Source organism: Streptomyces sp. NPDC001781, assembly GCF_053596035.1.
On the sequence record NZ_JBSFFI010000015.1, the window covers coordinates 1 to 111,554 of the forward strand.

Annotated in this window: 96 protein-coding genes and 4 pseudogenes (1 of these 100 running past the window's edge); 47 read left to right on the plus strand and 53 right to left on the minus strand. The window is 73.0% G+C overall.

What is annotated here, in order from left to right; genetic code table 11:
* Window positions 1-565 precede the first annotated feature (565 nt).
* The 10 genes from ACWCV3_RS15970 to ACWCV3_RS16015 all read right to left on the minus strand — a co-directional run bounded on the left by ACWCV3_RS15970 (window position 566) and on the right by ACWCV3_RS16015 (window position 14,940).
* A complete protein-coding gene (locus tag ACWCV3_RS15970) occupies window positions 566-2,863 on the minus strand; it encodes a lantibiotic dehydratase (RefSeq protein ID WP_451223533.1) in 2,298 nt (765 codons plus the stop codon).
* 11 nt (window positions 2,864-2,874) lie between these two features.
* Window positions 2,875-3,135: an acyl carrier protein gene (locus tag ACWCV3_RS15975; protein WP_365793050.1), complete on the minus strand. Its 261-nt coding sequence runs from the start codon at window positions 3,133-3,135 to the stop codon at window positions 2,875-2,877.
* 65 nt (window positions 3,136-3,200) lie between these two features.
* Window positions 3,201-4,148 (minus strand): threonine ammonia-lyase, encoded by a 948-nt coding sequence (locus tag ACWCV3_RS15980; protein WP_451223535.1) that lies wholly within the window; start codon window positions 4,146-4,148, stop codon window positions 3,201-3,203.
* Window positions 4,145-5,671, minus strand: a complete 1,527-nt coding sequence (locus tag ACWCV3_RS15985) for an amino acid adenylation domain-containing protein (protein WP_451223537.1) — start codon at window positions 5,669-5,671, stop codon at window positions 4,145-4,147. The genes ACWCV3_RS15980 and ACWCV3_RS15985 overlap by 4 nt, the downstream gene beginning before the upstream one ends.
* Window positions 5,668-7,998 carry a lantibiotic dehydratase gene (locus tag ACWCV3_RS15990; RefSeq protein WP_451223539.1) on the minus strand — a complete coding sequence of 777 codons (2,331 nt, stop codon included), beginning with the start codon at window positions 7,996-7,998 and terminating at the stop codon, window positions 5,668-5,670. The genes ACWCV3_RS15985 and ACWCV3_RS15990 overlap by 4 nt, the downstream gene beginning before the upstream one ends.
* A gap of 49 nt (window positions 7,999-8,047) precedes the next feature.
* Window positions 8,048-8,995 (minus strand): ornithine carbamoyltransferase, encoded by a 948-nt coding sequence (locus tag ACWCV3_RS15995; protein ID WP_451223541.1) that lies wholly within the window; start codon window positions 8,993-8,995, stop codon window positions 8,048-8,050.
* Window positions 8,996-9,024: 29 nt separating this feature from the next.
* Entirely contained in the window at window positions 9,025-10,293 is a 1,269-nt protein-coding gene (locus ACWCV3_RS16000) for a diaminobutyrate--2-oxoglutarate transaminase (protein WP_451223543.1), read from the minus strand.
* A 30-nt stretch (window positions 10,294-10,323) separates the two neighbouring features.
* On the minus strand, window positions 10,324-13,515 hold the full coding sequence (locus ACWCV3_RS16005) for a non-ribosomal peptide synthetase (protein ID WP_451223545.1): 3,192 nt from the start codon (window positions 13,513-13,515) through the stop codon (window positions 10,324-10,326).
* Between the two features lie 160 nt (window positions 13,516-13,675).
* Window positions 13,676-14,320, minus strand: a complete 645-nt coding sequence (locus ACWCV3_RS16010) for a response regulator transcription factor (RefSeq protein WP_451223547.1) — start codon at window positions 14,318-14,320, stop codon at window positions 13,676-13,678.
* Complete coding sequence (locus tag ACWCV3_RS16015) at window positions 14,317-14,940, minus strand: helix-turn-helix transcriptional regulator (protein WP_451223549.1); 624 nt, start codon at window positions 14,938-14,940, stop codon at window positions 14,317-14,319. Before ACWCV3_RS16015 ends, ACWCV3_RS16010 begins: the two co-directional genes overlap by 4 nt.
* A 345-nt stretch (window positions 14,941-15,285) precedes the next feature.
* Between ACWCV3_RS16015 and ACWCV3_RS16020 the strand changes: the two genes are divergently transcribed.
* From ACWCV3_RS16020 to ACWCV3_RS16035, 4 genes are all read left to right on the plus strand, one after another.
* The gene (locus ACWCV3_RS16020; protein WP_451223551.1) at window positions 15,286-18,441 is read left to right on the plus strand and encodes a type 2 lanthipeptide synthetase LanM family protein; all 3,156 of its coding nucleotides are present in this window, start codon (window positions 15,286-15,288) and stop codon (window positions 18,439-18,441) included.
* A gap of 124 nt (window positions 18,442-18,565) precedes the next feature.
* The gene (locus tag ACWCV3_RS16025) at window positions 18,566-18,772 is read left to right on the plus strand and encodes a hypothetical protein (RefSeq protein WP_451223553.1); all 207 of its coding nucleotides are present in this window, start codon (window positions 18,566-18,568) and stop codon (window positions 18,770-18,772) included.
* Window positions 18,773-18,842: 70 nt separating this feature from the next.
* The gene (locus tag ACWCV3_RS16030) at window positions 18,843-21,749 is read left to right on the plus strand and encodes an AAA family ATPase (RefSeq protein ID WP_451223555.1); all 2,907 of its coding nucleotides are present in this window, start codon (window positions 18,843-18,845) and stop codon (window positions 21,747-21,749) included.
* A 469-nt stretch (window positions 21,750-22,218) separates the two neighbouring features.
* Window positions 22,219-22,701 carry a GNAT family N-acetyltransferase gene (locus ACWCV3_RS16035; RefSeq protein ID WP_451223557.1) on the plus strand — a complete coding sequence of 161 codons (483 nt, stop codon included), beginning with the start codon at window positions 22,219-22,221 and terminating at the stop codon, window positions 22,699-22,701.
* 810 nt (window positions 22,702-23,511) lie between these two features.
* On the opposite strand, the gene exaC is transcribed toward ACWCV3_RS16035, so the two are convergent.
* From exaC to xylB, 5 genes are all read right to left on the minus strand, one after another.
* A complete protein-coding gene (gene exaC, locus ACWCV3_RS16040; protein ID WP_451223559.1) occupies window positions 23,512-25,035 on the minus strand; it encodes an acetaldehyde dehydrogenase ExaC in 1,524 nt (507 codons plus the stop codon).
* 57 nt (window positions 25,036-25,092) lie between these two features.
* On the minus strand, window positions 25,093-26,427 hold the full coding sequence (locus tag ACWCV3_RS16045) for a GAF domain-containing protein (RefSeq protein ID WP_451223561.1): 1,335 nt from the start codon (window positions 26,425-26,427) through the stop codon (window positions 25,093-25,095).
* A gap of 77 nt (window positions 26,428-26,504) precedes the next feature.
* Window positions 26,505-27,101, minus strand: a complete 597-nt coding sequence (locus ACWCV3_RS16050; protein ID WP_451223832.1) for an N-acetylmuramoyl-L-alanine amidase — start codon at window positions 27,099-27,101, stop codon at window positions 26,505-26,507.
* A 469-nt stretch (window positions 27,102-27,570) separates the two neighbouring features.
* A complete protein-coding gene (locus ACWCV3_RS16055; RefSeq protein WP_451223563.1) occupies window positions 27,571-28,779 on the minus strand; it encodes an ROK family protein in 1,209 nt (402 codons plus the stop codon).
* 92 nt (window positions 28,780-28,871) lie between these two features.
* On the minus strand, window positions 28,872-30,317 hold the full coding sequence (gene xylB, locus ACWCV3_RS16060; protein WP_451223565.1) for a xylulokinase: 1,446 nt from the start codon (window positions 30,315-30,317) through the stop codon (window positions 28,872-28,874).
* 153 nt (window positions 30,318-30,470) lie between these two features.
* Between xylB and xylA the strand changes: the two genes are divergently transcribed.
* Entirely contained in the window at window positions 30,471-31,637 is a 1,167-nt protein-coding gene (gene xylA / locus ACWCV3_RS16065; protein ID WP_451223567.1) for a xylose isomerase, read from the plus strand.
* A 265-nt stretch (window positions 31,638-31,902) separates the two neighbouring features.
* Window positions 31,903-32,085: a hypothetical protein gene (locus ACWCV3_RS16070; RefSeq protein WP_451223569.1), complete on the plus strand. Its 183-nt coding sequence runs from the start codon at window positions 31,903-31,905 to the stop codon at window positions 32,083-32,085.
* A 27-nt stretch (window positions 32,086-32,112) separates the two neighbouring features.
* Here the strand turns inward: ACWCV3_RS16070 and ACWCV3_RS16075 are convergent, their stop codons facing one another.
* Both ACWCV3_RS16075 and ACWCV3_RS16080 read right to left on the minus strand, forming a co-directional pair.
* Window positions 32,113-32,973, minus strand: coding sequence for a hypothetical protein (locus tag ACWCV3_RS16075; RefSeq protein ID WP_451223571.1), 861 nt, complete (start codon window positions 32,971-32,973; stop codon window positions 32,113-32,115).
* Between the two features lie 139 nt (window positions 32,974-33,112).
* Window positions 33,113-33,400 (minus strand): hypothetical protein, encoded by a 288-nt coding sequence (locus tag ACWCV3_RS16080; RefSeq protein WP_451223573.1) that lies wholly within the window; start codon window positions 33,398-33,400, stop codon window positions 33,113-33,115.
* A gap of 104 nt (window positions 33,401-33,504) precedes the next feature.
* Between ACWCV3_RS16080 and ACWCV3_RS16085 the strand changes: the two genes are divergently transcribed.
* Window positions 33,505-34,404: an oxygenase MpaB family protein gene (locus tag ACWCV3_RS16085; protein WP_451223575.1), complete on the plus strand. Its 900-nt coding sequence runs from the start codon at window positions 33,505-33,507 to the stop codon at window positions 34,402-34,404.
* Between the two features lie 26 nt (window positions 34,405-34,430).
* On the opposite strand, the gene ACWCV3_RS16090 is transcribed toward ACWCV3_RS16085, so the two are convergent.
* Complete coding sequence (locus tag ACWCV3_RS16090; RefSeq protein ID WP_451223577.1) at window positions 34,431-35,030, minus strand: class I SAM-dependent methyltransferase; 600 nt, start codon at window positions 35,028-35,030, stop codon at window positions 34,431-34,433.
* 173 nt (window positions 35,031-35,203) lie between these two features.
* Between ACWCV3_RS16090 and ACWCV3_RS16095 the strand changes: the two genes are divergently transcribed.
* The 5 genes from ACWCV3_RS16095 (at window position 35,204) to ACWCV3_RS16115 (ending at window position 40,200) form a co-directional block, all read left to right on the plus strand.
* The gene (locus tag ACWCV3_RS16095; RefSeq protein ID WP_451223579.1) at window positions 35,204-35,980 is read left to right on the plus strand and encodes an MHYT domain-containing protein; all 777 of its coding nucleotides are present in this window, start codon (window positions 35,204-35,206) and stop codon (window positions 35,978-35,980) included.
* Between the two features lie 48 nt (window positions 35,981-36,028).
* Window positions 36,029-38,542, plus strand: a complete 2,514-nt coding sequence (locus ACWCV3_RS16100; RefSeq protein WP_451223581.1) for a sensor histidine kinase — start codon at window positions 36,029-36,031, stop codon at window positions 38,540-38,542.
* Window positions 38,539-38,976, plus strand: coding sequence for a roadblock/LC7 domain-containing protein (locus ACWCV3_RS16105; RefSeq protein WP_451223583.1), 438 nt, complete (start codon window positions 38,539-38,541; stop codon window positions 38,974-38,976). Before ACWCV3_RS16100 ends, ACWCV3_RS16105 begins: the two co-directional genes overlap by 4 nt.
* A gap of 18 nt (window positions 38,977-38,994) precedes the next feature.
* Entirely contained in the window at window positions 38,995-39,408 is a 414-nt protein-coding gene (locus ACWCV3_RS16110) for a DUF742 domain-containing protein (RefSeq protein WP_451223585.1), read from the plus strand.
* 189 nt (window positions 39,409-39,597) lie between these two features.
* Window positions 39,598-40,200, plus strand: a complete 603-nt coding sequence (locus tag ACWCV3_RS16115) for a GTP-binding protein (RefSeq protein WP_451223587.1) — start codon at window positions 39,598-39,600, stop codon at window positions 40,198-40,200.
* 7 nt (window positions 40,201-40,207) lie between these two features.
* On the opposite strand, the gene ACWCV3_RS16120 is transcribed toward ACWCV3_RS16115, so the two are convergent.
* The gene (locus ACWCV3_RS16120) at window positions 40,208-40,636 is read right to left on the minus strand and encodes a PPOX class F420-dependent oxidoreductase (protein ID WP_451223589.1); all 429 of its coding nucleotides are present in this window, start codon (window positions 40,634-40,636) and stop codon (window positions 40,208-40,210) included.
* A gap of 91 nt (window positions 40,637-40,727) precedes the next feature.
* Here ACWCV3_RS16120 and ACWCV3_RS16125 point away from each other — a divergent pair, with 91 nt between their 5' ends.
* Both ACWCV3_RS16125 and ACWCV3_RS16130 read left to right on the plus strand, forming a co-directional pair.
* Complete coding sequence (locus ACWCV3_RS16125; protein ID WP_451223591.1) at window positions 40,728-41,141, plus strand: roadblock/LC7 domain-containing protein; 414 nt, start codon at window positions 40,728-40,730, stop codon at window positions 41,139-41,141.
* A 126-nt stretch (window positions 41,142-41,267) separates the two neighbouring features.
* Window positions 41,268-42,311, plus strand: a complete 1,044-nt coding sequence (locus tag ACWCV3_RS16130; RefSeq protein WP_451223593.1) for a DUF6397 family protein — start codon at window positions 41,268-41,270, stop codon at window positions 42,309-42,311.
* Here ACWCV3_RS16130 and ACWCV3_RS16135 read toward each other — a convergent pair.
* Complete coding sequence (locus ACWCV3_RS16135; protein WP_451223595.1) at window positions 42,298-43,164, minus strand: acyl-CoA thioesterase; 867 nt, start codon at window positions 43,162-43,164, stop codon at window positions 42,298-42,300. The two genes, ACWCV3_RS16130 and ACWCV3_RS16135, sit on opposite strands and share 14 nt — an antisense overlap.
* Before the next feature lie 19 nt (window positions 43,165-43,183).
* Window positions 43,184-45,697, minus strand: a complete 2,514-nt coding sequence (locus ACWCV3_RS16140) for a DEAD/DEAH box helicase (RefSeq protein WP_451223597.1) — start codon at window positions 45,695-45,697, stop codon at window positions 43,184-43,186.
* 145 nt (window positions 45,698-45,842) lie between these two features.
* Between ACWCV3_RS16140 and ACWCV3_RS16145 the strand changes: the two genes are divergently transcribed.
* Complete coding sequence (locus tag ACWCV3_RS16145) at window positions 45,843-46,637, plus strand: metal-dependent hydrolase (protein ID WP_451223599.1); 795 nt, start codon at window positions 45,843-45,845, stop codon at window positions 46,635-46,637.
* 17 nt (window positions 46,638-46,654) lie between these two features.
* On the opposite strand, the gene ACWCV3_RS16150 is transcribed toward ACWCV3_RS16145, so the two are convergent.
* From ACWCV3_RS16150 to ACWCV3_RS16170, 5 genes are all read right to left on the minus strand, one after another.
* Window positions 46,655-46,918 (minus strand): type B 50S ribosomal protein L31, encoded by a 264-nt coding sequence (locus ACWCV3_RS16150; RefSeq protein WP_451223601.1) that lies wholly within the window; start codon window positions 46,916-46,918, stop codon window positions 46,655-46,657.
* A gap of 42 nt (window positions 46,919-46,960) precedes the next feature.
* On the minus strand, window positions 46,961-47,431 hold the full coding sequence (locus ACWCV3_RS16155) for a DUF5709 domain-containing protein (RefSeq protein WP_451223603.1): 471 nt from the start codon (window positions 47,429-47,431) through the stop codon (window positions 46,961-46,963).
* A gap of 243 nt (window positions 47,432-47,674) precedes the next feature.
* The gene (locus ACWCV3_RS16160; protein ID WP_451223605.1) at window positions 47,675-49,456 is read right to left on the minus strand and encodes an ABC transporter ATP-binding protein; all 1,782 of its coding nucleotides are present in this window, start codon (window positions 49,454-49,456) and stop codon (window positions 47,675-47,677) included.
* Entirely contained in the window at window positions 49,453-51,312 is a 1,860-nt protein-coding gene (locus ACWCV3_RS16165; RefSeq protein WP_451223835.1) for an ABC transporter transmembrane domain-containing protein, read from the minus strand. The genes ACWCV3_RS16160 and ACWCV3_RS16165 overlap by 4 nt, the downstream gene beginning before the upstream one ends.
* 208 nt (window positions 51,313-51,520) lie before the next feature.
* Entirely contained in the window at window positions 51,521-51,967 is a 447-nt protein-coding gene (locus ACWCV3_RS16170) for a MarR family winged helix-turn-helix transcriptional regulator (protein WP_451223607.1), read from the minus strand.
* A gap of 142 nt (window positions 51,968-52,109) precedes the next feature.
* Here ACWCV3_RS16170 and ACWCV3_RS16175 point away from each other — a divergent pair, with 142 nt between their 5' ends.
* Both ACWCV3_RS16175 and mltG read left to right on the plus strand, forming a co-directional pair.
* Complete coding sequence (locus tag ACWCV3_RS16175) at window positions 52,110-53,885, plus strand: ABC transporter ATP-binding protein (protein WP_451223609.1); 1,776 nt, start codon at window positions 52,110-52,112, stop codon at window positions 53,883-53,885.
* Between the two features lie 82 nt (window positions 53,886-53,967).
* Window positions 53,968-54,846 carry an endolytic transglycosylase MltG gene (gene mltG / locus ACWCV3_RS16180; RefSeq protein WP_451223611.1) on the plus strand — a complete coding sequence of 293 codons (879 nt, stop codon included), beginning with the start codon at window positions 53,968-53,970 and terminating at the stop codon, window positions 54,844-54,846.
* Between the two features lie 39 nt (window positions 54,847-54,885).
* Here the strand turns inward: mltG and ACWCV3_RS16185 are convergent.
* Window positions 54,886-55,593 (minus strand): annotated as a pseudogene (locus tag ACWCV3_RS16185) (LLM class flavin-dependent oxidoreductase); the annotation flags it as partial.
* Window positions 55,574-56,076 (minus strand): annotated as a pseudogene (locus ACWCV3_RS16190) (ABC transporter permease); the annotation flags it as partial. The pseudogenes ACWCV3_RS16190 and ACWCV3_RS16185, both read right to left, overlap by 20 nt.
* Before the next feature lie 192 nt (window positions 56,077-56,268).
* On the opposite strand from ACWCV3_RS16190, the gene ACWCV3_RS16195 reads away from it, so the two are divergent.
* Entirely contained in the window at window positions 56,269-56,691 is a 423-nt protein-coding gene (locus ACWCV3_RS16195) for a YjbQ family protein (RefSeq protein WP_451223613.1), read from the plus strand.
* Here the strand turns inward: ACWCV3_RS16195 and ACWCV3_RS16200 are convergent.
* From ACWCV3_RS16200 to ACWCV3_RS16215, 4 genes and pseudogenes are all read right to left on the minus strand, one after another.
* A complete protein-coding gene (locus tag ACWCV3_RS16200) occupies window positions 56,664-57,107 on the minus strand; it encodes a hypothetical protein (RefSeq protein WP_451223849.1) in 444 nt (147 codons plus the stop codon). The genes ACWCV3_RS16195 and ACWCV3_RS16200 overlap by 28 nt on opposite strands.
* A gap of 26 nt (window positions 57,108-57,133) precedes the next feature.
* A complete protein-coding gene (locus ACWCV3_RS16205) occupies window positions 57,134-57,433 on the minus strand; it encodes a hypothetical protein (protein ID WP_451223852.1) in 300 nt (99 codons plus the stop codon).
* Between the two features lie 361 nt (window positions 57,434-57,794).
* Window positions 57,795-57,929 (minus strand): annotated as a pseudogene (locus ACWCV3_RS16210) (MBL fold metallo-hydrolase); the annotation flags it as partial.
* Between the two features lie 293 nt (window positions 57,930-58,222).
* The gene (locus tag ACWCV3_RS16215; protein WP_451223615.1) at window positions 58,223-58,840 is read right to left on the minus strand and encodes a CGNR zinc finger domain-containing protein; all 618 of its coding nucleotides are present in this window, start codon (window positions 58,838-58,840) and stop codon (window positions 58,223-58,225) included.
* Window positions 58,841-58,926: 86 nt separating this feature from the next.
* Here ACWCV3_RS16215 and ACWCV3_RS16220 point away from each other — a divergent pair, with 86 nt between their 5' ends.
* From ACWCV3_RS16220 to ACWCV3_RS16245, 6 genes and pseudogenes are all read left to right on the plus strand, one after another.
* The gene (locus ACWCV3_RS16220) at window positions 58,927-59,694 is read left to right on the plus strand and encodes an MBL fold metallo-hydrolase (protein ID WP_451223617.1); all 768 of its coding nucleotides are present in this window, start codon (window positions 58,927-58,929) and stop codon (window positions 59,692-59,694) included.
* A gap of 484 nt (window positions 59,695-60,178) precedes the next feature.
* Window positions 60,179-60,388, plus strand: a pseudogene (locus ACWCV3_RS16225) (MFS transporter); the annotation flags it as partial.
* A gap of 274 nt (window positions 60,389-60,662) precedes the next feature.
* The gene (locus tag ACWCV3_RS16230; RefSeq protein WP_451223619.1) at window positions 60,663-61,061 is read left to right on the plus strand and encodes a sortase-dependent protein; all 399 of its coding nucleotides are present in this window, start codon (window positions 60,663-60,665) and stop codon (window positions 61,059-61,061) included.
* Window positions 61,058-61,678 carry a class F sortase gene (locus tag ACWCV3_RS16235; protein ID WP_451223621.1) on the plus strand — a complete coding sequence of 207 codons (621 nt, stop codon included), beginning with the start codon at window positions 61,058-61,060 and terminating at the stop codon, window positions 61,676-61,678. Before ACWCV3_RS16230 ends, ACWCV3_RS16235 begins: the two co-directional genes overlap by 4 nt.
* Window positions 61,679-61,804: 126 nt before the next feature.
* Window positions 61,805-62,296, plus strand: a complete 492-nt coding sequence (locus tag ACWCV3_RS16240; protein ID WP_451223623.1) for an RNA polymerase sigma factor — start codon at window positions 61,805-61,807, stop codon at window positions 62,294-62,296.
* A gap of 776 nt (window positions 62,297-63,072) precedes the next feature.
* The gene (locus tag ACWCV3_RS16245; protein ID WP_451223838.1) at window positions 63,073-65,268 is read left to right on the plus strand and encodes a serine/threonine-protein kinase; all 2,196 of its coding nucleotides are present in this window, start codon (window positions 63,073-63,075) and stop codon (window positions 65,266-65,268) included.
* Between the two features lie 58 nt (window positions 65,269-65,326).
* On the opposite strand, the gene ACWCV3_RS16250 is transcribed toward ACWCV3_RS16245, so the two are convergent.
* The 4 genes from ACWCV3_RS16250 to ACWCV3_RS16265 all read right to left on the minus strand — a co-directional run bounded on the left by ACWCV3_RS16250 (window position 65,327) and on the right by ACWCV3_RS16265 (window position 68,727).
* Window positions 65,327-66,532: a metallophosphoesterase gene (locus tag ACWCV3_RS16250; RefSeq protein WP_451223625.1), complete on the minus strand. Its 1,206-nt coding sequence runs from the start codon at window positions 66,530-66,532 to the stop codon at window positions 65,327-65,329.
* A 99-nt stretch (window positions 66,533-66,631) separates the two neighbouring features.
* Entirely contained in the window at window positions 66,632-67,441 is an 810-nt protein-coding gene (locus ACWCV3_RS16255) for a M15 family metallopeptidase (RefSeq protein ID WP_451223627.1), read from the minus strand.
* Between the two features lie 52 nt (window positions 67,442-67,493).
* Window positions 67,494-68,234, minus strand: a complete 741-nt coding sequence (locus ACWCV3_RS16260; RefSeq protein WP_451223629.1) for a class I SAM-dependent DNA methyltransferase — start codon at window positions 68,232-68,234, stop codon at window positions 67,494-67,496.
* A gap of 100 nt (window positions 68,235-68,334) precedes the next feature.
* Complete coding sequence (locus tag ACWCV3_RS16265) at window positions 68,335-68,727, minus strand: DUF5997 family protein (protein WP_451223631.1); 393 nt, start codon at window positions 68,725-68,727, stop codon at window positions 68,335-68,337.
* Window positions 68,728-68,785: 58 nt separating this feature from the next.
* Between ACWCV3_RS16265 and ACWCV3_RS16270 the strand changes: the two genes are divergently transcribed.
* Complete coding sequence (locus tag ACWCV3_RS16270; protein ID WP_451223633.1) at window positions 68,786-69,532, plus strand: LysR family substrate-binding domain-containing protein; 747 nt, start codon at window positions 68,786-68,788, stop codon at window positions 69,530-69,532.
* Window positions 69,533-69,536: 4 nt separating this feature from the next.
* Here ACWCV3_RS16270 and ACWCV3_RS16275 read toward each other — a convergent pair whose 3' ends face one another.
* Window positions 69,537-71,027, minus strand: coding sequence for an MFS transporter (locus ACWCV3_RS16275; RefSeq protein ID WP_451223635.1), 1,491 nt, complete (start codon window positions 71,025-71,027; stop codon window positions 69,537-69,539).
* A gap of 61 nt (window positions 71,028-71,088) precedes the next feature.
* Window positions 71,089-71,568 carry an Lrp/AsnC family transcriptional regulator gene (locus ACWCV3_RS16280; RefSeq protein ID WP_451223637.1) on the minus strand — a complete coding sequence of 160 codons (480 nt, stop codon included), beginning with the start codon at window positions 71,566-71,568 and terminating at the stop codon, window positions 71,089-71,091.
* Window positions 71,569-71,829: 261 nt separating this feature from the next.
* Between ACWCV3_RS16280 and ACWCV3_RS16285 the strand changes: the two genes are divergently transcribed.
* A complete protein-coding gene (locus tag ACWCV3_RS16285; protein ID WP_451223639.1) occupies window positions 71,830-73,323 on the plus strand; it encodes an FUSC family protein in 1,494 nt (497 codons plus the stop codon).
* Between the two features lie 140 nt (window positions 73,324-73,463).
* Here ACWCV3_RS16285 and ACWCV3_RS16290 read toward each other — a convergent pair whose 3' ends face one another.
* Together ACWCV3_RS16290 and ACWCV3_RS16295 are read right to left on the minus strand one after the other, a co-directional pair.
* A complete protein-coding gene (locus tag ACWCV3_RS16290) occupies window positions 73,464-74,384 on the minus strand; it encodes a sirohydrochlorin chelatase (protein ID WP_451223641.1) in 921 nt (306 codons plus the stop codon).
* 153 nt (window positions 74,385-74,537) lie between these two features.
* The gene (locus ACWCV3_RS16295) at window positions 74,538-75,551 is read right to left on the minus strand and encodes an N-acetylglucosamine kinase (protein WP_451223841.1); all 1,014 of its coding nucleotides are present in this window, start codon (window positions 75,549-75,551) and stop codon (window positions 74,538-74,540) included.
* A 119-nt stretch (window positions 75,552-75,670) separates the two neighbouring features.
* Here ACWCV3_RS16295 and ACWCV3_RS16300 point away from each other — a divergent pair, with 119 nt between their 5' ends.
* On the plus strand, window positions 75,671-76,348 hold the full coding sequence (locus tag ACWCV3_RS16300; RefSeq protein ID WP_451223643.1) for a uracil-DNA glycosylase: 678 nt from the start codon (window positions 75,671-75,673) through the stop codon (window positions 76,346-76,348).
* A 57-nt stretch (window positions 76,349-76,405) separates the two neighbouring features.
* Here ACWCV3_RS16300 and ACWCV3_RS16305 read toward each other — a convergent pair whose 3' ends face one another.
* Window positions 76,406-77,581 (minus strand): WD40/YVTN/BNR-like repeat-containing protein, encoded by a 1,176-nt coding sequence (locus ACWCV3_RS16305; RefSeq protein ID WP_451223645.1) that lies wholly within the window; start codon window positions 77,579-77,581, stop codon window positions 76,406-76,408.
* 84 nt (window positions 77,582-77,665) lie between these two features.
* On the opposite strand from ACWCV3_RS16305, the gene ACWCV3_RS16310 reads away from it, so the two are divergent.
* A complete protein-coding gene (locus tag ACWCV3_RS16310) occupies window positions 77,666-78,247 on the plus strand; it encodes an Rv1733c family protein (protein WP_451223647.1) in 582 nt (193 codons plus the stop codon).
* Between the two features lie 63 nt (window positions 78,248-78,310).
* Here ACWCV3_RS16310 and ACWCV3_RS16315 read toward each other — a convergent pair whose 3' ends face one another.
* Window positions 78,311-79,963 (minus strand): DNA alkylation response protein, encoded by a 1,653-nt coding sequence (locus tag ACWCV3_RS16315; protein ID WP_451223648.1) that lies wholly within the window; start codon window positions 79,961-79,963, stop codon window positions 78,311-78,313.
* A gap of 73 nt (window positions 79,964-80,036) precedes the next feature.
* On the opposite strand from ACWCV3_RS16315, the gene ACWCV3_RS16320 reads away from it, so the two are divergent.
* The 3 genes from ACWCV3_RS16320 (at window position 80,037) to ACWCV3_RS16330 (ending at window position 85,992) form a co-directional block, all read left to right on the plus strand.
* Window positions 80,037-80,762 (plus strand): PaaX family transcriptional regulator C-terminal domain-containing protein, encoded by a 726-nt coding sequence (locus ACWCV3_RS16320; protein ID WP_451223844.1) that lies wholly within the window; start codon window positions 80,037-80,039, stop codon window positions 80,760-80,762.
* A gap of 350 nt (window positions 80,763-81,112) precedes the next feature.
* A complete protein-coding gene (locus tag ACWCV3_RS16325) occupies window positions 81,113-81,631 on the plus strand; it encodes a hypothetical protein (RefSeq protein WP_451223650.1) in 519 nt (172 codons plus the stop codon).
* An 8-nt stretch (window positions 81,632-81,639) separates the two neighbouring features.
* Window positions 81,640-85,992, plus strand: a complete 4,353-nt coding sequence (locus ACWCV3_RS16330) for an HAD-IC family P-type ATPase (protein ID WP_451223652.1) — start codon at window positions 81,640-81,642, stop codon at window positions 85,990-85,992.
* A gap of 302 nt (window positions 85,993-86,294) precedes the next feature.
* Here the strand turns inward: ACWCV3_RS16330 and ACWCV3_RS16335 are convergent, their stop codons facing one another.
* The 5 genes from ACWCV3_RS16335 to ACWCV3_RS16355 all read right to left on the minus strand — a co-directional run bounded on the left by ACWCV3_RS16335 (window position 86,295) and on the right by ACWCV3_RS16355 (window position 90,878).
* A complete protein-coding gene (locus ACWCV3_RS16335; RefSeq protein WP_451223654.1) occupies window positions 86,295-87,635 on the minus strand; it encodes an NAD(P)-binding protein in 1,341 nt (446 codons plus the stop codon).
* An 89-nt stretch (window positions 87,636-87,724) separates the two neighbouring features.
* Complete coding sequence (locus tag ACWCV3_RS16340) at window positions 87,725-88,396, minus strand: TetR/AcrR family transcriptional regulator (protein ID WP_451223656.1); 672 nt, start codon at window positions 88,394-88,396, stop codon at window positions 87,725-87,727.
* Window positions 88,397-88,510: 114 nt separating this feature from the next.
* Window positions 88,511-89,221, minus strand: a complete 711-nt coding sequence (locus tag ACWCV3_RS16345; RefSeq protein WP_451223658.1) for an HAD family hydrolase — start codon at window positions 89,219-89,221, stop codon at window positions 88,511-88,513.
* Window positions 89,222-89,315: 94 nt separating this feature from the next.
* Complete coding sequence (locus ACWCV3_RS16350) at window positions 89,316-90,248, minus strand: M56 family metallopeptidase (RefSeq protein WP_451223660.1); 933 nt, start codon at window positions 90,246-90,248, stop codon at window positions 89,316-89,318.
* A gap of 84 nt (window positions 90,249-90,332) precedes the next feature.
* Window positions 90,333-90,878: a DUF5134 domain-containing protein gene (locus ACWCV3_RS16355; protein ID WP_451223662.1), complete on the minus strand. Its 546-nt coding sequence runs from the start codon at window positions 90,876-90,878 to the stop codon at window positions 90,333-90,335.
* A gap of 174 nt (window positions 90,879-91,052) precedes the next feature.
* On the opposite strand from ACWCV3_RS16355, the gene ACWCV3_RS16360 reads away from it, so the two are divergent.
* The gene (locus ACWCV3_RS16360; protein ID WP_451223664.1) at window positions 91,053-92,627 is read left to right on the plus strand and encodes an FUSC family protein; all 1,575 of its coding nucleotides are present in this window, start codon (window positions 91,053-91,055) and stop codon (window positions 92,625-92,627) included.
* The gene (locus tag ACWCV3_RS16365) at window positions 92,624-93,154 is read left to right on the plus strand and encodes a MarR family winged helix-turn-helix transcriptional regulator (protein ID WP_451223666.1); all 531 of its coding nucleotides are present in this window, start codon (window positions 92,624-92,626) and stop codon (window positions 93,152-93,154) included. The genes ACWCV3_RS16360 and ACWCV3_RS16365 overlap by 4 nt, the downstream gene beginning before the upstream one ends.
* Before the next feature lie 8 nt (window positions 93,155-93,162).
* Here ACWCV3_RS16365 and ACWCV3_RS16370 read toward each other — a convergent pair whose 3' ends face one another.
* Window positions 93,163-93,555 (minus strand): VOC family protein, encoded by a 393-nt coding sequence (locus ACWCV3_RS16370; protein WP_451223668.1) that lies wholly within the window; start codon window positions 93,553-93,555, stop codon window positions 93,163-93,165.
* A gap of 67 nt (window positions 93,556-93,622) precedes the next feature.
* On the opposite strand from ACWCV3_RS16370, the gene ACWCV3_RS16375 reads away from it, so the two are divergent.
* Entirely contained in the window at window positions 93,623-94,159 is a 537-nt protein-coding gene (locus ACWCV3_RS16375) for a GNAT family N-acetyltransferase (RefSeq protein ID WP_451223670.1), read from the plus strand.
* A gap of 12 nt (window positions 94,160-94,171) precedes the next feature.
* Here ACWCV3_RS16375 and ACWCV3_RS16380 read toward each other — a convergent pair whose 3' ends face one another.
* A complete protein-coding gene (locus ACWCV3_RS16380; RefSeq protein ID WP_451223672.1) occupies window positions 94,172-94,855 on the minus strand; it encodes a glycerophosphodiester phosphodiesterase in 684 nt (227 codons plus the stop codon).
* 342 nt (window positions 94,856-95,197) lie between these two features.
* Between ACWCV3_RS16380 and ACWCV3_RS16385 the strand changes: the two genes are divergently transcribed.
* Genes ACWCV3_RS16385 through ACWCV3_RS16395 form a run of 3 tightly spaced genes read left to right on the plus strand, consistent with a single transcriptional unit; the run spans window position 95,198 to window position 98,450 of the window.
* Window positions 95,198-96,595: a DUF6421 family protein gene (locus tag ACWCV3_RS16385; protein ID WP_451223674.1), complete on the plus strand. Its 1,398-nt coding sequence runs from the start codon at window positions 95,198-95,200 to the stop codon at window positions 96,593-96,595.
* A 41-nt stretch (window positions 96,596-96,636) separates the two neighbouring features.
* Complete coding sequence (locus ACWCV3_RS16390) at window positions 96,637-97,383, plus strand: SDR family NAD(P)-dependent oxidoreductase (protein ID WP_451223676.1); 747 nt, start codon at window positions 96,637-96,639, stop codon at window positions 97,381-97,383.
* Entirely contained in the window at window positions 97,380-98,450 is a 1,071-nt protein-coding gene (locus ACWCV3_RS16395; protein ID WP_030803682.1) for a threonine aldolase family protein, read from the plus strand. The genes ACWCV3_RS16390 and ACWCV3_RS16395 overlap by 4 nt, the downstream gene beginning before the upstream one ends.
* Window positions 98,451-98,516: 66 nt before the next feature.
* Here the strand turns inward: ACWCV3_RS16395 and ACWCV3_RS16400 are convergent, their stop codons facing one another.
* A complete protein-coding gene (locus ACWCV3_RS16400) occupies window positions 98,517-99,245 on the minus strand; it encodes a lysophospholipid acyltransferase family protein (RefSeq protein ID WP_451223678.1) in 729 nt (242 codons plus the stop codon).
* Between the two features lie 204 nt (window positions 99,246-99,449).
* Here ACWCV3_RS16400 and ACWCV3_RS16405 point away from each other — a divergent pair, with 204 nt between their 5' ends.
* The 5 genes from ACWCV3_RS16405 (at window position 99,450) to ACWCV3_RS16425 (ending at window position 104,319) form a co-directional block, all read left to right on the plus strand.
* Complete coding sequence (locus ACWCV3_RS16405; protein WP_451223847.1) at window positions 99,450-99,854, plus strand: TlpA family protein disulfide reductase; 405 nt, start codon at window positions 99,450-99,452, stop codon at window positions 99,852-99,854.
* A gap of 195 nt (window positions 99,855-100,049) precedes the next feature.
* A complete protein-coding gene (locus ACWCV3_RS16410; protein ID WP_451223680.1) occupies window positions 100,050-100,559 on the plus strand; it encodes a flavin reductase family protein in 510 nt (169 codons plus the stop codon).
* 220 nt (window positions 100,560-100,779) lie between these two features.
* Window positions 100,780-101,565, plus strand: a complete 786-nt coding sequence (locus ACWCV3_RS16415; protein WP_451223682.1) for an electron transfer flavoprotein subunit beta/FixA family protein — start codon at window positions 100,780-100,782, stop codon at window positions 101,563-101,565.
* A 54-nt stretch (window positions 101,566-101,619) separates the two neighbouring features.
* Window positions 101,620-102,582: an electron transfer flavoprotein subunit alpha/FixB family protein gene (locus ACWCV3_RS16420; RefSeq protein WP_451223684.1), complete on the plus strand. Its 963-nt coding sequence runs from the start codon at window positions 101,620-101,622 to the stop codon at window positions 102,580-102,582.
* A 474-nt stretch (window positions 102,583-103,056) separates the two neighbouring features.
* Window positions 103,057-104,319 (plus strand): DUF6986 family protein, encoded by a 1,263-nt coding sequence (locus ACWCV3_RS16425; protein WP_451223686.1) that lies wholly within the window; start codon window positions 103,057-103,059, stop codon window positions 104,317-104,319.
* 5 nt (window positions 104,320-104,324) lie between these two features.
* Here ACWCV3_RS16425 and ACWCV3_RS16430 read toward each other — a convergent pair whose 3' ends face one another.
* Window positions 104,325-105,374 carry a LacI family DNA-binding transcriptional regulator gene (locus ACWCV3_RS16430; protein WP_451223688.1) on the minus strand — a complete coding sequence of 350 codons (1,050 nt, stop codon included), beginning with the start codon at window positions 105,372-105,374 and terminating at the stop codon, window positions 104,325-104,327.
* 215 nt (window positions 105,375-105,589) lie between these two features.
* Here ACWCV3_RS16430 and ACWCV3_RS16435 point away from each other — a divergent pair, with 215 nt between their 5' ends.
* The 4 genes from ACWCV3_RS16435 to ACWCV3_RS16450 all read left to right on the plus strand — a co-directional run bounded on the left by ACWCV3_RS16435 (window position 105,590) and on the right by ACWCV3_RS16450 (window position 108,471).
* Window positions 105,590-106,543, plus strand: coding sequence for an ROK family protein (locus ACWCV3_RS16435; RefSeq protein ID WP_451223691.1), 954 nt, complete (start codon window positions 105,590-105,592; stop codon window positions 106,541-106,543).
* Between the two features lie 10 nt (window positions 106,544-106,553).
* A complete protein-coding gene (locus ACWCV3_RS16440) occupies window positions 106,554-106,907 on the plus strand; it encodes a hypothetical protein (protein WP_451223694.1) in 354 nt (117 codons plus the stop codon).
* A 188-nt stretch (window positions 106,908-107,095) separates the two neighbouring features.
* Complete coding sequence (locus tag ACWCV3_RS16445; RefSeq protein ID WP_451223696.1) at window positions 107,096-107,284, plus strand: hypothetical protein; 189 nt, start codon at window positions 107,096-107,098, stop codon at window positions 107,282-107,284.
* A 143-nt stretch (window positions 107,285-107,427) separates the two neighbouring features.
* Window positions 107,428-108,471 (plus strand): NUDIX domain-containing protein, encoded by a 1,044-nt coding sequence (locus ACWCV3_RS16450; RefSeq protein WP_451223699.1) that lies wholly within the window; start codon window positions 107,428-107,430, stop codon window positions 108,469-108,471.
* Between the two features lie 114 nt (window positions 108,472-108,585).
* Here the strand turns inward: ACWCV3_RS16450 and ACWCV3_RS16455 are convergent, their stop codons facing one another.
* Complete coding sequence (locus tag ACWCV3_RS16455; RefSeq protein ID WP_451223702.1) at window positions 108,586-109,941, minus strand: M20/M25/M40 family metallo-hydrolase; 1,356 nt, start codon at window positions 109,939-109,941, stop codon at window positions 108,586-108,588.
* 170 nt (window positions 109,942-110,111) lie between these two features.
* On the opposite strand from ACWCV3_RS16455, the gene ACWCV3_RS16460 reads away from it, so the two are divergent.
* Window positions 110,112-111,386 (plus strand): geranylgeranyl reductase family protein, encoded by a 1,275-nt coding sequence (locus ACWCV3_RS16460; protein WP_451223704.1) that lies wholly within the window; start codon window positions 110,112-110,114, stop codon window positions 111,384-111,386.
* On the opposite strand, the gene ACWCV3_RS16465 is transcribed toward ACWCV3_RS16460, so the two are convergent.
* Window positions 111,376-111,554: the final stretch of a nitroreductase/quinone reductase family protein gene (locus tag ACWCV3_RS16465; protein ID WP_451223707.1), read on the minus strand. It continues 274 nt past the right edge of the window; only the last 179 of its 453 coding nucleotides appear in the window; the start codon falls outside the window, past its right edge — the gene reads right to left on this strand; the stop codon is at window positions 111,376-111,378. The two genes, ACWCV3_RS16460 and ACWCV3_RS16465, sit on opposite strands and share 11 nt — an antisense overlap.

Sequence of the window (111,554 nt, forward strand, 5' to 3'; positions counted from 1 at the left end):
GGCGCGCTGGGCGCCCCCGCCCTCCCGTGCGTCGACGGACCGGATCGCGGCCGGCCCCGGAGGGCAGGGTCACGCCGCGCACCGGACCGGCCGTGTCGACCGGCTCGAGTCCGTGGGAACACCCCGTGCCGCTGCCGCTCACGCCGGGGCGGGCAGAGCGGGCAGGCTCCCGATCGTCTCGTCGGCATCAACGCGGCGCCTCGGCCACCACGTCGCCGGGCCCGGCGCGTCACCTCGGCCGTCCCTGCCACCCGGCCCGGCCGCCCCGTCCACCGAACCGCCGTGGACGACGGGTGAACCGGCGCCGGACGGCAGGATTCTGCGCGTCCTGGCGTCAGGAGCCGTGTCATGCGCGTCTTGGTGTCGGGTGCTCGGCACCCCGCTCGGCTCCAGCCCATCTCGCTCGGCTCCAGCCCGTCCCGCTCGGCACCGCCCGTCCCACCCGGGCCGGCGTCAACCGCTGGGCGCCACACGTGCGACCGGGCCGGGCTCCTGGTGTGGAGCCCGGCCCGGTGCGGCGGTGCGGGTGGAGCGCGGCTCGGCGGCGCGGCTCCGGTCGGAAGGTTCAGCCGGTGACGGCGACGAGGCGTAGTTCGGAGGTGTAGTGCCGGCCCTGGTCGTCGGTGAGCCAGGTCTGTTCGGGGGTGGGGAGCATCTCGGTGACGGTGAGTCTGGCGTCGGGGTCCTTGCGGGCGAGCCTGCGGGCGGCTTTGGCGAGGATGTTGACGTAGACGGGGCTGTCGAAGTCGACGAAGAAGGGCCGTGGTTCGGTGGGGGAGACCACGAAGACGAAGCGGGGCAGTTCGTGGGTGTCCCGCCACTGCCGGGCCCGGACGAACCGTCTGGCCTCGCTCTTGTCGTCGGCGAAGGCCAGCGCGGAGCCGGCGAACCGCCAGCTCTCCCGCGCCACCGTCATCCGGTCGATGGTGACCCGGGGGGAGCGGTCGGCTTCCGGCAGGAGCCGGAACCGGTCCGTCACCAGCGTGGTCAGCACATGTGCGAAGACCTCCACGGCCGGGAACACCGCGCCGTCGGGCAGCACCACACAGAGCCGGCCGTCGCGCTGCTCCACCACGGCGTCCGCGCTCGGCACGGTCCGGTCGCGATACGGGTCCGCCGTGTTGTCGAGGAGGGCGACCTGGTAGTCCCGCGGCCGTACCAGCGCGTGCCGGATCCGGGCGGAGAGCCGGGACTTGTGTTCCTTGGGCAGCAGAGGCATGAGCCGCGGCGCCGGATGGTCCCGGTCGGTCCGCTCGAACAGCTCGCGGGGGTCGGGGTGCTGGTTGACGAACAGTTCGTTGCCGAGCGTGTTGGCGGCCAGGTGGAGTTCGCCGAGGGTGAGGTGGAACTCTCCGCGCCCGAGGGCGGCGGCGTCCTCCGCGCCGATCATCACGTCCGGGCTGATGTACCGCGCCGCGGCCCAGCCCGGTGCGGTGACCGGCCCGAAGGCCTCCGCCACCCGGCCGGCGATGTCCGTGCCGGCGACCGAGACCCGGCGCACCCCCTGCGAGGCCGGCAGGATGCGCTGCCAGCGGCGCTCGAACTCCGCCTGCAGGCCGGCGGCGTCGGCGACCGCGGCCCCGTGCAGGACCGGCATACAGGCGAACCAGAAGGCGGCGAGGTCCACCGGCCGTCCGGGTCCCGCGTCGGCGCGCAGCCGCTCGTACACCTCGGTGACGCGCTCCGTCACGCGGGCGGCCAGGGCGGAGCAGAGCCAGGCGGCCCCGGACATCAGCAGGTCGAGCGGGGCGAGCGCGGCCAGCACATGGCTGCCCAGCGTCACCCGGGCGGAGCGGCGGCTGTCCGAGTAGACCACGGCCCGGCCGGGCGCCGTGGTGGTGCTCTTCTCGCGTTTGGCGGCCGCCTCGGTCACTCGCTGGAACGTCTGCTCCACGCGGGTGAGAGCCGCGACCAGGCGCTCGGGGTCCTCGGCCGCCGCCCGGACGCCCTCCACCGCGCGTTCCAGTTCGTCCATCCGGGCGACGGCGGCGGCGCGCAGCGCCGGCTCGCCGATCCGCTCCAGGCCGGCGCGCAGCCGGCGGTCGGGGCGGATGTCGGCGGGAACGTCCAGCCGCCAGGTGATCCAGCGCATCCGGAGCAGTTCACCGAGCAGGGCGGGCACGTCCGTGCCCGGGCCGATCTCCTGCTGGAGGGCCCGGACGGAGCGGGTGCCGTCGCACAGGCGCAGCAGGCGGAGCGTCTGCGGCGGCACCGGGTGCGGCGGCCTGGCGGGGGTCCGTACGGCGTTCTCCTCCAGCCGTACGAACGGCACCCGGCGGGGCGCCGTCCAGGGGCGCACCGCCGGGTCGGCCTCGATCTCCCGGGCCAGCGCGTCGACCGACCAGCTGGACCAGAAGACCTCCGAGGACGCGGTCAGTCCGGTGCCCGGCTCGACGGCCACGCCGGGCCGGGCGGTGTCGAAGACGCCCCAGCCGACCGGTCCGAAGAAGCCGATGGTGTCGTTCTTGACGCAGAACCGCTGCCAGTAGTGCGCGACCAGCTCCTCGCGCTGGCGCTGCTTGAAGGTGCGGCCCGCCGTCGCCGGCGACCAGTTGAGGAACGGCCGGATCGCCGAGTCGAGCACCCCGCGGTTCTGCCAGGCGACCGCCGCCCGGAACAGCCCGGAGGCGGCGATCTCCTGCGCGCTCACGGCCGCCTGCACGGCGGCCTGCGCGAACTCTGCCTCGAAGGCATTCCAGGCCGCGCCGGACAGCGCGTCCCGGGGCCCGAACTTGTCAGCTGCCGCGGCCAGGCCCTCCGGCGCGAGCCGGAGCACCCCGTCCGCCGGGAACCCCGCGCCGCGCACCGCGACCTGGTCCCACAGTCGCCAGCGGCCGCTCAGAGAGACGGATCCCTCGTGCATCCCGGCGCCCCCTAGGCCGACGCGGGAGCGAGTGACAGGTCGTCCACGACGACCTGCGCCAGCTCGGCCGGCGACGGATAGGTGAAGACCAGGGCGACGGCGATCTCGGCGTCGAGCAGTTCCTGGAGACGGTGCACGATCTGGAAGGCGGCGAGCGAGTCGCCGCCCGCCTCGAAGAAGTCGCTCGTGGCGTCGAGGGTGTCGTCGCCGAGCGTCTCGCGGTAGTAGCCGGTGATCAGCCCGGTGAGTTCGGCGGTGTCGATGGGGTTCATGGCCCGTCCTTCTTCGGAGTGGTGTGGATGTGGACAAGGGAGGCGGGGCGGTGCGGAGCGGCCGGTCAGCGGCCGGTGCCGGTGTGCGCGGCTCCGGATGCGGCCAGGGCGGCGGCGCTGTTGCCGCCGGAGACGACGACGGCGCTGCGGCCGGGGAGCTCGAGCCGGAGGGCACCGGCCAGCGCGGCCGCGCCACTCGGCTCGGCCGGGATGCCGGCGCGGTGCAGCAGGGTCATCGCGCGGAGCACGGCCGGGTCGCCGACCCCGATCAGTTCGTCGACCCGGTGCCGGACGATCGGCAGGATCACCTCGCCGGGGCGCTGGCCGCGCAGCCCGTCCGCCACCGAGTCGCTGGGCGGCACCTCGACCGGACGGCCGGCTGCGAGGGAGCGGGCGTAGCGCCGGGCCCCTTCGGGTTCCACGCCGATGATCCGCACCGCGCTGCCCAGATGGTCGGCGGCGAGGCAGACGCCGGCCAGCAGGCCGCCGCCGCCCACCGGTACGAAGATCGCGTCGAGGTCGGGGGCGTCCCGCAACATCTCCAGACCCACGGTGCCCTGCCCGGCCACCACGAGGTCGTGGTCCGAGGAGGGCACCAGCGCGGCGCCGGTGCGGGAGGCGAGGTCCTTCGCGTACCGGTCGCGGTCGGCCACCCCGCCGGGTACCCGGACGACCCGGCCGCCGAGCGCCCGGACGGCCGCTTCCTTGGTCTCGGCCGCGCCGGCCGCCATCACCACGGTGACCCGGACGCCGAGGGCGCGGCCCAGGGTGGCCACCGCGATGCCGTGGTTGCCGGAGGAGCCGGCGACCACGGCGTCGGCGCCGAGCGCGAGCAGCGCGTTGGCCGCGCCGCGGAGCTTGAAGGACCCGCTGTGCTGGAGGTGTTCGGCCTTGACCAGCAGTCCGGGCAGCAGGTCGCGGCGCAGCAGCGGGGTGTGCCTCACGTGAGAGGCGATCCGCTCGGCGGCGGCCGGCACGGCGGCCGGTGCGATCCGGGTGTCCGCGGCCGTCATGACACCGGCTCCGGTACGCCCTCGCGCAGCGCCCGCCGGTCGGTCTTGCCGCTGTGCGTGACGGGCAGGCGCTCCAGACGGGTGAACCGCCTGGGCATCAGGTGCGGCGGCAGGGTACCGGCCAGGTGCGCGCGCAGCCGGGCGTCGGTGATGCTTTCGAGCGGGCCGGTGACGTGGGCCCAGAGCCAGGTCCGGCCCCGGTCGTCGGTCTCGGCGGTCACCACGGCGCCGGTGACCTCGGGGTGGGTGAGCAGGGCGGCCTCGACCTCGGCGGGATCCACGCGGTGGCCGCGGATCTTGATCTGGCGATCGGTCCGGCCGAGGTACTCCAGGGTCCCGTCGGGGGCGCGCCGGGCGAGGTCGCCGGTCCGGTACAGCCGTGCGCCGGGCGGCCCGTAGGGGTCGGGTGGGAAACGGTCCGCTGTCAGGCCGGGCAGACCGCCGTAGCCGCGGGCCACGCCCGCGCCGCCGATGTGCACCTCGCCGGTCCGCCCGTCCGGGACTTCGCGCCCCCGTGGGTCCAGCAGGCGTACGACGGTGCCGTCGATGGCGGTGCCGACGATGTCGGCGGAGGTGTCGGGGGCGGCCGGCACGTCGTAGCGGGTGGAGGTCATGGTGCACTCGCTGGGCCCGTACTGGTTGACCAGCCGGCCGCCGACCAGGGCACGGCCGCCGGCGGCGAGGAAGGGACGCAGCGACTCGCCGCTCGAGCACACCAGGCGCAGGGAGCGCAGCCCCTCCGCCGCGCGGGGCGACTGGGCGAGGAAGCCGAGGAAGGAGGGAGTCGTGCTGAGGAGGGTGTCGACGCCGTACTCGGCGACGGTGTCCGCGAAGGACTCGGCGCGGAGCAGTCGCGCGCGGTCCACCAGGACGACGCACCCGCCCGCGGCGAGCGGCGCGAAGGTGTCCCGGATGGACGCGTCGTAGCCGGGCGGGGCCAGCTGGAGGCTGACGGTGCCGGGCCCGAGGGCGTTGTCGCGGACGACGGCGCGGAGGTACCTGTCCAGGCCGCCGTGCTCGATCAGGACGGGATGGGGGGTGCCGGTCGAGCCGGAGGTGTGGCTGACATAGGCGAGCGAGCGCGGATGGGGGGCGCGGAAGGCGGCCGACGGCGGGCCGGCGGCCGGGAGCCGGTCGAGCAGGACGGCGGGTGCGCCGACCAGCGGTCCGAGGCGGTCGGCGAGGTCGGCGCGGGTGAGCAGGTGGGCCGCGCCGCCGCCGGCGGCGAGCGCGGCGAGCCGCCGGTCGGGCAGGCCGGTGTCCAGGGTGAGGAACGCCCCGCCGGCCCGGACGACCGCGGCGGTCGCGACCACGGCGTCGGCGCCCGGAGGCAGGGCCACCGCACAGACCCGCTCCGGGCCCACGCCGTGGGCGGCGAGGTGGGCGGCGAGCCGGTCGATCCGGCCGGCCAGTTCGCCGTACCCGGTCGGGCCGTCGGCGGTCAGCAGGGCGGGGGAGTGCGGCGTGCGGCCGGCGTGCGCCCGGATGGCGTCGACGAACGTCGACCCTGCGGGGGCGGTCATGCCTGCTCTCCCGGGGCGGTGCTCCGGTCGACGGCGACGAGGCGTAGTTCGGAGGTGTAGTGACGGCCCTGGTCGTCGGTGAGCCAGGTCTGTTCGGGGGTGGGGAGCATCTCGGTGACGGTGAGTTTGGCGTCGGGGTCCTTGCGGGCGAGCCTGCGGGCGGCTTTGGCGAGGATGTTGACGTAGACGGGGCTGTCGAAGTCGACGAAGAAGGGCCGTGGTTCGGTGGGGGAGACCACGAAGACGAAGCGGGGCAGTTCGTGGGTGTCCCGCCACTGCCGGGCCCGGACGAACCGTCTGGCCTCGCTCTTGTCGTCGGCGAAGGCCAGCGCGGAGCCGGCGAACCGCCAGCTCTCCCGCGCGACGACGGTGGAGTCGATGGTGATCCGGGGCGAGTGGTCGCCGTCCCGGCGCAGGGTGAAGCGGTCCATCACGCGGTTGCTGAGCGCGTGGCAGAACACGTCGAGCAGGTCGAAGACCGAGCCGTCGGGCAGCACGGCCGCGAGCCCGCCGTCGCGCTCCTCCACCCGCACCTCGCCGGAGCGGACGGTGCGCGGGCGGTGCGGGTCGGCGCTGTGGTCGGCGAGTGCGACGTAGTGGTCCTCCGGGCGGTCCAGGGACTGCCGGCTGCGGGCGGACCACTTGAGCGGAAGCTCCTTGGGCAGCATGGGCAGCAGCCGCGGGCCGGGGAAGTCGCGGGTGGTCTCGTCGATCAGCTGCCCCCGGTCGGGGTGCTGGTGGACGAAGAGCGACTGGGCGAGGGTGTTCATGGCGACGTGCAGCTCGCCGATGACGAGCTGGAACTCGCCGCGTTCGACGGCGCCCAGGTCCTCGGCGACGATCATCAGGTCGGGGCTGATGTAGCGGCTCAGCGACCAGCCGCGCCCGCCCTCGGGGAACGCCTCGCGTACCCGGTCGGCTATGGCGGCACTGGAGAGCGAGACCCGCCGGGCGCCGGCCGGGGCGTCGATGATCCGCGCCCAGCGCTCGCGCAGCTCGGCCTGGATGCGCTCGATGTCGGTGAGGGACTCCGGGTGCGGGGCGGGCAGGCAGGCGAACCAGAGCGAACCGAGGTCGACCTGCTCGTGCAGCTTCCGCAGCTCCAGGTAGGCCTCGTGGACGCGTGCGCCGATGGCCTCCGCGTACCGGTTGGTCATCCAGCGGGCGGCTGTCAGGCACAGCTCCAGCGGAGCGAGCCGGGCCAGGACGGCGGCACCCACGGTCGCCGTGGCGGACCGGCGGCAGTCGGCGTACACCAGGGCGCGGTTGGGCGCGGTGCGGGCCCCCTTCTCGCGGACCGCCGGCACCTCGGTGATCTCGGCGAAGCCGGCCTCCAGGGCGGCGAGCGCGGCGGTCAGCTCCTCGGGGTCGGTACCGGCCCGCTGGACCCGGTCGCGGCCGGTCTCCAGCACCGCCAGCTTGGCCAGCGCCGGCTCCCGTACCGCCGGGTCGCCGATGCGCTCCAGCATGGCGCGCAGTTCCCGCTCGGGGTAGGTACCGGCGGGCACGTCCAGCTTCCAGCCGATCAGGCGGCGCGAGACCAGCCATTCCAGGGCCGCGGTCACCTCATCGGCCGGCAGGTCCCGGCCCAGCTCCCGGCCGGCCAGGACGGTGAGCTCGGCGGGCGTCCGGCGCCCGTCGCACAGGCGCAGGACGGTGAGCGCGGGTTCCGGAGCCGGCTGCGGCGGGCGGCCTGGCAGGCGCACCGTGCCGTCGACCACCCGGACGAACGGAACCTGGCGCGGCGGCGTCCACGCGCGCACCCGCGGGTCGCGGTCGATCGCCTTCGCGAGGGCGTCCATCGACCAGCTGGAGAAGTAGACCCGGGAATCGGCGACCAGGCCCGTGCCTGGGTGCACCTCGACGCCGCGCCGGGAGAGGTCGAAGGTGCCCCAGCCGACCGGTCCGAAGAAGCCGATGGTGTCGTTCTTGACGCAGAACCGCTGCCAGTAGTGGGCGACCAGCTCCTCGCGTTGGCGGGGCATGCTGGTGCGGCCCTCGGCGGACGGCGTCCAGTCGAGGAACGGCTTGATGCCGGTGCGCAGCACCGTGCGGTTCTGCCAGGCGACCGCGGCCCGGAACGGCGCCGAGGCGGCGATCTCCTGGAGGTCGCGCGCGGTGCGCACCGCGGCCGCGCAGAAGTCCTCCTCGAACGCCTCCCAGTCCGCCCCCGCCGGCACCTCCCCGGAGGCGAACTTGTCCGCGGCCGAGGCCAGGCCCTCCGGGGCCAGCCGTAGTACTCCCGCGGCGGGGAAACCGGGCCCGCGCAGTGCGAAGTGCGTCCACAGGCGCCACCCGCCGCCGGGCATGCGTATGGTGTCGGACATTGCTGTGCTACCTCCCTGGGAAGAGTGCTCCGGACCGGCCGAGGGGTCGTCAGGCCGGCTCCGCCGGGATGCCGCCGAGGCACCACTCCAGAACGGCGCGGGCGCTGTGGTACTTGTTCTCAGCCTGCTGGAACGCGATGCTCGTGGGGCCGTCCAGCACCTCGCCGGTCACCTCGTCGCCGCGGTGTGCGGGCAGGTCGTGCATGAAGACGGCACCGGGGCAGGCCGCCAGCACGGCGGCGTCCACCCGGAAGGGGGCGAACACGCGCCGCCAGTCGGGGTCGGGCTTGGTCGTGCCGGTGGTCTGCCAACGGGTGGTGTAGACGATGTCGACCTCGGGCAGGTCGGCCATGTTGTGCCGTTCCTCGACCAGCGCGCCGGACTCCTTGGCGTGCACGCCCGCCCGGTCGAGGAAGGCCGCGTCCAGTCCGTAGCCGGGCGGGGTCCGCAGGTGCAGCTCGGTGCCTCGGAACCGGCTGAGGGCCAGGGCGAGTGCCGAGGCGGTGTTGTTGCCCTCGCCGGCGTACAGCACCCGCAGTCCCTCGATCCGCCCGAAGCGGCCGAGCATCGTGGTGAGGTCGGTGAGGGCCTGGGTGGGGTGCTCGGCGGCGCTCATCGCGTTGACCACGGCCATCTGCCGCTGGGCGGCGTAGGCACGCAGTTCCTCGGTGCTGCCCGCGGTGCGGGCCACCAGCACGTCGAGCATCCGGGAGAGAACGTCGCCGGTGTCCTCGGAGCTCTCCCCGGTGTTCTCCTGGAGGTCGCCGGGACCGTAGGTGATCAGCCGCCCGCCGAGCCGGAGCGCGCCGGCCGAGAACGCGGTCCGGGTGCGGGTGGACGTCTTGCGGAACAGCACGCCGACGACGGCGTCGGCGAGCGGCCGGGCACCCTCGCACTCGCCGGCGGCGTACTGGGCGCCGCGGTGTACGAGCCAGCGCAGCTCCCGGTCGGTCAGGTCTTCGACGGAGATCAGGTGGTGGCGGTCGGGGCGGGGCATCGCGGGGTTCCTCCTCGGGTGGCTGGCCGTCAGTTCGCTTGCAGGGCGTCGAGCAGGATGCCGAGCCCCTCGTCGAGCAGGCCGGGCTCGATCGTGAGCGGGGGCATCACCTTGAGGACCTCGTCGTAGCGGCCGCAGCGCTCGACGATCAGGCCGTGCTCGAAGGCGTGCCGCTGGACGCGCTCGGCCCGCTCCGCACCGCCGGCCCCGGCGGTGTCGACGCCGAGCACCATGCCCCGGCCGCGCAGCACGAGGCCGGAGTCCAGCGCGGCCGCGTCGGCCCGGAACCGGGTCAGGCGCTCCGCACCCCGCTGAAGGCCGGTCAGGAAGTCGTCCCGCTGCCACAGTTCGCAGGCCGCGGTGGCCGCGACGAAGGCGAGCTGGTTGCCGCGGAACGTGCCGGTGTGCTCACCGGGCTGCCACAGGTCCAGCTCGCGGCGGAACAGCGTGAGCGAGAGCGGCAGCCCGTAGCCGCTGAGGGACTTCGAGACGGTGACGATGTCCGGCACGATCCCGGACTCCTCGAAGCCGAAGAACGCGCCGGTGCGGCCGCAGCCGGTCTGGATCTCGTCCAGGATCAGCAGCACCCCGTGCCGTTCGGTGACCTCGCGCAGCCGGCGCAGCCACTCCCGGCTCGCCGGGTAGACCCCGCCCTCCATCTGCACCGATTCGACGACGACGGCCGCGGGCGGTTCGGTGCCGGAGGACGGGTCCGCCCACAGCCGCTCGATCAGGCCGATCGAGTCGAACGGGCCGAGCGGGCCGTCCTCGAAGGGGACGAAGGTCACCTCCCCGCCGGTGACCGTGCCCGCGCGGCGGGCGCGGCGATTGCCGGTGACCTCCAGCGAACCGCGGGACATCCCGTGGTAGGCACCGGTGAAGGCGGTCAGACCGGTGCGGCCCGTCGCACGGCGGGCCAGCTTGAGGGCTGCCTCGACCGCGTCGGTCCCGGTCGGGCCGGTGAACTGCACCTTGAAGTCGAGGCCGCGCGGCTGCAGCACGACCTCGGTGAGGCGGGTGAGGAAGTCGCGCTTGGCCACGGTGTGCATGTCGAGGCCGTGCATGAGGCCGTCGTCGGCGAGGTAGTCGATGACGCGCCGCTTGACGGCGTCGTGGTTGTGTCCGTAGTTGAGGCTGCCGGCGCCGCAGAAGAAGTCGATGAAGGCCCGGCCGTCGTCGGTGTGCAGCAGCGCGCCCCTGGCGCGCTCGAACACCACGGGGAAGGTACGGCAGTACATCCGCACCTCGGACTCGATCTTCTCGAAGACGGAGTTGTCGGCGGTCGCGGGGAGTGTCATGGCGGTCCTTGGGCGAGGAGGCGGTTGCGGTCAGCGGCCGGCGGTCGTGCGCGCGCCGCGTGGGCGTGCGGTCAGCCGCGGCAGGGGACCGTCCGGGGCCAGCAGCGGATAGCCGTCCAGGGCCGTGGCGAGGGCGGCGACGGTGGGGTGGTCGAACAGTGCCCGTACGGGGACGTCCACCCCGAGGGCGGCGCGCAGGCGCACGGACACCCGGGTGGCGAGCAGCGAGTGTCCGCCGAGCAGGAAGAAGTCGTCGTGGGCGCCGATCCCGGTGGCGCCGAGGACCTCTTCCCAGACCCTGGCCACGGACTGTTCCCGCGGGGTGCGCGGAGCGGCTGCCGGGCCGGCCGCCTGCGGCGTCGGCACGGGGAGCGCGTGGCGGTCCACCTTCCCGCTGACCGCGGTCGGGATGGCGTCCAGCAGGACGAACGCGGCCGGCACCAGATGGTGGGGCAGGGAGTCGAGCAGCTCGGCGCGCAGCGCGTCGGGGGTGGGAGGGTTCCCGGGGTCGTCCGCGACCAGGTACGCGGTCAGCTGCTGACCGCCGCCGGCGTCCGGCGTCGGGTGCACCACGGCGGCGCGGACGCCGTCGAGAGCGAGCAGCGCGGCCTCGATCTCGCCCGGTTCGATCCGGTGGCCGCGGATCTTCACCTGGTGGTCGCTGCGGCCGAGGATCTCCAGCGAGCCGTCCGGGCGGAGCCGGCCGAGGTCGCCGGTGAAATAGAGCCGGCCGCCGGGCGCGGTGGCGTGCGGGTCGGGGAGGAAGACGCCGGCGGTCTGGGCGGGCCGCCCCCGGTAGCCCCATGCGAGGCCGTCGCCCCCGATGCAGACGTGCCCGGTGACGCCCTCGGCCACCGGCTCCAGCCGGTCGTCGAGCACCCGGACGGTCGTGTTGTCCACCGCCGCCCACCGCCGTACCCGTCCGTCGGCGCCGTGCCGGGCCACGCTGGTCCAGATCGTCGCCTCGGTCGGCCCGTAGAGGTCCAGGACCGGAGCGCCGTCCGCCGCGAGCGCCGCGGCCAGGTCGGTGTGCAGCTTCTCGCCGCCGGACAGCACGGTGAGACCTGGGCCGGGGGTCCAGCCGGTGTCTACCAGTGTCCGCAGCATCGACGGGGTGGCCTGCATCAGATCCGGGCGGGCCTCGCCGATCAGCCGGATCAGGCGCTCGGGGTCGCGGGCCTGCTCGCTGTCGGCCAGCACCAGCCGGGCGCCGGTCAGCAGCGGCAGGCACAGCTCCAGCATCGAGGGGTCGAAGGAGGCGGTGGTGACGCCGAGCACGGTGGCCGCCGGCCCCAGCTCCAGCCGGGCCGCCATCGAGAGCAGGAAGTTGGTCAGGGCATGGTGCGGGATCTGCACGCCCTTGGGGGTGCCGGTCGAGCCGGAGGTGTGGAAGACGTACGCCAGGTCGTCTGGGCCGGTGGTCCGGTCGCGCCGGTGCGCCGGGCCGGCCGGGGGCGGGCCGCCGTCGAGCAGAAGGGTCCTCGCCTCGGTGCCGGCGACCCGTCCGGCCAGCGGGCCGGTGGTGACGACCACCGCGGCCCTGGTGTCCTCGATCAGGTGGCCGATACGCCGCGCGGGGTGCAGCGGGTCGAGCGGGACGTAGGCGGCGTCCGCCTTGAGAACGCCGAGCAGGGCGACGAGGAGCCCGGTGCCGCGCTCCAGCAGGACGCCCACCCGGGTGCCGCGGCCGACACCGAGACCGCGCAGCCGGTGTGCCAGCTCGTCGGCCCGCTGGTCGAGTCCGGCGTAGCTCAGCCCGCCGTCCCCGGAGCTCACGGCAATGGCATGCGGGGTGCGGCGCGCCTGCTGCTCGAACAGATCGGTGACGGTCTGCGTGGGCACGGCGCGGGCGCTGCCGAGGCCGAGTGCGAGCCGGCGGCGGCGCTCGCCGCCGGGCAGCGGTTCGAGGACGGAGGTGGCACGGGGCAGCGGCTCGTCCGGGGCGGCGAGCAGCTCGTGCAGCAGCCGGACGTAGTCCTCGGCGACGCGGGCGGCCGTCTCGGGCGTGAACAGCGCCGTGGCGTACTGCAGGCGCAGCCCGAGGCTGCCGTCGGGACGGCCGAGCAGGTCGAGCGCCAGGTCGAACGGTGTCCCGGCGACCGGGGTGGGCACCACTTCGACCGACAGGCCGGGCAGGACGGGTGGTTCGGCCTGGGAGTCGAGGGTCAGGAAGGAGACCTGGAAGAGGGGGTTGCGGCTCAGGTCGCGGGGAGGGGCCAGCTCGCCGACCACGCGTTCGAACGGGGTGTCGGCGTGCGTGAGGTCGGCCAGGAACGCGTGCCGGACCCGGTCCACTAGCTCGCCGAAACCCGGTCGGCCGGACAGGTCGGCGCGCAGCACCACGGTGTTGACGAAGGGGCCGATGAGGTCCCTGGCGGCGGGGTGGCCGCGGCCGGCGACCGGGGTGCCGACGGCGAAGTCGTTCTGCCCGCTGTAGCGGCCCAGTTGGGCCTGGAAGGCCGCGAGCAGCACCATGAACCGGGTGGCGCGGCGGGAGCGGGCCAGCCGGTCGGCCTGTGCCACCAGATCGGCAGGGAGGGTGAACCGGGCCACGGCGGCGGCGCCGTCGAACTCGGCCGGGCGGGGCCGGTCGGTCGGCAGGTCCAGCGGCGGCAGGCCCGTCAGACGCGAGCGCCAGTGGTCCAGGCCGCGGGCGAGCCGGGGACCGGCCGACCGCTCGCGCTGCAGGGCCGCGAGGTCGGAGTACTGCAGGGGAAGCTCCGGCAGTCCGGGGCGGACACCGGTGGTCCTGCCGCGGTAGGCCGCGGCCAGGTCGCGGGTGAGGACGTTCCAGGAGGAGAAGTCGAAGGCGATGTGGTGGACCACGACGACCAGCAGGTGGTCGTCGGGCGCGAGCCGCGCCAGAGTGGCCCCGAGCGGCGGCGCGGTCGACAGGTCGACCGGCCGGCGCAGCGCGCGGTCGAGGACCGCGGCGATGCCGGCCGCTCCGGCGGCGGGAGCGTCGACCCTGTCCAGCGGAACCTCGACCCGGGGGACCACATGGGCCACCGGTTCGCCGTCGGCGGCCGCATACCGGGTACGCAACACCTCGTGCCGGTCGACCACGTCGGCCAGGGCGGCGGCGAGGGCCCCGGCGTCGAGGTCGCCCCGCAGGCGCAGCGCCAGCGGAAGCAGATGGTCCGCCGTGCCGGGCCGCAGTTGGTCGAGGAACCACAGCCGTTGCTGCGAGAAGGATGTCGTCCGGCCGTCACAGCGGTCCACCGGCTCACCTCCGAGGGGTCTGGTAGGTCGTCGCGTGCCTCGGGTGGTCGGGGCACGTCCGGAGCTTGCCGTTCGGGCGTGGCCGCGCAGTAGGGAAGGAGCGGCAGCGCCCGTCGCGGCTTTTGCTGCGTCAATGTCTCTGGTCGGGACCGGGACCGGTTCAGATCAGCCCGGTGCGGACGCCGTACGCCACCGCGTGCGCCCGGTTGCGGACCTGCAGGCGGGTCATCAGGTCGTACATGACGTTCTTCACGGTGTGCTGGGAGCAGGACAGTTCACGGGCGATGGCCGCGTTGCCGTGCCCCTCGGCGACCAGCGCGAGCACCGTCTTCTGGCGGGCCGTCAGCGGCGAGTCGGGCACGGGGCGCCTGCGCTCCGCCTCGTCGCCGCCCGCCTCGTCGAGGAGGCGGGCCAGCACGCCGTAGGACATCCGGCCGTCGCCGTACCGGGCGGCGTGGACGGCGGTGAGCAGGCGCTCCGGCGTGGCCTCGGCGGACTGCAGCATCGCCGCCACCCCGGCCCGCACGGCCAGCCGCACTCCCGCGGCGGTGAAGGTGTCGGCGATCAGCAGGAGGGGGCCGCCGGCGGGTTCCGGTCGGCCGCCGAGCGCCGCTCCCGGCGTCCGGCCCGCGGCAACCCGGACGACCCCGTCGCAGCCCCCGGCCGCCACCAACTCGATGCCGGCCCGGCGCAGACCGGCGGCAACCGTGTCGCGGGCCGCCCCGCCCGCCGGGCACAGGTGCACGCGCGGCGCGCCGTCGTCCCGCCCGGCAACCGGCGCCGCCTCGAGGACGAGGCCGGTCACAGCAGGCCCGTCCGCAGCGCGTAGGCCACCGCGTGGGCGCGGTTGCGCAGCCGGAACCGCTGGGTGATGTCGCGGACCACGGTGGTCACCGTCCGTGGTGAGTAGCAGAGTTCCTTGGCGATTTCATCGGTCTCCCGGCCGTCGGCCACCATCCGCAGGACCGCGCGTTCCCGCTCGTCCAGGCCCCAGTCCGGTCCGCGGCCCCGCACTCCGGGATAGGGGTCGGTCTCGGTGCTCTGGTCGAGCAGGCCGTCGATCAGGTCGGGGGGCACGGTGCAGTCGCCGCCGGCCACGGTCCGCACGGTCCGCGCCAGCCGGTCGGCGTCAACCTCGTGCCGGCGCAGGAGACCGCGGGCCCCGGCGTTGACGGCGTCCGCGGCCTCGGCCGCGGACATGTGGGAGGCGATCACGATGACGGCGGGCCGGTGCGGGCCGCTGCCGGTCGCGGCCACCAGGTCGAGTTCCTCGCGATCCATTCGGTCGAAGATCACGACGGCCACGTCGGCCTTCTCCTCCGGCCGGACCAGTGCGATGTCCCGGTTGCCGGACAGGGCGCTGACGGCGCCGGCCTCGAGCAGCGGGTCCAGGGCCACGACGCACAACGACAGGGGATTGCCCATGTGTACTCCTCGGTCAGTGCGGAACGAACCTCTCGGTGAGGAGTCTCGACAGCCTGTGCGCCGCGCCGCATGGGGCGCGATTACCCGCATTCCCGTGCCTCGCCGCGCCGGCCCGGCCCGTACACCGGCGGCCGGACCGCACACGGCCGCGCGCCGCCGGACGGAGCCCGGCCGCCGGGCCCGCTCGCCTCGGCCGCGGCGCCGTCGGCGCCCACCGCTCCCGCCGACCCGCCCGGCAGCGCGAAAGGGGGGCCCGGCGGTGGCGTCAACTGGGTAGTCCGCCGCGGAATGTGGGGGTACTGCTCCCCTGTACGGGCGGGCGACACCGCTGGAAGGGTGACGGACGTGACCAGAACCGACACCGCCCGTCCCGCCACGGAGGCGACGACCTCCTGGTGGGCTCCGGCAGCGACACTGCGTGAGCGCCTGTCGGCCCCGCACCCGCCGGCGCCGGCACCCGCGGGTGCGGCCGCCAGGATGCGCACCCGCTCGCCGGTCGAGTTGGCCTGCGAGTCCGCCCGCTCGGCCCGACTGGGCGCCGGCCCCAGGCTGGTGGCGGCACTCGCCACCGAACCGCCGGCCCGCCTGGCCGGCCGACTCGCCAAACCGCAGTGGGCGGTGTTCGTCGAAGGGGCGCTCGCCGCGGCTCCCGAGACCCCCGCGGAGGTCTGCGGGGCCGCGGTGACCGCGCCCGCCGACCCGGCGGACGGAGCGGTGGTCTTCGAACCGGTACTGCGCCCGCTGGTGACGGCGGCCGTCGCCGAGCTGGCCGAACAGGCCGGCGCGAACGGTGCCGACCCCGGCGAGACGGCGGTGTTCGCCGGGGACTACGCGGACTGGCTGGTAAGGCGACTCGCCAGAACGGCCGCCCGGACCCTGGTCGTCGAGCTGGCCGCCGCGCGGACCACGGGCGACCTGTCCGGCTCCACCGCCGCCGCCCGCTTCGCCGACTTCGTCGCCCGGGCCGGCACCCGGGCGGGTCTCGCCCGGCTGTTCGCCGGATACCCGGTGCTCGCCCGCCTGCTGGCCCTGGCCTGTCGGCACACCGCCCGGTCCGGCGCCGAACTGCTGGCGCGGCTCGCCGCCGACCGGCAGGAGCTCGCCGACGAGCTGTTCGGCGGGCGGAACCCGGGGCCGCTGGTCGGCGTCGAGCTGGGACTCGGGGATCTGCACCAGCAGGGCAGGTCGGTGGCGGTGCTCCGGTTCGCCACCGGCAGCGCGGTCTACAAGCCGCGGCCGGTCGACCAGCACGCCCTGCTGGACAGGATGGCCGGCTGGCTCGACGCCAAGATCCCGGGCCTGGGGCTGCGCACCCCGCGCTGGGTGGCCGGCGACGGCTACGGGTGGCTGGAGTACATCGACCACCGGACGTGCCGTTCGCTGGCCGAGATCGACCGGTTCCACCGTCGGCAGGGTGTGCTGATCGCCCTGGCCTACACCCTCGAAGGGGTGGACCTGCACTACGAGAACGTCCTCGCGCACGGCGACCAGCCCGTGCTCGTCGATGTCGAGACACTGCTGCACCCCGTCCTGCGGGAGGGCGGGACCACCCGGCCGGATCCGGCCGCCGGGGCACACGCCTCCTCGGTGCACCGCACCTGCCTGCTGCCGCAGCTCCTGGTGGGAGAGCTGGGCGCGGTCGACGTCTCCGCGCTGGGCGGCGCACCTGGCGGGGAGTCCCCCGATACCCGGATGGTCTGGGAGGACGCCGGCACGGACGAGATGCGCATGGTGCGCCGCCCGGCGCCGTTCACCGGCGCGCTGAACCGTCCCTACGGAGCCGCGGCCGGGCCCGGCAGCGCCGACCGGGTGGCCGCGGTCCTGTCGGGATTCCGCACCGGGTACGACGCCGTCGTCCGGCACCGCGACGAACTGTCCGGCCCGGCCGGGCCGCTGGACGCCGGCGGGGACGCGGCCGGTCGGCTCGTGCTCCGGCCGACGATGCTGTACGCCACCCTGCTGGAGGAGGCGACCCATCCGCAGGTGCTGCGCGACGGGCTCGACCGGGATGCCATGTTCGCGGTGCTGTGGGCCGATTCGGACGGCGACCCGGCCCGCCAGGCCCTGATCGAGTACGAGATCGCCGACCTGTGGGACGGCGACGTCCCCGTCTTCTTCCACCGGCCCGGCTCACCGGAGGTCTTCGCCTCGGACGGGAGCCCGGTGAGCGGCGTCCTGGACACCTCGGGCCTCGCCTCCTCACGGGCGAAGCTCGCCGCCATGAGCACCGTCGACCGCCGTGCCCAGGAGTGGATCATCTCGGCCACCCTGGCGTCCGCGGAGCCGTGCGCCGCCGGACGCCACCACCGGGTGAGCCGCCGGGCCAGTCCGGCTCCCGCCGTCCTGCCGGAACCCTCCGCGCTGCTGGCCGCCGCCTCCGGGATCGCCGACGAGATCGCCGGCCGGGCCGTCGGCGGACACGGCCGGGCCAACTGGCTGGGCCTGGAGGCGGTCGACGACCGCTGGACGGTGCTGCCCATGGGCGCGGGGCTCGCCCAGGGATACAGCGGAGTGGCCCTGTTCCTGGCCCAGCTCGGCGCGCTCACCGGCTCCGCCCGGCACACCGAGCTGGCCCGTGCGGCGCTCGCCCCGGTGCCCGAACTCGTCGCTGCGTTGGCCGCCGACCCGGCCCTGAGCCGGGCCGTGGGCCCCGGCGGCTTCGAAGGCCTGGGCGGAGTCTGCTATGCGCTCGCACGGGTGGCCACCCTGGTTGACGACGACATCGCCGGGTGCCTGCCGACGGCGCTGGACGCCTTGGCGCTGGCGGCGCTCGGCGACGACACCTCACCGGGCGTGTCGGCCGGCCTGGCCGGAGCGCTCGCCGCCCTGCTCGCGGTGTACCGCGAGCGCGGGCTGCCCCAGGCCGCCGACCTCGCCGACCGGATCGCCGAACGGCTGCTGGGGCTCGGGCCGGCCGGCCGGCCCGGTGACGGGGCGCCGGAGAGCTTCGGCTTCGCGTTCGGCGAGGCCGGGATCGGCTGGGCGCTCGCCCGGCACGCCCGGTTCGCCGGCGGTCCACTGGGCGCGCGGACCGAGGCGGCCGGACGCACCCGGCTGACCACCGCACTCGCTGCGGCGGACCGGCTCGACGCGGGCTGGTGCTCCGGTACCGCCGGCGTCGTACTGGCGGCGGCCGACGCCGGGCTCCGCCCGCAGCCGGTGAACGGTCCGGCTCGGGACGCGAGCCGCAGGCTCGCCGAGCACCCGCCGGTGGCCGACCTCAGCCTGTGCCACGGCGAGCTGGGCATCGCGGAAGCGGTGGCCGCCCTGGCCGAGTGTGGCCACGCCGAGGCGCGCAGCAGTCTGACCGGCCGGATCGGCCTGGCCCTCGGACTGCTCCACGCCTGGGGGCCGTGTTGCGGAACACCTGGGCGCGTACCGACGCCCGGACTGCTCACCGGGCTGTCGGGCATCGGCTACGCCCTGCTCCGGCTGGGCTTCGCCGACACCGTGCCCTCGGTCCTGCTGCTCGGCCCCGCCCAGAGCGGCGGACGGGGCTGAGTCCGTACCGCCCTCCGAACCGGTGCCCGCGCCGCGAGCACCACGAGAGCCTTTCCGGAAATGCGAACAAGTTCATCAACAGCGCGATCCCACGCCGGATCGCCTTCCACCGAAAGGAAGATCCATGTCCAGCTTCCCGCAGAACGGTACCGGCCACGGCGAGGCCACGGGCGCGGCCGCGACGGTCACCGACCCGGCCGGCGAGATCCGGCTGGTCCGCTGGAACGGAGCGTGCGCCCGCACCCGGGCGCTTGCCGGAATGACCCTCGGCAGCGGCGTGGTGGTCGGCCTCGGCTCCGCCACCATCACCACCGTGTCGGTGCCCGCCTGACCTGACGTCACGCCCGGCCGGTTCGCGTAGGTGTGTGACCTTCGTGAGCGAGTGGCTAACATCCGGAGGTATGCGTCTGCGGGCAGCTCATCTCATTGGTCGTGAGGCCGAAGTCACCGAGCTCGGCGAATCGTTGCGGGATCTGAACCGGTCACGTGGAGGCACGGCGTTCCTGGTCGGAGAGGGGGGCATCGGCAAGTCGCGGCTGGTCGCCGAGCTGATCGGATCGGCGCTGGACGCCGGCGTCCGGGTCCTGAAGGGCCGGAGCAGCACCATCGGACCGATGGTGCCGCTCCGGCCTCTCACCGAGGCCCTGATGCCGCTCTCCCGCGGCGGGGTGACACCGGACGAGGCGAGCCTCGGACCGTACCGCCCGGTGCTCGGCCGGCTCATCCCGGGCTGGAGCACCAGCTCCCCCGACCAGGGATCGACGGTGGTGCTCGCCGAAGCGGTCCTGCGGGTGCTCGCCCATGCCGGCCGTGAGAGCGGCTGCCTGCTGGTGCTGGAGGATCTGCACGACGCCGACACCGAGACCCTCGCCGTCGTCGAGTACCTGGTGGACAACCTCGAACAGCAACCCCTCATGCTGGCGGCGACCCTCAGGTCCGATCCCGGCGAGGCGCTGAGCCTCGCCGAGTCCGCCGGGCGCCGTCGCAGCGCCACGGTGTTCCGGCTGGCACCGTTGGACGCCGACGGGGTCGGCCGGATGATCGCCTCCTGCCTGGAAACCGATCCCGGCCGGCTGCCCGCCGAGGTGCTCGTCCAGATGTGGCAGGACAGCGCGGGCATCCCGTTCCTGGTCGAGGAACTCCTCCAGGGCGCGGTCGCCGGCGGCTCGCTCGTCCGCGAGGGCGCCGCCTGGCGGGTGGTCGGCGACCTCCGCCGCAACATGCCCCGGGCGCTGCTGGAGGGCGCCATCCACCGCATCGACCAACTCGGCCCACAGGGGCGGACCGTGCTCAGCGCCGCCGCCGTGCTCGGCCGGCGGTTCCCCCTGTCGGTGCTCCAGTCGATGACCGGCGTCGACGACCGGAGCCTGCTCAGCCACCTGCACGCGAGTGTGACGGCCCGGCTGGTCGCGGCCGACGAACCCGCCCCCGACTGGTACGCGTTCCAGCATCCGCTGACCGCCGAAGCGCTGCTCGCGCAGCTCACCCCGGCCGCCCGAGTGGCCCTGTCCGAGCAGGCCGCGAACGCGATCGAGACCCTCAACCCCGGTCTGCCGGGCGACTGGTGCCCGCTGGCTGCGACCCTGCGCGCCGACGCCGGTGAGCCCGTCCGGGCCGGCCGGCTGTTCGCCGAGGCCGGGCGCCGTGCCCTCGCCGACGGCGCCGTGGGATCCGCGGTCGCACTGCTCGATCGCGCCGAGCGGCTGCTGGCGGAAGGCGGAGACTCCGCCGCTCGCGCCGAGGCCCTGGAAGCTCTGCTGCCCGCGCTCGCGGAGACCGGGGACCTGACCCGCGCGCTCAGCCTCACCGGAACCCTGCGTGAACTCGTCGGAGCCGGCCTGGGCGCGGCCCGGCTGGCGGCCCTGCACACCCGCCTCGCGCACGTGGCGTACATGGCGGGCCGCTGGGCCGACGGCAGCAATCAGATCGAACGGGCTCGCGCGCTGCTGGCGACGGCACCGGACGAGGCGCACACCGCGCTGACCGACGTGGTGGAGGCGTACCTGTGCCTCGACGCGCCGGGACAGGACCGCACCCAGCGGGCCGAGCGGCTGGCGCGCGCCGCGCTCGGCACCGCCGAGCGGGAGGGCCTGCCCCTGGTCGCCTGCCAGGCGTGGGAACTCCTCGCCGTGGTCGCCCGCGAACGTGACCTCTCGGAGGCCAGTACATACCTGGAACAGGCCATGAGCACCGCTGAACGGCACAGCCTGCCGCTCCAGCGGATGTACGCGCTCACCCGGCTCGGCGGCATCCGGTGGCTGGACGAAGGCAGTACCGCCGTCCTCGAGGAGGCCCGCACGGAGGCCCGGCGACTGGGCGCGGTCACCGTCGTCTACGGCATCGACGGCATCCTCACCCTGCACGATGTCCTGTGCGGCCGGTTCACCGAGGCCCGGGCGCTCGGCGACGAGACGCTGACCATGGCAGCCCGCCTGAAGCTGACGTCGGTGGCCCGATACCTGCTGATGGCCCGCTCGGTGCTGGCGGCTCACCAGGGCGACCGTACCGCCATGGAGGAGGCCCTGGCCGACTTCGGACGCTGGGGAGGGCGCGGCTCGCTGGAGGAGCCGCTGGCCCTCGGTCTGGCCCAGGTCTTCTGTGCCCTCCTGGAGGAGAACCGGGACCAGGCGACCCGGTCCATGGCCGACCTCAAGGCGCTGGAGGCCGAGAACCCGACCACGTTCCACCTGAGCGGACGGCACGGCCTCGCTCTGCTGCTCGACCTCCTGGACGGCCGGGCCGACCGCGGTCACCTCGACCGGCTGGCCGCCAGCGCCGCGGGCCGGATGCGCTGGAACCGGTACTTCCTCCTGCTTGCCGAGGCCGTCCTGCTCGGCCGCGAGGGCCGGTCCGAGGCGGCCGGACACGCGGCACTCCTCGCCGAGACCACGGGCGCGCCCTACCCCACCGCCCGCCATCTCGGGCAGCGGCTGATCGCAGAGGAGGCCCACGCGCTGAGCTGGGGTGAACCGGAGAGATGGCTGCGGGAAGCCGAGCACCACTTCCGCGAGACCTCCGCCACCGCGGTGGTCGGCGCCTGCCGAACCCTCCTGCGCGCGATCGGCGCACCGGTGCGCCAGCACCGCACCGGCAGCGACCGGATTCCACCGGAACTGCGCATGAAGGGCATGACGGTCCGCGAGTACGAGATCTTCCGGCTGCTCGCCGACCGCCCCAGCAACAAGGACATCGCCTCCCGGCTCTACATATCGCCACGCACCGTCGAGAAACATGTCGCCAGCCTGATCGCCAAGACCGGGCTGCCCAACCGCTCCCAGCTCTGCGCCCTGGCGGCGGAGCAGTCCTGACGTCGGGTTGCGACCGGCCCGCGCGGACCGGCGGGCCGGTCGCAGGGGCCTCGGAGCCCGGACAGCGGCGCGGGGTATCGCGTTGATCACCGAGAGCGGCTCCCGTGCCGGGCGGCCCGGAGGGCGACGAAGCCCCCGGGCGGCCGACTGCGGGCTCTGGAAGAACCCGAGTTTCCGAGAGCTGTAAGAGCAACGAATGGTCTTCGTCTGCTTGCGGTGCGGCGGCAGCACATCGCTGACCAGTACAAGGAGCGCCCGTCGAGACTGGGGCGGGGTCGCGGGTCCGGGAGTGGTCCGGGTCATGATCGATGCCGCCCCCCGGATCAGTGTGGGCGGGCTGCTGCGTGAGGGCGTGTGGTGCACATCGCCTGCGGGCCGCCGGACTTCTGCATCGATGGGAGAAGCCGCTGATGCCCAGCCCGCCGACACCCGCCGCACGAGGGCACTCCCAGTGCGAAATACTCGTCCGATGAGTTCACGCACTTTCTCGATCAGCCGGTCGATCACGATACGGCGGGCCGTCGCGCGGGATGCCAAACGGCTCACGCGGCTCGTGCGCGGCTCAAGCGCCTACGAGGGGAAGTTCGCATCCGCGGTCGCGGGCTACCGGGTCGGTCCTGATTACATCGGGGCACACCGCGTCTTCGTGGCCGTCGGCGCCGACGAGCAGGGAGGCCGGGTCCTCGGGTTCTACTCGCTCGTCCTCACTCCACCGGAGCTCGACCTGCTGTTCGTCGCCGACGAAGCGCAAGGACGGGGCATCGGACGACTGCTCGTCGCGCACCTACGGTCCGAGGCCCGTGCCGCCGGGCTCGACCGCGTCAAGGTCGTGTCGCATCCGCCCGCCGCGGACTTCTATCACCGCGTCGGTGCGGTGCGGACCGGAACCGCCTTCGCGAACCCGCCCGCCGTGCCCTGGGACCGTCCCGAATTCGAGCTTCGCGTTTCCTAGTGGATCAAGCCGTGGCGAGCTCGCCGAGGTGCCCGGCCGTTCCGGCAGGATCGATGATCCGATAGGTGTTCGCCGGGCGGCTGTGCGACCGGCGTGACGGGGCTGTCGGCCGGGACATGCTGGAGGTCGCCGCGTATGGCGCTGACGACGCGGGGCCGGAAGGGCGGGGTGCCGGCTCAATGTGCGGCGGGTACGGCACCCGCACCCGATGTGCCGCCGCTGCCAGGTGTTCGGCCACAGGGGCCAGGGCCCGGACCCCGACCGCCCTGCTGATACGACACGGAGGAACGGCTTCAGGCGCGGTACCTCTCGTGGGACCGCCCGACCGGCACGGCGTCCAGCCTCCTCGCCTCCCGGGAGCGGCCGGAACAGCGGCTCCAGCGTACGGGCCACCGTCTGGTCCGAGGGATACGCGGAGAAAGGCAGCCCGTCACTTCCGAGCACCCTCTCGGCTGGAGAGAATTCAGCCAGACCGCAGGCCACACGGCGCATGGGCAGCGGATCCCGGGAACAACTGTCACCGCGCTCAGGCGAGGCCTCAGGCAGCCGATCGTTGCCCGTGGGGGCCTCCTCAACCTGAAGCAAGCTGGGCCTTGCTGCTCCGCCCGGTTGACCTGAGGGCTGTCCCGTAATCCGCGGCGGGCGCGCGACGACAGCTACGGCGCCTCGCCGCGTTGTCGGATCGCCCCCATACGCCCAGTATGAGAACGACCTTCCGCCTCGCGGTGCACCGCATCGATTACAGCAGGTACCTGCCGGGTCGGGTTGCCTGGAGCCCGGACATGCCTCCAGGCAACCCGACTTCAGGCTCTAGAAGAAGCCAAGTTTCTGAGGGCTGTAGGAACAAAGAATGTTCTTCGTCTGCTGGTAGTGCTCCAGCATCATCTTGTGGTTCTCCCGGCCGATCCCTGACTGCTTGTAACCGCCGAAGGCCGCGTGGGCGGGGTAGGCGTGGTAGCAGTTGGTCCAGACCCGGCCTGCCTGGATCGTGCGGCCGGCGCGGTAGGCGGTGTTGATGTCGCGGGTCCAGACGCCCGCGCCGAGGCCGTACAGCGTGTCGTTGGCCAGTTTCATCGCGTCGTCGAAGTCGTCGAAGGACGTCACCGAGACGACCGGGCCGAAGATCTCCTCCTGGAAGATCCGCATGCGGTTGTCGCCCTCGAAGATGGTCGGCTGTACGTAGTACCCGCCCTTCAGCTCACCGTCGTACTCGACGCGTTCGCCGCCGGTGAGCACCTTGGCGCCCTCCTGACGGCCGATGTCCAGGTAAGAAAGAATCTTCTCCAGCTGGTCGTTGGACGCCTGCGCGCCGATCATCGTGTCCGTGTCCAGCGGATGCCCCGGCTTGATCTGCTGGGTGCGGGCCACGGCCGCCTCCAGGAAGTCGGTGTAGTGGCCCCTCTGGACGAGCGCTCGGGAGGGGCAGGTGCACACCTCGCCCTGGTTGAGCGCGAACATGGTGAAGCCCTCGAGTGCCTTGTCCCGGAAGTCGTCGTCGTGCGCCCACACGTCGTCGAAGAAGATGTTGGGCGACTTGCCGCCCAGCTCCAGCGTCACCGGTTTGATGTTCTCGGAGGCGTACTGCATGATCAGCCGCCCGGTCGTGGTCTCCCCGGTGAACGCCACCTTCGCCACCCGAGCGCTGGAGGCCAACGGCTTGCCCGCCTCCGCACCGAAACCGTTGACGATGTTGACCACGCCCGGCGGCAGCAGATCGGCGACGAGGCTCATCCAGTAATGGATCGACGCCGGGGTCTGCTCGGCCGGCTTGAGGATGACCGCGTTGCCCGCCGCGAGCGCGGGTGCCAGCTTCCAGGCCGCCATCAGGATCGGGAAGTTCCACGGGATGATCTGCGCGACGACCCCGAGCGGCTCGTGGAAGTGGTACGCCACGGTGTCGTCGTCGATCTCACTCAGCGACCCCTCCTGCGCACGGATCGCGCCCGCGAAGTAGCGGAAGTGGTCGATGGCCAGCGGGATGTCCGCGGCCAGCGTCTCGCGGACCGGCTTGCCGTTCTCCCACGTCTCGGCCACCGCCAGCGACTCGAGGTTCGCCTCCATGCGGTCGGCGATCTTCAGCAGGACGTCCGAGCGCTCCGTCACCGACGTACGGCCCCAGCCGGGCGCGGCCGCGTGCGCCGCGTCGAGTGCCCGCTCGACGTCCTCCGCGGTACCGCGCGCGATCTCGGTGAACGGCTGCCCGTTGACCGGCGACGGATTGTCGAAGTACTGCCCGCGCGCCGGCGGCACGTACTCCCCGCCGATGAAGTGGTCGTAGCGCGGCTGGTAGGAGACGATCGAGCCCTCGGAGCCGGGTGTCGCGTAACGGGTCATGCTGGTGTGCCTCCCGATGCAGCGCTGCCCGCCATTGGGCAGCTCCCGTCGTGCAGGCTAGACGGGCGGACGTTGCGAGTATGTTGCACCGCTGGTCACCCAGGGTGTCTGACGGACCTGAGGGCGTCGGCCCGCAACTCCCGGTACGGCCAGTTCGGCCTCCAGCGCAGCGATCCGCGCCCGCACCGGGGCGGTCGGCCGCACGGCCGCGAGGGCCCGCCAGACCAGCAGGTCGTGCTCGCCCCATGGCGCGTGCACCCAGTCCGCCAGCAGATCAGGATCGCCACGGGTGATCAGGGCCGTTCGCAGAGCCCCGGCGAGCCGGCGCCGTAGCCCGGCCACCGCGGGGGCCTGGGAGTTCGGCAGCAGAGGGCCGCGGTACGCCCGTACGGCAGCCGTGAGAGCCCCCGTCTCCAACTGCCGTTCGACCACAGCCGCGTCACACTCGACCGGCACGGAGAGCCGGTAGGGCCGGGACGCCAGCAACCCCGGTGGCAGCAGCGGGCGCAGTCTGGCCAGCTCGGCGCGCAAGGTCACCGGTGTCACCGACTCGTCCGCGTACAGCGCGCACAGCAGCTCGTCCCCGGTCATGCCCTCAGGATGGCGGGCCAGGAGTGCGAGGACCTCGCTGTGCCGACGGCTCAGCCGGATCCGCCGCCCGCCGCCCGGCCGGAGTTCCGCCTCGTCCCGGCCGAGGACGCTCAGCGCCACGGTGTCCTCCGCCTGTCTCGGCGGGGTGACCAGGCTGAGCTGCGACTCGGCCGCCCGTGCCACCGCCTGTACGAAGCCCAGGCTGTGCGGATGTGCCAGGCCGTCCCCTCCGGTGATGTCGACGGCGCCCAGGACCCGCCCGGTGTGCGGATCGTGGATCGGCGCGGCCGCACAGGTCCACGGCTGCACCCGCCTTATGAAGTGTTCCGCAGCGAATACCTGCACCGGACGGTCCACGGCCACCGCCGTACCCGGCGCGTTGGTCCCGACAGCCGCCTCCGACCAGCGTGCCCCGGGCACGAAGTTCATCCGGTCCGCCCGCCGTAGCGTCGTCGCATGCCCCTCGACCCACATCAGCCTGCCGTGTGCGTCGCACACCGCGAGCAGATGCGAGCCATCGGCGGCGAATGTGCCGACCAGCTCCCGCACCAGTGGCATCACCAGTGCCAGGGGATGTTCCGCGCGGTATGCGCCGAGGTCGTCCTCGGTCAGTTCGACGCTCGCGGTGCCGTCCGGCCCGACGCCGGCCCGTGCGCTGCGCCGCCAGGACTCGGCCACCACCGGCCGGACCGGACGCGCCACCGTACCGGCAGTCGTGAAGGTCTCATGCGCCCGGCGCAGTGCCCGGACTCTCTCGTCTGGGTCGGCCCCCGGCTCCAGAGCCACCCACTGATCGGTCAACTCGTCCTCCTTGCGGGGGAATCAACTGGGTCATCGTCACGCGCGGCTCCGCTGCGGACAACCGGGCCGACACGAGATCAGGGGAAATTGACGAGTCTGATGTAGCGGACCCAGTCCCAGTTCACCCCCGGGTCGGTGTGATCGGTGCCGGGTACCTGGTAGTGGCCGATGATGTGCTCACGGTCCTTCGGGATGCCGTACCTGTCGCACACCGCGGCGGTCAGTCTCGCTGACTGCTCGTAGAGCGCGTCCGTGAAGTAGGCCGGCTGGTCCACCCAGCCTTCGTGCTCGATGCCGATACTCCGGGTGTTGTCACCCCAGTCGCCCGCGTGCCATGCGATGTCCGCCTCCCGGACGCACTGGGCGACGTGGCCGTCGGCCGAGCGCACGAGGTAGTGCGCCGACACCTTCTTGTCCGTGTTCCGGAAGATGTCCAGAGTGTCGTCGTAGGTCTCCTGGGTGACATGGATGATCACCCGGTCGATCTCGTAGGCTCCCGGCCGGCTCGACACCGTGTAGTTGCCGCTGCTCGCGGGCTGCCATTCCCCGGGCGGGTAGTCGACCGCCGCCTGCGCGGCCGCCTGAGGACCGGGGAGCAGCGCGTAGGGGACAGCGGCGAGTGCCGCGCCCTTGAGGACGCCGCGTCGGGTGAGGTGGGTACGGGGCTGGTTCATCTCCATCGTCGGCTGCCCTTCAGCGGGTCGGAGGTGTCATCCGCCGCGAGTGAAGCGGCAGGTGGGTGCGCGTCGCTGTGGCGTGTCCGGACGCGTCGGTACGACCAGGCGTACAGCTGAGCAGAGCCCGGCACGTATGACCGACACAGTGTCAGCTCCGGTCGGCCGGAGGCCGGAATGGTCGTGCGGGTGTCGGTTGTGGCGCCGTGCGCCGGTCGTTCTCGCGTACATGTGTCCCCCGATGGGTGTGGCAGATGGTGCTCAGCATGTGTGCGGCCCAGGAATCCGACGGTCAGGTCCGGCGGTTGCGGAGTGCGCGAATCACGCTACGGGGTGCGGAAGTTGGGCAGAAGGGTGAGTGTCAGATCCGTGGACGACCGGCAGATTGTGGAAAAGTCGGCCACCCGTTCGAGGGGCTCCGGGCGTAGGTGGGCGTGGCGGGCGTCCGCCATGGGCATCGGCCCGAGTGTCAGGGTCGTTCCGCCACCATCGCCGGATCATCCAGCACGGCCCGCACCACCGAATGCGCGGCGCCGAGCAGCGGGCCCTGCGGCCCCAGCCCGGACACCGTCACGGGACATGCCGGGCCGGCGGTGCGACCGCGCAGTTCACGCTGCAGAGAGGGGAGAAGCCATGGAGAGAGGGCCGCCAGCGCGCCACCCAGCACGACCGTGTCCGGGTCCAGGAGATTGACCGCCCCGGTCAGGGCGATGCCGAGCGCCGTACCCGCTTCCCGCAGCGCCGTGCGCACGTCCTCGTCGCCCCCTTCGGCCTGCTCCGCGAGCGCTCCCACCACGTCCTCGCGCGACTCGATACCGGCCGCCCGCAGTACGGCCTCCTCTCCCGCGTACTGCTCCAGGCAGCCGCGTCCGCCGCAGGGACAGTGGGGACCGTCCGGCCGGACCGGAACATGACCCAGCTCTCCGGCGAAGCCGCGGGCGCCACGGAGCAAGCGCCCGTTCACGACGATCGCCGCGCCGATGCCGATCTCCGCCGACACGTGGAGGAAGTCACCCGGCGTGCCGGCTCCGAGCCACAGCTCCGCCAGCGCGCCGAAGTTGGCCTCGTTGTCCACGGTCAGTGGCACTTCGCCGGGCAGGAGGCCGCCGAGGTCGGTGTCGTGCCAGCCGAGATTCGGGGCGCGCACGACCGTACGGCCGTCACCGGCGATCAGGCCGGGCACGGCGACGGCGAGTCCGGCGACCCACAGGCCCTCCTTCTCCACCTCGGCCGTGACCTGCCGGAGAAGCGAGGTCAGATCCCCGGCCACGGATTCGGGGGAGCGGCCCCGGTTCGATCCGCGCCGCGCGGCCCGCGCGCGAACCGCACTCCGCAGGTCGACCGCGCACACCGCGAGGTGATCCACACCGATCTCCGCCCCGACCCCCGCAGGGCCACGTCCGCTCACCGCGAGCGCGGATCCGGGCCGTCCCACCCGGCTCGGGCGCTCGGGACCCAGTTCCTCCAGCAGGTCCCAGCGGACCAGCTCGTCCACGAGGGACGACACGGCCGCCCGCGTGAGGCCGATGTGCGAGGCGACCGTGGCACGCGACAGCGGTCCGTCCGAGCTGACGGCGTGCATGACCCGAGCCAGGTTGCGGCGCCGCATGCCCTGCTGGGTGTCCGGCAGAACGCGTCCGCTCCCCGTCGGTCGGCTGTCGTGCTGCGGTGCGGTCATGCCTCCGTCGATCCTCGGTGTCCGTGGTCCCTGTGCGGCTTGTGAACGGGTCGCTGGCTGCCGGACCGGTGCGCAGCCCTCACGCGGTGGGGTCAGATGGAGTTCGGACCCGGCTCCAGCAGCGCAGACGCGTCGGAGAGTACCCCGGCGATCCGGTTCAGGGCTTCCTCGTCCCGTTCCACGGCGTCCAGGAGCCGTCCCTCCGTCGTGTTCCAGCGGCGGGCGACGGCGGCCGGGTCCTCCCCGGTGAGCAGCCCCGCAGCCTGCGCGGCAGCGCCCAGGGCGACCAGTTCCCTCGCCTCCGGGATCTGCACCGGCCGTCCGGACAGCCGGCGCACCGTCTCCTGCCAGGCCGTGCCGCGCGCGCCACCGCCGATCAGCAGCAAGGGCGAGGTGCGGTCGGCGTCCTCGTCGAGCACCAGATCGAGTGCGCCGAGCAGCGAGTGCACCGCGCCGTCGTAGGCGGCCTGGAGCACCTGGCCGGCGGTCGTGTCGTGGCGCAGTCCGTGCAGCAGACCGCCGGCATGGGGCAGATCCGGGGTGCGCTCACCGTCGAGATACGGCAGCAGGGTGACCGAGGTGCCGGGCTCCACTGCCTCCCGGTCGACCCCGAGCAGGGACGCGACCCGGTCCACTGCGAGGGTGCAGTTCAAGGTGCAGGCCAGGGGCAGCCAGTCGCCACGCGCGTCGGCGAAACCGGCGACCGTCCCGGTCGGGTCGGTGGGGCGGCGCTCGGAGACCGCGTACACCGTGCCGGAGGTGCCGAGGCTCAGTACCGGAGTGCCGGGCCGCAGGCCGAGGCCGAGCGCGGCGGCAGCGTTGTCCCCCGTGCCCGGCGCCACCAGCGTGCCTTTGGAGAACGGCAGATCATGGCCGTCGCGCACGGTGCCGGCCACCTCGCCGGGCCGCACCACGCGCGGGAGCAGCGTGGGATCGAGTCCCACGTGCGCCAAGATCTCGTCGTCGTACGCCTTCGTCGCGCTCGCCCACCAGCCGGTACCGGAGACGTCGCCCCGGTCGGTCGTGCCCAGACCGGTGAGGCGTTCGGTCAGGTAGTCGTGGGGGAGGCGTACCGCCCTGGTGGCACGGACCGCGTCCGGCTCGTGCTCCGCCAGCCAGGCCCACTTGGTCACCGTGAACGACGCGCCCGGCACGCTGCCCGTGCGCTCCGCCCAGGCGTCGGGACCGCCCAGCTCCTCCACGAGGCGACGGGCCTGCGGGGCCGAGCGGACGTCGTTCCAGAGCAGCGCGGGCCGCACCGGCTCGCCGTGTGCGTCGAGCGTGACCAGGCCGTGCTGCTGGCCGCCGATCGACACGGCCGCCGCCTCGTGCGCCACGCCGCCGCACTGGCGCAGCGCCTCGCACAGCGCGTCCCACCACTGACGCGGATCGCTCTCCCGCCCCGCGCCCGAGGACACCGTGTGCGCGGCCTGCCCGCTCGCCACCACCTGTCCGGTGGACGCGTCGACGACCAGTGCCTTCGTGGACTGGGTGGACGTGTCCACACCGACGACGAGCGGACCCTCGGCTGCTGACATTGGGCTCTCCCTGTTCCGCGGCGTCATCGACCGGCAGCGACGCCGTTCGTCGATGGCGCCCCGGCGTCGAGAACATCCGGTCCCTTCCCAGAGGCGCTTTCGCATACTAATTTGTAAACGGCCATGACGAAATAGGCACCGAGGAGCCGCGGCATGAACTACCAGCCCACCCCCGCAGACAAGTTCACCTTCGGACTGTGGACCGTCGGCTGGCAGGGGAGGGACCCGTTCGGCGACGCCACACGCCGGGCCCTCGACCCGGTCGAATCGGTACAGCGACTGGCCGAGCTGGGCGCACACGGAGTGACCTTCCACGACGACGACCTGATTCCGTTCGGCGCCTCCGAGACCGAGCGCGAGTCGCACATCAAGCGCTTCCGTCAGGCCCTGGACGCGACCGGCATGGCCGTGCCGATGGCGACCACCAATCTCTTCACCCACCCCGTCTTCAAGGACGGCGCGTTCACCGCCAACGACCGCGACGTGCGCCGATACGCCCTCCGCAAGACGATCCGCAACATCGACCTCGCCGCCGAACTGGGCGCCAGGACCTATGTCGCCTGGGGCGGCCGTGAGGGCGCCGAGTCCGGTGGCGCCAAGGACGTCCGGGCGGCCCTGGACCGTATGAAGGAGGCGTTCGACCTCCTCGGCGAGTACGTCACCGCCCAGGGCTACGACATCCGGTTCGCCATCGAGCCCAAGCCGAACGAGCCGCGCGGCGACATCCTGCTCCCCACCGTCGGACACGCCCTCGCGTTCATCGAGCGCCTGGAACGCCCCGATCTGTACGGCGTCAATCCGGAGGTCGGGCACGAGCAGATGGCCGGGCTCAACTTCCCGCACGGCATCGCGCAGGCGCTGTGGGCGGACAAGCTCTTCCACATCGACCTCAACGGCCAGTCGGGCATCAAGTACGACCAGGACCTGCGCTTCGGCGCCGGTGACCTCCGGGCCGCCTTCTGGCTCGTCGACCTCTTGGAGAGCGCCGGCTACGAGGGCCCCCGCCACTTCGACTTCAAGCCGCCGCGCACCGAGGACCTCGACGGCGTCTGGGCTTCGGCCGCCGGATGCATGCGCAACTACCTCATCCTGAAGGACCGCGCGGCGGCCTTCCGGGCCGACCCGGAGGTGCAGGAGGCGCTGCGCGCGTCACGGCTTGACGAGCTGTCCCGGCCGACGGCCGCCGACGGCCTCGACGCCCTGCTGGGTGACAGCTCCGCCTTCGAGGACTTCGACGTGGACTCCGCTGCCGCGCGGGGCATGGCCTTCGAGCGGCTCGACCAGTTGGCGATGGACCACCTGCTCGGCGCCCGTGGCTGACGGAATCGCGCGTGGCCAGTCCGTCGCGGCCGGTCACGCGCGTCCTGCGTGGCCTTCGACCTGAGGTCTTTCGTCCGGATCAGGCCGGGTCAGGCACCGGACCCCGCGAGCCCGGCATGATCCGAGCGAGGAGGCCCCAGGTCTCAGGGGTCCCTCGGGGTCGGCTTCAGGGATGTCTCAGGGGTGGTGGCCGGAACCGTCCGGCGCTCGGGACCGTTTCCCATGCAGAGAGCGGCAGTGGGTCGTGACCTGGGAGGCGGATTTCATGTCGAGAAACGCGAAGATCGCTGTCGGTGGGGTGGCGGTCGGGCTGGTCCTGCTGATCTGGCTGCCCTGGTGGGTGGCGCTTCTGATCATCGTGGGCGTGCCAGCCGCCGCGTACCTGACGCTGGACCCCTCGCAGCGGCGCAGGCTGCGCCGGGTCACGCGCAAGGAGATAGGCCGCTGACGCCGTCGAGCGGCGTTTAGCGCCGGGTCACAGCGGACGTACGGCGATCTTGTCCAGACCTTCCAGCAGGCCGGGGAGCTCCGGACCCCGTCCCACGGGGATGACTTCGCCGGGTTCCGTGTCGAGCAGGATGAACGCGATGTCGTCCGTGCGGGCCACGATCGACCAGCCGGGACCGTCGGCGCGCAGAGTCCGCGCGTCTCCGGGGGCGAACGACGACCGGACGCGGCCGAGGGGCGGCGGGGCGTCGATGTAGGCGCGCGCCTCCGCGAGCACCTGACGGACCCCGCGACCACTCGGGTGGACCGGCTCGGTCTCGGCCGCCGGTGCTGCCTCGGCCTCCGGACCGGGTGTCTCGGCATCGGAAACCTGGGCGCTCGGCAGGACATCCGCGTCATCGAGCCTTCCGCGCCATTCGGCCCACTGGAGTGCTATCTCGTCAGCGCCGAGCCGCCGCTGGGCCGGTCCCCAGGTGCTGGTGTCGGGCGGAGCGAGAGGAGGCGGGTCCGTGGCCTCGGTGTCCGGATCGTGCGGGGCCGGTACGTCGGGTGCGGCGACGGCAAGCGCCAGAGGCCAGCCGGGCAGGGCCGCCACGAGCGTGCGCTCGTCGGGCGACAACTCGTACTCCATGCCGCAGTCCCAGGACGCGATCGCCACCGCGACCAGGGACACGTCGTCGATGACGGCCGTCCACCGGGCACCGTCTCCGTCCTGACCGAGAACCAGGCCGTACCCCTCCTCGACCGGTGTGAGACCCAGCGCCGCGCAGGCCGCGGGATAGTCGTCACCGAGCACGCTCGGGAACTGCGCGGGTGTCAGCAGCACCGCCGTCAGCACGTACAGCGCCTCGTCCGCGGCAGCCACGGGTGCATCGTCCGACCCGGCCATCCCAGCCTCCCCAGTGGTTCATCCGTCGGCGCGCACCCTAGTGCGCGGGGGAGAGGCTTGTCACGACTCCGCGCACCGGGCGGAGCTGCGATTTCCCTGCCGGAGGGGGGCGAAACACCCCTGTCTTCCGAGAGTCTCCTCAGTCCGCCGGCAGGCCCAGCAGATCCCGGGCCACCGCCCGGAGGGTGGTGGAACGCTCGCGGCCGAGGGCGACCACGGCTCGGCTCGCCAACTCGCCCACGCCGAAGGAGAGTGCCTCCGGCGACACCCACGACGACGCCTCCTCGACTCCGTCCTGTTCGTCACGCGCGCGGGCCGTCACGTAGGCAGCCGCGGCCTCGAAGAGGTTGTGCCCGCGGGGCTTCTGATCACCGGGTACCTCCCCGCGCGGGGAAGTACCCAGCCTGGCGGAGTACTTGCGGATCATGTCGAACCTGCGAATCACCCTTCCCCGGCCCGGGGCTCGCTCATCACACATGTCTTCTCACCCAAACTAGAGTTGGAACCTCCGCGGCAGAAGGGGACCTCACGGTGAAACGCTTCGAGCGGCTCGACCAGATCCGGCGGATGGACCCGGTCGCCGACGCCCCGGAGATCTACCGGCTCAGCGCAGCCTTCGAATTCCCCTGGGACTACACGCGAGCACTGGAACTTGCCCTCTACCGCACCTACGCCGTCCCCGCCATCGGCCGGCTGCTCGCCGACACGGCGGAGCTGACCGAGCGTCCACAGCGGAGGTACGACGACACCGCCCTGCTGCTGGACGCCGTCATGGAGCACGGCTTCGGCGCCCAGGAGGGCCGTACCGCGATCCGGCGCATCAACCAGATGCACCGCAGCTACGACATCAGCGACGACGACATGCGCTATGTGCTCTCGACCTTCGTCGTCATGCCCAGACGGTGGATCGACACCTATGGCTGGCGGAGGCTGTCCGAGCACGAGATCGTCGCCACCACCGAGTACTACCGCACCCTCGGGCGCCACATGGGCATCTCACGCATCCCGGAGACGTTCGAGGAGTTCGAGGCCCTCCTCGACGCCTACGAGAAGGAGCACTTCGCCTGGGACCAGCGATCGCGACAGGTGTCCGACGCGACGCTCGACCTCATGACGTCCTGGTATCCGCGCCCGTTCGCACCGCTGCTGCGGACGGCGACGCTCGCCCTCCTCGACGAGGCGCTGACGAGGGCCTTCCGCTACGAGGCGCCGAGCGCGACCGTCGCCTCCCTGGTGCGCCGTGCCGTGAAGGCCCGAGGACGGCTGGTCAGGCTGCTTCCCCCGCGCAGTGCGCCTCACTTCGCCCGGCAGAACTGGCAGATCAGCAGTTACCCGAACGGCTATCGCACCGCCGACCTGGGCACGCGCCCGGTCCCGGGCCTGGGTGCCTGTCCCGTGAGGCAGGTGAAGCCGACCGACGCGGCGGGCTGAGGCATGGCAGCCATGCCAGTGCGCCGTCAGCGCTCGCGCGTCGCCAGCGCGAGGAAGCAGCCGGGCTCGTCGACGTAGGACGTCATGCGCCAACCGGAACGCGCCAGGATAGGAACGAGGTTGGCCTCGGCCCGCAAGTCGCCGGGTGTGAGCCGCCTGCCCTGGCGAGCGGCCAGCGCGGCCCGGCCGATGGGATGGAACAGCGCAAGGATGCCACCTGGCCGCACGACGCGGGCCAGTTCGCGCAGGTTCTCGCCCGGCTCAGGAAGGTGGGCGATCAGACCTGCCGCGAAGACGGCGTCCAGGGACTCCGCCCGCAAGGGAAGGGCGGTGACGTCGGCGAGCAGCAGGACACCTTCCCGGCCCCGTCCGGCCCGCGCGGCGGTCTCCAGCATGGCCGGGGTGAGATCCGCCCCGACCACCGTCCCGGACGACCCCACGGCGGCGCGCAGCGACGGGAGCGCGCGGCCCGTGCCGCACCCCGCGTCGAGCACCCGGTCTCCCGCGGCAAGCCCCATTTGGGACACCGCGGCCGCGTAGGCGGGCCCGTCGTCGGGAAACCTGCTGTCCCAGTCGGCGGCCCGCGCGGTGAAGAACTCCCGGACGTGGGCGTGGTCGTCACTCATGCTCCGATGATCTCTCACCGCTCCCGCTGACGCCGCGCGCACATGGAGAGGCCGCGATGCGGTCCTTTCACCGCAACTCCACGTCATGTTCGGACACCAGCTGTGTCATGTTGTAGCAGCTTTCGAAACGCGGCCCCTGCGCACGCTCCTGGCCGGGCTAGCGTCCGTGGGCCATGGGACATCTTGACCACGCGGCTTTCGGCTGGCTGACCCCGGCGCTCTCGTATGCGATGGCCTGCATCGGCGCCGCACTCGGCCTGCGCTGCACGGTACGCGCGCTGGCGGCGGCCGGCCGGGCCCGCCGCAACTGGCTGATCACGGCCGCCTCCGCGATCGGGACCGGCATCTGGACCATGCACTTCGTGGCGATGCTCGGCTTCCGGGTCAGCGGCACCGACATCCGCTACGACGTGCCACTGACGATTTTCAGCCTCGTCGTCGCCATGGTCGTCGTGTGCGCGGGCGTCTTCGCCGTCGGCTACGGCAAGGACCGCAACCGCGCCCTCCTGACCGGCGGCCTCACCACCGGCCTCGGCGTCGCCAGCATGCACTACCTCGGCATGGCCGCGGTCCGGCTGCACGGGGACGTGACCTACGATCCTGTGCTCGTCGGGCTGTCGATCGTGATCGCCGTGGTGGCCGCGACAGCGGCGCTCTGGGCGGGCCTGAACATCAAGTCCCCGAAGGCGGTCACCCTCGCCTCCCTCGTCATGGGCGCGGCTGTCAGCAGCATGCACTACAGCGGAATGTTCGCGGTGAGCGTCCACGTGGACCCCTCCGGCGCGACCCTGCCGGGTGCCACGGCCATGCAGTTCATCTTCCCTCTGGCTGTGGGCCTCGGCTCCTACCTCTTCATCACCTCTGCCTTCGTCGCCCTCTCGCCCACGGCGGACGAGCGCCAGGCGTCCGCCACCGCCCAACGGCCCGTCGAGGGCGCCGCCGCCCCCTAGCGGAAACCCGGTCCGAGAGCTCCGACCCACTGCCCGAGCGAGGAGGCCATGCGCCCACCCCGTAGCACCCCGAAGGCCGGATCACCGGCGCAGTCCCCGACCCCGCTGCGCGGCCGGCGCGCACACGCCGGGCCGCCGGCGGACGAGGGCCCCGAGGCGTACCTCGACATGGCGCCGGACTACGCGCCCCCGCGCGCGCGTCGCTGGCACATGCGCCCCCGGACCGTGCGCGCCAAGGTGGTCTGCCTCCTGATGGTTCCGGTGGTCTCGCTCCTCGCGCTGTGGGCGTACGCCACCGTGACCACCGCCCAGGACGTGTCCAAGCTGCGCCAGTCCCAGCGCGTCGACGCCGAGCTTCGTACGCCCGTCGCGGCCGCCGTCGCCGCGCTGCAGGCCGAACGGGCCGCCGCCGTGCGGTACACCGCCGAACCGAACGCGGCACGCGGGAACGACCTGCGTGGTCTCGCGGCCGCGACCGACCGGGCGGTGGCGAAGCTGCGACTCGGTGACGACGCCACCGTCGCCGCCGGCCAGCAACTTCCCGCGGGAGTCGGCGCCCGACTGGAGACCTTCGTGGGCGGCGTCGAGCGGCTTCGCGCTCTCAGGACCGCCGTGCTCGGCCGCGAGGCGGACTGGGCGACAGCGTACGACCGGTACTCCGGGACCATCGACGCCGCGTTCGCCGTGGACGGGGCGCTCTCCGGCATCCAGCGGGCGGACGTCGGATCCGACGCGCGCGTGCTGCTCGAATTCTCCCGTGCCGCCGAAGCGCTGGCCCAGGAGAACGCCGTCCTCGGCAGCACGCGCCCGGACGCCCCGCTCCGTGGCCGACATGCCCTGCTGCTGGACGGCGCCGTCGCCAACCGGCGCGCCCTCACCGAGGTCGCCGCCGCCGACCTGCCCGCCGCCCAGCGCGCCGCCTGGAACCGCGTCACCCACGGCAGCGCCTACCTCGCACTCGCCGCCGCCGAGGACCGCTTCCTCACCGCCGGCTTTGGTGCCAAGGCGATCGACACGGCTCCCGGTTCTGCCTGGGCCACTGCCTACGCGCGCGTGCACGGCGACATGAGCGGCATCGCGGCGGACACGAGCCGGGCGGTCGCCGGCCGCGCGGACCCGTTCACGCATGGTGTGCTGAGCCCGGCCGGTGCCGCCGTGCTCTTCGGCCTGGCCGCGGTCGTCGCCTCGCTCGTGATCTCGGTCCGCATCGGACGCGCGCTCGTGGTCGAGCTGGTGAGTCTGCGCAACGACGCTCTGGAGATCGCCCGCCGTAAACTTCCGGCAGCCATGCGGAGACTTCGGGCCGGCTCGGAGATCGACATCCGGGCCGAGGCGCCCGCCGGACCGCCCGCCGAGGACGAGACCGGTCAGGTGGCGGAGGCCCTCACGACCGTGCACCGGGCCGCCCTTCACGCTGCCGTGGAGCGCGCCGAACTCGCCAGTGGCATCTCCGGTGTCTTCGTCAACCTCGCCCGCCGCAGCCAGGTGCTGGTCCACCGCCAGCTCCGTCTGCTGGACAGCATGGAGCGCCGCTCCGACGACCCGAACGAGCTGAGCGACCTGTTCCGGCTCGACCACCTCACCACGCGCATGCGGCGCCACGCGGAAAGTCTGATCATCCTTTCCGGAGCGGCGCCCGGCCGGGCCTGGCGCATGCCGGTGTCCCTGACCAACGTGGTCCGAGCGGCCGTCTCCGAGATCGAGGACTACGCGCGCGTCGAGGTCCGCCAGCTCCCCGAGGCGGCTGTCGTCGGGGCGGCCGTGGCCGACCTCACGCATCTGCTCGCGGAACTGGTGGAGAACGCCGCCCAGTTCTCGCCGCCGCACACGCGCGTGCGTGTGTCCGGCGAACCGGTCGGCAACGGCTATGTCCTCGAGGTCGAGGACCGGGGCCTCGGCATGAGTGCGGAGAAGCTCGGGGAGGCCAACCGGCGCATCGAGCAGTCCGAGACTCTCGACCTCTTCGACAGCGACCGCCTCGGCCTTTTCGTCGTCAGCAGACTCGCGGCCCGCCAGGGCATCAAGGTGCACCTGCGCCCCTCCCCGTACGGCGGCACCACCGCGGTCGTGCTGCTGCCCACCGCGCTGGTCCACCAGGGAGCCCAGGAACACTCCGCCGGGGAACCTCCCGCTCCTCCGGAGAGCGAACGTGAGCACGCGCGCGTGCCCGAGGTACCCGCCCCTGCCGCGGTGGCCGCCCAGAGGGAGCGACCAGCCCTGGCCGCCAGCGTGCCACCGCCGGCCGAACCCGTCCCCGGCACACCGCTTCCCGGAGTCAGCACCTTGACGCCCCATCGCCCGCCCACCGACTCCGAATCCTCGGACGACCTGCCGCGCCGTGTGCGCCAGGCCAGCCTCGCGCCACAGCTCCGCAAGGAGCGCGCCGGTGAACCGGCAGCGGAATCCGAATCACCCGACGACGAGGGACGCACGCCGGAAATCGTGCGGGACCGGATGGCGGCCTACCGCGACGGCTGGCTGCGCGGCGGCGGCCGCCGTCCGGGCCGCGTGGCACCGGCGCCCGCAACGGGCAGCGACAGCACCGAAGGAGATCCCGCATGATCCAGGAGCCGAACACGACCGTGAATCAGCGATCCGGCGACCTCGACTGGCTCCTGGACGACCTGGTCGAGCGAGTGGGCGAGGTCCGCCACGCCGTCGTGCTGTCCAACGACGGCCTGGCGGTCGGCGCATCCACCGGCCTCGCCCGCGAGGACGCCGAACACCTCGCCGCCGTCGCCTCCGGGTTCAACAGCCTGGCCAAGGGCACAGGACGGCACTTCGGGGCGGGTGGTGTCCGCCAGACGATGGTGGAGCTGGACGACGCCTTCCTCTTCGTCGTCTCGGCCGGCGACGGCTCCTGCCTCGCTGTCCTCACGGCGGCCACCGCCGACATCGGCCTCGTCGCCTACGAGATGGCACGCCTGGTCCGACGCGTGGGTGAACACCTCTACGCGGCACCACGCGTCGCCTCACGGCCGCCCGCGGCAGGCTGACCGGGAAGGCCGAAACGGATGACCGAGAACCCACCGGGCGACCTCCGCGACGAAGGAAGCCAGTGGTACGACGGCGAGGCCGGACCCTTGGTGCGCCCCTACGCCATGACCGGCGGACGCACCCAGCCCGGCCCGGCCGGCGTGCCCTTCGACCTCATCGCCCTGGTCACCCTCGATCCCGCCGCGCCAGGATTGCAGGACGGCAGCACGCTGGGCCCGGAGCACCGCATCTTGATCGAGCTCTGCCGCGCCGAGACGCAGTCGGTCGCGGAACTCGCGGCTGACGCGGACCTGCCCGTGGGAGTGGTCCGCGTGCTCCTGGGCGACCTGCTCGAACTGGGCTGCGTCACCGTCAGCCGGCCGGTGCCGCCCGCGCATCTGCCGGATGAACGGATCCTGCGCGAGGTCATCGCGGGGCTGCGTGCCCTGTAGACGAACGTTCACGACCGACGGGGCGCCTCCCGGGCCACCGTTTCGCACGCTTCCGGTGGTCAAGCGGCCGGAAGCGGTCACATCTGGTGCCTTTCAGTCCGCACCCCCGAGGCGGTGCCGAAATTGCCATGATGCTGACCTCACGCCCGAGCACATCGACCGCAACCGGCCCTCCCGAGAGAAGTGATCATGGCCTCTGAGCACGTCGAAGCCGCCGACGACATCTCCGCCCTGGCGCTGAAGATACTCGTGGCGGGGGGATTCGGCGTCGGCAAGACCACCCTGGTCGGCTCCGTCAGCGAGATCCGGCCGCTGCGCACCGAGGAACTGCTCAGCGAGGCGGGGCAACTGGTCGACGACACCGACGGCCTGGACCACAAGGTCACCACCACCGTGGCCATGGACTTCGGCCGCATCACCATCCGCTCCGGTCTCGCCCTCTACCTCTTCGGGACGCCGGGACAGGACCGCTTCTGGTTCATCTGGGACGAACTCTCCCAGGGCGCCCTGGGGGCCGTGGTCCTCGCGGACACCCGTCGTCTGGAGGACTGCTTTCCAGCGGTCGACTACTTCGAGCACCGGCGCATCCCGTTCGTCGTCGCCGTCAACTGCTTCCCCGGGGCGCGCCCCTATGGTGCCCATGACGTCTCGCGCGCCCTGGACCTGGACCAGGGCACACCCGTGGTGCTCTGCGACGCCCGTGACCGCGACTCCGGCAAGGAGGTGCTGATCCGGCTCGTCGAGTACGCCGGGCGCATGCACACCGCCCGGCTTCTCGACTCGGTGAGCTGAGGCCGCCTCAGTCCGCGAGGTCCCGCACGGCCACGACATGGTCGATGTGCACCCTCACCAGCAGTTCACCCGGAACGCCGTTGCGGGCACCGAACTCCTCGGCGCGGGCCTCGCCCATGTACCGCGCGGCGATCCGGGCGGCCCACCCGCGGATCTCCTCCAGGTCCTCGGAGAGTCGGGCCTGACCGTTCAGCACCACGAACGAGAACGGCGGCCGGTCGTCGTCCACGCACAGAGCGATCCGCGGGTCACGGGCCAGATTGCGCCCTTTCACCGTTTCCTCACCGGTGTTGAAGACCAGCTCGTCACCGTCGAGCAGGAACCAGATCGGGGCGATATGAGGGCTTCCATCGGCCCTTACGGTCGCCAGCTTGCCGGTCCGGGTGCCGTGGGAGACGAACGCCCGCCATTCCTCGTCGGTCATCTTGTGTGCCATGGGCCCATCCTGCTTGCCCGGACGCCGGAGGTGGGGAAGGCTTGCGGAAAGCTCCTCCAGCCAGGGGGAGAGGTATACGGGGAGAACGAACATGGCGCAGAACCAGGGACTGGGTTGGCTCCTGGACGATCTCACCCAGCGCGTGGACCACGTGCGTCACGCGCTGGTGCTCTCGAACGACGGACTCGTCACCGGGGCGAGTACCGGACTACGGCGCGAGGACGCGGAACATCTGGCAGCCGTCTCCTCCGGACTGCACAGCCTGGCGAGGGGCTCGGGGCGCCACTTCGGCGCGGGCCGCGTCCGGCAGACCATGATCGAGTACGACGACGCCGTACTCTTCGTCACCGCGGCCGGACCCGGCAGCTGCCTGTGCCTGCTCAGCGGCGCGGAGGCGGACATCGGTCAGATCGCCTACGAGATGACACTGCTCGTGAACCGGGTCGGCGAACACCTAGGCGTGGATACCCGGCAGCCCGAACACTCCCCGGTCTCAGAACTCTGACCTGCGGACTCGCGGCCACGCGGAGGGTTGTCCACAGGCCCGACGCGGAGAGCACGGATCTGTCTACGGTGTGTGCACGGCGAACGCGCAGGGCGAGAGCCGACCACTCCACGGGGGAGCAGAGCCATGCCGGGAACCACCCTCGCATCCGTGACCACCCTGACCCCGGAGCGCCCCGCGCTCTGCGCCCCGAGCCGCGCGGCTCGGGAACTGGGTCTCAACCGCTACGAGTTCGACCTGGCCGTCGAGCTGGGGCGCATCCGGATCGTGCCCGACGCGGGAAGCGGCGGCCGACGGGTCGCTCGAACCGAGATCGCCCGCCTCCAGGCGCAGTCCGGGTTTCCCCAGGCGCTCCGTGAGCGAGTGCGTGTCGTGGGCACCAAGGAGGGCGCCTCGCTCATGGGTGTCTCCGAGGGCAGGTTCGCCAGACTCGCGCGCCTGGGCCTGCTGGTGCCGGTACGCTTCTACCTCAACCGGTACCGAGCCGTCGTGTGGCTGTATCCGGCCGAGGAACTGCGGGAGTTCGTGGCGAACGGCGAGCACGCCGACCTGATCACGGGCAGGACGCCCGAGACGCTCAGGAGCCAGTTGACGGCCGGGCTCGACCTGCGTCCGAGGAACTGGCGGGGACGGCACCTCGGTTTCCTGCTGCGGCAGGCCGAGGACCCGTGGGCGAGAGCCGGAGCGATCGCCGCCTTCCTGCCGCGCGAGGAGATCACCAAGATCGCCAGAACCCCCTATCAGCAGGCCAGGCTGGACCGTCTGAGGCCATCCCTGCCCGAACACGGTGCCCACGGAACCCCCTCCGCCGTCCTCGGCGAGCAGATCATGACCGCACAGGACGCCGACGAGATCGCGTGGCTGAGTGCGGACCTGGCGCGGCAGTTGGAAGCGACGCAGACGCCTGGGTCCGCGTCGTCACCCCTGCCGGGCCCCCGGGATCACGCCGTGCGTCGACCGGGTACACGACGCGTCCCCACACCGGCAGCGCCTCGACCTGTGGTCCCGGAAGCACCGGTCGATCTGGCCGCGGCCCGGGCACGCTCGGATACCCCGGCCTCGCCGCCACCGGCTACCGGGCCGCGAATGCCCCGAGGGCTGCTGACCTGGCTATGCCGCAGAAGTCCCCGGAGCGCACCGGCCGGCGGTCACAGCACTAGAGGGACCTGAACAGGCCCTCCTGGACCACCGACACGAGCAGTTGCCCGTGCACGTCGTAGATGCGCCCTCGGGCCAGGCCGCGGCCGCCGATCGCGATCGGGGACTCCTGGTCGTAAAGGAACCACTCGTCGGCGCGGAACGGACGGTGGAACCACATGGCGTGATCCAGCGACGCCATGTCGAAGTTCCGCTGACCCCACAGCGGCTCGATCGGGATGCGGACCGCGTCGAGCAGGGTCATGTCGCTCGCGTAGGTCAGCGCACAGGTGTGGACCAGCGGGTCGTAGCCGAGCGGACCGACCGCGCGCATCCACACCGCGCTGCGCGGTTCGGCACCGTCGATGTCATCGGCGTTCCAGCGCAGCCGGTCGACATAGCGGATGTCGAAGGGCTGGCGGCGCGCCATCAGCTCCAACTGCTCCGGGAGGGCGCCCAGATGCTTCCGGATCTCCTCGGCCACGGGCGGCAGCGACTCCGGGTCCGGCACCACACGGGCGGGCGGGAGCTGGTGCTCGAACGGTCCTTCCTCGGGCTTGTGAAAGGAGGCGGTCAGATTGAAGATCGTGCGTCCCTGCTGCACGGCCGTGACCCGGCGCGTCGTGAACGAGCGTCCGTCGCGGACCCGCTCCACCTGGTACACGATCGGTACTCCGGGCCGGCCCGGACGCAGGAAGTACGCGTGCAGCGAGTGCACGGGGCGGTCACCCTCCGTGGTGCGCCCCGCGGCGACCAGCGCCTGTCCCGCGACCTGGCCGCCGAAGACCCTCTGCAGGGACTCCTGCGGGCTGCGGCCGCGGAAGATGTTGACCTCGATCTGCTCCAGGTCGAGCAGGTCGACCAGGCTCTCGGCCGGATTCGTCATCGGTGGGTCTCTCCTGTGCTCACAACTGGCCGACATCGGTGACACGGACGACCGCTCGGCCCTCCGTGTCGGATGCCGCGAGATCGACTTCCGCGCTGATGCCCCAGTCGTGGTCACCATTCGGGTCGTCGAAGATCTGGCGGACGCGCCACAGCTTGTCCTGCGGCTCCTCCTTGATCACCAGCAGCTTGGGGCCGCGGGCGTCGGGACCGGTACCGAGGTCCTCGTACTCGTCCCAGTACTTGTCCATGGCCTCGCCCCACGCGTCCGCGTCCCAGCCGGAGTCGGCGTCCAGCTCACCGAGTTCCTCGACCTGGTCGAGCGCGGCCAGCTCCACCCGGCGGAAGAGGGCGTTGCGGACCAGCACGCGGAAGGCACGGGCGTTGGTGGTGACGGGCTTCACCTCGTCGGCCTTCTCCTGGGCCTCCTCGGCGGTCATCACCTCCGGGTTGGCGAGCTGCTCCCACTCGTCCAGGAGGCTGGAGTCGACCTGGCGCACCATCTCACCGAGCCACTCGATGAGGTCCTGGAGGTCCTCGGACTTCAGGTCGTCCGGGATGGTGTGGCCGAGGGTCTTGTAGGCGCCGGCGAGGTAGCGCAGCACGATGCCCTCGGTGCGGGCCAGCTCGTAGAGCGAGACGAGTTCCGTGAAGGACAGGGCGCGCTCGTACATGTCGCGGACGACCGACTTCGGCGACAGCGGGTGGTCGCCGACCCAGGGGTGGCTCTTGCGGTAGGTGTCGTAGGCGTGGAAGAGGAGCTCCTCCAGCGGCTTGGGGTAGCTGATGTCCTGGAGCCGCTCCATGCGTTCCTCGTACTCGACACCGTCCGACTTCATCAGGGCCACGGCCTCACCGCGCGCCTTGTTCTGCTGGGCGGCGAGGATCTGACGCGGATCGTCCAGGGTGGACTCGACGACGGACACCATGTCGAGGGCGTAGGACGGAGACTCGGGGTCGAGGAGTTCGAAGGCAGCGAGGGCGAAGGTGGACAGCGGCTGATTGAGGGCGAAGTCCTGCTGGAGATCGACCGTGAGACGGACGATGCGGCCCTCGGCGTCCGGCTGGTCGAGCTTCTCGACGATGCCGCCGTCCAGCAGCGAGCGGTAGATGGCGATCGCGCGGCGGATGTGCCGGAGCTGCTGCTTGCGGGGCTCGTGGTTGTCCTCCAGCAGATGGCGCATCGCCTCGAAGGCGTTGCCCGGCCTGGCGATCACCGAAAGCAGCATGGTGTGCGTCACCCGGAACCGCGAGGTCAGCGGCTCGGGCTCGGACGCGATCAGCTTCTCGAAGGTGTTGTCGGTCCAGCCGACGAAGCCCTCCGGAGCCTTCTTGCGCACCACCTTGCGGCGCTTCTTCGCGTCGTCTCCCGCCTTGGCGAGAGCCTTCTCGTTCTCGATGACGTGCTCGGGGGCCTGCGCGACGACGAGTCCGGCGGTGTCGAAGCCGGCGCGGCCGGCCCGTCCCGCGATCTGGTGGAACTCGCGGGCCCGCAGCGTGCGCACCCGGTTGCCGTCGTACTTGGTCAGGGCGGTGAACAGCACCGTGCGGATCGGCACGTTGACGCCGACGCCGAGCGTGTCCGTGCCGCAGATGACCTTCAGCAGACCGGCCTGAGCCAGCTTCTCCACCAGCCGCCGGTACTTGGGCAGCATGCCGGCGTGGTGGACGCCGATGCCGTGCCGCACGTAACGGGAGAGGTTCTGGCCGAACTTGGTGGTGAAGCGGAAGTTGCCGATCAGCTCGGCGATCCGGTCCTTCTCCTCACGGGTGCACATGTTGATGCTCATCAGTGCCTGTGCCCGCTCCACGGCCTGCGCCTGCGTGAAGTGAACGATGTACACCGGAGCCTGCCTGGTCTCCAGCAGTTCCGTGAGCGTCTCGGTGAGCGGGGTGAGCCGGTACTCGTAGGACAGCGGCACCGGGCGGGTGGCCGAACGGACCACCGCGGTGGGGCGCCCGGTGCGGCGGGTGAGGTCCTTCTCGAAGAAGGAGACGTCACCGAGCGTGGCCGACATCAGGACGAACTGGGCCTGGGGCAGCTCCAGCAGCGGGATCTGCCAGGCCCAGCCCCGGTCGCCCTCAGCGTAGAAGTGGAACTCGTCCATCACGACCTGGCCGATGTCGGCGTCCTTGCCGTCCCGCAGCGCGATGGACGCCAGCACCTCGGCCGTGCAGCAGATCACGGGGGCGTCGGCGTTCACGGAGGCGTCGCCGGTCAGCATGCCCACGTTCTCGGTGCCGAAGATCTTGCACAGTTCGAAGAACTTCTCCGACACCAGGGCCTTGATCGGAGCGGTGTAGAAGGTGACCTCGTCGCGGGCCAGCGCCGCGAAGTGCGCGCCGGCGGCGATCATGCTCTTGCCGGAGCCGGTGGGCGTCGAGACGATCACGTTCGCCCCGGACACCACCTCGATCAGCGCCTCTTCCTGGTGGGGATAGAGGGTGAGGCCGCGATCCCGGGCCCACGCCTCGAAGTTCTCGTACAGGGCGTCGGGGTCGGCGGTCCGCGGGAGCTGATCGATGAGGGTCACGCCCCCATCTTGCCTGCCCATGTCGTCAACCGGGGAATCGGCTGCGGACGTCAAGATCATGGAGGCTACGCTGTGTCGCCGGCGGATCATCAGCACCGCAGGTCAACTGGACAGCGGCACACGAGGAATGGGGCGGGACGCGGCCATGATGGGACCAGCACACTCACTGTCGGGGGCCGCGGCCTGGCTCGGTGTCGGAGCGGCGGCCGCGGCCTTCGGTTACCCGATGCCCTGGCCGGTCCTTCTGGTGGGTTCCCTCGTCTGTGCGGGAGCCGCCCTCGCCCCCGACCTGGACCACAAGGCGGCCACCATCTCGCGGGCCTTCGGACCGGTGTCCCGCTGGATCTGCGAGATCGTCGACAAGCTGTCGTACGCGGTCTACAAGGCGACCCGGAAGCCGGGCGACGCGCGCCGCACGGGCGGTCACCGCACCCTTACGCACACCTGGCTGTGGGCGGTCCTGATCGGAGCGGGCAGCTCCACGGTGGCGATCACCTGTGGCCGCTGGGGCGTGCTGGCCATCCTGTTCGTGCACATGGTGCTGGCCATCGAGGGCCTGCTGTGGCGGGCGGCGCGTGGTTCCAGCAGCGATGTGCTGGTCTGGCTGCTCGCCGCGACCAGCGCCTGGATTCTGGCGGGGATGCTGGACAAGCCGGGCCAGGGCGCCGAGTGGCTGTTCACCGACCCGGGGCAGGCGTACATGTGGCTGGGTCTGCCGGTCGTGCTGGGCGCCCTGGTCCACGACATCGGGGATGCGCTGACGGTCTCCGGCTGCCCCGTCCTGTGGCCCATCCCCGTCGGCCGCAAGCGCTGGTACCCGGTGGGTCCGCCGAAGGTGCTGCGCTTCCGGGCGGGGAGCTGGGTCGAGGTGCGTGTGCTCATGCCCGCGTTCATGGTGCTCGGCGGAGTGGGCGGCGCGGCGGCGCTCAATTTCATCTGATCTTCCGGGCGCGCTCGTCAGGCGCTCGCGTCCGGGTGTTCCCCGCCGTAACGTCGCTCGAACCGGTCGATGCGGCCTTGGCTGTCGAGCGTGCGGGCTTTACCGGTGTAGTAGGGGTGGCTCTCCGAGGAGATCTCCACGTCGATCACAGGGTAGGTCTCGCCGTCGTCCCACTCCATGGTCTGCTCGCTGCTCGCGGTGGACCGGGTGAGGAAGGCGTAGCCCGCGGAGCGGTCGCGGAAGACGACCGGACGGTACGCGGGCTGCTTGTCCTGCTGCATGGCGGCTCCTCGCAACGGTCGGTGGAACGGGAGGCTTCCGGTTCAGCCGGGCAGGGAGTTCTCGTCGACGATGTGGACGGCGGCCTCCTCGGCGGAAGCGGCGGCGCCGTCGATGCCGACGTCGGTGGCCACGAGCGCGCTCTCGTCGTCCTCGCGCACGCCCTCGTCGGGAGCGACGAGCCGGCCGGAACGGCGGAGGCCGACCTCGTTGTCGAGCAGTTCGCCATCGGTGCCCTCGCAGTCGCCGAGTCCGTCGCCGTCGGGGGCGACGGGGTCGGGCAGTTCCTCGGCCAGCCGCTGGTCCAGCGTCTCGCCGGCCGCTCGTTCCGCCGCCGTCACCCCGTCGTGCTCGACCGCCCAGGGTCGCTCGGGAGGGGACCAGCCCCGGTCGAGGGGATCATCGACACCGTCGATGTCCAGCGTGTCCTCGACGTCGAGGATCCCCGAGTCCTCCTGGATCTCTTCGGTGTTCGGCTGGTAGACGTCGTCCCCCCATCCGTCGGCGCTGTTCACGTGGACCTCCATCCGGTAAGCGCGACCCGGTGCGGTGAGGACCAGCGCGGGCCCGTGGGCACGCCGGCCGTCCCTCGGTACGGCCGGGGAGACGTCCCCCGGGTTCCGGGCCCGGTGCCTTCTACCAGCCTTCCACCCCCGTTCGGGACCGCGCAACGGCAACGCCGGGGTCGTGGGCGAGTGACGGCCGCATGGCTGCCTGCCCGACCGCACCGTTCCTCCTTGGCCCCTATGGCCCGCCGTTCACCCGTGCCAGGAGCGCCACAGAGCCGCGTAGGCCCCGTCTGCCGCGACCAGGTCGTGATGGCTGCCCAGCTCGCTGATGCGACCACTCTCGACGACCGCGATCACATCGGCGTCATGGGCGGTGTGCAGTCGGTGGGCGATGGCCACCACCGTGCGCCCGTCGAGGACGCGGGACAGCGAACGCTCCAGGTGGCGGGCCGCCCGTGGATCGAGCAGCGAGGTCGCCTCATCCAGTACCAGCGTGTGCGGGTCGGCCAGCACCAGCCTGGCGAGCGCGATCTGCTGGGCCTGGGCAGGGGTCAGCGGCAGCCCACCGGAGCCGACCTCGGTGTCCAGCCCCGCCTCCAGCGCTCGCGCCCACGTGTCCGCGTCGACCGCTCCGAGCGCCGTCCACAGCTCGGCGTCGTGTGCCTCGGTGCGGGCCAGCAGCAGGTTGTCCCGCAGGGAGCCGACGAAGACGTGGTGCTCCTGGTTGACGAGGGCCACATGCGTACGGACGCGTTCGGCGGGCATACCGGACAGCTCGGCGCCGCCGAGGGTGACATGACCGTCCCGAGGCGCGTACACCCCGGCGAGCAGCCTGCCCAGCGTGGACTTGCCCGCACCCGAGGGGCCTACCAGCGCCAGCCGGGTGCCCGGCGCCACCCGCAGGGAGACCGCACGCAGTACGTCGACACCCTCGCGGTAGCCGAAATGGACCCGGTCGGCGTCCACGTCCCGCCCGTCCGGTACCAGCGACGCGTCACCGGCGTCCGGCTCGATGTCCCGCACCCCGACGAGCCTGGCCAGCGACACGTGGGCGACCTGCACCTCGTCGTACCAGCGCAGGATGAGATTGACCGGGTCGACCAGCATCTGGGCGATCAGCGCGCCCGTGGTGAGCTGCCCCACGTCCATCCAGCCCCGCAGGACGAAGACCCCGCCGACCATGAGGACGGAACCCAGCACGATGATGTGGACTGCGTTGATCACGGGAAACAACACCGAGCGCAGCCACAGTGTGTACAGCTCCCACGCGGTCCATTCCTTGATCCGCCGGTCCGAGAGCGCGACGCGGCGGGCGCCGAGACGGTGGGCCTCGACGGTGCGGCCGGCATCCACGGTCTCGGCGAGCGAGGCGGCGACGGCCGCGTATCCGGCTGCCTCCGAGCGGTAGCCGGAGGGAGCGCGCCTGAAGTACCAGCGGCACCCGGCCACCAGCACCGGCACCGCGAGCAGAGCGGCGGCCGCGAGCGGCAGTGCGGTGACGGCGAGGCCGCCGAGTAGCAGCAGCGCCCACACGACACCGATCGCCAACTCGGGAACGGCCTCCCGCATGGCGTTGGACAGCCGGTCGATGTCGGTCGTGATGCGGGAGAGCAGGTCACCGGTCCCGGCCCGTTCCAGCACGCCGGGCGGCAGCCGGACCGAGCGGACGAGGAAGTCCTCGCGCAGATCGGCCAGCATCCGCTCCCCGAGCATCGCGCCACGCAGCCGCACTTGCAGTGTGAAGACCGCCTGCACGGCCAACGCCAGCCCGAAGAGCCCGACAGTCAGGCCGAGTTGGAGGTTTTGAGCCCGGTCGGCGACGCGTTCGACCAGACCGCCGAGCAGGTACGGGCCCACCATGGAGGCGACGACCGCCACCGTGTTGACGCCGATGAGCAGGACGAAGGCCCGGCGATGGCGGCGGAAGAGCTCGGCCACGTACTCGCGGACGGTGGCCGACGTGCCCACGGGCAAGGTGGTGGCGGTCGTCGGGGCCGCCGGGTCGTACGCCGGTGGCGCTACGCCGGTCATGCGCTTTCCTCGATCTCTTCGAGCGGTTCGAGAGCGCCCGGACGAGCGGCTCCGTCGGATGGGTCCGGTCGTCCACGCGGGGGAGGCGGGGCGGTGGTGTCCGTGGCGGCCGGCTCGCGCGGTTCGTCATCGCCCTCCCGTGTCACGACGGCGCGGTACCAGGGTTCCGTGCCGATCAACTCGCGGTGGTTGCCGGTCGCCGCGACCTCGCCGTCGTGGAGGAGGACGACCTCGTCGGCGCGGTCCAGCAGCAGCGGTGAGGAGGTGAACACCACGGTCGTACGGCCCGAGCGCAGCCGACGCAGCCCGTCCGCGATCCTCGCCTCGGTGTGCGAGTCCACGGCGGAGGTCGGTTCATCCAGGACCAGGATCTCCGGATCGGCGACGAGGGAGCGGGCCAGGGCGAGACGCTGGCGCTGGCCGCCGGACAGGGAGCGCCCGCGCTCGGTGATCCGAGCGTCCATCGGGTCGGCCGTGTCCAGCGCCCCCTGCGCCAGGGCGTCCAGCACGTCCGCGCACTGGGCGGCCGCCAGCGCGTCCGCGGCGCGGACGGCGCCGGAAGCAGGTACGTCGAGGAGTTCGCGCAGGGTCCCGGACATCAGTACCGGATCCTTGTCCTGGACCAGAACGGCCGTGCGGGCCTGGTCGAGAGAGAGCGCGTCCAGGGGTACGCCGCCGAGCAGGACCGGCGGGCCGGGCTCGGGAGCATGCCCGCCCAGGCGATCCGCGAGGCGCCCCGCCACATCGGGGTCGCCGCACACCACCGCGGTGAACCGGCGGGCAGTGACGCGCAGACCGGTGGCCGGATCGAACAGGTCGCCACTCGGTGTCTCGGTCGCGCACGAGCCCTCTGTGTCCGTGAGACGTTCCAGCGACAGCACCCGCGCCGCCCGTTCCGCGGAGGGCCTGGAGAAGGAGTACGCCATGGCGATCTCCATGAAATGCCGCAGCGGATAGTTGACGATCATGACCGCGCTGTAGACGGTGACCAGCTCACCGACCGTGATCCGGCCTTCCCGGGCCAGTTGGACGCCGCGCAGGACCACGACGATCAGCAGCAGCCCCGGCAGCAAGACCTGGAGGGCCGAGATGGCCGACCACATCCGGGCGCTGCGCACGGCGGCGTGGCGGACCTCCTGCGAGGCGCGGCGATAGCGGTCGAGGAACAGGCCCTCGCCGCCGATTCCCCGCAGCACCCGCAGCCCGGCCACGGTGTCCGAGGCGAGTTCGGTCGCGCGGCCGGCCTTCTCCCGCTGAACGTCGGCGCGGCTCGTGGCCCTGGGGAGCAAGGGCAGCACCGCGAGCGCGACAATCGGCAGGCCCACTGCGACGACCACCCCCAGGGCGGGCTGGTAGACCAGCAGCGCGACGCAGACCACGACGACCGTGAGCGCGGCTGCGGTGAAGCGGGACACCGCCTCGACGAACCATCCGATCTTCTCCACGTCACCCGTCGACACGGTGACCACTTCACCCGCCGCGACCCGTCGCGTCAGCGCGGAGCCGAGATGGGCGGCCTTGCGGGCCAGAAGCTGCTGGAGGCGTGCGGCCGCCGTGATCCAGTTGGTGACGGCGGCGCGGTGCAGGAAGGTGTCGCCCACCGCGATGGCGACGCCGCACAGCAGCATCAGACCGCCTGTCAGCGCGAGCCGGCGGGCGGATCGGTCGACGGCCGCCTGCACGGCCAGACCGACGCAGAAGGGCAGGGCGCAGACCGAGACGAAGTGCAGCATGCCCCACAGCAGTGCCCTGCACTGACCGCCCGACTGGTTGCGGCCGAGCCACCACAGCAGGCTGGGTCCGGACCGCGCGTCGGGTACCCCTGGATCTGAGTACGGAAGATCTTGGATCTGCATGGCGTCCCAGTGGCTCGTGTCACGGAAGGGCATGCTGCGGCGACACCCGGAGGCGGCGGCAAGCCGTGAAAGGTTCGCCCTGCGCGGAGGTGAATTTCAAGCGGTTTTTCCGGTGTGGCACGGCCCGTGCCGGGATCCGGCCGTGCGTCGGAACTCCGCTACGCCCGGCTCGGCGCGGTGCGGTCGGCGGAGGAGCCGGGTGCGGGATTCACCGCTTCGGGGTGTCGCCGTCGACCAAGGTGTCGAGCAGGACACCGAGCACCTGCCGCTCCTTCTCGGTCAGCGGGGCGAGGATCTCCTCGGCCGCGGACCGGCGTGCACCGTGCAGTTCGCTCAGGGTGGCGCGGCCCTCGTCCGTCAGCTCGATACGGGTGACCCTTCGGTTGGAGGGGTCCGGCGCCCGGCGGACCTTGCCGTGTGCCTCGAGGCCGTCGACCAGGGTGGTCACCGCACGCGGCACCACTTCGAGGCGCTCGGCGAGGTCGGCCATCCGCGGTGGTGAGTCGTAGTGCGCGAGGGTGCGCAGCAGGCGGGACTGGGCGGGCGTCACGCCTAGATCACGCCATTCGAGATGACGCTTCTGGATGCGGTGCACCCGGCGGGTCAGCCGCAGCAGCTGCTCGGCGAGCACACCCTCGGGATCTGGGGTCGACATACGGAAACGATATCAGGACGCTGTTCATTGTGAGTACAGGTAACAATGAGCTACGCTCAATGAGTCAGAGTCGGCCGCCCGTCGGTCCGGCCCTCCTCGCTTTCCTAGGAGTCCTTTGAACCCCGAACGAGAAACATCCTGGATGCCGCCACCCGGCACCGGGGAGCAGTCCCGGCAGGTGCGCCGCATCCTCGGACTCTTCCGTCCCTACCGCGGTCGGCTCGCCGTCGTCGGCCTCCTTGTCGGAGCCTCCTCGCTGGTCTCGGTGGCCACACCCTTCCTCCTGCGCGAGATCCTCGACGTGGCGATCCCGCAGGGCCGCACCGGGCTGCTGAGCCTGCTCGCGCTCGGCATGATCCTCAGCGCCGTCCTCTCCAGCGTCTTCGGTGTCCTCCAGACGCTGATCTCGACCACCGTCGGCCAGCGCGTCATGCACGACCTGCGCACCGCTGTCTACGGCCGCCTCCAGCGGATGTCCCTCGCCTTCTTCACCCGCACCCGTACCGGTGAGGTCCAGTCCCGCATCGCCAACGACATCGGCGGGATGCAGGCGACCGTCACCTCCACCGCCACCTCCCTGGTCTCCAACACCACGAGCGTGGTCGCCACGATCGTGGCGATGGTCGCCCTCGACTGGCGCCTCACGCTCGTCTCGCTGGTCCTGCTCCCGGTGTTCGTGTGGATCAGCCGCCGGGTCGGGAACGAGCGCAAGAAGATCACCACTCGACGGCAGAAACAGATGGCCGTCATGGCCGCCACCGTCACCGAGTCGCTCTCCGCCAGCGGCATCCTGCTCGGCCGCACCATGGGCCGCTCCGACTCGCTGACCGCCGGCTTCGCGGAGGAGTCCGAGCGCCTGGTCGATCTGGAGGTCAGGGCGAGCATGGCGGGCCGCTGGCGCATGGCGGTGATCTCCATCGTCATGGCGGCGATGCCCGCGTTCATCTACTGGGCCGCGGGTCTGGCCCTCCAGTTCGGCGGCCCCGGGGTCTCGCTGGGCACGCTGGTCGCCTTCGTCTCGCTCCAGCAGGGCTTGTTCCGGCCCGCAGTGAGCCTGCTTTCCACCGGCGTCCAACTCCAGACGTCACTCGCGCTCTTCCAGCGCATCTTCGAGTACCTCGACCTGCCCATAGACATCACCGAGCGGGTGGACCCCGTCCACCTCGACGAGATCAAGGGCGAGGTCCGCTTCGAGGGAGTCGAGTTCCGGTACGGCGACAAGAGTGGCCCGGTCCTCGACGGAATCGACCTCACCGTGCCGGCCGGGGGGAGCCTCGCCGTGGTGGGGCCGACCGGTGCCGGCAAGTCGACGTTCGGCTGTCTCGTGCCCCGGCTGTACGACGTCACCGCAGGCCGCGTCACCGTGGACGGTGTGGACGTCCGCGACCTCGACTTCGACACCCTCACGCGCGCGGTCGGAGTCGTGGCGCAGGAGACCTACCTCTTCCACGCCTCCGTCGCCGACAACCTCCGCTTCGCCAAGCCCGACGCCACCGACGACGAACTGCACACGGCGGCCCGCGCCGCCCAGATCCACGACCACATCACCGCCCTGCCGGACGGATACGACACCGTCGTTGGTGAGCGCGGACACCGGTTCTCCGGTGGAGAGAAGCAGCGCCTGGCCATCGCCCGCACCATCCTGCGCGACCCGCCCGTCCTCATCCTCGACGAGGCGACCAGCGCCCTCGACACCCGCACCGAGGCTGCGGTGCAGGACGCGATCGACGCCCTGTCGGCCGACAGGACCACCATCACCATCGCCCACCGGCTCTCGACCGTCCGGGACGCCGACCAGATAGCCGTCCTCGACGCAGGCCGGGTCGCGGAACTGGGCACGCACGGCGAACTGCTGCAGCGCGACGGGCGCTACGCGGCGCTGGTGCGCCGGGACGCCCAACTCGAACCCGCCGGCTGAACGACCGTCATGAGGGGCGATCAGTAGTCGACAAGCTGAACATATGCCGGTTTTGCGGCGATATACGTACTACCGTGCCCGCATGCAGACGAAGACTCGGTCACGGAGCATGACGCGACTGACGCGCCGGGGCAGGCTCGCCCTGGTCGGAGTCGGCGCCGTCCTGGCCGGCACCGCCGTGGTGGTGCCGCTGAGCCTGGGAGGATTCGGGGACGACGAACCCACCACCCTCGTCATTCCGGAGGGCTGGCGCGCGAGCCAGATCTACGACGCGATCGACAAGGCGCTCGCGCTGCCGCCAGGCAGCGCCCGCCAGACCGTCGCCAAGGCGGGGCTCAAGCTGGAGTCCGCCGCCGAGGGCAACCCGGAGGGCTACCTCTTCCCGGCGACCTACACCCTCACTGACGACACCACCGCCGAGTCACTGCTCCGGAAAATGGTCGAGACGGCCAACCGGCGGTTCAACGGCGCGCCGGTCGCGGCCGGAGCCCAGCGGAACGCGATGAACGTCTACGAGGCCGTCACCGTCGCGAGCATCGTGCAGGCCGAGGCGGCCACCAGGAGCGACATGGGGAAGGTGGCCCGCGTCGTCCTCAACCGGCTGGAGCGCGGGATGCCGCTCCAGATGGACTCCACCCTCAACTACGCCCTCAAGCGCAACACCGTCCACACCAGCATCGACGACACCCGCATCGAGAGCCCGTACAACTCCTACCAGCGCATGGGGCTGCCGCCGACGCCGATCGACAACCCCGGCGAGGACGCTATGCGGGCGGTGCTCAACCCGACGAAGGGGGACTGGTTGTACTTCGTCACCGTCAAGCCCGGCGACACCCGCTTCACCGCCGACTACACCCAGCATCTGCGGAACGTGGCCGAGTTCAACGCCCAGCAGAAGGCCGCTGCCGGTTCGGGCACGCAGTCCGGGAGCCGCAGCCCGGTCACCCGGCCGCCCCAGTGAGCGGCCGGGGCGGCCAGTGACGAGCTGCGCCCCAAGGGCTCAGCGGCCCCGGGCGACCAAAAGCGGGGCCGGCCCTCCGGCGGCCCGTGAGGCAGTGTCGGGAGACAGCAGCCCGCGAGTGGCCAGTTCCGGGATCACGCCCTTGCCGAACCAGTACGCCTCCTCCAGATGCGGATATCCGGAGAGCACGAAGTGTTCGAAGCCCAGGGCGTGGTACTCCTCGATCAGGTCGGCGACCTCGGTGTGGCTGCCGACCAGGGCGGTGCCCGCGCCACCCCGGACCAGGCCGATGCCCGCCCACAGGTTGGGGTGCATCTCCAACTGGTCGCGGGAGCCGCCGTGCAGCTCCAGCACTCGCCGCTGGCCGACCGACTCGCTGTGGCCCAGGGCGGCCTGAGCGGCGGCGATGGTGCCGGAGTCGAGGTCGTCGAGGAGCCGGTTCGCCGTCGGCCAGGCGTCGGCGGAGGAGTCGCGGGAGATGGTGTGCAGCCGGACGCCGAACCGGAGCGTGCGCCCGTCACGCTGGGCCGGCGACCGGATCCAGTCGATCTTCTCCTTCACCTGGGCCGGCGGCTCGCCCCAGGTCAGGTACACGTCGGCGTGGCGGGCGGCCACCGCGCCCGCGGCCTGGGATGAGCCGCCGAAGAAGATCTCCGGCAAGGGATCCGGTGGCAGGGAGGTGAGGCCGCCGTCCACGTCGTAGTGAGCGCCGTGGAAGTCGTAGGGCCGGCCCTGCCAGATCCAGCGTGATGATGGCGATCTTGGGGGTCTCACCGATGCCGAACCAGATGATGAACAGTGGGATCAGTACCACGAACGGCACGGTGCGCAACATCTGCACCGGCGCGTCCATCACGTCCTCCCCGAGGGGGAACAGCCCGGACACCAGGGCGAGTCCGGTACCGACAGAGGTGCCGAGAACCAGTCCGGCGGCGACACGTTGCAGGGAGACGCCCATGGCGTCGGGCAGCGAGTCGTCGGCTGTCAGATCACCGGCGACCTGGGCTATCCGGCCCGTGGGGCGAGTACATCGGGCGCCAACACCCTTGCGGAGCTGAGCGTCTGCCACAGGGCGAGAAGGGCGACCGGGCCGGTGGTGCGGCGCAGCCAGCGGGGGAGCCGGTCGCGGCGGGAGGAGGCGGGGACGAGGCGTTGCAGAGTGGGGGAGGCAGGCCTCTTGGCTCTGCCCGTCGCCTCGGACGGATGCGGTGGGGCATGACTGATACGCATGGGCGCTCCACACGGTGGAGAGCGGGAACGAGGGTGCGCCGTCGGCGCCACGGCGCCCTCGGCTCGGCGAGGTCACAAGTGGCGGGCGGGGAACGCGAGGCGGCCCTGAGGAAGGGCGAGGGGGAGCTGGAGAAAGGCGTCAGCGGCCGTGGCGAAGGGCGTGAACCGCGGGGAGTGGGTGAGGATGGAGGCATGTCAGATGCCTTCACCACGCGCGTGCTCGACGTCGCCACCGGGTCCCGTGAGCGGGTCGTGGACCTCACTCAGGAGTGCGAGAGCTTCCTCGGCGAGGTCGCGGCGGGCCGCGACGGCCTGCTCAACATCTTCGTACCCCACGCCACCTGCGGCGTCGCTGTCATCGAGACCGGCGCCGGCAGCGACGACGATCTCCTGGCGACCCTGCACACCCTGCTGCCGGCCGACGACCGCTGGCAGCACCGCCACGGCAGCCCCGGCCACGGCCGCGACCACGTCCTCCCCGCGATTGTCCCGCCGCACGCCACCCTGCCCGTCGTCGGCGGCAGCCTGGAGTTGGGCACGTGGCAGTCCGTGTGCTTGGTGGACACGAACAGGGACAATCCCAACCGTCAGGTGCGGTTGAGTTTCATGGGGTGACCCAGGGCGATGAAGATCGTCACGAGGGAGGAGCAGTCGAATCCCACCGTGGAGGATGCGGAGCAGCGGCCGTTGAGATAGCCGTTGGTGCCGTCGCAGAAGCCCGTGCCGGGACCGTCGGGTCCGCCGCCGCCCCAGGCGTAGGGGGTGCCCATCCTGTCGGCGGCCCGGCGTACGACGTCGGCTCCGTCGCCGGAGCCCGGCATGGAGAAGAGGCTGGGGCCCTGGAAGCGGGGCACCCGGGCGAGGATGATCCGGACGTAGTTGTAGGTCTCGCCATGGGCGAAGCTGGCCGGCGGGACGCCGTCGTATTGCTCGACGCGGGCCCAGCCCGCGTTGTATCCGGCCATGGCGAGGGCGCGCGGGTCGCCGGTGATGCCGCCGGACTTGGCCTTCTTGATCAGGGAGCACATCATGCGTCCCTGCGCGATGACGGCGTCGCCTATGTCCCAGGGGGAGGTTTCCCGTTTCCGTCGGAGTCGCGGCCCCAGGTCGCCCAGGTACCGGGGACGAACTTCGCCGGGCCCTGCGCTCCCGCCCCCGAGGTCGCGCGCTCGCGGGAGGTCTGGAACTTGCTCTCCTGGTAAAGCTGGGCTGCCGGCAGCGCAGACGTCAACTCCCGCTCCGAGCACTCCTTGGAGGGCCGGAGAATCCACGGCCGGAACTCCTCGGGCACGCCGCGCAGACCACCCTCGCCGTCGGTGATCTCGGTGGCATCGGCTTCGTCGTCGACGAGGACCATCCCCGCCAGCGCGGTGACCCTCAGCAGTAATGCCGCGACGACCGCAGGCGTACCGCGAGCGAGCGCCGAATGACGAAGGCGAAGCCGATCTATAGGTGGGGGTGTTCTCGTCGGGGACGAAGGGCTCTCCATGGCCGGGGACGATCAGGGAGGACCTGAGGGCGAGGATCTTACGGTGGGAGGCGCGCAGGCCCTCGTGGTCGTCGGAGGTGGGATCTTCGGCGGTTTCCGCGACGGTGGAGATGTCTTGTGGAGTGTGGCCGGGCGTTTCGATCAGGCGCATCGAGGGGGAGAGCTGGTAGCCGTCGGCGGGCCGGTCGTACCAGAGGTGGTTGTGGTAGGCAGCCCAGACGTCGGGGGCGCGCGCGTGGGGGAAGAGGGCGGCGTTGAGGGTGTGGTCGGGGTGGTGGTGGCTGAAGTCCACGTCGGTCACCTGCTCGGGGCTTATTCCGGCGGCGGCGAGCGGGTCGAGGATGAGTTTGCGGTCCTCGACCATGCCGGGGTCGACGACGACGGTTGTGTCGCTGTCGCTCAGGACGCAGACGGTCGAGGCGACGTGCCACGGCTTCTCGCGGCCGTCGCGGTCCCGTTGCGTGCGTCGAGGCTGTCGTAGCCGGTGGTCAGCAGGGTGAATGCGACCGTCATGAGAGGTGCTGTCCTTCGTTGACCGTGGGGAATGACCGGATGGAGAGCGAGGTGTGCCGTCCACGCCGGGGGCTCGAGGGTGTGCGAAACCGCGCCCCGGCGCGCGGGTCCGGTGAACCGGCGGCGGGGCGGGGGTGGCCCGACTCAGTCGGTGGCGGTCTGCATGCGGCGGGCGTAGGCGCGGGCGGCGCGGGCTCGGTCGCCGCAGCGGACTGAGCACCAGTGTCGGCGCCCGGCACGGAGCAGGTAGCGGTTACAGGGGGTGGAGGGGCAGGCCGTCAGCCGTTCGGCGTCGGGTCCCGTGAGGAGGTCGGCGGCGTTGGCAGCGAGGATGCCGAGGGCTTGGTCGACGATCCGGTCGATGGGATGCGGTGCGATGCGGTGCATGCCGCGGACCGAGTCCCAGCCGATCGGGGAGGCGGTGGGGACCCTCGTGAGGGCATCGTTGACGGCGGCCAGCGCGGTGGCGGGAGCCGGATGCCCGCCTACCTGGGCGGCGAGCAGGGCGCGTACTTTCTCGCGCAGGGAGCGCAGACGTGCCGCGCAGATCTCCTGCAGGCTGGCGTCCGCGGGGGCCAGGTTGTGGTCCACCAGCCACTGGTTGGCGCCGGAGGGCGTGCCCAACTCATCGAGAAACTGGCCGCCCGGCAGGGCGATGGCGCTGTTGGCCAGGTCGAGGGCGGGGTATTGCTCAGCGCCCGGTGCCGGTGGCAGCCCCGGGCCGACTGCATCAACGGTGGTGGCGGTATCGGTTTCACTCACACATCTCACGCTACAACTTGCTTCTATCCGTGACAAAAACCTATGCTCACGGATGTAAGGCAATCTATCCGTGAGGTGATTTCGTCATGGCAACGACCGACGCGTCCAGCGAGCAGGTTCCCATCCGTGTCCTCGGCGGTCCGACCGCCCTTATCGAGTACGGCGGGCTGCGGTTCCTGACCGACCCGACCTTCGACGCCCCCGGCACCTACCCCTCCGGCCTGGCCAAGACCGCGCCCGCCTCCGCCACGCCCGCTGACCTGGGCCGTGTCGATGTGGTGCTGCTGTCGCACGACGAGCACGACGACAACCTCGACGCCTCGGGCCGGAGCTTGCTCGCCGATGTCCCTCTGACCTTGACCACGCCCGGTGGCGCTGGCCGGCTGGGCGGCACCGCACGCCCCCTGAAGGACTGGGAGTCCATCGAGCTCGACCGCCCTGGTGGCGGCACGATCACCGTCACCGGAGTTCCGGCCCTGCACGGGCCCGGCGCGCGTGAGGACCTCGAACCCGTTGTCGGCGAGGTCGTCGGTTTCGTCCTGAGCGGTGACGGGCTGCCCACCGTCTACGTCAGCGGCGACAACGCCCAGCTCTCCCTGGTCCGCGAGATCGCCGACCGTCTGGGCCCGGTGGACACCGCTGTGCTGTTCGCCGGCGCGGTCCGCACCCCCGTCCTGGACGGCGCGCTGCTCACGCTCGACAGCGCTCAGGCCGCCGAGGCCGCCCGCATCCTGGGCGCCCGCCGGATCGTGCCGGTCCACTTCGACAGCTGGGCCCATTTCACCGAGGGCCGCGAGCAGCTCGTGGACGCCTTCACCACCGCCGGACTGATCGATCGCGTCGAACTGGCCTGACACCTAACGCCCTGGCCCCGCGGTGCGCCACGCGTGCACCGCGGCGGCACATTCCCTGGCTCGGCCGCGCCAGGCCGGTGCACCGCAGAAAGGATCCCCGTGAACGACCCGATCACGGAACGGCGCGCGGCTCCGCTCCCGCGCCGCTGTCCGTCCTCGATACCGCCCTGGCCGGCCGCGGCGTCAGCGCCGCCGTCCTGGCTGGCAGCATCGCACTGGCCGAACTCATCGCCGACGCCTACACCCTGCCCTCCACACCGGTCCTCGCGTCCGCGCCTGAACCGGCCTCGCTGCCCGCAGTGGGCGCATACCCCCAACGAGCAGCCGGACAGGCAGCCGCATCAGGGGCCGCGACATCACGCCCACCACTGCTGGGCCTGCAACGGGGACACCATGCACAACACTGCGACGACGCCCCCGCAGCGGGCCGACGGACGCCCCATCGGCCACTGCTTCGGCTTCTACACCTGAGACGCCAAGACGCATCCTGGTCATCCTGCTGACGTCCCAGGTCCTCAGCGCCGTGGGACTCGCGGCCGGCGTCACCGTTGCCGCCCTGCTGGCTCAGGACATGCTCCACTCCATCAGCCTGGCCGGGCTGCCCAGCGCACTGCTCACCGCAGGTTCCGCCCTCGCCGCCGTCATCATCGGCCGCGTCTCGCAGACCCGCGGGCGCCGCCCCGGCCTGGCCGCCCGCTCGTCCGTGATGACGGGCCCCGAGCCTTGGCCGGGACGCCCGCCGGGCCATGGCTCTCCGGGCGCCGGCACGTGAGTGGCAGCCCTCTGCCCCGGCGACTTGACGCAGGCACGCGATCGCGCCTCCCTGCCCGTAGTCCGACGGCGTGCACACCCCGCACAGCTTTGCCGATCCTTTGCAACCCGTGTCCGTCCTGTCTCGTCTCTCCGCTCGATCCATGACTCAACCGGCCCGGCCGCCCGCCGGACCGGACGACGAGAGAGAGCGATACATGCGCCGAACAGTCCTGAGTGCCACGGCGGCCGCGTGCGTGGCAGTGCTGGCGAGCACGGTGCCCGCGTTCGCCGGTGGGGCGGACTCGTCCCCGACTCCCCGTCCCGCCACCTCCGTACCGTCGACCCGGCCGAGCGTGCCGGCCAGTGCGGAGCCGAGTACGGTGCCCACCCGGATGCCGAGCCGGGCGGCCACCCCCGTGCCCTCCGTCGCGCCCGGCGGGGGACGCGGCCAGGTCGGCGCCGTACCGAGTGGCGCCCCCGACACCGGAGTGACCACCGGGTCCGACAGCCCCGGCCCGGACGGCATGCTGATCGGCGGCGGTTCCGCAGCCGGGCTCGCGGTGGGTGGCGCGGCGGTCCTCCTCGTACGCCGCCGACGGGCGAACGGGGCATGACCCACGTCTCCAGGCGCGTGTTCGCCGCCGCGGCGGCGGGCTCGCTGCTCGTCAGCTGCGGCGGGCACAGTGAGGACGCGGCATCCACCGCTCGTTCCCGCGGCGCGCACGCGACACCCCGGCCCTCCGCGGATCCGTCGAACGCGTCGGCCGCGACGCGCCGTTCGGTCCCGGTGCGCCTGCGGATTCCCGGGATCGGCGTCGACACCCCGGTCATGCGGCTCGGGCTGGCACAGGACGGCACCGTGCAGGTGCCCCCGATCACCGCGCACGATCAGGCGGGCTGGTACCAGGGCTCTCCGGTGCCGGGCCGGACGGGCCCGTCGGTGATCCTCGGTCATGTCACGGTCGGCGCCTACGGGGACGGCGTCTTCCGCCGGCTCGACCGGCTGCGCCGGGGCGACGAGATCGGCGTGCGCCTGGAGAACGGCGTGTCGGCCGAGTTCACGGTCACCTCCGTACGGACCGTCGCCAAGGCCGAATTCCCCACGAAGGCGGTGTACGGCGACGTCGACCGGCCGGAGTTGCGACTCATCACCTGCGGCGGTCCACGTACCGGCGACGGCTACCGCGACAACGTGATCGTCTTCGCGGCGCTGCGCACCACGCCTCACTGACGGGCCGCCCGATCCCGGGCCGAGGGAACGTACGCCGTGGAGCGTACGGCCCCGGTCCGGGGTCTTCCTCCGGGTCGCCCCGCGCACCCGGACATGAAGAATGTCCCCACCCCCCTGTGGAGAGTGTTGAAACGGTCCCGCGAGAAGGCGGCAGCCGAGCTGTTCGCCGTTCTCTACCCGCGCCTGGCCGGCTGGTGCCGCCGTCTGGTCGACGACGACGAGACCGCCCACGAGATCGCCTCGGAGGCGTTCACCCGCCTCTGGGCGCGCTGGACGTCAGTGGCGGAGCCCTGGGGCTTCCTCTACGTCACGGCCGCGAACATCGTCCGCGACCACTGGCGCCGCCTGGAGCGCGAACGCAGGGCCATGCGCCGCGCCACCGTGGAGGCATCCGTCCTCCCGCCCGCCGAGCAGAGCGATCCCTCGGTCCGCCTGCTCGTCCAGGCGCTCCCCGAACGACTGCGCATACCGACCCTCCTGCACTACTACGCTGACTTGCCGATCCGGGAAGTCGCCGAACTGACCGGGCGCAAGGAAGGAACCGTCAAGGCCGACCTGCACGCGGCCCGCGAACTGCTCCGTGCCCACCTGAGGAGAAGTCTTGATCACATACAGTGATGACGGTCCGGACTTCGAACCCGACGACCCTCTCGCCGTCATCATGCGGCCCCCCTCCGGGCACCTCGCGCCTCCGCCCGGGCGGTACGAGGAGATCCGCCGCGGCGCGGCCCGTCGCCGTGTCCTGCGCACCGCTGTGGTGACGACCGCTGCCTGCTCGGTCGCCGCTCTCCTCGCCGTACCCTTTCTGCGCGGCGCGCTCCAGGAACCCGTCTCCCGGACGGTTCCCCTCGCCCCGCCCCCCGCGAGCAGCCCCACGGCCCCGCCGACCGGCACCGAACCGACTCCGGCGGGTCCACGCCCCGACGCCCGCTCCTCGACCAGCAGGCCGACCAGGCCGGTCCGCCAGCCGGCCACCTCCGCCTCGCCCTCGGCCGTACCCTCGTCCACCCCTGCGGCGGAACGCCGGCCGTCGCCCCTCACCCCACGCTCGCGCACGATGGGGCCCTCGACGAACCCGACGCGCTCCTGACCTCGACGCCGTCCGTGGCCCGGGCCCGCGAGGCGGGCGGCTGCGACCTGTCGATCGGCGGGCACGCCGGATTTCATGTCCGCGTCCATGCGGTTGTCGTGCAGCGCCGAGACCGCCGGAAGGCGTGGTGGCCGAGGCAACCCGTCCGGTCCGGTGTGCGGCGACGGCCGCCCGCCGATGCCGTCCGGCTCTCGGTCGGTCACCCGTGTCGCCGTCTCCGGCCGCCTTGCGGATAGCTTGTGGGGGACAGGTGGGCAGGTCCGTGGTGGCAGAGGTGCACGTGGAGAACGGGGTGTCGGGAGCGGTGTCGCTGCGCGAGAGTGATCCGGCCGAGATCGGCGGTTACCCCCTGGAGGCGCGGCTCGGTTCGGGGGGCATGGGCACCGTCTTCCTGGCCCGTACCGCTTCGGGGCGGCCCGTCGCCGTCAAGCTGATCCACCGGCACTTCGCGGAGGACGACGAGTTCCGTATCCGCTTCCGGCAGGAGGTGGCGGCGGCACGGCGGGTCAGCGGCGCGTTCACCGCCGCCGTGGTCGACGCCGATCCCGAGGCCGAACAGCCGTGGATGGCGACGGCCTACATCGAAGGGCGCACGCTCGCCCAGCACTGCGCCGCCGAGGGCCCGCTGAGCGGGGCCAGGCTCCGGAACCTCGCCATCGGGCTGGCGGAGGCGCTGCGCGACATCCACCGGGCCGGTGTCGTCCACCGTGACCTGAAGCCCTCGAACGTCGTCCTCTCACCCGAGGGTCCGCGCGTCATCGACTTCGGCATCTCGCGTGCCGCGGACCAGGAGACGCTCACGATGACGGGGCGGATCATCGGTACGCCGCCCTTCATGTCGCCGGAGCAGTTGCGGTCGCCGCGCGGCGTGGGGCCGAGGTCGGACGTCTTCTCGCTGGGCACGCTGATGGTGTACGCGGCGACGGGGCGCGGGCCCTTCGAGGCCGACAGCCCCTATCTGATGGCGTATCAGGTGGTGCACGAGGAGCCCTCGCTCGGGGCAGTGCCCGAGGCGCTGCGCGCGGTCGTCGAGCCGTGCCTGCGCAAGGAGCCCGCGGAACGCCCCTCGTCGGACGAACTGCTGGTGCTGCTCCGGAACCTGCCGGTCGATCTCGGCGGCACCGAGGCAAGCGGACCCGGCGCGGGCCGGCCCGGTGACATGGTCACCCAGCAGCTCCCTCCGGCGGCGGCCGGTCCCGGCGCGGGGAGCGCCCGCCGGGGGCGCCGCCTGCGCAACCGATGGCAGCCCGCCGTCGCCGTCGCCGTCGCGGTGGCGGCCATCGGCGGTGCGGTCGCCGCGCTGAACGCGGTCCGCTCCGCAGGCGACGACGGCCGGGGCAGCAGTGTCGCGGCGTCGGGGGCCGCTCTTCCGCAGGGCTTCAGGCCCTGGCGCGAGGCCGTGGCGGGCGGCCGGGAGGACATCCCGGACGAGCTGCGCTGCGTGGCCCGCGGCGACGCGGTGTACTGCGGGGGCGGCGGAGTCGTCGCGGCCCGGCTGCGCGCTCACGACGGCTCTCGGGTGTGGACCGTGAAAAGCCCGGGCGTCCCCACCCAGGGCGTGAACCTGGTGGGCGCGACCGACGACACCGTGCTCGGCTACCGCATCGCCGCCCAGGACGACCCGGAGTCACCTGCCACCGAGGTGGTGGCCGTCGACGCCCGGACGGGCCGGGAGCGGTGGTCCGCGCCGTCCGGCGCGCAGTCGCAGGCCGTCACCGGCCGGAACCGGGACGCCGTCGTGATCGGCTCCTCCGTGGTGATGGTCGACGGTGCCAACTCCCGCCTGGAGGCCCGGGACGCGCGCAGCGGCGCGGTCCGCTGGAAGACGCCGTTCCCCACGGGTGCGCAGTGCGCTCCGGTCCCGGCCGGAGCGCGGCTCTTCGCGATGTGCGCGTCAGACGAGGAGGTGGACGCCGTGGCGGTGCTGCGGCCCACCCTGTACGAGGTCGACCGGGCCTCGGGGCGACTGGGCACGCCTGTCACGGTCGACGGGCCCGCCGTGCCCATGGGCGTCGCGGGCGGTGTACTCGTACTGCTCCGGGAGCACGTGGAGGGAGTCGCGCCGGACGGGTACGACGCGGTGGTGCGGGTCGATCCGGCGTCGCGGAAGGTCACCCGCTCCCGGCTGGCCAGGACGTACGCGGGGACACCGGGCATGGCGGGCGGCACCGTCTACGTGAGCGGGCAGACCGGGCTGGTCACGGCGATCGACCCCCTGACCGGCCGGAGCAGGTGGTCCCGCCAGACCGCTGTGGAGGGCGCGTCGGGACCCGCGGCGGGTGACGGAGCGCTGTACTTCAGCTCGGCCACCGGCCGGGTCGTCGCCCTGTCGCCCCACGACGGCAAGCCCCTGTGGACGACGGGACCGCACGCCGACGGTCTGACCGGCGAACAGGGGGCGAGCCCGCGCGTGACCGTCGCCGGCCGCGCCCTGATCGTGGCCGCGGCCGGCAACACGATCTTCGCCTTCGACACCCGAAAGCCGCCGGAAGCGGGCTGACCCCCGCCCCGGGGGAGGTGCCCTGCCGGTCGGGCCGGGCCCGCCTGCAGAACACCCGCTACGAAGCCGGCCTGAGCACGAGCAGCGTGATCTCGCTCGGGGCGAAGACGCGGAACGGCGGGCCCCAGAAACCCGTGCCACGGCTCGTGTAGAGGCGGGTGCGGGCGCCGTGGTGGGTGAGGCCGGCCAGGGCGGGCTGGTCGAGGCGGACCAGGTGGTGGAAGGGCCAGATCTGGCCGCCGTGGGTGTGGCCGGAGAGCTGGAGGTCGACACCGTGGGCCGCCGCGCGGTCGACGAACTTGGGCTGGTGCGCGAGGAGCAGGACCGGGAGGTCGGGGTCGGCGCCGTTCAACGCCTCCGCGAGGTCCGCGCCGTGGCCCGCCAGGCCGGAGGAACCGGCGGTGACGTCGTCCACACCGGCCACCACGAGGGTGTCGCCCCCGCGTTCCAGCAGCACATGGCGGTTGCGCAGCGGTGCCCAGCCCAGCTCGTCCATCAGGTCGACCCAGCCCTGCGCCTCGCTGTAGTACTCGTGGTTGCCCGTGACGTAGACGCGGGCCCGCGTCGCCTCGACGGTGCCCAGCGGGGCCGCCTGGGCGCGGCGGCGTTCGGCCGTGCCGTCCGCGATGTCGCCGGTGTGGCAGACCAGGTCGGCCTCCAGGGTGTTGACCGTCTCGCAGACCCGTTCCGACCAGCGGGCGCGGTCGAGCGGACCGTAGTGGGTGTCGGTGATCAGGACGACCCGGGTGCCGTCCAACCCGGCTCCCAGGCGGGGGAGTTCCACGTCGACCCGGCGCACGCGCGGCACGCGCCGGGCCTCGGCGTACCCCCAGGCGAGCAGCACGGCGGTCACGCCGAGGACGGCCCAGGTGACGATGCGCGCCCGGTCCTGTCCGTCACCCGCACCCGCCACGGCCAGGGCGAGCCGCAGCAGGATCCCGAGCAGAACGGACCAGGTGAACAGTACCCAGACGGCGCCCAGCAGCGTGTCCCCGACGATCGCCGCCCCGTCCTGCCGGCGCCGCCCGTGGCCGCGCGCCATCGCCAACGGCATGCCGGTCAGCCCGAGGACGAACAGCGCGGTGCCGGCCAGGGTCACCGGTGGCGGCCAGTGCTGGCCGGTGTACAGGAGGACCCCGCACGGCACGGCCCACAGCAGTACGGGGGCGACCAGGGGGAGACAGCGCATCAGGCGTTGCAGCCGGCCCGGCGGCGTCTCTGCCGCGTCACCGGTGGTGGATGGGGTGCTGCTGGTCTCGGTCACGCTTCCCCTTCGCTGAAGTCTCCCCGTGGAGCCCATTGTCCGCCGCCGCGTGACGGACCGCCGGGCGGGGCGCACTCGGTCCGTTCCGGGCAGCCCGGGTCAGCGCTCGGCGGACAGCGACCTCCACGCGACGGGGAAGTCGAAGTACGTGTCCGGGTACGGCTCCGGCTGGTACGTGTAGTGCCACCACTCCTCGGCCAGGTTCACGAAGCCGAGCTTCTCCAGTGTGCTCTTCAACAGCAGCCGGTTGGCCCGCTGTCGGCCCTGGATGCGCGGGTCCAGGGTGTGGGCGAGCGGGTCGAAGCAGTCGAATCCGGTTCCCATGTCGAGGGAGTTGTCGGGAAAGCGCTGCCGCTCGGGCGCGAAGCAGGCGACGAGGGGCTGACCGGGGGTGTACGGGCGGGTCGGTCGCGCCGGGAGCCGGACGATCGTCAGGTCCATGGTCGAGCCCCGGCTGTGCCCGGACTTCTCCGCGATGTAGCCGTCGGCGAAGAGGCGCGTCTTGTCGACCTCCGGGTAGAACTCGGCCTTCATGGTCTCGTCGTCCAAGTCCTCGGCCCAGCGCACGAAGTGGTCGACGGCCCGCTGCGGCCGGTAGCAGTCGTAGACCTTCAGGCTGTAGCCGTGGCGCAGGAGTTGGCGCTGCGCCTGATGCAGGGCCTCGGCGGCCGGGCGGGTGAGGACGCAGACGGGCTGCCGGTAGCCGTCGACGCGCTCGCCGACGAAGTTGTGCGGAGTGAAGTAGCGCATCTCCTGGATGATCGTCGGGTCCACCGTGCTCAGCGCCACGAAGTCCTTCGGCGCCCTCGGTTCCGGAGCCGCGTGGGCCGTGGCGGAGGCGGCGGTGACGGCCAGCAGGGCTGCCACGGCGGTGATGACACCGCGTGCGGCGCGGGAGAGTCGAGTCATGCCTCCTGCGTCTATCAGGTGGGGCGCGTGGTGGGGAAGTACCGGTGGGCGCTCAGAGCGGCTTGCGCCAGACGGAGACGTGAGCGGTTGAGGCGTCCGTGAACGGAGTCCCCCTCCAGTCCGCCACCCGCCGCTCCAGTTCCAGGCCGGCGATACGGGCCATCAGGTCCAGCTCCGCCGGCCAGGCGTACCGGTGGCGGGAGGCGGAACGGCGGTACCGGCCGTCCTCGCCGTCCCGCGTGAGGTGGTGCGAGACGAGGATCTGCTCCACCAGGCCGAAGGTGTCGAAGCCGACATGGTGCGCCGACACGTCGAACGGCACCGCCACCTGTGTGGGCGGCAGCAGCCGCAGCGGAGGCACCCCCAGCTCGATGACGAAGCGGCCGCCGGGCGCCAGATGACGGGCGGCGTTGCGGAAGCACTCCACCTGTTCGTCCTGCGTCAGCAGGTTGGAGATCGTGTTGTAGACGAGGTAGACCAGGCTGAACTCGCCCGGCACCACCGTCGTGGCCATGTCCCCCAAAGTGACCGGCAGAGTCTCCTCGTCCACCTTGCGGCGCAGCACGGCCGCCATGTGCGCGGAGAACTCGATCCCCGCCACCGGCACCCCGCGCTCCCGCAACGGCACCGCCACCCGCCCGGTACCGACGGCGAACTCCAGGGCCCGCCCCTCACCGGCGAGCCCGGCGAGGAAATCGAGGGTCGGACCGAGCACCTCCGCCGAGGACATCTGCGTCTCCTCGGCGTCGTAGCGCTCGGCGCTGGCACGGCCCCACAGCTCGCTGCTGGTCATGGGCGGCCACTCTGCCGGGGCCACCGGGGGCCTGTCGACGCAATAAGACGACGCGGCCGCACCCGGGAAGGGGCGTGGCCGCGTCATCGGCGCAGGAGCCTCAGCTCTCCTTGGCTTCCTTCTTCTCGTGCAGCTTCTTGACGCGCGCGGTCTCCTTGCGGACCTCGGCCTGGGTGGCGCGCTCCTTCTCCAGCCATTCGGGGCTCTCCTCGCGGAGGTCCTCGATCTGCGCGGTGGTCAGGGGCTCGGTGACACCGCCGCGGGCCAGACCCGCGATGGAGACGCCGAGGCGGGCCGCGACCACCGGACGGGGGTGGGGGCCGTTCTGACGCAGCTCGCGCAGCCACTCGGGCGGGTTCGTCTGGAGCTCGTTCAGCTCGGCGCGCGAGACCACACCCTCCTGGAAGGCGGCGGGGGTGGCGGGGAGGTACACACCCAGCTTCTTCGCCGCGGTGGCGGGCTTCATCGTCTGGGGGCTCTGCTGCGAACTCATGAGGTCAAGGGTATCGGCCGTGTGCGTGGCGGCCGACCACGGCCGGTAGCCTGGCCTGGTGACAGGCTCGGAAGAATCACCGTCGTTCCGGCTCGCGTACGTCCCCGGAGTGACGCCCGCCAAATGGGTGCGGATCTGGAACGAGCGCCTGCCCGGCACCCCCCTCGTCCTCACCCAGGTCCCCGCCGCCGAGGCGGACGCCCTGCTGCGCGCGGGAGAGGCGGACGCGGGCTTCGTACGGCTGCCCGTCGACCGCGACTTCTTCAGCGCGATCCCGCTGTACACCGAGGACACGGTGGTCGTCGTCCCCAAGGACCACGTGATCACCGCGGCCGAGGAGGTCACGCTCGCCGACCTCGCCGACGAGGTGCTCTTCCATCCGCTCGACGACGTCTTCGACTGGGACGCCCCGCCCGGTGAGCCCGGCTTCGAGCGCCCCGCCACCACGCCGGACGCGCTGGAGCTGGTCGCGGCCGGCGTCGGCCTGCTGATCGTCCCCCAGTCCCTGGCGCGCCTCTACCACCGCAAGGACCTCACCTACCGGACGGTCGCCGACGCCCCGCAGTCGCAGATCGCTCTGGCCTGGCCGGAGGAGGCCACCACCGACCGGGTGGACGACTTCATCGGCATCGTCCGGGGCCGCACCGTCAACAGCACCCGGGGCCGCGCGACGCCCCCGGAGCCCAAGCAGCAGAAGAAGAAGCCCGCACCCGGCGCCGCCCGGCAGAAGGGCGGCAAGCCCACCGGGCGGCCCGTGCGCGGGCGCTCCGGCGGGCGTCCCGGGAAGCCGCGCCGCAAGTCCTGAGCACTCACGCCTTCGAGGGCGCGCGCTCCGCGGGCTCCGGAGCCGGGCCGTCGCCCATCGGCGGCTCCGGGTGCGCCTGCCGCTCCCGCAGGTCGGCGATGGCCAGCACCAGCGCGACCAGGATGATCCCGACCGCCGTGAGCAGGCCCAGTTGGAGCGCCCTCGTGGAGGTGCCGTGGTTGGCCAGGTGGGCGAAGTACACCGCGCCCACGGCCGCGATACCGGCCGCCGAGCCGATGCGCTGGGCCGTCACCAGGATGCCGCCCGCCGCCCCGGCCCGGCGTACGGGGACGCGGGTCAGGGTCAGCGTGGTGTTGGGGGAGATCGTCACCCCGGAGCCCACCCCCGCCACCAGCAGCGGCAGCGCCGCCGCCCATGCCGCGCCGGGTCCCTGGAAGAGCTGTACGGCGCCGATCACGCCGAGCAGGCCCACCGCCACCCCGGCCAGCCCGACGACCACCAGCCCGCGGCCGTGCCGTACCACCAGCCGGCCGCCCAGCGCCGCGCCGGCCGCCGAACCGATGGCGAACGGCAGCGAGGCCAGCCCCGCCGCGAGCGCGCCGTAGCCGAGGCCGTTCTGCAAGTACAGGGTGTAGACGAAGAACACCGTGGTGAAGCCGCCGAAGTACACCAGGTTCAGCAGCACGCCCAGGGTGAAGGAGCGCAGGGAGAACAGCTCCAGGTCGATCAGCGGGTCGTTTCCGCGCCTGCCCTGGCGCCGCTCCCAGCGCCAGAACGCGGTCAGCAGGAGCGCCGCCACCGGCATGAGGGCCCACTTCGTCCGGCCCGTCCACTGCTGCTCCTGCACCAGCGGCAGCATCAGCGCCAGCACGCCCGCGCCGAGCAGCACGACGCCCGTCAGGTCCGCGCCCTCCCGCCGTTTCTCCGCCACCGGGGTTCGCGGCAGCAGCCGCAGCGCCGCACAGAACGCTGCCACACCGATGGGCAGGTTGACGTAGAACACCCAGCGCCAGCCGTCGTCGACGCCGAACGCCTGGATCAGCAGGCCGCCCGCCGGCGGTCCTACCGCCGTCGAGATGCCGACCACGCTGCCCAGCATGCCGAACGCGCGGGCCCGGTCGGCGCCCTGGAACATCTGCTGGATCAGTCCGGTCGTCTGCGGCGCCACGATGCCCGAGGCCGCGCCCTGCAGCAGCCGGAAGGCCACCAGCCACCCCGAACCCGGCGCCAGCCCGCACGCCACCGAGGCGACCGTGAACAGCGCGAGCCCGAACAGGAAGGCCGCCCGGCGCCCGCGAACGTCACCGAGCCGGCCCGCCGGGACGAGGGCGAGGCCGAAGGTGAGCGCGTACCCCGACACCACCCAGGACACGTCGGCGGCGTCGGCGCCCAGGCCGCGTTCCATCGAGGGCAGCGCGACGTTCACGATCGAGCTGTCGAGCAGCGTCATGAAGCCCGCCACGAGACAGACCGCGAGCGCCTGCCACCGCCGTCGGTCACCGGCGGCCGCAGGGCGGGTCTGGACTGTAGTCATGGGGTCACGCTATGCAGTGACCCCGGCCCCCGCACCACGGGGAACGGGTCCGGGCGACCGGTCAGGGCTTCGCCGCGGACCGGCCCACCGACTCCACGAGCGGCAGCAGCCGGTACGGCACCCGCTCCCGCAGGGCCACCTCCGTACGGGTGCGCACCACGCCGGGCACGCTGATCAGCTTCTGGATCACGTCCTCCAGATGGGCGTTGTCCCGGCCCACCACCCGCGCCAGCAGGTCCCCGCCACCGGTGGTCGAGAACGCCTCGACGATCTCCGGAACGGCCGCCAGCGCCTCCCCGACGTCGTCCATGTGGCCCTGCGTGACCTCGATGTGCACGAAAGCCAGCACGGGATGGCCCAGCGCTGCGGGGGAGAGCGAGGGGCCCGTGCCCGTGATCACGCCGTCCCGCTCCATCCGGTCGAGCCGGGCCTGGAGGGTGCCCCGCGCGATGCCGAGGATGCGGGCGTACTCGCGCACGCTGGTGCGCGGCTGCTCCAGCAGCAGGCGCAGGATACGGGTGTCCAGTTCGTCCACGGCCATCGCGTTCCGGCCTCCTCACGGTTCGTCCACCAGCGTGACTGTACCAATGGTCCAGTGCCACCCCGCTCGGCGGTGCCGTGCGACCTGGGCCGTTGGCCCGTGAGGCTCCTGCTGGCGTTCGGATGATGTGAACCAATGGCTCAGTCAAAAGGGAGGCAGTTGAGCCAGACGGACCTGAGGTGCTGTCATAGGGGTGTCGATGGCGCTGCGGATTCCGCGGCGCCTTTTTCGTGCGAACGGCCACCAGGGGACGGACGAGCAGTGCTGAAGAAGGTGTTCATGGCGCCGGACCCGGGACGGGTACGGCTGCGCTTCGCCGCGCGGGCCGTGCTCGGTATCGGGCTGGCCGTCGTCGTGTGCGGGCTCGCGGGGCAGTCGCTGACCGGCATGGTCGCGGGCGGGCTGGCCGCGCTGCTCGCCCTGTTCACCGTCGCCGACGCCACCGTGCGGGGGCAGGCCGTCACTACCGCGCTCCTCCCCGGGGTCGGCGTGCCGGTGCTGGCGGCCGCCGCCGAACTGCACGCGCATCCGGTCGCACGCGACCTGGCGTTCCTCGCGGTGGTCGGCGCGGGGGTGTACGCGCGACGCTGGGGTCCGCGCGGGCACAGCCTCGGGGTGTTCGCCTTCATGATGTTCTTCGTCGGACAGTTCCTGCACGTCACCCCGGTCCGGCTGCCCGAGCTGTACGCCGCCGTCCTGCTGTCCGTGCTCAGCGCCGCCGCGGTGCGCTTCGGTGCCTGGTGCTACGAACGGGGCCTTCCCGTGCCCGCGGTGCCCGCCCCTCCGGGCGGTACGGGGCTGGCCCGCGTGACCACCCGGCAGGCCGCGCAGGCGGTCGCGGGCGCCGGGTTCGCGCTGGCCCTCGGACAGGTGCTGTCCGGGCAGCGCTGGTACTGGGCGGTCGGGGCGACCTGGTGGGTCTTCGTCAACACCGCCTCGCGCGGGGAGACGCTGGTACGGGGGTTCCGGCGCGTCCTCGGGACGGTGCTGGGGATCGGGCTGGGGCTGCTGGTGGCGCTTCCGCTGCACGGGGCGGTCGTGCCGTCGGCGGTGCTGGTCGCGGTGGCGGTGTTCGGGATCTTCTACTCGGCCGCCGTCTCCTACACGTGGATGATGCTGTGCGTGACCTTGCTGGCCGAGGTGCTGTACGGGCTGCTCGGGGTGCTCACGCCCTCGCTGCTGGCGCTGCGGGTGGCCGAGACGGCCGTCGGAGCGGCCGGGGCGATGCTCGCCGTGCTGGTGGTGCTGCCGGTGACCACGCATGTCACCACCGACGCGTGGATCCAGCGGGCACTGCGGTGTGTGCACGCGTGTACGGCCGAGGCCGCGGCTCGGCTTGCGGGGGCCGCGACGGCCGACCCCGCGCCGTCGGTGGCCGAGCTGGAGCAGTTGCTCGGGCGGGTGCGGATGTCCGTCGCGCCGCTGGTGCATCCGTTGAATCCGCTGCTGGGGCGCAAGAGGCGGGCCCGGCGGGTGCTGGCCCTCCTGGACGACTGTGCGCGGGAGGTCCGGGGGCTGGTCGCCGTCGCGGCCGATCCCGAGGCGTCCCACGACGCCCGGCTGGCCGCCGCCTGCTGGCGGGTGGAGGCGGCCGTGGAGGCGCTCACCGAAGGGGGCCTTGAGCCTTTGCACCGGCCCGGTGAGACCCCGGCGGAACCGGCGCTGGTCCACCTGCACGGGCTGGAGCACGCCTTGGCCGATCTGGCGGAGCCGCTCCGGGAGGCCGCGGGGCCGGCTCGGCTGGTCAGGGCCTGAGCGTGCGGGTGCGTGAGGGCCGGTCGCGCGGCCCCCGCGCCCGGGCGGACGTGGTCGAGGTCCGCTGAAGAAGTCCGGGCAGCGCGAAGGGCCCGCCCCGGCAATCCCGGGGCGGGCCCTTCGCGCGTGCTCCAGCCCGGTCAGAAGGCCGGGGCGCCCTGGGGCTGCTGGGCGATGCCCAGGGAGGCCGTGTACTTGGCGAGGGCCAGCTTGCCGATGGCCGGGTAGGCGCCGAGGGCCTCGGACGTGGCGCAGTCGACCTCGGCGGCGGCCGCCGTCAGGAGCGCGGTGTCGATCTCTGGGCCGATCAGGTACGGCGCGAGCGCGAGCTGCTGCGAGCCCGAGGCGCGAAGCTGTTCGGCGATGGAGGCGATGGAGCCCTCCTGGTCGAGCGCGGCGGCCATCACCGGCACGGCGAGGCGCGCGGCGAGCAGCATGCCCGTGATGCCGGCGGCCTGCACCGCCTCCTCGCCGCCCACGGACGCCAGGATGATGCCGTCGGCCGCGGTCGCCACCGTGAAGAGGCGGGCGCGGTCGGCACGGGCGAGGCCCGCCTCCGACAGCCGCACGTGCAGCCCCTCCGCCAGCAGCGGGTGCGGGCCGAGCACGTCGGTCAGCTCGGCGGCGACCCGGCTGTCCATCACGGCCTGGCGGGTCTGACGCAGCAGGGCGTTGTCGGGACCGGCCAGCAGCGGCACGACCACGGCCACCGGGCCGTCCGGCGCCTTGGCGTCGGATCCGGCGGCGACGGCCTGCTCGTGGCGGGCCGTGCGCTCCGCGGCGGCGCGCGCCAGGACGGCGCTCAGGGTCGGGAATTCGTCGTCGTCCCCGTCCAGGTAACCGATCCGCGCGTCGAGGCCGGGCAGCTCGGAGCGGGCGATGCTCACGACCTCCTCGGCGAGGCTGCGCGTGGCGGCGCTGGGCGCACCGGGCACCGCGAGGACGAACGCGGGCGCGTCCTCGGGAGCCACCAGCGGCTCCGGACGGCGGTGCCGTCCGGGCTGGCGGGGTCGCGGCATTCGTACTGGCAGGCCGGACTCGGGTCCAGTGGGGGAGCTCATGGCGCCGCATGTTACTGGTTTCCGGAGCGCCCCTGTTCGGGGAGGGTGCAGGTGAGCGGTTTCCGTCCGGTTTTGTCGGATGAGTTGCGTACATGGGGTGGCTGATCCCGTCCCGTATGGAGCGGTTGGGGGGCAGCTGGGACGGATTTCCCTCTATGTCGCTCTCCTCCGGGCGCCGGTGACACACAGGAGGCCGGGGTCCTCGGGCCAGACGGCGTCTCCCGCCGCGAGTGCGGTCGCGAGCCGGGCCGAGCCGTGCAGCGGGTCGCCCGCGGGTGCGCTCTGTCGTGCGTGGGGTGCCTGGTGGGTCAACTCCTCGGCGAGAAGGGAAAGGAGGGGTTCACCCATGTTCAAGAGGCCACCGGTGCAAGCTACTTCGGGGTCGCCCAACTTCGGGCACACGGCGGCGACGGACTCGGCCATGTGCCGGGCGGCCGCGCGCAGGATGCCGGTGGCCACGAAGTCGTGCGAGGCGCAGGCGGCGACGTCGGGGGCGAAGGAGGCGAGTACCGCCGCGCGGTCGGGCCGGGAATAGACCAGGCCCGGCAGCTCCCGGGGCTGTCCGAACCGTTTCCGGGCCCGTTCCAGCAGCGCTGCGGAGCCGCCCGCGCGGCCGTCGTGTGCCCGGAGCGCCGCCTCCAGACCGGCCCGTCCGATCCAGGCGCCGCCGCCGCAGTCGCCGAGCAGGTGGCCCCAGCCGTCCGCGCGCCGCCAGGTCGTCAGGTCCGTGCCGATGGCGATCAGGCCGGTGCCGGCCGCGAGTACGGCGCCGGTTCGGTGTCCGAGGGCGCCGACGTAGGCGGTGACCGCGTCGGCGGCCAGGGCCACGGTCCGTACGCCCAGCGCCGCGGTCAGCGCGTTCGGCAACTCGGCACGGAGGGCCTCGCCCAGGGTCGCGAAGCCCGCGGCGCCGATCACGGCCGTGGTCAGCTCGCCCACCCCGGCCTCCGCCGCGAGGGGGCCTGCCAACGGCAGGACCAGCTCCAGCAGATGGCCCGGGTCGATGCCGCGTTCCCCGGTCCGTACCGGCTGTCCGGTCCTGCCCTCCACCGGTGGTGCTCCGCCGTACGCCCCCACGGCCACGCGCAGGCCGGAGCCTCCGGAGTCGACCGCGAGGAAGCCGGGGACAGCCGGGTCGACCGCCCTGCCCTGTGCGAACAACGGGATTCCCCTCTCCTCGCCGGAGCGCCTGCGACGAGGGCAGGGTAGCGGGGAAGTGGGCGTGCGCGGGGGCCGGTCCACAGCCGTTCGGGTGATGTCGGTGGTGGCCAGTAGAGTGACTTGACGTGGCACGACGACCGTTGAACGAACTTGTAGAGGCCGGCTGGGCGAAGGCCCTGGACCCGGCGGCCGACCGCATCACGGCCATGGGGGACTTCCTGCGTGCCGAGGTGGCCGCCGGGCGGACCTATCTGCCGTCCGGGGCGAACGTCCTGCGGGCCTTCCAGCAGCCCTTCGACGACGTCCGCGTCCTGATCGTGGGTCAGGACCCCTATCCGACGCCTGGCATGGCGATCGGACTGAGCTTCGCGGTGGCGCCGGAGGTGCGGTCGCTGCCCGGCAGCCTGGAGAACATCTACCGGGAGCTGAACACCGACCTCGGCCTGCCCCGGCCCTCCAACGGCGACCTGACCCCGTGGACCTCACAGGGTGTCCTGCTGCTCAACAGGGCCCTCACCACCGCGCCCCGCAAGCCCGGTGCCCATCGCGGCAAGGGCTGGGAAGAGGTGACCGAGCAGGCCATCCGCGCCCTCGCCGCACGCGGCAGGCCTCTGGTGTCCATCCTCTGGGGCCGCGACGCCCGCAACCTCCGTCCCCTGCTCGGCGACCACCCGGCCATCGAGTCCGCCCACCCCTCACCCATGTCGGCCGACCGCGGCTTCTTCGGCTCCCGGCCGTTCAGCCGGGCCAACGAGCTGCTGACGAGCCAGGGTGCGGAGCCGGTGGACTGGCGCCTGCCGTAGGGCATCGCGGGATGGGCCGGCGCACTCGCGTCGGCCCCCCCGTAGCGGACGCGTCCCTCAGCCCACCACCGCCGCCCGCACGCACAGCACGTCCGGCAGATGCGACGCCAACTGCTCCCACGTGTCCCCGTCGTCGGCGGACGCGAACACCTCGCCGTTCCGGTTGCCGAAGTACACGCCCGCCGGGTCCGCGTCGTCGGTGCAGAGGGCGTCCCGGAGCACGGTGCCGTAATGGTCGCCCCCAGGGAGGCCCCGCGAGAGGGGTTCCCAGGACTTGCCCGCGTCGGCGGTGCGGAAGACGCGGCAGCGGCGGTCGGCGGGGACGCGGTCGGAGTCGGCGTTGATGGGGAAGACGTAGGCCGTGCCGCCGCGGTGCGGGTGCGCGGCGACGGCGAAGCCGAAGGTGGAGGGGAGGCCCCCGCCGATGTCGGTCCAGTGGGCGCCCGCGTCGTCGCTGCGGTAGACACCCCAGTGGTTCTGGAGGTAAAGGCGGTCGGGGTCTTCCGCGTCCCGGGCGACCTTGTGCACGCACTGGCCGAACTCCGGATCGGGGTCGGGCAGGAACACTGCGGAAACGCCCGAGTTCGACGGGGCCCAGCTCTCGCCACCGTCCGTCGTGCGGAAGACTCCGGCCGTGGAGACCGCCACCGTGACCGCGCGGGGATCGCGGGCGTCGGTCAGCACCGTGTGCAGCCCCTCACCGCCCCCGCCCGGCACCCACCGCGAGCGGGTGGGGTGCTCCCACAGCGGGCGTACCAGTGCGAAGCTCTCGCCCCGGTCCTCGGAGCGGTACAGCGCGGCCGGTTCCGTGCCCGCGTACACCACGTCCGGCTCGGCGGCGGCCGGGTGCAGCTGCCAGACGCGTTCCAGCGAGGCACCCGTGTCGCCGGGGAACTTGACGGCGGGCCGCGCCGGCTCGGTCCAGGTGCGGCCCAGGTCGTCGGAGTGGAACACCGACGGCCCCCAGTGCGCGCTGTCGCCGCCGGCCAGCAGGCGGGGAGTGCCACCGCGCGTGTCGATCGCGACCGAGTACACCGCCTGGGCGTTGAAGCGGGGGCCGTCGTCGAACTCCCAGGCGCGCTGGCGCCGTCGGCCGAGGAACAGGCCCTTGCGGGTTCCCACGGCGAGCAGTACTTCGGTCATGACGACCACCTCCGGGACTTCGTCGTCCACACTGCCGCATCCGCTTCGGACGCGGCGTTCTCCGATTCCGCCCAGTCTGCACCCCGCCACTGACAGTGAGCCTGAGCAACGGGCGGCGGGCGTCCGTACCGGAGGACGGTCCGGTCTTTCGGTGCGCTCGGGAGGAGGCTGGCCTTGGAGGCGTTCCGTGGCTCGCGTCGGTGGCTCTGGCGATGGCGGGGAAATCCGCTGCGCCGCCGTGCCGATGTGGTGGAGGGGTGGGTACTGGTGGCCGCCTGGCTGCTGACACTGCTGGCCGGGACGGCCGCGGGGCTCACGGCCGCGCGGGCGGTCGAGCTCGGCCTCGCCCGCGAGCGGGCCGCCGCGCGCCCGGTGGCCGGCCACGTCGTCGCGCACGCCCCCGGCCGCTCCGGAGCCCGCGGTTCCACCGGCGAACGGGTCTGGGCGGAGGTCCGCTGGACCGCTCCGGGCGGCTCGTCCCGCACCGGCCAGGTCCGCGTCGCGCCCGGCGCGGCCACCGGTGCCCCGGTCACCGTCTGGACCGACGGGCACGCCCGCCTGGCCAACCGCCCCGCCACCCCCACCGAGGCCACCGTGCGCGCCGCCTTCATCGGGACCCTGGCCGGCGCCGCCGCGGCCCTGGTCCCCTTCGCCGCGAGCCGCCTCCTGCTCACCCGCCTGGAACGCCACCGGCTGTCCCGGTGGGACACGGAGTGGTCCCGCCTCGGCCCCCAGTGGGGCCGCACGACTGGCTGACGACGCGCCCGGTCGGCGGCGAGCCCCCGCCGGCGGACACGCCCTGGTGCCGCCGGCGCGTGGCTACACGGGCAGCGCCCGATCCAGGATCGCCCCCAGATCCGTACCCGAGGGCAGCGTCCCGAACGCGCGCCCCCAGTCACCGCCCAGCCGCGTCGCGCAGAACGCGTCCGCCACCTCCGGCGGCGCATGGCGGACCAGCAGCGACCCCTGCAGGGCCAGGGCCATCCGCTCCACCACCCGCCGCGCGCTCAGTTCGTCCGCCTCCGCCAGCTCCCGCTTCAGCGAGGTCACCGTCGCGTCGAGGTGCGCGTTCGCGCCCCGCGCGAGGGCCAGTTCCCCGAAGAACGACTCCGCGCTCCGCGGTGACCGGCCCAACGCCCGCAGCACGTCGAGGGCGTTGACGTTGCCCGAACCCTCCCAGATCGACAGCAGGGGGGCCTCGCGGTAGTGGCGGGGCATGCCGGAGTCCTCGACGTAGCCGTTCCCGCCGAGGCATTCCAGGGCCTCGGCGGTGAAGGCCGGGCCCCGCTTGGTCACCCAGTACTTGCCCACGGCGGTGGCGATCCGGCGGAACGCCCGCTCGCCCTCGTCACCGCGTACCGCGCGGTCCGCCGCGCCCGCGAGCCGGAGGGTCAGGGCCGTGGCCGCCTCCGACTCCAGCGCGAGATCCGCCAGGACGTTCCGCATGAGGGGCTGGTCGAGCAGGCGGGCTCCGAAGGCGGTCCGGTACCGGGTGTGGTGGCCGGCTTCGACCAGGGCCTTGCGCATCAGGGTCGCCGAGGACATCACGCAGTCCAGCCGGGTGCAGTTGACCATCTCGATGATGGTCTTCACCCCTCGCCCCTCCGGCCCGACCAGCCACGCCACCGTGCGGTCGAACTCCGGCTCCGAGGACGCGTTGGAGCGGTTGCCGAGCTTGTCCTTCAGGCGCTGGATGCGGAAGGTGTTGCGGCTGCCGTCCGGCAGCACCCGGGGTACCAGGAAGCAGGAGAGGCCGCCCGGAGCCTGGGCCAGCACCAGGAACACGTCGCACATCGGCGCCGAGGTGAACCACTTGTGCCCACGCAGCGTGTACACGCCGGGCTCGTCCGTCGGCGTGGCCACGGTGGTGTTGGTGCGGACGTCGGAGCCGCCCTGCTTCTCGGTCATGCCCATCCCGGCGAGCAGGCCCCGTTTCTCGGTGGGCACCCGCAGCCCCGGCTCGTACTCGCGGCTGGTGAGCAGGGGTTCGTACACCTTGGCCAGGTCCGGCTGGGCGCGCAGGGCGGGGACGGCGGCGTAGGTCATCGAGGTCGGGCAGCCGTGTCCCGCCTCGGTGTGCCCCCAGACCAGGCCGCCCGCCGTACGGGCCACGTGCGCGCCGGGGCGGTCCTCCGCCCACGGGGTACCCGCCAGGCCTTCGGCGACGGCGGTGCGCATCAGGTGGTGCCAGCTCGGGTGGAACTCGACCTCGTCGACGCGGTTGCCGTACCGGTCGTGGGTCCGCAGCTCCGGCTCGTGCCGGTTGGCCAGCTCTCCCCACTCCTGCGCCTCGGTTCCGCCCGCGCGCACCCCCAGCAGCCGGACACCGTCCTCGGCCCACCCGGCGCCCTCCCGGCGCAGCCCCTCCAGCAGCGCGGCGTCGTCCGCCGCGTCGTAGGGAGCCAGGGGCGGGGGCTGGTTGGTGACGTCGTGGGTGGCGAACGGCGGCGACTGCTCGGGCATCGGGACCATACCGTCATGTTGCACTCTCCGTACGGTTGCAGCAATGACGCAACACGCATCGGCGCACGTACAGTACGTCCCCATGCGCATCAACCCGTCCGCCGAGCCGGTGACCAGGCCGTTGTCCGCGCGGTCGGTCGTGCTGAGCCTGCTGCTCGGCGCGCATCCGCCCCGGCTGCCGGTACGGGAACTGGTGCGGCTGGTCGAGCCGTTCGGCGTGGGCGGCTCCACGCTGCGGGCCGCGCTCAGCCGGATGGTGGCCGCGGGCGACCTCCGCCGCACCGACGCCGTGTACGGGCTCAGCGACCGCCTGCTCGCCCGGCAGCGCCGCCAGGACGAGGCCGTCGCACCGCGCACGCGCGCGTGGCACGGCGACTGGGAGATGGTTGTGATCACGGCTACCGGACGGGGCCCGGCCGAGCGCGCCGACCTGCGTGCCCGGCTGACCGCCCTGCGCCTTGCCGAACTCCGCGAGGGGGTCTGGCTGCGCCCCGCCAACCTCGACCGGCCGCTGCCCGGGGAACTGGGCGAGGTCGCCCTGAGCTGCACCGCCCGCCCCGACGAGTCCGCCGCCGAGCTCGTGGCCCGGCTGTGGCCCCTGGGCCGCTGGGCGGCCGAGGCCCGCGCCCTGCTCGGCCGGGCCACCGGCGCCCGCCACCCGGCCGACCGCCTCACCGCCTACGCGGCCGTCGTACGCCATCTGCTCACCGACCCGGTCCTGCCCGCCCCCCTGCTGCCCGCCGACTGGCCGGGCGACGCCCTGCGGGCGGCCTACGCCGGGTACCAGCGGGAGCTGGCCACGACCTGAGGGCTGTCCCGTGACCCCCGGTGGATCAGCGCGCGGCGGCGGATGCGGTGCATCGCCAGGCGGAGGGTCGTCCTCACATTGGGCGTATGCGGGCGATCCGACAACGCGGCGAGGCGCCGTGGCTGTCGTCGCGCGCCCGCCGGGGATCACGGGACAGCCCTTGGCATCCCGTTCGGATCATGCCGTGCTCGCGGGGTCCTGCCCGATCCGACCGAAGGGCCCTGGCGAGGCACCGGCCGAGTGGCGCGCGCCCGGTGCCTGTCGTCTCCTGTGAGTGGAGGGGGTACCAGCGTGCGCCTGCTTCCGGACACCGGGTGGGGCACGGCAGGCGATCTCGCCCGAGGAGAGTCATGGCTGAGCACACGTCGTCGTCGGTCCTCACCGCGCCCCTGCGCGGCGCCGCCTCCGTCCTGAGCAAGGTGCCCGGGGCGTCGATGGTCAACAGGGCGGCCCAGGACGCGCTGGACGTGATCGGCGTGGTCTCGCCCCGGGGCCGGCGCCTGGCGGTGTACGCCGGTGCGGGCGTGCTCGGCGTCGCCGGAGTGGTGGAGTGGCCCGTGGCGCTGACCGGTGCGGCCATCGCCTGGCTGACCCAGCCACGGCCGCCGCTCGTGACCCCGGAGGCAAGGACCGCTCACGCCGTGATCGAGGAGAGCGCGCCCGCGAGTGAGGCCGAGGTCGCCGAGGCGGCGCTGCACACCGGGCACCATGACGCCCCCGGCCCGGTCAAGGTGACGGACCCGGAGTTCGCGCACCCTGAGCCGCACAAGAAGCACGGCAAGAAGGCCGGCAAACAGGCCGGCAAGCAACCCAAGGGCGCCACCGGCCATCTCGGGCCCACCGCCCGCCCCGAACGCACCAGCCTCTGACGGTCCCAATGGCCCTCAACCTCCTCACCGCCCCCTCCGCCGCCGCCCGCCTGCCCCGTCTCCTCGCGGAGGCCGCCGCCCCCGTCATCGGCGCCGCGGCCGGCGCCGCCGCGGGCACCGCGCGGGCGGGCGTACGCGGCGCGGACGCGGCCCTGCGCGTGACCCGGGTCGCCCGCACGGCCCTGCCCGGCGGCCCCGCCCACTGGCGTTCCGGCGCCCGCGTCCACCTTCCGCTGCGCACCGCCGAACCCGACCAGGTGCGGGGCGCGGGCGGCCGTGCCCATCTGGCCCGCCGGATCGCGGCGGCCCTGGCCGAGCGGCCCGACGTCCTCCTCGCCTACTGGGACGAAGGGCTCGCCCGCCTGGTCGTGACCCTGGCCGAGGACGCCGCCGGCGACCGGGTCGTGGACCACGCCACCGAACTCGCCGTGCGCGAGGGTCTGCTCGTGGCGGGCGGCGACCCGGAGGAGTACGACCACCCCGCCGACCCGGCCGGCGTGCGCGCCGCGGCCACCACCCTCGCCGCCGACCTGACCGGCATCGCGGCCGCCCTCACCGCTTACGCCCTGCGACTGCCACCCACGCCCCGCGCGCTCACCGCCTGCGTGACGCTGCTGCGGGAGAACCCCCGCGCCCGCGCCCTGCTGCGCAGCCGGATCGGCGCCGCCCGCATGGACCTTCTGCTGGCCGGTGCCAACGCGCTCGCGCACGCAGCCGGGCAGACCCCCGTCTCACTCGTCCTCGACGGCACGCTGCGCTCCCTCCAGCTCGCCGAGACCGTGGCCCGCGCCGCCGCGTTCGACTCCCTCCACGACGAGCTGTGCGCCCCCGAGCGTGTCAGCGTCGCCCCCACCGGCGCTCCGCGCCCGCCGCTGCGCGAGTCCCCGGCCCAGGTGTACGCCGCCCACGCCTCGGCGGGCAGCCTGCTCGGCGCCCTGGCCGCGCTGCTGGTCAAACACGACCTGAACTCCGTCGCCGAGGCCGCCCTCTCCGGCTCGCCCAAGGCCGCCCGGTACGCCCCGGCCGCCTTCCACGCCGTACTCGGCACCGCCCTCGCCCGCTCCGGCGTGCTGGTCCGCGATCCCGAACGGCTCAGACAACTGGAGATGGCCGGAACCCTCCTGCTGCACCCGAGCGCGCTGCGCACCGACGAGGGGCTGCCCGACCCGTGGACCGAGGCCGTGCTCGACGCGGCCCGCCGCGCCCGGTTGCGCGTGGTCCTGGTAGACGACCCGGTGCTGGAGGACTTCGCCGGGCTGGCGGACCAGGTGGTCGACGCCAGAAGGCCGTTGGACGACGTCGTGCACGCCCTGCGCGGGGAACTGGACGCCGCGGACGAGGAGGGCGGCGAGGAGCGCGTCGTCGTCACGGTCGCCCGGCCGCGTGCTCTGGACGAGACGGACGTGCTGGCCGGACTCGACGCCGCCGACATCGCCGTCGCGCTCACCGACCTGGAGGGCGCCGTCGTCTGGGGCGCCGACATCCTCGCGCCGCACGGTCTGCCCGACGTGTGGCGGTTGCTCACCGCGATCCCGGCCGCCCGCACCGTCGGCAGCCGGGGCCAGATCCTGGCCCGCTCCGGCGCCGCGCTCTCCGGGCTGATGGTGGCCATCGGCGAGGCCCGGCGCGGCCGGGGGCGCCGCTCGGTGCTCCCCGGAATGCGGCACGCCCCCGTCGACACCGGCGCGCTCACCGCCCTGGCGTACGGAGTCTGGGCCGCCCTCGGAGTGGCCGCTGCCGGCGCCCCGCACCCGCGCGCCCGCGTGCACTGGCACGAACTGGACCCCGGCGAGGCGGTGGAACGCCTGGACCGCGAGGCGCCCCCCGAGCCGGGCATGCTGGAACGTGCCGCCACCGAGGCCCGCAGGAGGGCCGCTCTCATCGCCCGCGTTCCGGCCCTCGCCCCGGCCCGCTTCACCTGGCAGCTCGGCCGGGCCGTCCGCGGCGAACTGGACGACCCGCTCACCCCGGTGCTCGCCGTCGGCTCGGCGGCCTCCGCGATCCTCGGCTCGGTCGTGGACGCCCTGCTCGTCGTCGGCGCCCTCGACCTCAACGCGCTGGTCGGCGGGGTCCAGCGGCTGCGCGCCGAGCGGGCGCTGTCCGGGCTGCAGGCCGAGCAGCAGCGCAAGGCACGGGTGGCGCCCCCGCCGCGGGAGGCGCCGGCGGGCGGCACCCGCACCGTGGACGCCGGCCAACTGCTGCCCGGCGACGTGATCGAGCTGAAGGGCGACGACGTGGTCCCCGCCGACGCCCGGCTGCTCCGGCAGGACGGCCTGGAGGTGGACGAGTCGGCGCTGACCGGCGAGTCCCTGCCCGTGCGCAAGCATGCCGGGGCCACGCCCCACGCGGCCGTCGCCGACCGGCGCTGCATGGTCTTCGAGGGCACCACCGTCGTCGCGGGCACCGCGCACGCCGTCGTCGTCGACATCGGCGAGCGCACCGAGGCCGCCCGCGCCGTCCACCTCGCCGCCCGCACGCCCCCGGCGGGCGGGGTACAGGCCAGGCTCCAGGAACTCACCCGCAAGGCACTGCCGTTGACCCTCGCGGGCGGCGCGGCCGTGACCGGGCTGGCCCTGCTGCGCGGCACCCCGGTGCGCGAGGCGGTCAGCGGAGGCGTGGCCGTCGCGGTCGCCGCCGTGCCCGAGGGGCTGCCGCTGGTCGCAACCGTCGCCCAGCTCGCCGCCGCCCGCCGGCTGAGCCGCGACGGCGTCCTGGTCCGCACCCCACGCACCCTGGAGGCGCTGGGCCGGGTCGACACCTTCTGTTTCGACAAGACCGGCACGCTCACCGAGAACCGGCTCCGGGTCGTGCGGGTCTCCGACGCCGAGGGGGCCGAGTGGGCCGCCGACGACGCCGCACGGCCGGGACCGGCCGCGACCCTGCGCCGTGCCGCGCGGGCCTGCCCGCGCGTCAACGGGGGCTCCACCGGGCGCCCGGTGCACGCCACCGACGAGGCCGTCATCGACGCGGCCGCCCCCGACCCCGGCTGGACCCAGCTCGCCGGCCTCTCCTTCGAGGCCGCGCGGGGGTACGCGGCCGCCGTGGGCCGCGACGGAGACGGGCCCCGCACCCTGGTCGTCAAGGGCGCGCCCGAGACCGTCCTGCCCGGCTGCGCCGGCCTCTCCGGCCGCGCCCACGACTGCGCGCACTCCCTCGCCGGTGCCGGACTGCGCGTCCTCGCGGTGGCCATGCGGCGCCTCGACGAGGGGGAGACGGAGTCCGATGCCCTCCAAGGGCCGCTGCACGGACTGGAGTTCACCGGGCTGCTCGCGCTCTCCGACGTACCCCGCGAGACCTCGAAAGCGCTGGTGCGCGGTCTCTACGAGGAGGGCGTACGCCCCGTCATGCTCACCGGCGACCACCCGCAGACCGCCCGCGCCATCGCGCGGGAACTCGGCTGGCCCGAGGACACCGAGGTGGTGACCGGCGACGAACTGGCCGCCGCCGACCGGCGCACCCGGGCCCGGATGCTGCGGGACGCCGGTGTCGTGGCCCGCGTCGCGCCCGAGCAGAAACTCCAGGTCGTGGAGGCGCTGCGGGACGCGGGCCGGGTGGTGGGCATGGTCGGCGACGGCGCCAACGACGCCGCCGCGATCCGGGCCGCCGACATCGGCGTGGGCATCAGCGCGCGGGGCTCGGCGGCCGCGCGCAACGCCGCCGACATCGTCCTCACCGACGACGACCTGACCGTCCTCATCGACGCCATCGGCGAGGGGCGTTCGCTGTGGCACAGCGTCGCGGACGCCATCGCCATCCTCATCGGCGGCAACGCGGGCGAGGTCGGCTTCGGCATCCTCGGCACCCTGCTCTCCGGCACCGCCCCGCTGTCCACCCGGCAGATGCTGCTGGTCAACCTTTTCACCGACCTCTTCCCGGCGATGGCGGTGGCGGTGACCCCGAAGGACGGCGACGGCCCCGAGGTGCGCGACCGGACGGCCTCACCGGAGGACGCCGCGGGCAGCGTTCTCGGCGCCCCGCTGATCCGGCAGATCCGGCACCGCGCCCTGACCACCGCGCTGGGCGCCGTCACGGCCTGGCTCATCGGCCGTCTCACCCCCGGCACGGCCCGCCGCGCCAGCACCATGGCCCTGTGCGGCGTCGTCGGCACCCAACTCGTGCAGACCCTCCTCGACCGCCGCGACAGCAGTCTGGTCCGGGTCACCGCCCTCGGCTCCGCCGCGGTCCTGGTGGCCGTCATCCAGACCCCCGCCGTCAGCCACCTGGTCGGCTGCAGCCCGCTCGGCCCGATGGCCTGGGCCGGCGTCGTCGTGGCCATCGCCGCCGCGCTGGCGGCCCAGCGGACGCTGCCCCGGCTGGAGGAGATCGTCGCCGGACTGATGCCGACGGAAGGCGCCTCCTAGAGGCTCCCGTCGGTCCGTACGGGTGCCTGCCCGGTCATTTGGCCGGGCAGGCAGCCCGCGCTGATGCCGCTGTTCATCACCCTCTGGAACCAGTCCGGGAACTTCGCGTACACCGTCGGCACGCCCACCGGGAGCAAGCCGACGGCGACCGGGACGGCGACCACAGCAGCCGGCCGAAGGCCGGCGCCAGCAGCACGATCCCCAGGCCCGCGACGATCACCGAGCCGCAGACCACGGGCAGCCCGCCGCCCGTCGTACCGATCAGCACCATCGGCGAGACGAGTGGCGGACACTCCGCAGCGCTACCGGGACCGCGCGGCCGCCCACAGCGCGTCCCAGTCGGACAGCTTGACCGGGTTCCGGCCCAGGCGCGCGCCCAGTTCCGCCTCGGCCCGCTCGATGGCCAGCCAGCCCGGCCATCCCACCGGGGCCGCGCCCGCCGCCCGCAGCCCCGGAAGCGGGTCCCCGGGCACCCGGCGGGCCTCCAGCACCGGTGCGTCCTCCAGCAGCGAGGTCACCGTCTCCTTGGCGCAGGACCGGTTGCTGCCGATGACGCCGGTCGGGCCGCGCTTGATCCACCCGGCCACGTACTCGCCCGGCACCGGTCCGCCGCCGGACACGACCCGACCCGCCAGATGCGGCACCGTCCCGCTCACCGGGTCGCACGGCAGCCCCTCCGGCGGCGTCCCCCGGTACCCCACGGAGCGGAGGACCAACTGCGCGGGGACGTCCTCGAACACGCCCGTGCCCCGCACCCCGCCCTGCCCGTCCGGCTCGGTGCGCTCGAAGCGGACCCCGCCCACCCGGCCGTCCGCCTCCAGCACCTCCACCGAACGCAGGAAGAACCGCAGCCGGATCGTCCGGTCGGAGTGCGGGGGAGAGACGGCGGCCCAGTCACGCAGCACCTCCGCGTTACGGCGCTGAGCGGCCGGCAGTGCGGAAAGGTCCGCAAAAGCCGGATCGAGTGCCAGCTCCGCCGGGTCGACCGAGACGCCGACACCCGGCAGACGGCCCAGCTCGCGCAGTTCCCTGGTGGTGAACCGGGCCTGCGTGGGCCCGCGCCGCCCGGCCATCAGCACCTCACCGACCCCGCCCCCGGTCAGCGTCTCCAGCGCCGCCTGCGGCATGTCCGTGCCGTGCAGCTCCGCCACACCGCGCATCAGCATCCGCGTCACGTCGACGGCCACGTTGCCGGCACCGACGACCACCGCCGAGCGCACGTCGCGCAGGAAGCCCTCGTCGGCGGCGTCCGGGTGCGCGCTGTACCAGGACACGAACTCCGACGCCGGCCAGCTCCCCGGCAGCTCCTCGCCCGGGACGCCCAGCGGGCGGCCCGCCGCCGCGCCCACGCAGTACACCACCGCGTGGTACAGCTCCCGCAGCCGTTCCACCGGCACCCCTGCCGGGCCGCCCACCCCGACCCCGCCCAGGAACCGGACCCGGTCGTGCTCCAGCACCGTCCGCAGGCCGCTCTGGAGCGACTTGATCTTCTCGTGGTCCGGGGCGACGCCGTAGCGCACCAGCCCGAAGGGGGCCGGCAGCCGGTCCAGCACGTCCACGTGCACGCCGGGATGGCGTTCCACCAGGTTCTGCGCGGTGTAGCACCCGCTCGGTCCGGAGCCGACGACGGCGACCCGCAGCACGGCGCACTCCTCACCCCGAGGGCATCGGGAGACAGCCCTGACGGCACCAGCATGGCACCGCGAGGCGGCGTCGGCAGGGGAAAGGCGGGCTACTCGCCGCGGTCGTCCGGCTGCCTCTCCGTGGCGAAGAAGCGGGCGAGATCGCTCCGCCCGGGCTCCCCTTCCGAGTCGCCCGGCGGCAGGCCGAGCTCCCCGTCGAGCCCGTACCGCTCGAACAGCTCCGCGCGCAGCACCGGTATCGGCATCGGCACGCCCGGCACCAGCGCCGCGTACACGGCTCCCATCAGCAGTGCCCGGAGCATCGGGTAGCCGGCCGTGCCCTCCACCGCGCCGCTGCGGGCGATCGTGTCGCCGAGGAGTTCGGAGAGGCGCCGCTGCTCCGGGCACTGCACGAAGCCCTCGTCGTGCAGCAGGCCCGCCATGTGCTGGCGCATGAGCACCGGCCGCTCCCGCGCCAGGTCCAGGACCGCGTCGATGGCACGGGCCAGCCGCTGCCGTCCGTCCTCGGTACGCGGCTTCCGCTCCAGCGCCTCCTCCAGCGTGCGGTGCATCAGCCGGTGAACGGCGGACTGCACGAGCTGGCGCTTGCCGGTGAAGTAGTAGGAGACCAGCCCCCGCGCCGATCCGGCGCGGTCCGCGATGTCGCCGAGCGTCGTCGCCTCGAACCCGCGTTCGTCCACCAGCTCGACGGCTGCCTGGAGGAGCCGCTCGCGCGAACGCCGCCGCAGCTCTTCATTGACCGAGGCGCTGCGCGGGGACATTCTCGAACTCCTGCGTTGACTGGCTGTCAGCCAACTATACTGTAGGGGTAAGGCACCGCATCGCGCGGGGCCTTCTCAGTGCTGCCGTTCGTCTGAGCGCCGCGGGGGAGCGCCTCAGACGGGCGGCAGTTCCGCGTCGTGCGCCAGGTCCAGCACCGGCAGCAGGGCGTCCGGGCGTTCGGTCACCGGCAGATGGTCCACGAAGTGCACGCGGCAACCGAGCGCGGCGGCGCCGCCGTCCGCGACCCTGCTGTCCCCGACCATCAGCGTGTGCTCCGGCTCCGCCCCCAACTCCGCGCAGGCGGCGGCGAACAGGCGGGGGTCCGGCTTGCGCACGCCGTGCTCGTACGACAGCACGTACGCGTCCACGTACATGTCGAGTCCGTGCTCCCGGAAGACCGGACGCAGGTCCCAGCCGATGTTGCTGACGACGCCGATGGCGGTTCCGCGCCGGCGCAGTTCGGACAGGACATGGGTCGCGTCGGGGTACGGGGTCCAGGCGGCGGGTGTCATATGGCGGTCGTACAGCACGTCGTGGAGGCCGTCAGCGGCTAGCTGGACCTGCCGGGAGAGACCGGTGTACGCGGCTCGGTGCGAGGCGGCGTCAAGGTCCCGTGCGGCCCAGGCCGCGGCCAACTCCTCAGGGATCGCCACCGGTTCGGCACCGCCGGGCAGCGCACCCGCGATCTCCAGCGCGGCCGCCGCCGCGACGAGCGAAGGCTCCTCCATGCGGGCGCCGGCCGCCGCGAGGGCGGCGCGCAGCCAGGACTCGGTGGACTCGATGCGGCACAGCGTGCCCGAGAAGTCGAACAGCACAGCGGTCATGGGCGGACCCTACTCCCGCGCTCGCGGACCGGCACGGGGCCGCCCACATCTGCCGGGGCCGCGCGACGCCCGCATCCGCCCGGCGGTGGGGCCGTCAGTGCAGCGCCCGCAGCCCCGGAGCGAAAGCGACGATCACCGGAAGCGCCGGCACCAGCGCTGCGGTCGCCGTCAGACGGAGGCGCTGCGGGGCCGGCAGGCGGGGCGGGGCTGCGAGGAGGCGGTTCACGCGCTGGGGAAGCAGGGCATGGGGCGTGGGAGAGGGGCCGAAGACGCCCCGGCCCTCGTTGAGGTCGACCAGGGCGAGGGCGGTGGTGACGCGGCCGAAGCGGCGGGAGGCGGTGTCGTCGGCGGCCAGTTCCACCAGGCGGTGCATCTCGTCGCGGAAGGCGGCGAAGACCCGGACCTGGGGGAAGCCGCCGGCCAGGGCGGCGGAGCAGTGCAGCAGCCAGTCGTGCCGGAAGCGGGCGTGGTCCTGCTCGTGTGCCAGCAGGGCGTCCAGGCGGCTGCCCTTGAGACGCCGGAGGGCGGCCGTGGTGACCACGAGCCGGGGTGTGTCACCGGGCAGCCAGTACGCGTCCGGGCGGTCGCCCTCCAGGACCACCAGCCGCCCACCCGGTTCCTCGCCCGGCAACAGGGGTGCCCGCTCCAGCAGTTCGGCCCGTCGCGCCCGGCGGCCGCGCCGCGCGTGCAGCACCTCGCCGGCCAGCATCGCCAGGGACCACAGCCCTCCGCAGGCGAGCGCCACGGCGGTCGGCGCCGCCCAGGGACCGGCCGCCCCGAGGGCGTACGCCTCGACGACCCCCTGCGGAGCGCCGCCGAACACATGCCCGCGCACCTCCTGCCAGGCCGCCGCCGCGCTCAGCGTCATCGACAGCGCGCAGCACAGCAGGACGGCGGCCACCACGCACTGCCAGGCCCACAGCGCCACCACCGGCTCCCGGTCCGGCCAGTCGGCCCGGGCCAGCAGGCGCGGGGCGGCGACGGAGGTCAGAATGCCGAGCAGCAGCAGTGCCACGGGGACGCTCATGGGCAGCACCCTATGAGCAGCGGACCACTCACCGGCGCCGAAGTGACGCAGGCAACTTCCGCGCTCCACGCACCGCTTGAGGTGTCACATCGTCAGAAGCATCGCCAGCATGCCTATCCCCATCGACAGCCGGCACACCCGGGACAGCTCGGGCCGGTCGCCCCACCGCACCGAGCCGGGGCCGCCCCGCACCGTGGCCGGCACCAGGCGGGCGCCGGTCAGCAGGACGTAGCCGGCGAAGTAGAGCAGCAGCGCTCCCGTGAGCCAGGCCGGGCCGGAGCCGCCCGTGTGGTGGTGGGGAGCCGGGGCGGCGGCCATCAGCACCGCCATGTACACCATCGCCGTACTGCCCAGCAGATGGTGCAGGTGGTGGGCGCTTTGCCGCGCCGACCACAGCGCGCGGAGGGCGGCCAGCCCGAAGACGGCGGCGTACAGCGGCCACCACCAGCGCGGCGGGGCGAAGACCGCGGCCGGTACCGCCATCGCCGCCATCCCGAATCCCATCAGCGCCTCGCCACCCGCCGCCCGGCGCTGCTCCTCGACGCCGCTGCGCATCCGCAGCAGGCAGTAGGCGCCGGTCGCCGCGCAGAGCGCGACCAGCAGCCACGCAGGTGACATCGGTCCGTGCACGCGCACCACCCCCGTTCGACGCCATGTCGAGGGATGCGATGCCCACGCCACGCCAAGCGCACGCGAGCGCAAGGGGGTGCACGGGGAGCGTTCACCGGAGCACGGCATGTGACCAGGGCGATCAGGGAAGGGCATCAGATCGTTTACTGGTGAAACACCTGTTAAATTCATGGAATGAGCAGCCGCCGCCTCCCCCTCACGCAGGCGCTCCGCCTCCAGGGGCCCTCAGCCATCTGGTTCAAGCCCGCGCTCAGCGTCGTCGTGTCGACGGCCCCGCCCTGCCTCCTCCTGCTGGCCCTCGGCCGCCTCGACCTCGCCCTCTACACGATGGCCGGGTCCCTCTGCGCGCTCTACGGCCACCAGCGCCCCTACGCCGCCCGCGCCCGCGTCCTCGCCGGGGTCGTGCTCGGCATGACGGCCGGGCTCGCCATCGCCCTGCTCGTCTCGGCACTCACCCCCGGACCGGTCGTCCTGGTGCTCGCCGGCGCCCTGCTCGCCGCCGCGCAGAAGACGGTCTGCGAGGCCACCCGCGCCGGCCCGCCCGGCAACGTGGTCGTTACCTTCATCAGCTCCGCCGCCCTGTTCCTCCCGCAGACCCCCGGCCACGTACCCGCCCACCTCGGCCTCACCCTCGCCGCCGGAGCCTGGGCCTGGCTCGTCTGCATGGCCCCCGGACTGCTCCGCCCGCACGGACCCGAGCGCCGGGCCGTCGCCGCGGCCCTCCGCACCGCCGCCGACCTCGCCGACCAGGGCCGCGCACCCGCCCACCCGGACCTGCACACCGCCTGGCAGACCCTGCGAGCGCCCGGAGTCCGCCCCGACCCCACCCGGCGCGCCCTGGAGAGCCTGCTGCTCGGCGCCGAGACCGGCGACGCCGGCCAGGACCGGCTGCGCGCCTGGGCCCACGCCCTGCGCGGCACCGGCCCGGTACCGCGAGCGGACACCACCCACGAGGCGGGCGCACACCCCCGCCCCACCCGCGTCCCCTTCGCCCACCTGGCCCCCCTGGCCACCCGCACCGCCCTGGGCTGCGCGCTGGCCGGCCTCGCCGCCCTCTCCCTCGGCGTGGGCCGCCCCTACTGGGCCCTGGTCACCGCCGCCTCCCTCTACCAGGCCAACGTCACCCTCACCTGGAACCGCAGCGTCCAGCGGGTCGTCGGCAACCTCGCCGGCGTGCTCGTCTTCGCCGCGCTCACCCCGCTGACCCACCTCCACCCCGTCACGCTCGTCCTGTGGTGCCTGGCGTGCGGCTTCGGCGCGGAAGCGCTCATCGCGCGCAACTACTGGCTCGGCACGGTCTGCGTCACGCCCATGGCCCTGCTCATCACCGAGTTCACCCATCTCCAGGACCCCGGCACGCTGATCACCCAGCGGGTGCTGGACACCCTGGTCGGCGCGCTGAGCGGGCTCGCCGCCGCCGTGCTGGTCACCAACCGGCGGGCCGGCGACCGCGTGCACGACGCCCTGACCGCCGTGGAGAACGCCGGCGCCCGCACCGAACACCTGCTGTCCCAGCCGGCGCCCCACGCCCTGCCCGCCGCCCGTCGTGCCCTCGCCGTGGCGCTGACCGACCTGCGCGCCACCGTCGCCGCCGCGCAGGGGGAGTGGTGGCAGCGCCCCCTCCCCGCGGAACGTCTGGCGCTCGCCGAGCGGACCGGACACCGTACGCTCGCTGCGGCGGTGCGGCACCGAGGAGCCGCACCCCTGAAGACGGACCGACGCGGCACCACGGAGGACGGACGGCCATGACGGACACGGGAGACCAGCACCCCAGGGCGGACACCGTCGCCTCGGTCGTCCGCCAGTGGCGTGCCGTGCACCCCGCGCTGGACACCGGCCCCATGGAGGTCATCGGCCGGATCAACCGCTGCGCGGCACTCCTCCAGCAGGCCGAGGACGCCCCGCTGCGCCGGGCCGGGCTCAGCCGGGCGGAGTTCGACCTGCTCGGCGCGCTCCGCCGCACCGGGCACGAGCTGACGCCGGGGGAGCTGGCACGGGAGACCTTCTCCTCCGGGGCGGCCGTGACCAAGCGGGTCAAGCAGCTCACCGAACGCGGACTGGTCGAGCGGCGCGGCGACACCCGCGACCGCCGTGTCTCGCACCTCCGCCTCACCGACGCGGGACGCGACCTCGTGGACGGCATCCTCCCCGAGCAGCTCGCCTACGAGGAATCAGTGCTGGCCGTGCTGACCCCCGGACGCCAGGACGAGCTGTCCGGCCTGCTCGCCGGCCTCCTCGACGGGCTGGAGGGCCGGCTGGCCGCCCTGCGCGGTTGACCGGCCTGTCAGATCCCCGGCCGGTACCGCAGCGGATGGTCCGCCGGAGTCTCCACCAGCACGATCGGGATGCCGTCCGGGTCGGCGATCCACATCTCGATCAGCCCCCACGGCTCCCGGACCGGCGCCCGCACGATCTCCACCCCCTCCGCCAGCAGCTCGTCGTGCGTGGCCGCCGCGTCCGGCACCTGGAGCCACAGCCGCACCGACGGGGCGAGGGGGACGTCCGAACGCCCGGAGAGCTCGAGGAAGCCGCCGCCCAGGAAGTAGACGGTCCCGCGCTCGGGGCCCTCCCCGAACTCACGGTAGACGGCGAGCCCGAGCCGGTCGCCGTAGAAGGCACGGGAGCGTTCGGGATCCGTGGGGCGGACGAGGGTCCGGCTGCTCAGTACATGCACCATGCGAGCGGAGCCTAGCCGCCGACTAGGCTCGTCCCCGTCGAGCCGCGCCCAGATCGGAGTACACCCCATGGAGACCCCCACCGGACCGACGTTCCGCGACGCCACCGACGCCGACGTGGACGCCCTCGTCGCGCTCGTCGAGTCGGCGTACCGGGGAGACGCCAGCCGGGCCGGGTGGACCACCGAGGCGGACATCCTGGACGGTCGGCGCACGGATCCCGAGGGTGTGCGCCAGGTCCTCAAGACGCCCGACAGCAGGCTGCTCGTGGTGGAACGGGAGGGCCGGATCGTCGCCTGCTGCCAGCTCGAACACCGCGGCACCCACGCCTACTTCGGCATGTTCGCGGTCAGCCCCACGCTGCAGGGGGCCGGCCTCGGCAAGGCGGTCATGACGGAGGCGGAGCGGCTGGCGCGGGCCGACTGGGGCGCCGGCGAGATGCACATGACGGTGATCTCGGTCCGCGAGGACCTGATCGGCTGGTACGAGCGCCGGGGGTACCGCCGTACGGGTGAGACGACCCCGTTCCCGTACGGCGATGAGCGCTTCGGTATCCCGCGCCGCCCCGACCTGCGCTTCGAGCTGCTGGTCAAGACCCTCGTATGACGGCGGGGCCGGCTACGCGGTGAAGCGGCCGGTGCGCTTGATGTCCGGCAGGTCGGTGGTCGCGCCGTCCAGTTGCAGGGCGCGTACCAGCCGCAGCTCGTCCTGGGTGTTGACCACCCAGGCGAAGACCCTCAGGCCCGCCGCGCGCGCCTTCTCCACGACCTCCAGCGTCAGCCGGCGCACGTCCAGGCAGAGGGCCGCCGCGCCGACCGCGACCGCGCGGTCCACGACCTCGGGGCCGTAGTGCTCGGCCACCACGGCGGTGCGCACCCCCGGTACCAGCCGGGAGATCTCGGCGAGCGCCTCGTCGTGGAAGGAGATGACCTCCACGCGGGACACCAGGTCCCGCCGGAGCACCACCTCCGCCAGCGCCTTCGCGGCGGCCACGTCCTTGATCTCGGCCTGGACCGGAGCCCGGACCGCGTCCAGAACCTCTTCGAACACCGGCACCCGCTCGCCGAGCCCGGCGTCCAGGGCGCGCAGTTCCGCGAGAGTCTTCTCGGCGATCCGCCCGGTGCCGTCCGTGGTGCGGTCGACCGTGGCGTCGTGCATGACGACCAGCGCACCGTCCTTGCTCAGGTGCAGATCGAGTTCGATCAGGTCCAGCCCGGCCTGCTCGGCCGCGGCGAAGGAGCGGAGCGTGTTCTCGGGCTCGACACCCATGACCCCGCGGTGCCCGATGGTAAGGAAGTTCAAGGTTCAACTCGCTTCCGTCGACGGCGGATCGGCTTTCGCGGACGCGACGGAGCGTCGTCGCCCGCACGCCTGGCTCGCAGCCTAACGGCGATGCCCTCACCCGGGCGATCGCGCGGTGCCCGGCGCGGCGCCGGAGGTTCTGTGGCCGGAACCGACCCTCCGGCCACCCTCCCTGACCGGCTCGACACCGGCGGTGAAAGTGAGCGTGGTCACTGTTTGAGACGGGAAAAACATCGGTGACCATGCGGGCGGGCAGAATAATTTCCCGAGCCCCCTCTTGTTCGGCAAAACGGGGTACGCATACGGTGTCCATACGCGAGGTTCTCCCGTGGAGGATGGGACATGACGGAAATTCTTGTGCAGGCCGGTCCGGAGGGACAGGTTCCTTCGCTGACCAGGGTGGTCGAGCACCCGGCGTGGCCCGTTCTCAAGGCCGCGGTGGAGCAGATCCGGCCATGGCAGTCGAAGGACGGCTCGATCGACTTCACCGCCGACGGCGCCCCGGAGCGCACCGAGGCCGAAGCGGTCGTGGGCCGGATAGTGGACGCGGTGGAGCAGCTCTCCCCGCTCGTCCCGCACGACGCGGCGTACCACCGCGCGATGGTGGCCGACCTGCGCCGCTGGGCCGACGGCGGCTTCGAGGTGCCGGACTTCCTCGACTCGCTGCTGGCCTTCCAGCCGGCGGCCGACCGCGCGGACGGTCTCCAGCACCTGGTCGTCTTCCCGATGTACACGCAGAACGGCAACCCCGACCGCAATCTCGAGGCGGTCGTGCTGCGCATGGTCTGGCCGGACTGGCTGGCCGAGCTGGAGCGCACCCGGTACGACAACCCGCTGTTCTGCGGCATCACCTTCGAGGACTTCACGGCCGGCTACGACACCAACTCCGCCGTCCTCTTCCCGGAGACCATCGCCGTCCGCGAGGCGCCGGAGCGATTCTCCTGGGGTGGCATCTTCTGCGACCGCGAGGCCGCCCGCTTCCGCCGGGTCACCGACGCCGCCGTCGGCATCCTGGGCCTGGAGCTGCCCGAGGACATCGCCGCGATGGTGCACGACCAGAAGCGCTGCGAAGAGGCGTTCGTGCTCTGGGACATGGTCCACGACCGCACCCACAGCCACGGCGACCTGCCGTTCGACCCGTTCATGATCAAGCAGCGCCAGCCGTTCTGGATGTACGGCCTGGAGGAGCTGCGCTGCGACCTCACCGCCTTCAAGGAGGCCGTGAAGCTGGAGGCGGACGGCGTCCCGCAGGCCCGTGACGTGCAGTACGCGGTGCTCTTCGACCGGATGTTCCGCTTCCCGGTCACCGGCGACCGCGTCCGCAACTACGACGGGCTCGGCGGCCAGCTCCTCTTCGCCTACCTGCACAAGCACGACGTGGTCCGCTGGACCGACAACAAGCTGGCCATCGACTGGGAGCGCGCCCCGCAGGTCACCAACCAGCTCTGCGCCGACATCGAGCAGCTCTACCGCGACGGCATCGACCGCCCCAAGCTGGTCCACTGGTTCGCCGGCTACGAGCTCGTCGCCTCCTACCTCTCCCCGCACCCCGGCTCCAAGTGGGCCAAGGGCCCCGACGCCCTCGACCTCGGCCTGCCGCCGCGCAAGCTGGTGGACGACGTGCTCCCGGACGAGTTTCCGCTCAGCATGTTCTACGAGGCACTGGCCAAGAAGCTGAAGAATGTGATCGCCGAGACCAAGGGCATCACGGCGGACGGCGCCGAGCGGATCGCCGCGTGAGCGACGTCCGGGAAGACAAGACAGTGGGAGAAGGGAAGACGATGCAGAACGGGGCTCTCAGGGGCGCGGTGATCGCGGTCGCCGGTGCGGGCGGACCGGCCGGACGGGCCGCTCTCGTCAGGCTCGCCGAGGCGGGTGCGACCGTGGTCGGCGCGGACAACGACCCGGCCCGGCTGGCGGAGGCCGTGGACGCGGCCCGCTACGCCAACGGCGGCGCGACCGTCACCGGCGAGACGGTCGACCTGCTCGACCTCGACTCCACCCGTGCCTGGGCCTCGGGCATCGAGAAGGAGTTCGGCCGCGTCGACGGCCTGGTGCACCTGGTCGGCGGCTGGCGCGGCGGCGCCAAGTTCGACGACACCGACCTCGCCGACTGGGACCTGCTGGAGAGACTGCTCGTCCGCACCGTCCAGCACACCTCGCTGGCCTTCTACGACGCCCTCCAGCGCGCCGGTGACGGCCGCTACCTGCTGATCAGCGCCGCCGGCGCGTCCAGGCCGACCGCGGGCAACGCCGCGTACTCCGCCGCCAAGGCCGCGGCCGAGGCGTGGACGCTGGCCATGGCCGACGGCTTCCGCAAGGCGGGGGGCGAGGACGGCCCGCGGGCCGCGGCTGCCATCCTGGTGGTGAAGGCGCTGGTGCACGACGCGATGCGCGCGGAGCGTCCAGGCGCGAAGTTCGCGGGCTTCACCGACGTCAAGGAGCTGGCCGAGGCCATCGAGGGCGTCTGGGGCAGGCCCGCCGCCGAAGTGAACGGAAACCGTCTGTGGCTGACCGAGAAGCCGTGAACCCTCCCAGGACCGACGCCCGTCGCCACCACGACCCGCAGGTCCGCGGTTTCGCCAGCGACAACTACGCCGGGGCGCACCCCGAGGTGCTCGCCGCCGTGGCCCTGGCCAACGGCGGCCACCAGGTCGCGTACGGCGAGGACGAGTACACCGAGAACCTCCAGCGGATCATCCGCAGTCACTTCGGGGCGACCGCCGAGGCGTTCCCGGTGTTCAACGGCACCGGGGCCAACGTCGTCGCGCTCCAGGCGGTCACCGACCGCTGGGGCGCGGTGATCTGCGCCGAGAGCGCGCACATCAACGTGGACGAGGGCGGCGCGCCCGAGCGGATGGGCGGGCTGAAGCTGCTCACCGTGCCCACCCCGGACGGCAAGCTCACGCCCGAGCTGATCGACCGGCAGGCGTTCGGCTGGGACGACGAGCACCGGGCGATGCCCCAGGTCGTCTCGATCACCCAGTCCACCGAGCTGGGCACGCTCTACACGCCCGACGAGATCCGCGCGATCTGCGAACACGCCCACGCGCACGGCATGAAGGTGCACCTGGACGGTTCGCGGATATCCAACGCCGCCGCCTCCCTGAACGTCCCCATGCGGGCGTTCACCAACGCGGTCGGCGTCGACATCCTCTCGATGGGCGGGACGAAGAACGGTGCCCTGTTCGGCGAGGCGGTCGTCGTCATCAACCAGGACGCGGTCTCGCACATGAAGCACCTGCGCAAGCTGTCCATGCAGCTCGCGTCCAAGATGCGCTTCGTCTCGGTGCAGTTGGAGGCCCTGTTCGCCAAGGACCTCTGGCTGCGCAACGCCCGGCACGCCAACGAGATGGCCCAGCGGCTCGCCGAGGGCGTCCGGGCCGTGCACGGCGTGGAGATCCTGCACCCGGTGCAGGCCAACGGTGTCTTCGCCCGGCTCCCGCACGACGTCAGCGTCCGGCTGCAGAAGCGGTTCCGCTTCTACTTCTGGGACGAGGCCGCCGGTGACGTCCGCTGGATGTGCGCCTTCGACACCACCGAGGACGACGTCGACACCTTCGTGGCGGCACTCAAGGAGGAGATGGCCCGCTGAGGGTCCACCCCGCACACGGGAACGGCCCGGCCGGACGGGGAATCGTCCGGCCGGGCCGCCGTCGTCTCAGTGGGCCTGAGCGGTGCGCAACTGCTCGTTCGTCGGGGCCGTGCCGCCCAGATGGGCGGGGAGCCACCAGGAGTCCCCGGCGTCCTTCGGGCGGGCCGGGTAGGCGCGCTGGGCGGCCTCCAGCAGTTCCTGGACGCGCTCGCGCAGCCGGCGGGTGATCGCGCCCGCGTACTGGTCGCGCGGCGCCTCCAGCGCCTCGCCGACGCGCAAGGTGATCGGGGTGTGGCTGCGCTTGAAGTTGCGCGGGTGGCCCTTCGTCCACAGCCGCTGGGTGCCCCACAGCGCCATCGGTACCAGCGGGACGCCCGCCTCCTGGGCCAGGCGCGCGGCACCGGACTTGAAGCCCTTCAGCGTGAAGGACTGCGAGATCGTCGCCTCGGGGAAGACCCCGACGATCTCCCCGGCGCGCAGCGACGCCAAGGCGTGCGCGTACGCCGTCTCGCCCTGCTCGCGGTCGACCGGGATGTGCTTCATGCCGCGCATCAGCGGACCCGAGACCTTGTGCCGGAACACCGACTCCTTGGCCATGAACCGCACCAGGCGCTTCTGCGGCAGTGCGGCCAGGCCGTTGAAGATGAAGTCCAGGTAGCTGATGTGGTTGCTCACCAGCACGGCGCCGCCGGTGCGCGGGATGTTCTCCGACCCCTGGCAGTCGATCTTGAGGTCCCAGACCTTGAACATCGTCCTGGCGAGACCGACGACGGGACGGTAGACCAGCTCTGCCATAAGCGGGGTGGTCCCTTTCTGCTCTGCTCGGGAAAGGGGGCTCCCGGCGGGAAGTTACGGAGCCGTAGGTTTACGGCACTCGCAGATCGTGCCCCAAGAACGGGCGGGTGACCAGTCCTGGTGCCCGGTGGCGGCGAGATCCTCGTCACGTCCGCCCTTCACCCACTCTTTCGGAGGCGGGGAATCCATTCGGCCCTCGATGTGCTGGTGTTGAGGACGGATCGGACGAGCGGGGCCGCACGGGCGGCGGAGCGGAGGACACGGGTGCGCGGGGCCAACGACGCACGGCGGCTGACGGCGGCCGAACTGGGCGGTGAGCCGGGGGAGCGGGCCACCCTCGTGCAGTTCTCCTCCGCGTTCTGCGCGCCCTGCCGGGCCACCCGGCGCGTCCTGGCCGAGGTCGCCCGGATGGTGCCCGGCGTCGCCCACGTCGAGATCGACGCGGAGACCCGGCTGGGACTCGTCCGCGAACTCGGCATCGTGAAGACCCCCACCGTGCTCGTCCTCGACGCGCACGGCGCGGTCGTGCGGCGCGCCCAGGGGCAGCCACGCAGGGCCGACGTCATCGCCGCGCTGGGCGAGGCCGTCGACGGGCGCCACGGTGACTGAGGGCTCCCGGGCGCTCCGGCGGCGACTTGACTGCGCCCGTCGTCTGTCGACAGCCTGGACCGGTGCCGATCGAACACCTTCTCGCCGGACCGGCCGTCCCCAGCGGCCCGGCCCGCCTCGGAAGCGCCCGCTGCCGGGGCCGTTGAACAGCACCGGACCCCACCAGCTCGCCCCCGTCAGCAGAAGGACGACCCCATGACGGCCACCCCCGGCCTCGGTTCCCGTCAGCCCGCCTCGCCGGACCTGCTGCGTTCCGTCTTCCGCCGGCACGCGGCCGGTGTCGCCGTGATCACCGCGCGCGGCGCGCGCGGCCCGGTCGGCTTCACCGCCACCTCGCTCAGCTCCGTCTCGGCCGAGCCCCCGATGATCTCCTTCGGCATAGGCACCGGCGGGTCGAGCTGGCCTGCCGTCGAGCGCACCGACCACGTCGGCGTGCATCTGCTCGCCGAGCACCAGAGCGACCTCGCCGCCACCTTCGCCCGCAGCGGCGCGGACCGCTTCGGGGCGGACACGGCGTGGCGCGAGGGGCCCGGCGGCGTGCCGGTGCTGGACGGCGTCCTCGCCTGGCTGGTGTGCCGGATCGTGAGCCGGGTACCGGCAGGGGACCACCGGATCGTGCTCGCCGAGGTGCTGCTCGGCGACCCCAGCGGCGACGGTCGTCCGCTGCTCTACCACCAGGGACGCTTCAACGCCCTGCGGGACTGAGCGGGTTGGGCCCGGCTCGGAGGGGCCGTCGAGTTCCGGTTACGCTGCGTTGCGAAGGTCACAGTTCAAAGCGCTTGCTTAGCGGGCAGGAACTCGGTGTACTGGCGAGTAATATTTCGGTCGGAGCGCGCGGACGCCCCGACCGCGATCGGCCGCTTGGGGCGCCTATGCTGCACTTCAAGAGGCAGCCCGGAAAAGACGATGCAGTAGGAGAGCCGGCGTGAGCTTGAGGATCGTTGTCACTGTGAAGTACGTGCCCGACGCCACTGGCGACCGGCACTTCGCCGATGACCTGACCGTCGACCGCGACGACGTGGACGGTCTGCTCTCCGAACTCGACGAGTACGCGGTTGAGCAGGCCCTGCAGATCGCGGAGGACGCGGACGACGCCGAGGTCACCGTGCTGACCGTCGGCCCCGAGGACGCGAAGGACGCGCTGCGCAAGGCCCTCTCGATGGGTGCCGACAAGGCGATCCACGTCGAGGACGACGACCTGCACGGCACCGACGCCCTGGGCACCTCGCTGGTGCTGGCCAAGGCCATCGAGAAGGCCGGTTACGACCTGGTGATCTCCGGCATGGCCTCCACCGACGGCACCATGGGTGTCGTTCCGGCGCTGGTCGCCGAGCGTCTGGGTGTGCCGCAGGTGACGCTGCTCTCCGAGGTCTCGGTCGAGGACGGCACCGTCAAGGGCCGCCGCGACGGCGACGCCGCCTCCGAGCAGCTCGAGGCATCCCTGCCGGCCGTGGTCTCCGTGACGGACCAGTCGGGCGAGGCGCGTTACCCGTCGTTCAAGGGCATCATGGCGGCCAAGAAGAAGCCGGTGGAGTCCTGGGACCTGTCCGACCTCGGCATCGAGGCGGATGAGGTCGGTCTCGAGGGCGCGTGGACCAAGGTCGAGGCCGCGAACGAGCGCCCGGCGCGCACCGCGGGCACGATCGTCAAGGACGAGGGCGAGGGCGGCAAGCAGCTCGCCGAGTACCTCGCGGGCCAGAAGTTCATCTGAGGCCCCGCACCCCGCCGACCGCCCCTCAACTTCGTTACGCAGGAGAGCAATCCCATGGCTGAAGTCCTCGTCTACGTCGACCACGTGGACGGTGCCGTCCGCAAGCCCACCCTGGAGCTGCTGACGCTGGCCCGCCGCATCGGCGAGCCCGTCGCCGTCGCCCTGGGCAACGGCGCCGCCGACACCGTCGCCGCCCTCGCCGAGCACGGCGCGGTGAAGGTACTCACCGACGACGCGTCCGAGTACGCCGACTACCTGGTCGTCCCCAAGGTCGACGCGCTCCAGGCCGCCGTCGAGGCCGTCTCCCCGGCCGCCGTGCTGGTCCCGTCCTCCGCCGAGGGCAAGGAGATCGCCGCCCGTCTGGCGCTGCGCATCGGCTCCGGTCTGATCACCGACGCCGTCGACCTGGAGGCCGGGGCCGAGGGCCCCGTCGCCACCCAGTCGGCGTTCGCCGCGTCGTACACCACCAAGTCCCGGGTCACCAAGGGCACCCCGGTCATCACGGTCAAGCCGAACTCGGCCGCCGTGGAGGCCGCCCCGGCCGCCGGCGCTGCCGAGGCCCTGTCGGTGTCCTTCTCCGACAAGGCGACCGGCACCAAGGTCACCGGCCGTACCCCGCGCGAGTCCACCGGCCGCCCGGAGCTGACCGAGGCCGCGATCGTGGTCTCCGGTGGCCGTGGCGTCAACGGCGCGGACAACTTCGCGCTGATCGAGGCCCTCGCCGACTCGCTCGGTGCCGCAGTCGGCGCCTCGCGTGCCGCCGTGGACGCCGGCTGGTACCCGCACACCAACCAGGTCGGCCAGACCGGCAAGTCGGTCTCGCCGCAGCTCTACATCGCCAACGGCATCTCCGGTGCGATCCAGCACCGCGCCGGCATGCAGACCTCGAAGACGATCGTCGCGGTCAACAAGGACCCCGAGGCCCCGATCTTCGACCTGGTCGACTACGGCGTGGTCGGCGACCTCTTCGAGGTCGTCCCCCAGCTCACCGAGGAAGTCAAGACCCGCAAGGGCTGACCCTCCGACGCTGGACGAGGCCCCGGAACCCGCACGGTTCCGGGGCCTCGCCCTGTTCCGGATCCGGAGCGGCGACCGGGGTTCAGAGCCGATGCACCCACGCCACCGCGGACACCGCCCCGCCGACCCACGCCGGCGGGGCCACGGGCAGCACCCGGACGCCGGTCCGCTCACCGCGAACCGTGCGCCGAGCCGGTCGTGCAGGTGGGTGACGCCCCATAGCAGACCGAGGGCGGCGGCCGCGACGGGCGAGGAGCGGCGCGCCGCGGACGATGTCCGATGCGATCGCTTTCGTGGAGATCATGCCGTGACGCCGGGCCGGTCACCGGACCCTGGCACCGTCTCGGCGCAGGAGCGATCGACGCGTGCTCCCCCCAGGGGCGTCCCGGGGTGTTGTTGACCTGCCGGAATCGCCCTCGATACCGTCCCCCGAGGGCTCGACGAGGCCGTACCGCGGACGCCGGAGGGTGTGGGATGAGTCGGCAGGAGCAGGTGAGGACCAGCCTCGGCGCGGAGGTCGGCAAGGAGGTCGACGGACTTCTCGCGCCCGTCGACGCGGAGTTGGCGCTCCGGTACCCCGGCGATCCCGGCACCCGTCAGCCCGTGCACACCGTGTACGTGCCCGGCGACGCGTTCGGGGCGGGCACCGTGCGCGAGTGGGGCGACCGTGCCCTGGCCGCGCTCGACGAACACGCGCCGGACGCGGGCTCGTTCGGTGCCGTGCTCGGGCTGGAGGAGAAACTCGCCGGGCCGGTGTACGAGCGGGTCCGGGCCAAGCTGGAGCACGAGCCCGTGGAAGACCTGCGGGTCGACTTCGAGGACGGGTACGGGCACCGGCCGGACGCCGAGGAGGACGAGGACGCCGCCCGCGCCGCCCGGCTGCTCGCGAAGGACGCGCCCCCGTACCTCGGGGTGCGGGTGAAGTGCATGGAGGCGGGGGTGCGCGAGCGGGGCGTCCGTACCCTCGACGTCTTCCTCACCGGGCTGATGGCGGCCGGCCGGCTGCCCGAAGGGCTGAACCTGACGCTGCCGAAGGTGACGTACGCCGAGCAGGTCGCGGCGTTCGCCCGGGTGCTGGACGCCTTCGAGCGGGCGCACGGACTCACGTCCGGGCGGCTCGGCTTCGAGATCCAGATCGAGACCAGCCAGGCGATCCTCGCCACCGACGGCACCGCCACCGTCGCCCGCATGATCCAGGCGTCCGAAGGCCGTGCCACCGGACTGCACTACGGCACCTTCGACTACAGCGCCGCCCTCGGTGTCTCCGCCGCCCACCAGGCGCCCGACCACCCCGCCGCCGACCACGCCAAGGCGGTGATGCAGGTGGCCGCCGCCGGGACCGGCGTGCGCGTCTCGGACGGCTCCACCAACGTGCTGCCGGTCGGCCCGACCGCGCGGGTCCACGACGCCTGGCGGCTCCACTACCGGCTCACCCGCCGTGCCCTGGCCCGCGCCTACCACCAGGGCTGGGACATGCATCCCGGCCATCTGCCGACCCGGTACGCGGCCGTCTTCGCCTTCTACCGCGAGGGCTTCGCCCAGGCGGCGGCCCGTCTCGCCGCCTACACCGCCCACGCCCGGGGCGACGTGCTGGACGAGCCCGCCACGGCGAGGGCGCTGAGCGGCTACCTGCTCCGGGGCCTGCGCTGCGGCGCCCTGGACAGTGCGGAGGTGGCGGCCGCGAGCGGACTGAGCCGGGCCGGGCTGGAGAACCTGGCGGCCCTCCGGCCCCGGTAGCGCCCTCAGCCGGCCGGGGGCAGTTCGCCCGAGCCCCGCGTGATCAGGCGGGTCGGCAGTTCGAGGCGTTCCGGGGTGCCGGAGGCGCCGTCGAGGCGCTGGAAGAGGCGGTCGGCGGCGGTGCGGCCGAGGGTGGCCGCGTCCTGCGCGACCACCGTCACGCCCGGCTGGAGCAGGTCGGCCAGCTCGAAGTCGTCGAACCCGACCAGGGCGACGGGGCGGTCGTGCCCGGCCAGGACCCGGATCACGGTGACCGTCACCCGGTTGTTGCCGGTGAAGACGGCGGTGACCGGTTCGGGCCCGGCGAGCATCTCCTCCGTGGCCCGCCGCACCCGCTCCGGATCGGTCGCCCCCAGCGACATCCAGTTCTCCGCGACCGGTATCCCGGCGTCCCCCATCGCCGCCCGGTAGCCGCGCAGCCGCTCGGCGGCCGTGTGGATGCGGGGCATGTCGCCGATGAAGCCGATCCTGCGGTGGCCGTGCGCGATCAGGTGCGCCACCCCGTCACGCGCGCCGCCGAAGTTGTCCGAGAGGACCACGTCCGCGTCGATGCCCCCGGCCGGCCGATCCACGAACACCGTGGCCACGCCCGCCCGGATCTCCGGCTCCAGATAGCGGTGGTCACCCCCGGCAGGGATCACGACCAGACCGTCCACACGCCGCGCGCACAGCGCGAGCGCCAACTCCTGCTCCCGCTCCGGGTCCTCCGCGCTGGACCCGTTGATCAGCAACGCCCCGTGCGCGCGGGCCACCTCCTCGACGGCGCGGCTGAGCGGCCCGTAGAACGGGTCCGCGAGGTCCTCCAGCACCAGGCCGATGCTGGCGGTACGGCCCTTGCGCAGTACCCGCGCGCTGTCGTTGCGGCGGAAGCCCAGCGCCTCGATCGCCTCCCGCACCCGCCGTTCGGTGTCCGGCGTGACCCCCGGCTCGCCGTTGACCACGCGGGACACCGTCTTCAGGCCGACCCCGGCCCGGGCGGCGACGTCCTTCATGGTGGGCCGGTTGCCGTAACGGCTGCCGGTGGCGCGGTCTGCTCGGCGGGTGGTCTCGGGCACGGTGCGGTGTCCTGTCCTGTGGTCCGGGGATGACGCGGGGTGGTGCGGGCGATCAAAGGCCGGTACAAGCGTGTGTCGTCGAGCATAGAGCCTGGACAACGTTGTCAGGTGCGCGAGAGACTGTCCACCGCCGTCCCGGCCCGCGCCCCCACCGCGACCGGGCCGGAAGGCCCACCGGATCACCATCCACGGCTCGACGGGGAGACCAGACTCAGATGCACACCGACCTCGTGGCGGCCCTGGACATCGGTGGTACCAAGATCGCCGGTGCGCTGGTGGACGGCCACGGCCGGATCCAGGCGCGCACCCAGCGCGCGACGCCCGCGCGACAGGATGGTGAAACGGTCATGCAGGCCGTCGAGCAGGTGCTCGGCGATCTCGCGGCCTCGCCGCTGTGGGGAAGCGCCTGCGTGCTCGGCATCGGCAGCGCCGGCCCGGTGGACGCCTCGGCGGGCACCGTGAGCCCGGTCAACGTGCCGGGCTGGCGCGGCTTCCCGCTGGTCGAGCGGGTACGCGCGGCCACCGGCGGCCTGCCGGTCCAACTGATCGGGGACGGGGTCGCGATCGCCGCCGCCGAACACTGGCAGGGCGCCGCGCGCGGCCACGACAACGCCCTGTGCATGGTCGTCTCCACCGGTGTGGGCGGCGGGCTGGTCCTCGGCGGCCGACTGCACCCCGGCCCCACCGGCAACGCGGGGCACATCGGCCACATCAGCGTCGACCTGGACGGCGAACCCTGCCCGTGCGGTGCGCGCGGCTGTGTGGAAGGCCTGGCCAGCGGCCCCAACATCGCCCGCCGCGCCCTGGCCGACGGCTGGCTCCCCGGCCCGGACGGCGACACCTCCGCCGCGGCCGTCGCGCAGGCGGCCCGCCGCGGCGACCCGGTCGCCGTGGCCTCCTTCGAGCGCGCCGCGCGGGCCCTCGCGGCCGGGATCGCGGCCACCGCGACCCTGGTCGAGATCGACATCGCGGTGATAGGCGGCGGAGTCGCCGAGGCGGGCGAGGTGCTCTTCGCCCCGCTGCGCAGGGCGCTCGCCGACTACGCCACCCTCTCCTTCGTCCAACGACTCACCGTCGTACCCGCCCGGATGGGCACCGACGCGGGGCTGGTCGGGGCGGCCGCGGCCGCGCTGGCCCTCAGGCCGGACACCGCCGCCGCCGGGGTCTGAGAAGCCGTGCGTGGGCCGCGGGGACGATCCCGTGGCCACGGCCGGTTCAGCAGCTCGGCCGGGCGTCCGTCCGGTCCGCGTGGTCGGAGCCGACGCCCCCGCCTCCGCCGATGGCGACGAGCGGTGCCGCCCGTCGCAGTACGCGAACTCGCCGGCCGCGTGCGTCCCGAGCCTCCTGGCGTACACCGTGGTGCCGATGGTGAGCGGGGCGCCGTCGCCCGCCGTGTCCTTCCCGCCGCCGGTGTCCCGCTCCACCGGCCCCCGCCCGCTGACCGCGGCCCTGTCCGCCGTGGCGGCGATGCCGCCCGCGCTCGGCTGCGCCGTCGGGAACAGGGCGGCTGCTCGGATGCGTGGCGCGCGGTGACGAGCGTGACGCGTCGTCGGCGTTCCTCCGGCTCGCGGCGGACAGGAAGGGGCACCGGTGCGCGATCACGGCAGGACGTGTCCGGGTCTGCCGGAAGAGCGGGAGACGGACACGTTCGATCCTGCTGGTCCGGCCGGCCGAAACCCGTACAGCGTGACCCATGGGGCCGTCCGGCAGTTGATCACGGCATGAAGAAGCGCAGCATGCTCGCCATCGCCAGTCTCGCCACCGGGTTCGTGGTGGCCGCCCTCACCCCGTCGCACGCCGCCGAGAACGCCGGGCTCGGCGATCTCAAGGTGGACGACACCCTGAGCACCGTCGACCACATCGTGAGCCAGGACAGCTTCGACGTGGACGAGGACGCGCTCGGCCGGTAAGGGCCGGAACCGACCGTCTCCCACGGTGCCGGGGCCCCTGTCTCAGGAGCCCCGGCACCGTGCTGTGCGCCCTCAACTGCGCGTGGTTTCCGTGACAGGGTGGAACGGGCAAGCCCCAGGGGGCCAACAGAAGAGGGGGAACCGTGACCGTCGTCTGGATCAACGGCGCGTTCGGTGCGGGCAAGACCGCCACCGCACGGGAACTGATCGAACTGATCCCGAACAGCACGCTCTTCGACCCCGAGCTGATCGGCGCGGCGCTCCCGCGCCTGCTGCCGGACAAGCGCCTCGCCGAGGTCGACGACTTCCAGGACCTGCCCATCTGGCGCCGCCTGGTGACCGACACCGCCGCCGCGCTCCTCGCCGAGCTGGGCGGAACCCTGGTGGTCCCCATGACCCTGCTGCGCCAGGAGTACCGCGACGAGATCTTCGGCGGCCTCGCAGCCCGCCGGATCTCCGTCCGCCATCTGCTGCTCACACCGGCCGAAACGATTTTGCGCCAGCGTATCGCCGCACGTGAGCCGTCGCCCGGCGTGCCCGACGCCGGGAACCGCGGGCGGCAGTGGGCCTACGACCACATCGGGCCCTACCGCGCCGCTCTCGCGTCCTGGCTCACCGCCGACGCGTACCCGGTCGACACCAGCCGGCTCACGCCCCACCAGAGCGCCGTGCGGATCACCGAGGCCGTGGGGAGCGGGGCGGCCCGGCCGTGCGAGATCGTGCAGACGCCCGAACCGACCGGGGAGACCCTGGCCGCCGGGGTGCTGCTCTTCGACGCGCATGACCGGGTGCTGCTGGTCGACCCGACCTACAAGCCGGGATGGGAGTTTCCCGGCGGGGTGGTCGAGCGGGGGGAGGCCCCGGCCCGCGCCGGAATGCGGGAGGTCGCCGAGGAGATCGGGATACGGCTGCGGGAGGTGCCCCGGCTGCTGGTGGTCGACTGGGAGCGGCCCGTCCCGCCCGGCCACGGCGGACTGCGTCTGCTCTTCGACGGCGGCCGGCTCGGCCCCGACGAGGCCGCCCGGGTCCTGCTGCCCGGCCCGGAGCTGCGCGCCTGGCGCTTCGCCACCGAACGTGAGGCCGCCGGCATGCTTCCCCCGGTGCGCTACGAACGCCTCCGCTGGGCTCTCAGAGCCCGCGAGCGCGGCTCCGCGCTTTACCTGGAGGCGGGCGTACCGGTCGGCTGAACCAGGGCCTCTCGTTCGGATCACGCCGGGCGCGCGGGCTGATCCGGAAGAAGGACCCTGAGCCCGGCGACGGTGCGTCACCGCCCTCGCGGGAACGCACCGTCGCCGACGTCCTCAGTTCGCCGCGTACTTGTCCAGGAACAGGGCCTCCGCGACCGAGAGGCGCTCCAGCTCCTCGGGGGAGACGCTCTCGTCGACCGCGTGGATCTGGGCCTCCGGCTCGCTCAGGCCGATGAGCAGGATCTCGGCCTCGGGGTAGAGACCGGCGAGGGTGCTGCAGAGCGGGATCGAGCCGCCCTGGCCCGCGTACTGCATGGTCTCGCCGGGGTAGGCGACCGCCATCGCGTCGGCCATCGCCTGGTAGGCGGGACTGGTCGTGTCGGCGCGGAACGGCTGGCCCTGGCCGACCTGCTCGATGCTCACCCGCGCGCCCCACGGCACGTGGGCCTCCAGGTGGGCGGTGAGCAGCTTGGTCGCCTCGGCGGCGTCCACGCCCGGCGGCACCCTCAGGCTGATCTGCGCGCGGGCACTGGACTGCACGGACGGGGTGGCGCCCGCGACCGGCGGGCAGTCGATGCCGATGACCGTGACGGCCGGACGGGCCCACAGGCGGTCGGCCACCGAGCCGTCACCGATCAGCCCGACGCCGTCCAGCACCTTGGCGTCCGAGCGGAACTGCTCCTCGCGGTACTCCAGGCCCTCCCAGCGGGCGTCCGAGGTCAGGCCGTCCACCGTGGTCGAACCGTCCTCGGCGCGCAGCGAGTCCAGCAGGCGGATCAGCGCGGCGAGCGCGTCCGGGGCGGCGCCGCCGAACTGACCGGAGTGCAGGTTCCCGGCCAGGGTGTCGACCTGGACCCGCAGCATCGTCATGCCGCGCAGGGTGGTGGTCGCCGTCGGCAGGCCCACCCGGAAGTTGCCGGTGTCGCCGATCACGATGGTGTCCGCCGTCAGCAGTTCCGGGTGCGCCTCCGCGTACCGCTCCAGGCCGCCCGTGCCCTGCTCCTCGGAGCCCTCCGCGATCACCTTCACGTGCACCGGCACCCCGCCGTTCGCCTTGAGCGCGCGCAGCGCCAGCAGGTGCATGATCAGCCCGCCCTTGCAGTCGGCCGCGCCGCGTCCGTACCAGCGGCCGTCCCGCTCGGTCAGCTCGAACGGGGGCGTGGTCCAGCCGGCCTCGTCCAGCGGGGGCTGCACGTCGTAATGGGCGTAGAGCAGCACGGTCTTCGCGCCCTCGGGACCGGGCAGGTAGCCGTACACCGACTGGGTGCCGTCGGGGGTGTCCAGGAGTGCCACGTCGGTGAAGCCCTCGGCGCCCAGGGCGTCCACGATCCAGTTCGCGGCGCCCTCGCTCTCACTCCTCGGGAACTGCTCGAAGTCCGCCACCGACCTGAAGGCGACCAGCTCGGCCAGCTCCGCCTTGGCGCGGGGCATGAGCGAGGCGACGGTCTCGGCGACCGGATTCGACGACATGGGCACGGCTCCTCGTGGGTTGCGACGCTGAACTGCTGGAATACACCGATCCTCCCACAGCGGCCCACACCGGGGACAGCCGTAGGATGCGTGGGACATGGGGGTCCCCCGCCCCGTGTCAGCGGTGGACCGGGGGAGCGGCAGCGGCTTGATCGGAGCGATGGACCATCGTGAGCGGCGAGAACACTTCGGCGGAGGAAGAGCGGCGGGTCTGGGACGTCGTCGTGGTCGGTGCGGGACCCGCGGGCGCCTCGGCGGCCTACGCGGCGGCCGTCGCCGGCCGCCGGGTGCTGATCCTGGAGAAGGCGGAACTTCCCCGCTACAAGACGTGCGGCGGTGGCATCATCGGCCCCTCCCGCGACGCGCTCCCGCCCGGCTTCGAACTCCCCTTCCGGGACCGGGTGCACGCGGTCACCTTCTCCCACAACGGCCGCTTCAGCCGGACCCGCCGTTCCCGGCAGATGCTGTTCGGGCTGATCAACCGGCCCGAGTTCGACCAGCGCCTGGTGGAACACGCCCAGAAGGCGGGCGCCGAGGTGCGCACCGGCGTCACCGTACAGCGGGTGGAGCAGCACGGCTCGGCCGTCCCCGACCGGCGCACCGTCGCCGTGGTCCTGCAGAGCGGCGAGACGGTGCTGGCCCACGCGGTCGTCGGCGCGGACGGCAGCGCCAGCCGCATAGGGGCCCACGTCGGGGTCAAGCTGGACCAGGTCGACCTCGGTCTGGAGGCGGAGATCCCGGTCCCGGACACCGTCGCCGAGGACTGGAGGGGCCGCGTCCTCATCGACTGGGGCCCGTTGCCCGGCAGTTACGGCTGGGTCTTCCCCAAGGGCGACACGCTCACCGTCGGCGTGATCTCCGCGCGCGGCGAAGGAGCGGCCACCAAGCGGTACCTGGAGGACTTCGTCGCCCGGCTGGGCCTGGCCGGGTTCGAACCCGACATCTCCTCCGGGCATCTGACCCGCTGCCGCGCCGACGACTCCCCCCTCTCCCGTGGCCGGGTGCTGGTCTGCGGTGACGCGGCCGGTCTGCTGGAGCCGTGGACCCGTGAGGGCATCTCCTTCGCGCTGCGCTCCGGGCGCCTCGCGGGGGAGTGGGCGGTACGCATCGCCGAGGCCCATGACGCGGTCGACGCCCGACGGCAGGCCCTGAACTACGCCTTCGCCATCAAGGCGGGGCTGGGCGTGGAGATGAGCGTCGGAAAGCGGCTGCTGGCCGCCTTCGAGCGCCGTCCCGGTGTGTTCCACGCCGGGATCACCGGGTTCCGGCCCGCGTGGAAGGCGTTCCGTGACATCACCACCGGCGCGACGACGCTCGGGGAGATGGTCAGGTCCCGTCCGCTCGCCCAGCGCGCGCTGGCCGCGCTGGACCGGGGGCGGACGATGCCGGAGATCCCGGACGGGCAGCCGGAGCGGTCCGAGCAGGGGGACACCGTCAGTCCGTGACGGTGATCCGGAACACCGGATGGTCGGAGGCGGCCGCGAGGATCTCCGCGTCGGAGCTGCTCGCGGTCACCCCGGCGAAGAACTTGCCGACCTGCCAGCCCCAGCGCTCCAGGTAGGTCCGCAGGACGGGGAGCTTCTCGTCGTCGGGCAGCTCCACCGCGCTGAACC

What these genes read in the sequence shown, in the direction of transcription:
- ACWCV3_RS15970 (WP_451223533.1), bottom strand. Translation starts at nt 2,863, where the DNA reads ATGCACGAGGGATCCGTCTCTCTGAGCGGCCGCTGGCGACTGTGGGAC.
- ACWCV3_RS15975 (WP_365793050.1), bottom strand. Translation starts at nt 3,135, where the DNA reads ATGAACCCCATCGACACCGCCGAACTCACCGGGCTGATCACCGGCTAC.
- ACWCV3_RS15980 (WP_451223535.1), bottom strand. Translation starts at nt 4,148, where the DNA reads ATGACGGCCGCGGACACCCGGATCGCACCGGCCGCCGTGCCGGCCGCC.
- ACWCV3_RS15985 (WP_451223537.1), bottom strand. Translation starts at nt 5,671, where the DNA reads ATGACCGCCCCCGCAGGGTCGACGTTCGTCGACGCCATCCGGGCGCAC.
- ACWCV3_RS15990 (WP_451223539.1), bottom strand. Translation starts at nt 7,998, where the DNA reads ATGTCCGACACCATACGCATGCCCGGCGGCGGGTGGCGCCTGTGGACG.
- ACWCV3_RS15995 (WP_451223541.1), bottom strand. Translation starts at nt 8,995, where the DNA reads ATGCCCCGCCCCGACCGCCACCACCTGATCTCCGTCGAAGACCTGACC.
- ACWCV3_RS16000 (WP_451223543.1), bottom strand. Translation starts at nt 10,293, where the DNA reads ATGACACTCCCCGCGACCGCCGACAACTCCGTCTTCGAGAAGATCGAG.
- ACWCV3_RS16015 (WP_451223549.1), bottom strand. Translation starts at nt 14,940, where the DNA reads ATGGGCAATCCCCTGTCGTTGTGCGTCGTGGCCCTGGACCCGCTGCTC.
- ACWCV3_RS16025 (WP_451223553.1), top strand. Translation starts at nt 18,566, where the DNA reads ATGTCCAGCTTCCCGCAGAACGGTACCGGCCACGGCGAGGCCACGGGC.
- ACWCV3_RS16030 (WP_451223555.1), top strand. Translation starts at nt 18,843, where the DNA reads ATGCGTCTGCGGGCAGCTCATCTCATTGGTCGTGAGGCCGAAGTCACC.
- ACWCV3_RS16035 (WP_451223557.1), top strand. Translation starts at nt 22,219, where the DNA reads ATGAGTTCACGCACTTTCTCGATCAGCCGGTCGATCACGATACGGCGG.
- exaC (WP_451223559.1), bottom strand. Translation starts at nt 25,035, where the DNA reads ATGACCCGTTACGCGACACCCGGCTCCGAGGGCTCGATCGTCTCCTAC.
- ACWCV3_RS16050 (WP_451223832.1), bottom strand. Translation starts at nt 27,101, where the DNA reads ATGAACCAGCCCCGTACCCACCTCACCCGACGCGGCGTCCTCAAGGGC.
- ACWCV3_RS16055 (WP_451223563.1), bottom strand. Translation starts at nt 28,779, where the DNA reads ATGACCGCACCGCAGCACGACAGCCGACCGACGGGGAGCGGACGCGTT.
- xylB (WP_451223565.1), bottom strand. Translation starts at nt 30,317, where the DNA reads ATGTCAGCAGCCGAGGGTCCGCTCGTCGTCGGTGTGGACACGTCCACC.
- xylA (WP_451223567.1), top strand. Translation starts at nt 30,471, where the DNA reads ATGAACTACCAGCCCACCCCCGCAGACAAGTTCACCTTCGGACTGTGG.
- ACWCV3_RS16070 (WP_451223569.1), top strand. Translation starts at nt 31,903, where the DNA reads ATGTCGAGAAACGCGAAGATCGCTGTCGGTGGGGTGGCGGTCGGGCTG.
- ACWCV3_RS16075 (WP_451223571.1), bottom strand. Translation starts at nt 32,973, where the DNA reads ATGGCCGGGTCGGACGATGCACCCGTGGCTGCCGCGGACGAGGCGCTG.
- ACWCV3_RS16080 (WP_451223573.1), bottom strand. Translation starts at nt 33,400, where the DNA reads ATGATCCGCAAGTACTCCGCCAGGCTGGGTACTTCCCCGCGCGGGGAG.
- ACWCV3_RS16090 (WP_451223577.1), bottom strand. Translation starts at nt 35,030, where the DNA reads ATGAGTGACGACCACGCCCACGTCCGGGAGTTCTTCACCGCGCGGGCC.
- ACWCV3_RS16095 (WP_451223579.1), top strand. Translation starts at nt 35,204, where the DNA reads ATGGGACATCTTGACCACGCGGCTTTCGGCTGGCTGACCCCGGCGCTC.
- ACWCV3_RS16100 (WP_451223581.1), top strand. Translation starts at nt 36,029, where the DNA reads ATGCGCCCACCCCGTAGCACCCCGAAGGCCGGATCACCGGCGCAGTCC.
- ACWCV3_RS16105 (WP_451223583.1), top strand. Translation starts at nt 38,539, where the DNA reads ATGATCCAGGAGCCGAACACGACCGTGAATCAGCGATCCGGCGACCTC.
- ACWCV3_RS16110 (WP_451223585.1), top strand. Translation starts at nt 38,995, where the DNA reads ATGACCGAGAACCCACCGGGCGACCTCCGCGACGAAGGAAGCCAGTGG.
- ACWCV3_RS16115 (WP_451223587.1), top strand. Translation starts at nt 39,598, where the DNA reads ATGGCCTCTGAGCACGTCGAAGCCGCCGACGACATCTCCGCCCTGGCG.
- ACWCV3_RS16120 (WP_451223589.1), bottom strand. Translation starts at nt 40,636, where the DNA reads ATGGCACACAAGATGACCGACGAGGAATGGCGGGCGTTCGTCTCCCAC.
- ACWCV3_RS16125 (WP_451223591.1), top strand. Translation starts at nt 40,728, where the DNA reads ATGGCGCAGAACCAGGGACTGGGTTGGCTCCTGGACGATCTCACCCAG.
- ACWCV3_RS16130 (WP_451223593.1), top strand. Translation starts at nt 41,268, where the DNA reads ATGCCGGGAACCACCCTCGCATCCGTGACCACCCTGACCCCGGAGCGC.
- ACWCV3_RS16135 (WP_451223595.1), bottom strand. Translation starts at nt 43,164, where the DNA reads ATGACGAATCCGGCCGAGAGCCTGGTCGACCTGCTCGACCTGGAGCAG.
- ACWCV3_RS16145 (WP_451223599.1), top strand. Translation starts at nt 45,843, where the DNA reads ATGATGGGACCAGCACACTCACTGTCGGGGGCCGCGGCCTGGCTCGGT.
- ACWCV3_RS16150 (WP_451223601.1), bottom strand. Translation starts at nt 46,918, where the DNA reads ATGCAGCAGGACAAGCAGCCCGCGTACCGTCCGGTCGTCTTCCGCGAC.
- ACWCV3_RS16160 (WP_451223605.1), bottom strand. Translation starts at nt 49,456, where the DNA reads ATGACCGGCGTAGCGCCACCGGCGTACGACCCGGCGGCCCCGACGACC.
- ACWCV3_RS16165 (WP_451223835.1), bottom strand. Translation starts at nt 51,312, where the DNA reads ATGCAGATCCAAGATCTTCCGTACTCAGATCCAGGGGTACCCGACGCG.
- ACWCV3_RS16170 (WP_451223607.1), bottom strand. Translation starts at nt 51,967, where the DNA reads ATGTCGACCCCAGATCCCGAGGGTGTGCTCGCCGAGCAGCTGCTGCGG.
- ACWCV3_RS16175 (WP_451223609.1), top strand. Translation starts at nt 52,110, where the DNA reads ATGCCGCCACCCGGCACCGGGGAGCAGTCCCGGCAGGTGCGCCGCATC.
- mltG (WP_451223611.1), top strand. Translation starts at nt 53,968, where the DNA reads ATGCAGACGAAGACTCGGTCACGGAGCATGACGCGACTGACGCGCCGG.
- ACWCV3_RS16195 (WP_451223613.1), top strand. Translation starts at nt 56,269, where the DNA reads ATGTCAGATGCCTTCACCACGCGCGTGCTCGACGTCGCCACCGGGTCC.
- ACWCV3_RS16200 (WP_451223849.1), bottom strand. Translation starts at nt 57,107, where the DNA reads ATGATGTGCTCCCTGATCAAGAAGGCCAAGTCCGGCGGCATCACCGGC.
- ACWCV3_RS16205 (WP_451223852.1), bottom strand. Translation starts at nt 57,433, where the DNA reads ATGGTCCTCGTCGACGACGAAGCCGATGCCACCGAGATCACCGACGGC.
- ACWCV3_RS16220 (WP_451223617.1), top strand. Translation starts at nt 58,927, where the DNA reads ATGGCAACGACCGACGCGTCCAGCGAGCAGGTTCCCATCCGTGTCCTC.
- ACWCV3_RS16230 (WP_451223619.1), top strand. Translation starts at nt 60,663, where the DNA reads ATGCGCCGAACAGTCCTGAGTGCCACGGCGGCCGCGTGCGTGGCAGTG.
- ACWCV3_RS16235 (WP_451223621.1), top strand. Translation starts at nt 61,058, where the DNA reads ATGACCCACGTCTCCAGGCGCGTGTTCGCCGCCGCGGCGGCGGGCTCG.
- ACWCV3_RS16255 (WP_451223627.1), bottom strand. Translation starts at nt 67,441, where the DNA reads ATGACTCGACTCTCCCGCGCCGCACGCGGTGTCATCACCGCCGTGGCA.
- ACWCV3_RS16260 (WP_451223629.1), bottom strand. Translation starts at nt 68,234, where the DNA reads ATGACCAGCAGCGAGCTGTGGGGCCGTGCCAGCGCCGAGCGCTACGAC.
- ACWCV3_RS16265 (WP_451223631.1), bottom strand. Translation starts at nt 68,727, where the DNA reads ATGAGTTCGCAGCAGAGCCCCCAGACGATGAAGCCCGCCACCGCGGCG.
- ACWCV3_RS16275 (WP_451223635.1), bottom strand. Translation starts at nt 71,027, where the DNA reads ATGACTACAGTCCAGACCCGCCCTGCGGCCGCCGGTGACCGACGGCGG.
- ACWCV3_RS16280 (WP_451223637.1), bottom strand. Translation starts at nt 71,568, where the DNA reads ATGGCCGTGGACGAACTGGACACCCGTATCCTGCGCCTGCTGCTGGAG.
- ACWCV3_RS16290 (WP_451223641.1), bottom strand. Translation starts at nt 74,384, where the DNA reads ATGAGCTCCCCCACTGGACCCGAGTCCGGCCTGCCAGTACGAATGCCG.
- ACWCV3_RS16315 (WP_451223648.1), bottom strand. Translation starts at nt 79,963, where the DNA reads ATGGTCCCGATGCCCGAGCAGTCGCCGCCGTTCGCCACCCACGACGTC.
- ACWCV3_RS16320 (WP_451223844.1), top strand. Translation starts at nt 80,037, where the DNA reads ATGCGCATCAACCCGTCCGCCGAGCCGGTGACCAGGCCGTTGTCCGCG.
- ACWCV3_RS16325 (WP_451223650.1), top strand. Translation starts at nt 81,113, where the DNA reads ATGGCTGAGCACACGTCGTCGTCGGTCCTCACCGCGCCCCTGCGCGGC.
- ACWCV3_RS16330 (WP_451223652.1), top strand. Translation starts at nt 81,640, where the DNA reads ATGGCCCTCAACCTCCTCACCGCCCCCTCCGCCGCCGCCCGCCTGCCC.
- ACWCV3_RS16340 (WP_451223656.1), bottom strand. Translation starts at nt 88,396, where the DNA reads ATGTCCCCGCGCAGCGCCTCGGTCAATGAAGAGCTGCGGCGGCGTTCG.
- ACWCV3_RS16345 (WP_451223658.1), bottom strand. Translation starts at nt 89,221, where the DNA reads ATGACCGCTGTGCTGTTCGACTTCTCGGGCACGCTGTGCCGCATCGAG.
- ACWCV3_RS16350 (WP_451223660.1), bottom strand. Translation starts at nt 90,248, where the DNA reads ATGAGCGTCCCCGTGGCACTGCTGCTGCTCGGCATTCTGACCTCCGTC.
- ACWCV3_RS16360 (WP_451223664.1), top strand. Translation starts at nt 91,053, where the DNA reads ATGAGCAGCCGCCGCCTCCCCCTCACGCAGGCGCTCCGCCTCCAGGGG.
- ACWCV3_RS16365 (WP_451223666.1), top strand. Translation starts at nt 92,624, where the DNA reads ATGACGGACACGGGAGACCAGCACCCCAGGGCGGACACCGTCGCCTCG.
- ACWCV3_RS16370 (WP_451223668.1), bottom strand. Translation starts at nt 93,555, where the DNA reads ATGGTGCATGTACTGAGCAGCCGGACCCTCGTCCGCCCCACGGATCCC.
- ACWCV3_RS16375 (WP_451223670.1), top strand. Translation starts at nt 93,623, where the DNA reads ATGGAGACCCCCACCGGACCGACGTTCCGCGACGCCACCGACGCCGAC.
- ACWCV3_RS16385 (WP_451223674.1), top strand. Translation starts at nt 95,198, where the DNA reads ATGACGGAAATTCTTGTGCAGGCCGGTCCGGAGGGACAGGTTCCTTCG.
- ACWCV3_RS16390 (WP_451223676.1), top strand. Translation starts at nt 96,637, where the DNA reads ATGCAGAACGGGGCTCTCAGGGGCGCGGTGATCGCGGTCGCCGGTGCG.
- ACWCV3_RS16400 (WP_451223678.1), bottom strand. Translation starts at nt 99,245, where the DNA reads ATGGCAGAGCTGGTCTACCGTCCCGTCGTCGGTCTCGCCAGGACGATG.
- ACWCV3_RS16410 (WP_451223680.1), top strand. Translation starts at nt 100,050, where the DNA reads ATGACGGCCACCCCCGGCCTCGGTTCCCGTCAGCCCGCCTCGCCGGAC.
- ACWCV3_RS16420 (WP_451223684.1), top strand. Translation starts at nt 101,620, where the DNA reads ATGGCTGAAGTCCTCGTCTACGTCGACCACGTGGACGGTGCCGTCCGC.
- ACWCV3_RS16425 (WP_451223686.1), top strand. Translation starts at nt 103,057, where the DNA reads ATGAGTCGGCAGGAGCAGGTGAGGACCAGCCTCGGCGCGGAGGTCGGC.
- ACWCV3_RS16435 (WP_451223691.1), top strand. Translation starts at nt 105,590, where the DNA reads ATGCACACCGACCTCGTGGCGGCCCTGGACATCGGTGGTACCAAGATC.
- ACWCV3_RS16445 (WP_451223696.1), top strand. Translation starts at nt 107,096, where the DNA reads ATGAAGAAGCGCAGCATGCTCGCCATCGCCAGTCTCGCCACCGGGTTC.
- ACWCV3_RS16455 (WP_451223702.1), bottom strand. Translation starts at nt 109,941, where the DNA reads ATGTCGTCGAATCCGGTCGCCGAGACCGTCGCCTCGCTCATGCCCCGC.